General features: G+C 45.9%; 129 protein-coding genes and 3 pseudogenes (2 of these 132 only partly in view). 36 read left to right on the top strand and 96 right to left on the bottom strand.

The genetic code is table 11. From position 1 onward, the window contains the following. Both EBO34_RS17240 and EBO34_RS17235 read right to left on the bottom strand, forming a co-directional pair. Positions 1-141, bottom strand: the 5' end (the start) of a protein-coding gene (locus tag EBO34_RS17240) for an anti-sigma factor (RefSeq protein ID WP_122901414.1). It extends 714 nt beyond the left edge of the window; the window shows 141 of its 855 coding nt (coding positions 1-141); its start codon is at positions 139-141; the stop codon falls past the left edge of the window. Continuing rightward, complete coding sequence (locus tag EBO34_RS17235) at positions 138-695, bottom strand: RNA polymerase sigma factor (protein ID WP_122900886.1); 558 nt, start codon at positions 693-695, stop codon at positions 138-140. The genes EBO34_RS17240 and EBO34_RS17235 overlap by 4 nt, the downstream gene beginning before the upstream one ends. Positions 696-956: 261 nt before the next feature. Here EBO34_RS17235 and EBO34_RS17230 point away from each other — a divergent pair, with 261 nt between their 5' ends. Further along, the gene (locus EBO34_RS17230) at positions 957-2,336 is read left to right on the top strand and encodes a copper amine oxidase (protein WP_122900884.1); all 1,380 of its coding nucleotides are present in this window, start codon (positions 957-959) and stop codon (positions 2,334-2,336) included. Between the two features lie 72 nt (positions 2,337-2,408). After that, a complete protein-coding gene (locus EBO34_RS17225; RefSeq protein WP_122900882.1) occupies positions 2,409-3,410 on the top strand; it encodes a class F sortase in 1,002 nt (333 codons plus the stop codon). 247 nt (positions 3,411-3,657) lie between these two features. On the opposite strand, the gene EBO34_RS17220 is transcribed toward EBO34_RS17225, so the two are convergent. The 4 genes from EBO34_RS17220 to EBO34_RS17205 are packed head-to-tail and all read right to left on the bottom strand — an operon-like array spanning position 3,658 to position 6,285. After that, on the bottom strand, positions 3,658-3,876 hold the full coding sequence (locus tag EBO34_RS17220; protein ID WP_122900880.1) for a hypothetical protein: 219 nt from the start codon (positions 3,874-3,876) through the stop codon (positions 3,658-3,660). Continuing rightward, positions 3,873-5,177, bottom strand: coding sequence for a replicative DNA helicase (locus EBO34_RS17215; RefSeq protein WP_183163933.1), 1,305 nt, complete (start codon positions 5,175-5,177; stop codon positions 3,873-3,875). Before EBO34_RS17215 ends, EBO34_RS17220 begins: the two co-directional genes overlap by 4 nt. After that, on the bottom strand, positions 5,116-5,436 hold the full coding sequence (locus EBO34_RS17210; RefSeq protein WP_122900876.1) for a replicative helicase loader/inhibitor: 321 nt from the start codon (positions 5,434-5,436) through the stop codon (positions 5,116-5,118). The genes EBO34_RS17215 and EBO34_RS17210 overlap by 62 nt, the downstream gene beginning before the upstream one ends. 3 nt (positions 5,437-5,439) lie before the next feature. Next, positions 5,440-6,285, bottom strand: a complete 846-nt coding sequence (locus EBO34_RS17205) for a conserved phage C-terminal domain-containing protein (protein ID WP_249414142.1) — start codon at positions 6,283-6,285, stop codon at positions 5,440-5,442. A 209-nt stretch (positions 6,286-6,494) separates the two neighbouring features. Here EBO34_RS17205 and EBO34_RS17200 point away from each other — a divergent pair, with 209 nt between their 5' ends. Further along, positions 6,495-7,481, top strand: a complete 987-nt coding sequence (locus EBO34_RS17200) for an HNH endonuclease domain-containing protein (RefSeq protein WP_122900874.1) — start codon at positions 6,495-6,497, stop codon at positions 7,479-7,481. Between the two features lie 123 nt (positions 7,482-7,604). Here EBO34_RS17200 and EBO34_RS17195 read toward each other — a convergent pair whose 3' ends face one another. Further along, on the bottom strand, positions 7,605-8,690 hold the full coding sequence (locus EBO34_RS17195; RefSeq protein ID WP_122900872.1) for a bifunctional transcriptional activator/DNA repair enzyme AdaA: 1,086 nt from the start codon (positions 8,688-8,690) through the stop codon (positions 7,605-7,607). 356 nt (positions 8,691-9,046) lie between these two features. On the opposite strand from EBO34_RS17195, the gene EBO34_RS17190 reads away from it, so the two are divergent. From EBO34_RS17190 to EBO34_RS17185, 3 genes are all read left to right on the top strand, one after another. Next, positions 9,047-9,904, top strand: a complete 858-nt coding sequence (locus EBO34_RS17190) for a manganese catalase family protein (protein WP_122900870.1) — start codon at positions 9,047-9,049, stop codon at positions 9,902-9,904. Positions 9,905-10,174: 270 nt separating this feature from the next. Next, positions 10,175-10,333, top strand: coding sequence for a hypothetical protein (locus EBO34_RS20790; RefSeq protein ID WP_183163932.1), 159 nt, complete (start codon positions 10,175-10,177; stop codon positions 10,331-10,333). Positions 10,334-10,712: 379 nt separating this feature from the next. Continuing rightward, positions 10,713-11,594 (top strand): AbaSI family restriction endonuclease, encoded by an 882-nt coding sequence (locus EBO34_RS17185; protein WP_122900868.1) that lies wholly within the window; start codon positions 10,713-10,715, stop codon positions 11,592-11,594. A 739-nt stretch (positions 11,595-12,333) separates the two neighbouring features. Here EBO34_RS17185 and EBO34_RS17180 read toward each other — a convergent pair. Together EBO34_RS17180 and EBO34_RS17175 are read right to left on the bottom strand one after the other, a co-directional pair. After that, the gene (locus EBO34_RS17180) at positions 12,334-12,903 is read right to left on the bottom strand and encodes a hypothetical protein (RefSeq protein WP_122900866.1); all 570 of its coding nucleotides are present in this window, start codon (positions 12,901-12,903) and stop codon (positions 12,334-12,336) included. Positions 12,904-13,101: 198 nt separating this feature from the next. Next, positions 13,102-14,007 carry a branched-chain amino acid transaminase gene (locus EBO34_RS17175; RefSeq protein WP_249414141.1) on the bottom strand — a complete coding sequence of 302 codons (906 nt, stop codon included), beginning with the start codon at positions 14,005-14,007 and terminating at the stop codon, positions 13,102-13,104. Between the two features lie 264 nt (positions 14,008-14,271). Here EBO34_RS17175 and EBO34_RS20990 point away from each other — a divergent pair. Then, positions 14,272-14,739: pseudogene (locus EBO34_RS20990) on the top strand (DinB family protein). A gap of 166 nt (positions 14,740-14,905) precedes the next feature. Here the strand turns inward: EBO34_RS20990 and EBO34_RS17165 are convergent. From EBO34_RS17165 to EBO34_RS17140, 6 genes are all read right to left on the bottom strand, one after another. Then, on the bottom strand, positions 14,906-15,991 hold the full coding sequence (locus EBO34_RS17165) for a bifunctional transcriptional activator/DNA repair enzyme AdaA (RefSeq protein ID WP_122900862.1): 1,086 nt from the start codon (positions 15,989-15,991) through the stop codon (positions 14,906-14,908). A 450-nt stretch (positions 15,992-16,441) separates the two neighbouring features. Further along, a complete protein-coding gene (locus EBO34_RS17160; protein ID WP_122900860.1) occupies positions 16,442-17,056 on the bottom strand; it encodes a TetR/AcrR family transcriptional regulator in 615 nt (204 codons plus the stop codon). A gap of 97 nt (positions 17,057-17,153) precedes the next feature. Further along, a complete protein-coding gene (locus EBO34_RS17155; RefSeq protein WP_142996806.1) occupies positions 17,154-18,542 on the bottom strand; it encodes an MFS transporter in 1,389 nt (462 codons plus the stop codon). Then, positions 18,520-21,123 carry a PEP/pyruvate-binding domain-containing protein gene (locus EBO34_RS17150; RefSeq protein ID WP_122900855.1) on the bottom strand — a complete coding sequence of 868 codons (2,604 nt, stop codon included), beginning with the start codon at positions 21,121-21,123 and terminating at the stop codon, positions 18,520-18,522. Before EBO34_RS17150 ends, EBO34_RS17155 begins: the two co-directional genes overlap by 23 nt. Positions 21,124-21,322: 199 nt before the next feature. After that, complete coding sequence (locus EBO34_RS17145) at positions 21,323-22,381, bottom strand: ABC transporter permease (protein ID WP_122900853.1); 1,059 nt, start codon at positions 22,379-22,381, stop codon at positions 21,323-21,325. Then, positions 22,378-23,100: an ABC transporter ATP-binding protein gene (locus EBO34_RS17140; protein ID WP_249414139.1), complete on the bottom strand. Its 723-nt coding sequence runs from the start codon at positions 23,098-23,100 to the stop codon at positions 22,378-22,380. The genes EBO34_RS17145 and EBO34_RS17140 overlap by 4 nt, the downstream gene beginning before the upstream one ends. A 198-nt stretch (positions 23,101-23,298) precedes the next feature. On the opposite strand from EBO34_RS17140, the gene EBO34_RS17135 reads away from it, so the two are divergent. Both EBO34_RS17135 and EBO34_RS21250 read left to right on the top strand, forming a co-directional pair. After that, a complete protein-coding gene (locus EBO34_RS17135; RefSeq protein WP_122900852.1) occupies positions 23,299-23,904 on the top strand; it encodes a TetR/AcrR family transcriptional regulator in 606 nt (201 codons plus the stop codon). 665 nt (positions 23,905-24,569) lie between these two features. Further along, complete coding sequence (locus EBO34_RS21250; RefSeq protein WP_429699527.1) at positions 24,570-24,788, top strand: hypothetical protein; 219 nt, start codon at positions 24,570-24,572, stop codon at positions 24,786-24,788. Positions 24,789-24,918: 130 nt separating this feature from the next. Here the strand turns inward: EBO34_RS21250 and EBO34_RS17130 are convergent, their stop codons facing one another. Continuing rightward, a complete protein-coding gene (locus tag EBO34_RS17130) occupies positions 24,919-25,242 on the bottom strand; it encodes a nucleoside triphosphate pyrophosphohydrolase (protein WP_122900850.1) in 324 nt (107 codons plus the stop codon). A gap of 223 nt (positions 25,243-25,465) precedes the next feature. Between EBO34_RS17130 and EBO34_RS20780 the strand changes: the two genes are divergently transcribed. Continuing rightward, entirely contained in the window at positions 25,466-25,624 is a 159-nt protein-coding gene (locus tag EBO34_RS20780; RefSeq protein ID WP_183163930.1) for a hypothetical protein, read from the top strand. A gap of 191 nt (positions 25,625-25,815) precedes the next feature. On the opposite strand, the gene EBO34_RS17120 is transcribed toward EBO34_RS20780, so the two are convergent. Beyond that, complete coding sequence (locus EBO34_RS17120) at positions 25,816-26,655, bottom strand: MBL fold metallo-hydrolase (protein ID WP_122900846.1); 840 nt, start codon at positions 26,653-26,655, stop codon at positions 25,816-25,818. Between the two features lie 534 nt (positions 26,656-27,189). Between EBO34_RS17120 and gsiB the strand changes: the two are divergent. Continuing rightward, positions 27,190-27,285: pseudogene (gsiB, locus tag EBO34_RS20860) on the top strand (glucose starvation-inducible protein GsiB); the annotation flags it as partial. 732 nt (positions 27,286-28,017) lie between these two features. After that, positions 28,018-28,638: a hypothetical protein gene (locus tag EBO34_RS17110; RefSeq protein WP_122900841.1), complete on the top strand. Its 621-nt coding sequence runs from the start codon at positions 28,018-28,020 to the stop codon at positions 28,636-28,638. A 150-nt stretch (positions 28,639-28,788) separates the two neighbouring features. Here the strand turns inward: EBO34_RS17110 and EBO34_RS17105 are convergent, their stop codons facing one another. Further along, positions 28,789-29,628, bottom strand: coding sequence for an AraC family transcriptional regulator (locus tag EBO34_RS17105; protein ID WP_122900839.1), 840 nt, complete (start codon positions 29,626-29,628; stop codon positions 28,789-28,791). 236 nt (positions 29,629-29,864) lie between these two features. On the opposite strand from EBO34_RS17105, the gene EBO34_RS17100 reads away from it, so the two are divergent. Then, positions 29,865-30,599 carry a class I SAM-dependent methyltransferase gene (locus tag EBO34_RS17100; protein ID WP_122900837.1) on the top strand — a complete coding sequence of 245 codons (735 nt, stop codon included), beginning with the start codon at positions 29,865-29,867 and terminating at the stop codon, positions 30,597-30,599. A 96-nt stretch (positions 30,600-30,695) separates the two neighbouring features. On the opposite strand, the gene EBO34_RS17095 is transcribed toward EBO34_RS17100, so the two are convergent. The 3 genes from EBO34_RS17095 to EBO34_RS17085 form a co-directional block, all read right to left on the bottom strand. Further along, positions 30,696-30,905, bottom strand: coding sequence for a hypothetical protein (locus EBO34_RS17095; RefSeq protein WP_122900835.1), 210 nt, complete (start codon positions 30,903-30,905; stop codon positions 30,696-30,698). Between the two features lie 32 nt (positions 30,906-30,937). Further along, entirely contained in the window at positions 30,938-31,399 is a 462-nt protein-coding gene (locus EBO34_RS17090) for a DUF2691 family protein (RefSeq protein ID WP_183163929.1), read from the bottom strand. Between the two features lie 122 nt (positions 31,400-31,521). Continuing rightward, positions 31,522-31,983, bottom strand: a complete 462-nt coding sequence (locus EBO34_RS17085) for a GNAT family N-acetyltransferase (RefSeq protein ID WP_122900830.1) — start codon at positions 31,981-31,983, stop codon at positions 31,522-31,524. 118 nt (positions 31,984-32,101) lie between these two features. Here EBO34_RS17085 and EBO34_RS17080 point away from each other — a divergent pair, with 118 nt between their 5' ends. Next, entirely contained in the window at positions 32,102-32,848 is a 747-nt protein-coding gene (locus EBO34_RS17080; protein WP_122900828.1) for a polysaccharide deacetylase family protein, read from the top strand. Next, entirely contained in the window at positions 32,817-33,617 is an 801-nt protein-coding gene (locus EBO34_RS17075) for a nucleotidyltransferase domain-containing protein (protein ID WP_122901409.1), read from the top strand. Before EBO34_RS17080 ends, EBO34_RS17075 begins: the two co-directional genes overlap by 32 nt. Positions 33,618-33,707: 90 nt before the next feature. Here EBO34_RS17075 and EBO34_RS17070 read toward each other — a convergent pair whose 3' ends face one another. The 4 genes from EBO34_RS17070 to EBO34_RS17055 all read right to left on the bottom strand — a co-directional run bounded on the left by EBO34_RS17070 (position 33,708) and on the right by EBO34_RS17055 (position 36,420). Next, the gene (locus tag EBO34_RS17070) at positions 33,708-34,049 is read right to left on the bottom strand and encodes a DUF1048 domain-containing protein (protein ID WP_122900826.1); all 342 of its coding nucleotides are present in this window, start codon (positions 34,047-34,049) and stop codon (positions 33,708-33,710) included. Then, the gene (locus EBO34_RS17065; protein ID WP_122900824.1) at positions 34,046-34,399 is read right to left on the bottom strand and encodes a DUF1048 domain-containing protein; all 354 of its coding nucleotides are present in this window, start codon (positions 34,397-34,399) and stop codon (positions 34,046-34,048) included. The genes EBO34_RS17070 and EBO34_RS17065 overlap by 4 nt, the downstream gene beginning before the upstream one ends. Positions 34,400-34,522: 123 nt before the next feature. Then, positions 34,523-34,861 (bottom strand): PadR family transcriptional regulator, encoded by a 339-nt coding sequence (locus tag EBO34_RS17060; RefSeq protein WP_122901406.1) that lies wholly within the window; start codon positions 34,859-34,861, stop codon positions 34,523-34,525. 260 nt (positions 34,862-35,121) lie between these two features. Beyond that, positions 35,122-36,420 (bottom strand): amidohydrolase family protein, encoded by a 1,299-nt coding sequence (locus EBO34_RS17055; protein ID WP_122900822.1) that lies wholly within the window; start codon positions 36,418-36,420, stop codon positions 35,122-35,124. A 101-nt stretch (positions 36,421-36,521) separates the two neighbouring features. Between EBO34_RS17055 and EBO34_RS17050 the strand changes: the two genes are divergently transcribed. Then, entirely contained in the window at positions 36,522-37,397 is an 876-nt protein-coding gene (locus tag EBO34_RS17050; RefSeq protein ID WP_122900820.1) for a helix-turn-helix domain-containing protein, read from the top strand. Positions 37,398-37,627: 230 nt separating this feature from the next. Here EBO34_RS17050 and EBO34_RS17045 read toward each other — a convergent pair whose 3' ends face one another. The 3 genes from EBO34_RS17045 to EBO34_RS17035 all read right to left on the bottom strand — a co-directional run bounded on the left by EBO34_RS17045 (position 37,628) and on the right by EBO34_RS17035 (position 41,664). Continuing rightward, positions 37,628-39,382 (bottom strand): M3 family metallopeptidase, encoded by a 1,755-nt coding sequence (locus EBO34_RS17045; protein WP_122900818.1) that lies wholly within the window; start codon positions 39,380-39,382, stop codon positions 37,628-37,630. A gap of 402 nt (positions 39,383-39,784) precedes the next feature. Next, on the bottom strand, positions 39,785-40,786 hold the full coding sequence (locus tag EBO34_RS17040; protein WP_122900816.1) for a DUF4003 family protein: 1,002 nt from the start codon (positions 40,784-40,786) through the stop codon (positions 39,785-39,787). A gap of 332 nt (positions 40,787-41,118) precedes the next feature. Next, entirely contained in the window at positions 41,119-41,664 is a 546-nt protein-coding gene (locus tag EBO34_RS17035) for a DUF3231 family protein (protein ID WP_122900814.1), read from the bottom strand. A 280-nt stretch (positions 41,665-41,944) separates the two neighbouring features. Here EBO34_RS17035 and EBO34_RS17030 point away from each other — a divergent pair, with 280 nt between their 5' ends. Then, positions 41,945-42,565 (top strand): hypothetical protein, encoded by a 621-nt coding sequence (locus EBO34_RS17030; RefSeq protein WP_122900812.1) that lies wholly within the window; start codon positions 41,945-41,947, stop codon positions 42,563-42,565. Between the two features lie 116 nt (positions 42,566-42,681). Here EBO34_RS17030 and EBO34_RS17025 read toward each other — a convergent pair whose 3' ends face one another. Next, complete coding sequence (locus EBO34_RS17025) at positions 42,682-43,248, bottom strand: DUF4256 domain-containing protein (RefSeq protein WP_122900810.1); 567 nt, start codon at positions 43,246-43,248, stop codon at positions 42,682-42,684. Between the two features lie 491 nt (positions 43,249-43,739). Next, positions 43,740-44,276 carry a GNAT family N-acetyltransferase gene (locus EBO34_RS17020; protein ID WP_122900808.1) on the bottom strand — a complete coding sequence of 179 codons (537 nt, stop codon included), beginning with the start codon at positions 44,274-44,276 and terminating at the stop codon, positions 43,740-43,742. Between the two features lie 224 nt (positions 44,277-44,500). On the opposite strand from EBO34_RS17020, the gene EBO34_RS17015 reads away from it, so the two are divergent. After that, complete coding sequence (locus tag EBO34_RS17015; protein WP_142996805.1) at positions 44,501-45,145, top strand: hypothetical protein; 645 nt, start codon at positions 44,501-44,503, stop codon at positions 45,143-45,145. A gap of 93 nt (positions 45,146-45,238) precedes the next feature. Here EBO34_RS17015 and EBO34_RS17010 read toward each other — a convergent pair whose 3' ends face one another. The 9 genes from EBO34_RS17010 to EBO34_RS16965 all read right to left on the bottom strand — a co-directional run bounded on the left by EBO34_RS17010 (position 45,239) and on the right by EBO34_RS16965 (position 49,090). Further along, positions 45,239-45,781 carry a GrpB family protein gene (locus EBO34_RS17010; protein WP_122900804.1) on the bottom strand — a complete coding sequence of 181 codons (543 nt, stop codon included), beginning with the start codon at positions 45,779-45,781 and terminating at the stop codon, positions 45,239-45,241. A 110-nt stretch (positions 45,782-45,891) separates the two neighbouring features. Next, positions 45,892-46,143: a hypothetical protein gene (locus EBO34_RS17005; RefSeq protein ID WP_122900803.1), complete on the bottom strand. Its 252-nt coding sequence runs from the start codon at positions 46,141-46,143 to the stop codon at positions 45,892-45,894. A 286-nt stretch (positions 46,144-46,429) separates the two neighbouring features. Then, positions 46,430-46,624 (bottom strand): hypothetical protein, encoded by a 195-nt coding sequence (locus tag EBO34_RS16995; protein ID WP_122900799.1) that lies wholly within the window; start codon positions 46,622-46,624, stop codon positions 46,430-46,432. A gap of 19 nt (positions 46,625-46,643) precedes the next feature. After that, entirely contained in the window at positions 46,644-46,919 is a 276-nt protein-coding gene (locus EBO34_RS16990; protein WP_122900797.1) for a hypothetical protein, read from the bottom strand. A gap of 99 nt (positions 46,920-47,018) precedes the next feature. Next, positions 47,019-47,285: a hypothetical protein gene (locus EBO34_RS16985; protein WP_122900795.1), complete on the bottom strand. Its 267-nt coding sequence runs from the start codon at positions 47,283-47,285 to the stop codon at positions 47,019-47,021. Between the two features lie 153 nt (positions 47,286-47,438). Then, positions 47,439-47,681 (bottom strand): hypothetical protein, encoded by a 243-nt coding sequence (locus tag EBO34_RS16980; RefSeq protein WP_122900793.1) that lies wholly within the window; start codon positions 47,679-47,681, stop codon positions 47,439-47,441. A 54-nt stretch (positions 47,682-47,735) separates the two neighbouring features. After that, on the bottom strand, positions 47,736-48,233 hold the full coding sequence (locus EBO34_RS16975) for a GNAT family N-acetyltransferase (protein ID WP_122900791.1): 498 nt from the start codon (positions 48,231-48,233) through the stop codon (positions 47,736-47,738). A gap of 44 nt (positions 48,234-48,277) precedes the next feature. After that, positions 48,278-48,535 (bottom strand): hypothetical protein, encoded by a 258-nt coding sequence (locus EBO34_RS16970; RefSeq protein WP_122900789.1) that lies wholly within the window; start codon positions 48,533-48,535, stop codon positions 48,278-48,280. Positions 48,536-48,562: 27 nt separating this feature from the next. Continuing rightward, complete coding sequence (locus EBO34_RS16965) at positions 48,563-49,090, bottom strand: GNAT family N-acetyltransferase (protein ID WP_122901404.1); 528 nt, start codon at positions 49,088-49,090, stop codon at positions 48,563-48,565. A 234-nt stretch (positions 49,091-49,324) separates the two neighbouring features. On the opposite strand from EBO34_RS16965, the gene EBO34_RS16960 reads away from it, so the two are divergent. Genes EBO34_RS16960 through EBO34_RS16950 form a run of 3 tightly spaced genes read left to right on the top strand, consistent with a single transcriptional unit; the run spans position 49,325 to position 50,219 of the window. Continuing rightward, positions 49,325-49,630, top strand: a complete 306-nt coding sequence (locus EBO34_RS16960; RefSeq protein WP_122900787.1) for a hypothetical protein — start codon at positions 49,325-49,327, stop codon at positions 49,628-49,630. A 17-nt stretch (positions 49,631-49,647) separates the two neighbouring features. Beyond that, positions 49,648-49,956, top strand: coding sequence for a hypothetical protein (locus EBO34_RS16955; protein ID WP_122900785.1), 309 nt, complete (start codon positions 49,648-49,650; stop codon positions 49,954-49,956). Positions 49,957-49,976: 20 nt separating this feature from the next. Beyond that, complete coding sequence (locus tag EBO34_RS16950) at positions 49,977-50,219, top strand: hypothetical protein (RefSeq protein WP_122900783.1); 243 nt, start codon at positions 49,977-49,979, stop codon at positions 50,217-50,219. A 36-nt stretch (positions 50,220-50,255) separates the two neighbouring features. Here EBO34_RS16950 and EBO34_RS16945 read toward each other — a convergent pair whose 3' ends face one another. Together EBO34_RS16945 and EBO34_RS16940 are read right to left on the bottom strand one after the other, a co-directional pair. Beyond that, positions 50,256-50,603 (bottom strand): DUF4260 domain-containing protein, encoded by a 348-nt coding sequence (locus EBO34_RS16945; protein WP_122900781.1) that lies wholly within the window; start codon positions 50,601-50,603, stop codon positions 50,256-50,258. Between the two features lie 40 nt (positions 50,604-50,643). Then, positions 50,644-51,114, bottom strand: coding sequence for an NUDIX domain-containing protein (locus EBO34_RS16940; protein WP_122900779.1), 471 nt, complete (start codon positions 51,112-51,114; stop codon positions 50,644-50,646). Positions 51,115-51,324: 210 nt separating this feature from the next. On the opposite strand from EBO34_RS16940, the gene EBO34_RS21270 reads away from it, so the two are divergent. Continuing rightward, positions 51,325-51,594, top strand: coding sequence for a hypothetical protein (locus tag EBO34_RS21270; RefSeq protein WP_488154030.1), 270 nt, complete (start codon positions 51,325-51,327; stop codon positions 51,592-51,594). 77 nt (positions 51,595-51,671) lie between these two features. On the opposite strand, the gene EBO34_RS16925 is transcribed toward EBO34_RS21270, so the two are convergent. From EBO34_RS16925 to EBO34_RS16875, 11 genes are all read right to left on the bottom strand, one after another. After that, entirely contained in the window at positions 51,672-52,364 is a 693-nt protein-coding gene (locus EBO34_RS16925; RefSeq protein ID WP_183163928.1) for an SDR family oxidoreductase, read from the bottom strand. Between the two features lie 96 nt (positions 52,365-52,460). After that, on the bottom strand, positions 52,461-52,913 hold the full coding sequence (locus EBO34_RS16920) for an HIT family protein (RefSeq protein ID WP_122900771.1): 453 nt from the start codon (positions 52,911-52,913) through the stop codon (positions 52,461-52,463). Next, complete coding sequence (locus EBO34_RS16915) at positions 52,913-53,260, bottom strand: VOC family protein (RefSeq protein WP_122900769.1); 348 nt, start codon at positions 53,258-53,260, stop codon at positions 52,913-52,915. Before EBO34_RS16915 ends, EBO34_RS16920 begins: the two co-directional genes overlap by 1 nt. Before the next feature lie 17 nt (positions 53,261-53,277). After that, positions 53,278-53,616: a VOC family protein gene (locus EBO34_RS16910; RefSeq protein ID WP_122900767.1), complete on the bottom strand. Its 339-nt coding sequence runs from the start codon at positions 53,614-53,616 to the stop codon at positions 53,278-53,280. 27 nt (positions 53,617-53,643) lie between these two features. Next, entirely contained in the window at positions 53,644-54,021 is a 378-nt protein-coding gene (locus EBO34_RS16905) for a nuclear transport factor 2 family protein (protein WP_122900765.1), read from the bottom strand. 65 nt (positions 54,022-54,086) lie between these two features. Beyond that, entirely contained in the window at positions 54,087-54,458 is a 372-nt protein-coding gene (locus tag EBO34_RS20985; protein WP_249414138.1) for a VOC family protein, read from the bottom strand. A gap of 30 nt (positions 54,459-54,488) precedes the next feature. Next, complete coding sequence (locus EBO34_RS16895) at positions 54,489-54,695, bottom strand: hypothetical protein (RefSeq protein ID WP_122900760.1); 207 nt, start codon at positions 54,693-54,695, stop codon at positions 54,489-54,491. Positions 54,696-54,720: 25 nt separating this feature from the next. After that, on the bottom strand, positions 54,721-55,116 hold the full coding sequence (locus EBO34_RS16890) for an NUDIX hydrolase (RefSeq protein ID WP_249414137.1): 396 nt from the start codon (positions 55,114-55,116) through the stop codon (positions 54,721-54,723). Between the two features lie 35 nt (positions 55,117-55,151). Continuing rightward, a complete protein-coding gene (locus EBO34_RS16885; protein WP_122900755.1) occupies positions 55,152-55,718 on the bottom strand; it encodes a nucleotidyltransferase family protein in 567 nt (188 codons plus the stop codon). A gap of 318 nt (positions 55,719-56,036) precedes the next feature. Then, the gene (locus EBO34_RS16880; protein WP_142996804.1) at positions 56,037-56,546 is read right to left on the bottom strand and encodes a 2OG-Fe(II) oxygenase family protein; all 510 of its coding nucleotides are present in this window, start codon (positions 56,544-56,546) and stop codon (positions 56,037-56,039) included. 109 nt (positions 56,547-56,655) lie between these two features. Continuing rightward, positions 56,656-56,967 carry a hypothetical protein gene (locus tag EBO34_RS16875; RefSeq protein WP_122900751.1) on the bottom strand — a complete coding sequence of 104 codons (312 nt, stop codon included), beginning with the start codon at positions 56,965-56,967 and terminating at the stop codon, positions 56,656-56,658. Between the two features lie 265 nt (positions 56,968-57,232). Here EBO34_RS16875 and EBO34_RS16870 point away from each other — a divergent pair, with 265 nt between their 5' ends. The 6 genes from EBO34_RS16870 to EBO34_RS16845 all read left to right on the top strand — a co-directional run bounded on the left by EBO34_RS16870 (position 57,233) and on the right by EBO34_RS16845 (position 62,306). Continuing rightward, positions 57,233-57,652 carry a hypothetical protein gene (locus tag EBO34_RS16870; RefSeq protein ID WP_122900749.1) on the top strand — a complete coding sequence of 140 codons (420 nt, stop codon included), beginning with the start codon at positions 57,233-57,235 and terminating at the stop codon, positions 57,650-57,652. A gap of 238 nt (positions 57,653-57,890) precedes the next feature. Then, on the top strand, positions 57,891-58,598 hold the full coding sequence (locus EBO34_RS16865) for a class I SAM-dependent methyltransferase (protein ID WP_122900748.1): 708 nt from the start codon (positions 57,891-57,893) through the stop codon (positions 58,596-58,598). Positions 58,599-58,621: 23 nt separating this feature from the next. Continuing rightward, entirely contained in the window at positions 58,622-59,299 is a 678-nt protein-coding gene (locus EBO34_RS16860) for an HAD family hydrolase (protein ID WP_122900746.1), read from the top strand. 9 nt (positions 59,300-59,308) lie between these two features. Further along, the gene (locus tag EBO34_RS16855; RefSeq protein WP_249414136.1) at positions 59,309-60,073 is read left to right on the top strand and encodes an alpha/beta hydrolase; all 765 of its coding nucleotides are present in this window, start codon (positions 59,309-59,311) and stop codon (positions 60,071-60,073) included. Between the two features lie 238 nt (positions 60,074-60,311). Beyond that, entirely contained in the window at positions 60,312-61,721 is a 1,410-nt protein-coding gene (locus EBO34_RS16850) for a serine hydrolase domain-containing protein (RefSeq protein ID WP_122900742.1), read from the top strand. A 153-nt stretch (positions 61,722-61,874) separates the two neighbouring features. Continuing rightward, on the top strand, positions 61,875-62,306 hold the full coding sequence (locus tag EBO34_RS16845) for a hypothetical protein (RefSeq protein ID WP_122900740.1): 432 nt from the start codon (positions 61,875-61,877) through the stop codon (positions 62,304-62,306). A gap of 19 nt (positions 62,307-62,325) precedes the next feature. Here EBO34_RS16845 and EBO34_RS16840 read toward each other — a convergent pair. Together EBO34_RS16840 and EBO34_RS16835 are read right to left on the bottom strand one after the other, a co-directional pair. Next, positions 62,326-62,706, bottom strand: a pseudogene (locus tag EBO34_RS16840) (VOC family protein). A gap of 22 nt (positions 62,707-62,728) precedes the next feature. Continuing rightward, entirely contained in the window at positions 62,729-63,196 is a 468-nt protein-coding gene (locus tag EBO34_RS16835) for a DinB family protein (RefSeq protein ID WP_122900738.1), read from the bottom strand. A gap of 141 nt (positions 63,197-63,337) precedes the next feature. Between EBO34_RS16835 and EBO34_RS16830 the strand changes: the two genes are divergently transcribed. Beyond that, positions 63,338-63,985: a hypothetical protein gene (locus EBO34_RS16830; RefSeq protein WP_122900736.1), complete on the top strand. Its 648-nt coding sequence runs from the start codon at positions 63,338-63,340 to the stop codon at positions 63,983-63,985. A gap of 269 nt (positions 63,986-64,254) precedes the next feature. Here EBO34_RS16830 and EBO34_RS20775 read toward each other — a convergent pair whose 3' ends face one another. Genes EBO34_RS20775 through EBO34_RS16815 form a run of 3 tightly spaced genes read right to left on the bottom strand, consistent with a single transcriptional unit; the run spans position 64,255 to position 66,309 of the window. After that, positions 64,255-64,557 (bottom strand): hypothetical protein, encoded by a 303-nt coding sequence (locus EBO34_RS20775; protein ID WP_183163927.1) that lies wholly within the window; start codon positions 64,555-64,557, stop codon positions 64,255-64,257. Positions 64,558-64,570: 13 nt separating this feature from the next. Continuing rightward, positions 64,571-66,016 carry a sodium/pantothenate symporter gene (panF, locus tag EBO34_RS16820; protein ID WP_122900734.1) on the bottom strand — a complete coding sequence of 482 codons (1,446 nt, stop codon included), beginning with the start codon at positions 66,014-66,016 and terminating at the stop codon, positions 64,571-64,573. Then, entirely contained in the window at positions 66,013-66,309 is a 297-nt protein-coding gene (locus EBO34_RS16815) for a YhdT family protein (protein WP_122900732.1), read from the bottom strand. Before EBO34_RS16815 ends, panF begins: the two co-directional genes overlap by 4 nt. A 221-nt stretch (positions 66,310-66,530) precedes the next feature. Here EBO34_RS16815 and EBO34_RS16810 point away from each other — a divergent pair, with 221 nt between their 5' ends. Beyond that, on the top strand, positions 66,531-67,748 hold the full coding sequence (locus EBO34_RS16810) for a NupC/NupG family nucleoside CNT transporter (RefSeq protein ID WP_122900730.1): 1,218 nt from the start codon (positions 66,531-66,533) through the stop codon (positions 67,746-67,748). A gap of 292 nt (positions 67,749-68,040) precedes the next feature. On the opposite strand, the gene EBO34_RS16805 is transcribed toward EBO34_RS16810, so the two are convergent. Continuing rightward, positions 68,041-68,688, bottom strand: a complete 648-nt coding sequence (locus EBO34_RS16805) for an MOSC domain-containing protein (protein WP_122901402.1) — start codon at positions 68,686-68,688, stop codon at positions 68,041-68,043. A 102-nt stretch (positions 68,689-68,790) separates the two neighbouring features. Between EBO34_RS16805 and EBO34_RS16800 the strand changes: the two genes are divergently transcribed. Both EBO34_RS16800 and EBO34_RS16795 read left to right on the top strand, forming a co-directional pair. Further along, a complete protein-coding gene (locus EBO34_RS16800) occupies positions 68,791-69,135 on the top strand; it encodes a DUF3221 domain-containing protein (protein ID WP_183163926.1) in 345 nt (114 codons plus the stop codon). A 126-nt stretch (positions 69,136-69,261) separates the two neighbouring features. Further along, positions 69,262-69,771 carry a DinB family protein gene (locus EBO34_RS16795; RefSeq protein ID WP_122900726.1) on the top strand — a complete coding sequence of 170 codons (510 nt, stop codon included), beginning with the start codon at positions 69,262-69,264 and terminating at the stop codon, positions 69,769-69,771. A gap of 11 nt (positions 69,772-69,782) precedes the next feature. On the opposite strand, the gene EBO34_RS16790 is transcribed toward EBO34_RS16795, so the two are convergent. Beyond that, on the bottom strand, positions 69,783-70,952 hold the full coding sequence (locus EBO34_RS16790; protein ID WP_122900724.1) for an acyl-CoA dehydrogenase family protein: 1,170 nt from the start codon (positions 70,950-70,952) through the stop codon (positions 69,783-69,785). Positions 70,953-71,207: 255 nt separating this feature from the next. Between EBO34_RS16790 and mreBH the strand changes: the two genes are divergently transcribed. After that, positions 71,208-72,215 (top strand): rod-share determining protein MreBH, encoded by a 1,008-nt coding sequence (gene mreBH / locus EBO34_RS16785; RefSeq protein ID WP_122900722.1) that lies wholly within the window; start codon positions 71,208-71,210, stop codon positions 72,213-72,215. A 138-nt stretch (positions 72,216-72,353) separates the two neighbouring features. Here the strand turns inward: mreBH and nhaC are convergent, their stop codons facing one another. The 33 genes from nhaC to EBO34_RS16625 form a co-directional block, all read right to left on the bottom strand. Next, positions 72,354-73,793 (bottom strand): Na+/H+ antiporter NhaC, encoded by a 1,440-nt coding sequence (gene nhaC / locus EBO34_RS16780; protein WP_122900720.1) that lies wholly within the window; start codon positions 73,791-73,793, stop codon positions 72,354-72,356. Positions 73,794-74,276: 483 nt separating this feature from the next. Further along, positions 74,277-76,247, bottom strand: coding sequence for a YheC/YheD family endospore coat-associated protein (locus tag EBO34_RS16775; RefSeq protein WP_122900718.1), 1,971 nt, complete (start codon positions 76,245-76,247; stop codon positions 74,277-74,279). A 214-nt stretch (positions 76,248-76,461) separates the two neighbouring features. Then, positions 76,462-77,580 (bottom strand): YheC/YheD family endospore coat-associated protein, encoded by a 1,119-nt coding sequence (locus tag EBO34_RS16770; RefSeq protein WP_183163925.1) that lies wholly within the window; start codon positions 77,578-77,580, stop codon positions 76,462-76,464. 335 nt (positions 77,581-77,915) lie between these two features. Next, entirely contained in the window at positions 77,916-78,482 is a 567-nt protein-coding gene (locus EBO34_RS16765; RefSeq protein WP_122900715.1) for a class I SAM-dependent methyltransferase, read from the bottom strand. After that, positions 78,482-79,078, bottom strand: a complete 597-nt coding sequence (locus tag EBO34_RS16760; RefSeq protein ID WP_122901400.1) for a carbonic anhydrase — start codon at positions 79,076-79,078, stop codon at positions 78,482-78,484. Before EBO34_RS16760 ends, EBO34_RS16765 begins: the two co-directional genes overlap by 1 nt. Positions 79,079-79,103: 25 nt before the next feature. Next, positions 79,104-80,780, bottom strand: a complete 1,677-nt coding sequence (locus EBO34_RS16755; RefSeq protein WP_122900713.1) for a SulP family inorganic anion transporter — start codon at positions 80,778-80,780, stop codon at positions 79,104-79,106. 187 nt (positions 80,781-80,967) lie between these two features. After that, entirely contained in the window at positions 80,968-82,101 is a 1,134-nt protein-coding gene (locus tag EBO34_RS16750; protein ID WP_122901398.1) for an MBL fold metallo-hydrolase, read from the bottom strand. A gap of 384 nt (positions 82,102-82,485) precedes the next feature. After that, on the bottom strand, positions 82,486-82,629 hold the full coding sequence (locus EBO34_RS20770) for a hypothetical protein (protein WP_183163924.1): 144 nt from the start codon (positions 82,627-82,629) through the stop codon (positions 82,486-82,488). Between the two features lie 372 nt (positions 82,630-83,001). Further along, a complete protein-coding gene (locus EBO34_RS16745) occupies positions 83,002-83,139 on the bottom strand; it encodes a lmo0937 family membrane protein (protein ID WP_122900711.1) in 138 nt (45 codons plus the stop codon). A 280-nt stretch (positions 83,140-83,419) separates the two neighbouring features. Beyond that, positions 83,420-84,496, bottom strand: coding sequence for a nitric oxide synthase oxygenase (locus EBO34_RS16740; protein WP_221175164.1), 1,077 nt, complete (start codon positions 84,494-84,496; stop codon positions 83,420-83,422). A gap of 24 nt (positions 84,497-84,520) precedes the next feature. Next, positions 84,521-84,868 (bottom strand): thioredoxin family protein, encoded by a 348-nt coding sequence (locus tag EBO34_RS16735; RefSeq protein WP_183163923.1) that lies wholly within the window; start codon positions 84,866-84,868, stop codon positions 84,521-84,523. Between the two features lie 5 nt (positions 84,869-84,873). After that, a complete protein-coding gene (locus EBO34_RS16730) occupies positions 84,874-85,302 on the bottom strand; it encodes a DUF1284 domain-containing protein (RefSeq protein ID WP_122900705.1) in 429 nt (142 codons plus the stop codon). A gap of 266 nt (positions 85,303-85,568) precedes the next feature. Then, complete coding sequence (locus tag EBO34_RS16725) at positions 85,569-87,887, bottom strand: NlpC/P60 family protein (protein WP_122900703.1); 2,319 nt, start codon at positions 87,885-87,887, stop codon at positions 85,569-85,571. Between the two features lie 21 nt (positions 87,888-87,908). Continuing rightward, positions 87,909-88,313, bottom strand: a complete 405-nt coding sequence (locus EBO34_RS16720; RefSeq protein WP_122900701.1) for a hypothetical protein — start codon at positions 88,311-88,313, stop codon at positions 87,909-87,911. 129 nt (positions 88,314-88,442) lie between these two features. Next, positions 88,443-88,619: a hypothetical protein gene (locus EBO34_RS20765; RefSeq protein ID WP_183163922.1), complete on the bottom strand. Its 177-nt coding sequence runs from the start codon at positions 88,617-88,619 to the stop codon at positions 88,443-88,445. Positions 88,620-88,912: 293 nt separating this feature from the next. After that, on the bottom strand, positions 88,913-89,206 hold the full coding sequence (locus EBO34_RS16715) for a hypothetical protein (RefSeq protein ID WP_122900699.1): 294 nt from the start codon (positions 89,204-89,206) through the stop codon (positions 88,913-88,915). 14 nt (positions 89,207-89,220) lie between these two features. After that, a complete protein-coding gene (locus EBO34_RS16710) occupies positions 89,221-90,969 on the bottom strand; it encodes a hypothetical protein (protein WP_122900697.1) in 1,749 nt (582 codons plus the stop codon). A gap of 305 nt (positions 90,970-91,274) precedes the next feature. After that, a complete protein-coding gene (locus tag EBO34_RS16705; RefSeq protein ID WP_122900695.1) occupies positions 91,275-91,712 on the bottom strand; it encodes a hypothetical protein in 438 nt (145 codons plus the stop codon). 340 nt (positions 91,713-92,052) lie between these two features. Then, entirely contained in the window at positions 92,053-92,187 is a 135-nt protein-coding gene (locus tag EBO34_RS21115) for a hypothetical protein (protein WP_283234597.1), read from the bottom strand. 358 nt (positions 92,188-92,545) lie between these two features. After that, positions 92,546-93,289, bottom strand: coding sequence for a pilus assembly protein TadG-related protein (locus EBO34_RS16690; protein WP_122900689.1), 744 nt, complete (start codon positions 93,287-93,289; stop codon positions 92,546-92,548). Between the two features lie 42 nt (positions 93,290-93,331). After that, a complete protein-coding gene (locus tag EBO34_RS16685; protein WP_122900687.1) occupies positions 93,332-93,727 on the bottom strand; it encodes a TadE/TadG family type IV pilus assembly protein in 396 nt (131 codons plus the stop codon). A gap of 31 nt (positions 93,728-93,758) precedes the next feature. After that, the gene (locus EBO34_RS16680) at positions 93,759-93,977 is read right to left on the bottom strand and encodes a hypothetical protein (RefSeq protein ID WP_122900685.1); all 219 of its coding nucleotides are present in this window, start codon (positions 93,975-93,977) and stop codon (positions 93,759-93,761) included. Positions 93,978-94,058: 81 nt separating this feature from the next. After that, complete coding sequence (locus EBO34_RS16675; protein ID WP_122900683.1) at positions 94,059-95,003, bottom strand: type II secretion system F family protein; 945 nt, start codon at positions 95,001-95,003, stop codon at positions 94,059-94,061. A 3-nt stretch (positions 95,004-95,006) separates the two neighbouring features. After that, entirely contained in the window at positions 95,007-95,939 is a 933-nt protein-coding gene (locus tag EBO34_RS16670) for a type II secretion system F family protein (RefSeq protein ID WP_122900681.1), read from the bottom strand. Continuing rightward, entirely contained in the window at positions 95,936-97,261 is a 1,326-nt protein-coding gene (locus tag EBO34_RS16665; RefSeq protein WP_122900679.1) for a TadA family conjugal transfer-associated ATPase, read from the bottom strand. Before EBO34_RS16665 ends, EBO34_RS16670 begins: the two co-directional genes overlap by 4 nt. A 35-nt stretch (positions 97,262-97,296) precedes the next feature. Further along, positions 97,297-98,427 carry a CpaE/TadZ family protein gene (locus tag EBO34_RS16660; protein WP_122900677.1) on the bottom strand — a complete coding sequence of 377 codons (1,131 nt, stop codon included), beginning with the start codon at positions 98,425-98,427 and terminating at the stop codon, positions 97,297-97,299. Next, positions 98,424-99,206: an SAF domain-containing protein gene (locus EBO34_RS16655; RefSeq protein WP_122900675.1), complete on the bottom strand. Its 783-nt coding sequence runs from the start codon at positions 99,204-99,206 to the stop codon at positions 98,424-98,426. The genes EBO34_RS16660 and EBO34_RS16655 overlap by 4 nt, the downstream gene beginning before the upstream one ends. Positions 99,207-99,224: 18 nt before the next feature. Beyond that, positions 99,225-100,016 (bottom strand): hypothetical protein, encoded by a 792-nt coding sequence (locus EBO34_RS16650; RefSeq protein WP_122900673.1) that lies wholly within the window; start codon positions 100,014-100,016, stop codon positions 99,225-99,227. Positions 100,017-100,926: 910 nt separating this feature from the next. Beyond that, positions 100,927-101,904, bottom strand: coding sequence for a nucleoside hydrolase (locus EBO34_RS16645; RefSeq protein WP_122900671.1), 978 nt, complete (start codon positions 101,902-101,904; stop codon positions 100,927-100,929). Further along, the gene (locus EBO34_RS16640) at positions 101,904-102,713 is read right to left on the bottom strand and encodes a DUF2935 domain-containing protein (protein WP_122900670.1); all 810 of its coding nucleotides are present in this window, start codon (positions 102,711-102,713) and stop codon (positions 101,904-101,906) included. Before EBO34_RS16640 ends, EBO34_RS16645 begins: the two co-directional genes overlap by 1 nt. A gap of 60 nt (positions 102,714-102,773) precedes the next feature. Beyond that, on the bottom strand, positions 102,774-103,460 hold the full coding sequence (locus EBO34_RS16635; RefSeq protein ID WP_122900668.1) for a hypothetical protein: 687 nt from the start codon (positions 103,458-103,460) through the stop codon (positions 102,774-102,776). Positions 103,461-103,673: 213 nt separating this feature from the next. Continuing rightward, complete coding sequence (yjcZ, locus tag EBO34_RS16630) at positions 103,674-103,805, bottom strand: sporulation protein YjcZ (protein ID WP_122900666.1); 132 nt, start codon at positions 103,803-103,805, stop codon at positions 103,674-103,676. Positions 103,806-104,339: 534 nt separating this feature from the next. Next, positions 104,340-105,650, bottom strand: a complete 1,311-nt coding sequence (locus EBO34_RS16625) for an anaerobic C4-dicarboxylate transporter family protein (RefSeq protein WP_122900664.1) — start codon at positions 105,648-105,650, stop codon at positions 104,340-104,342. A gap of 197 nt (positions 105,651-105,847) precedes the next feature. On the opposite strand from EBO34_RS16625, the gene EBO34_RS16620 reads away from it, so the two are divergent. After that, on the top strand, positions 105,848-106,969 hold the full coding sequence (locus tag EBO34_RS16620; RefSeq protein ID WP_122900662.1) for a glycosyltransferase family 2 protein: 1,122 nt from the start codon (positions 105,848-105,850) through the stop codon (positions 106,967-106,969). Between the two features lie 75 nt (positions 106,970-107,044). Here EBO34_RS16620 and EBO34_RS16615 read toward each other — a convergent pair whose 3' ends face one another. Further along, entirely contained in the window at positions 107,045-107,950 is a 906-nt protein-coding gene (locus EBO34_RS16615; protein ID WP_122900660.1) for a diacylglycerol/lipid kinase family protein, read from the bottom strand. A gap of 211 nt (positions 107,951-108,161) precedes the next feature. Here EBO34_RS16615 and EBO34_RS16610 point away from each other — a divergent pair, with 211 nt between their 5' ends. Continuing rightward, a complete protein-coding gene (locus EBO34_RS16610) occupies positions 108,162-108,998 on the top strand; it encodes a hypothetical protein (protein ID WP_122900658.1) in 837 nt (278 codons plus the stop codon). 539 nt (positions 108,999-109,537) lie between these two features. Further along, positions 109,538-110,665, top strand: a complete 1,128-nt coding sequence (gene ytvI, locus EBO34_RS16605; RefSeq protein WP_122900656.1) for a sporulation integral membrane protein YtvI — start codon at positions 109,538-109,540, stop codon at positions 110,663-110,665. Between the two features lie 39 nt (positions 110,666-110,704). On the opposite strand, the gene EBO34_RS16600 is transcribed toward ytvI, so the two are convergent. The 3 genes from EBO34_RS16600 to EBO34_RS16590 form a co-directional block, all read right to left on the bottom strand. Continuing rightward, positions 110,705-111,694 carry a helix-turn-helix transcriptional regulator gene (locus EBO34_RS16600; protein WP_142996803.1) on the bottom strand — a complete coding sequence of 330 codons (990 nt, stop codon included), beginning with the start codon at positions 111,692-111,694 and terminating at the stop codon, positions 110,705-110,707. A 297-nt stretch (positions 111,695-111,991) separates the two neighbouring features. Further along, the gene (locus EBO34_RS16595; protein ID WP_122900652.1) at positions 111,992-112,573 is read right to left on the bottom strand and encodes a DUF4352 domain-containing protein; all 582 of its coding nucleotides are present in this window, start codon (positions 112,571-112,573) and stop codon (positions 111,992-111,994) included. 164 nt (positions 112,574-112,737) lie between these two features. Then, positions 112,738-112,747, bottom strand: partial view of a WD40/YVTN/BNR-like repeat-containing protein gene (locus EBO34_RS16590; RefSeq protein ID WP_122900650.1) — the 3' portion only. The gene runs 1,010 nt beyond the window's last position; only the last 10 of its 1,020 coding nucleotides appear in the window; its start codon lies beyond the right edge, outside the window; it ends in the stop codon at positions 112,738-112,740.

Below are 112,747 nucleotides of genomic sequence, written 5' to 3'. Positions count from 1 at the left end.
GTCCGTTAATTCCCGCAACTCCATCAGCTCCTCCCTGCAATCCTCACACGAGGACAGATGCGCTTCAAATTGTTTCTGTTCATTCTCACTCAGCTGCCGGTTGAAATAATCAATGAGGCGGTCACACTGGCTGGTATTCATAGCTGAGTCCCCCTTTCCACTGAAAGCTCCTGGCGCAGATGTTTCAGCGCAAGCCGGATTCGTCCTTTGATCGTTCCAAGAGGCAGATTTGTTTTCTCTGCGATTTTTTTCTGTGAGTACCCCTTAAAGTAGAAGAGCTCCACGATTTCGATCTGCTCTTTTTTCAGTGTCCGGATCGCTTTCTTCAATGTTTCTCCCTGTTCTTTCCACTCTATCATGTCTTCTACGCGGGTACCTGAGTCTCCAGGCTCCCACTCATTGGTTAAATGAACTTCCTGTTTATTCTGCTTGCGGATCTGGTCGATCGCCGTATTCCTTGTCATTGTCAAAAGCCACGAGGAGAATTTTCCTTTTGTATCATCATAGTGCCCGGTTCCCCTCCACAGCTTCAGCATGACTTCCTGGACAACCTCCTCGGCTGCCTGCGGATGTTGAACCATTTTCAAGGCAAACGAAAAAAGAAGCTTTTCATACTTATCGTACAGTGCTTCAAGGGCAGCCTGATCCTGCTCCTGAATACGCCTGTACAGCTGTTTATCATCTTTAATAGCCATTGGACGCCCCTTCCTGTCAAAATGAAATCTCTGTATTTATCATAACGGTTGTTTCAGTGAATTGGATCACTTTCATTTTCACTTTTTAATAGGCTGGAATCGACCGTCAATAAATTCACCTAAAAAACACTGCCATGACGGGATTCTTAGCTGCGTCTCCAAAATAAATAAATCTTTTTTCTGCAAAAAGTGATCCATTTCCCGATCACTTCCGTTAGCTTGGGCAGAAACACAAACACAAACAAAAAGGAGAGTTGAAACATGTTCAAAAGAAAAACAAAGGGAATTGCAGCTTTGGCGATGGCGGGGATGCTTCTCGTTCCGGGAAACGCACTTGCCCACGATCACAGCGATGACGGTCACGACCATGGAGACGGCTACAGTGAATACACCCCTCAGGTATCCACACCGGCTTCAGACCTGAGAACACATTTGGACCATCTTCTTTCCGAACATTACATTATTACCGTTGCTTTCATGCAGAAAGCCTTTGACGGCAGTGAAGACGCTGGAGAAGTGGGTGCGGCACTTGACGAAAACACGGCGGAACTCACCGCTGCCATCGAATCCGTTTACGGTGAAGAAGGCGCTCAGGAATTTGAGCGCATCTGGCAGAGCCACATCGACTTTTTCGGTGACCTGACAGTTGCCACTGCAGAAGGTGACATGGAAGCCCGGGAACAGGCGGAAATGAACCTCGAAAACTATGTAGAGGAATTTGCCGCATTTCTTGACGCAGCAACAGAAGGCGGCCTTCCGGCTGAAGCAGGGGAAGAAAATATCGCCGGTCACGTTGAGGACGTAAAAAGTGTCTTTGATGCTTATGCAGACGGGGAATTTGAAGAAGCCTACCACGGCATCCGTCACGGGATCCACCATATGTTTGATATCGGTGAAGCCCTGTCCGGTGCCATTGTCGACCAGATGCCAGAGGAATTCGACAATACAGAAGTAAGCACTCCGGCGGCGGATCTAAGAGCGGCTCTGAACCATCTGATGGCCGAGCACTTCGCTTTTGCGGTCCTGGAAATGCAGAAAGGCTATGACGGTGCGGAAGACTTTGATTTTGCCGGCTGGGCGCTTGATGAAAACACATCAGATCTCGCTGCCGCAATGGGATCCATTTACGGTGACGACGGCGCTGCAGCGTTTGAACCCGTCTGGCAGAGCCACATCGACTTCTTCGGTGACATGGTTGTTGCCACTGCAGAAGGCGACATGGAAGCTCGGGAACAGGCTGAGATGGACCTTGACGCCTATGTGGTTGAGTTTGCAGGTTTCCTTGATGAGGCAACAGAAGGACGCATTCCTGCTGAAGCCGGAGAAGAGAACGTTTCCTCCCACGTGGCTGATGTAACAAACACGTTTGACGCATATGTGGATGAGGACTACAGCATGACGTATGATCACTTCCGTCACGGCTACCACCACATGTTCGCGCTTGGTGAAACACTGTCCGGCGCATTTGTGGATCAGTTCCCTGAAGAATTTAAAGCTGGCGACATGCCTGAAGAAATGCCGCAGACCGGTATGGGAGGCGGTGCCGGATCAAACACCGGCATGATGCTCTGGATAACAATCAGTGCCCTGCTGGCAGCAAGTGCTGCAGTATACTTCCGCAAAAGGGCGGTACAGGCGTAACGGATTTTAAATAAATAGAAAAGGAAGAGGAGCCGCGTCTTCTCTTCCTTTTCCTGCTTTGGAGTGAGATACATGAAGCTGAGAATCTTCATCCTGTCACTGGGTCTCGCCATTCTGGCCGGTTTTACCTTCGTGTATGGAAGTAATGAAGGAATGATCGAAACAGAATGGGAGGCGGATCCTGAATTTGAAGGTGATCCTATTCAGAAGGATGCTTCTGTCCCGGAAGAGGAAGAACCGGGCGCGATTGATCTGAACGACGAATTTGTCCGCCTTGGCGGTGAGGAGAACGATCAAGCAGACACTAAACCGGAACCGGCGCCTGAATATGGCATCGTACCTCTGAGCCTATCGATTCCCGCCATTGAGGTAGAAGCAGACATCGAACCTGTCGGTGTTTTGGATAACGGACAGATGGGCGTACCGGCCGACGCAGAGGGTGTGGCCTGGTTCGAACCGGGCACAATGCCCGGAAACACCGGGAATGCGGTCCTTGCAGGGCATGTGGACAGCCGGACAGGACCCGCGGTATTCTGGGATTTGAACAAACTCGAGCCGGGTGACGAGATTCACGTGAGCGGAGAGGACGGTGAACCGCTGACATTTGAGGTGCAACTAACTGTCAGCTATGGCCGCAACGACGCCCCCATAGAAGAAATCTTCGGACCAACGGATAAAAAACGCCTGAACCTGATTACTTGTTCCGGCACGTTTGACCGCGCAGAAGGGACACATGATCAGCGGCTCGTCGTTTACACAGAACTGGTCGAGCCTGAGGCAGAAGAAGAACCGGCTGAAGATTTTGAAGGTGCCCCTCCTGCAGCACCGGAAAACGTAATCGTCCAGCACAACCGTATTTCATGGCACGCGGTCCGTGATGAGGCGGTCATCGGTTACCGCATTTACCGTGAAAACAAAGAAACAGGGGCATTTGACCACATAGAAAGCGTATCGGCCCACGAAAGGAAATCCCTCCGGACCGAGGGGGCAGCCGATTACGCGTTTTATATTACGTCAGTTAACGGCGACGGACTTGAGTCAGATCCGTCAGAAATCGCCTCTTTTAGGGATTAATAACAACCAGGGAGGCTGCAGATTGAGCAGGAAGCGGGCACTCCCCTCCTTCCCCTCTACGTCCAGATCCCGTTATACAGCGGATTAATAAGTTGAGTGAGGCTTTTCATACAATTTACCTATAGAAGGCTTCCATGTTCAGAAGTCCTGCCTCTTGCAGGGCTTTTTTTGTGAGGTATCTGTCGATGCCCCACTGGGCCATCAGGTTGTTGCCAACGGTATCTTCAAATATATTGACTTGTTTTATCTATTTAAAATCCGTATGCCTGCCTCTTTCTTCCACCTTCTTCTGGTAGGCGGTGATGTGGTGGCTGAGGTCCTTTCCGTAGGTTTCGAAGATGTAATCGATGTTTTTTGCGTCCCGTTCCATAGAGATGCCTTGGTCATACCGGAGCCATTCGATCAGGTAAATCAGGCTCATGTAGTTTCCGGCGATGGCAAAATGATAGAGTTCTCTGATTGTCAAAGAGCATCGCCTCCCCTGCCGGACGGGCTTTCTTCTTTGTTTAAAAATAAGCTGTATTCTTTTTCGTAGGTGAGGGTGATCGTGCCTACGGGGCCTTCCCGCTGTTTGGCGATGATGATTTCCATTTCTTTTTTCGTAGAGGCGGCCGGGTCGTAATAGTCGTCCCGGTATAACAGAGCCACGGTGTCGGCGTCCTGCTCAAGGCTGCCCGATTCCCTGAGATCGGCCAGGGTCGGGCGTTTGTCCTGGCGTGTTTCCACGCCCCTGGACAGCTGGGAGAGGGCGATGACAGGAATATTCAGATCCCTTGCGATCGTTTTCAGTGCCCGTGAAATTTCGGTGACCTGCTCCTGGCGGTTGCCTTTTTTGGAGATGGGCTGCAGGAGCTGGAGGTAATCGACGATGAGAAAATGGTGCTTGTCCGGATGCTGGCTGATGAGCTTACGGGTGTTTGCATACATTTCACTCACCTTGACCGACGACTCATCACAGATGTACAGGCTTTGCTGGGAAAGAAGACTCATGGCGTTTCCGTAGCGGGTCCAGTCCTCTTCATCGAACCGTCTTTTCGGATCGCGCATTTTCTGTGAGTTGATCCGGGCTTTGCATGCAATCATCCGGTTTACGAGCTGCTTCATGCTCATTTCAAGGGAGTAGAGGTGACCGTAGCCGCCGTTCTCCATGTGGCCCATGGTCATGTTGATGGCAAGGGCGGTTTTTCCGACGGACGGTCTTGCAGCAACGATGATGAGCTGCCCTTTTCCGTGTCCGTTCGTGAGGAGGTCATACTCGGTGTAGCCTGACTTGAGCCCCTGATCCACTGTCCCGCTCACGGCTTCGTCATATACGTCCATGAGCTTGTCCTTTAAAACAAAGTCCGCCTTTTTCGTTGTGACGGCTTCGATCAGTTTCACTTCTTTTACAAAGCCCGAGACGTGGTCATCGTTGGTTGCTTCCTTCGTTTTATCAAGGAACTTCTCTGCCTGACGACGGACCTGGTTTCGTTTCCACGTCCGGAAGATGATCTTCTCGAACAGGGCATAGGAATGGGGGGAAGGAACAGAATCGATGGCTCTGTCAATATCCCACTGGGCCATCAGGTTGTTGCCGAGCTTTTCATGAAGGGTGGCCCGGTTGATTTCTTCTCCGTCCCGGTCGATCTCAAGCATGCCCTTCAGGATCGACTGGTGGTAAAAAGACACATGCTGGGGACGGACTTCGATTTCTTTGATGATCGTGTTATCTAAAAGGATACAGCCAAAGAGCATCAACTCCGCTTGAATGTTCCACTGGTCCACCACTCGCCTTCGCCTCCCACTCTTTGACTTTATCTGTCCCCTTGCGGTCTCGTTCCGGACGGGGATTATCGAGAAGATCAAACAGGGTCGGAGGATACTTGTTCTCTTTCGCATAGGCATCCAGTCGCCCGATGACGGTGTCGTACTCCTCCTTTTCTAGATGACGGAACCAGGACTCCACTGTTCCGATGTCCATTCGCATTCTTCCGGGGTAAAAACGGTCAATGTCCTTGATCACTTTCGCTGCCTGTTGTTTATCCATCGTCTACTCCAACTCCTTCAGAAGTTTCTCGAATTCGTAATCCCGATGGGCAGGTTGTGCCTTCCGGTTGAGATACGCTTCAAAGTTCGTTCCGAAGAGCGTAGTGGGACGAAGGAACATGCTCATCTTCGGATCCATGAGCCATTCTTCTGATTTATGATCAATCACAGTCTTAAAGTCTTCCAGACGATGACCTTCGGTCCATCTTGCTTTAATCAGTTCCTTCGTCTTTCTCGTTGTCGCTTTGTATTTCGATTCTGTTTTTTCGTTCAGGTAGTCGACAATGTCGACAAAAGGGATTTTATCTGTCGTAATCTCTGTAGTACTCTCTGGTATTGTTCCGTCAGAATGACCGTTTGAACCGTCAGATGATCGGGCTGTGTCTCCGTTATGGACGGCTGAATCTCCTTTTTGGCGATCCCCTGACAGACCAAGAGTCGTCATGTCGATCCGGTAATCCGCAAGGTAATACCCGATCTTCACAAGATCGTCCTGTATCTTCGCAAGCTTCACCCGGTACTGCCTCGTGTGATCCCACTTTTGATAGGGATTTTCGCGCTCTTCGAGCCACCCGGACGTAATGAGACTCTTAAGATACCTTCTCATGGCATTGCCGCTCACATTCATCAGCGTCTCTTCCGAGAGCTCTTCTGCTTTTTTAAAGATCCAGCCTTCCAGGCTCTGCCCGATCGCCTCATGGTTCCAACTCGCTTCCTCTTCAATAAACTTGTCAAAATCCTGCACATACTGTGACCAGTAAATCATCTGGTTCAGCACCATCGCCAGTTTGTAGTCACCGGTGAGTGCCAGAAGCTCCTCCCTTAACACCACTCTCTTCAGCTTCCTCATTTCCATCGCCTCCCGTATTTTCGTATCTTCATTTAATAAGTAAACGCGAGACGGGAAAAATGGGGTGGTCAAAATGTTTATACTGGGGGCTTTCTTTTTTTATTGGTTCTTTTCACAGGAATTCAGATGATAGAACTTGAAGTAAAGGTAATAGATTGATAAATTTCCCTAAAGAGTTTCTATAACTATAATTTCGGGTGGTTACATAAATGAGCCATAAACTAAAAGAAGGTAAGCTTCGGAATGCTTACCTGACAGATGAAGAGATTTGGAGGATTTTCTCCTCGTTTTTGTCTTCCAAGTCTGTTAAATCCTCTACATACAAATACGTTCTCATGAAATCGATGATTGAGAATCTTTATGAAGTTAATGAGAACCTCGAGCTCTCTTATGACCAGCTAGCATATACGTTTGCGAAGGTCTACTGGAATATGGTTGTGGTGCACGGGATTGAGAAGCATAACCCAGGTAGCCGGAATGCTGCGGCGGCTACCTGGGTTGTGATCGAAGAGCGGGAAACCTACTCGATACCGAATGACTACAGCTTCGATAAAATTGCTTCTTCCGTTCAGCTCCGGATGATAAAGAAAATTAAGCAGGCGATGAAGGTCAATGTATTCGGTGCTCTTTTTGGCGATACGAGAGGGAGCTTTTATGAGTTCAGTCACCGGACAGAGTACTTTCGGTTCGATCCAAACGTTTATTCGTTTATGCTCAACTATCAGCTTCTTCTCACCCAGCTCACAAACTTTCATATGGCCAAAAAGATTGAAGAACTGAACGGCCGTTCTGTGGATCACGTGATTATGAAGGTGGAAGACATCACAAAGCGCGGCAACCTCAAGCCTTTTGAGAGAGTGCTTCTTCATTATTTTGAACAGCGTTGCTTTTACTGTGAGAAGGACCTGAGCCGTGGGAAAAGGCAGATTCACGTGGATCACTTTGTCCCGTGGTCCTTCGTCCAGTCCGATCAGATATGGAATCTCGTTCTGGCTTGCAGTAAGTGTAATACATCGAAGAGGGACAAGCTCGCTAACGGCTTGTTTTTGGATAAAATCAAAGAACGGAATGATGAGCTGATTACGTTAAAAGAAGCGGACATTACCCCTCTTCTGGAAAGCTACCAGGAGGAAAAGATCCAGAAGATGTATGTGTATTCACAGAAGAACGGCTACGATCAGCTTTGGGCGCCATAATTTTTAGTAAAGAGTTTAGTAGTAAAAGTACTTGTTAATAACAAAGAGGAGCTGCAGCGCAAAGCCCGGCTCCTCTTTCCCTATATCTGCAAAAATTCAATAATGCTCTCTTTTACACAAAACCTAAATACTATTTTCGCAGGTTTTAGTTGATTCAACATCATTTACTTCCTGCTTTTCATGATTAATCAGCCACTTTTTACGGGCAGAGCCTCCTCCGTACCCGCCTGTTTCACCGCAGGCTCTGATGACTCTGTGACAGGGGATAACAATCGCAATCTGATTTGCACCATTTGCATTGGCAACCGCACGTATGGATAACGGTTTTCCAATTGCGGATGCCATTTCAGTATACGTCCGTGTTTGACCATGAGGGATCTCCCGCAGTTTTTTCCACACCTCTTCTTGAAAGGGGGTGCCCATTGTCTTAATGGTTGTTCTGAAATCAGTCAGGTGACCCTTAAAATAAAGATCCAATTCCCTTTCAATCGAAAGCGTATGTTTGGTTTTGCCTGGAATAACAGCTGACTTGGTTTTATGCCTCAGACGTTCTACCTCACGCTCCAACCCTTTGCGATCCACAAATTCCAGGAGATAAAGACCATCCTCACCTGCAATAATAATCATGGGACCGAGTCGTGTATCAAACCAGGAGACCTTTAAGATGTTCCTTTCTCCAGTTAACGAAGGGGCGTTTCCCATAATGCGGGAAAACGCATCTCTAAACCCGCTGCTGGATTCATACCCGGAGGACAACTGAGCTTCGATGACAGGTTTGCCCGATCGGATTTCTTTCATCGCAATGCCCATTCTTCTTGCACGGGCATATTCAACAAACGTCATACCAAACCTTCTTTTGAACTGACGCCGGGCGGTAGAGGGGTCAACAGATAATTCCTTGAAGTCCTTCTCTTTCCATCTTTTTTCCGGATTTTTTTCAACCGCTTCTACAAGCGTTCGAACAATCTCCGGAACATAGTTAGGGTGGGACAAGGGCCGGCATCTTCTGCAGGGACGAAACGAAGCGAGAAGAGTTTGCTGCGCCGTTAAGTAAAACTCACAGTTTTCAAATTTGGGCTTTCTTGCAGGGCAAGTCGGTCTGCAAAAAATGGATGTTGTTTTGACTCCTACGAAGAAAACGCCATCAAACTCTGTATTTTTTTCGAGTAACGCCTGATAGAATTCTTTTTTCCGCTGTAACGAAAGCACTTTACCACCAGCCTCCCCTTCATCCTTTGTTTGGTTCTCCTTCTATTATAGAGATCCATTTCAATCATGCAGCCGATATTCAGGCATTGATTTTTAAGTCTGAGTAATGATGGATAACCACTTATCACTAAGAAAGATGCCTGATAAAACGCTGAAAACAACACCTTTCAGTCCAATGAGCAATCCTTCTGCAAAGGTCAAATATTACCCGGCATTGGGAAACCCAATCGTTCTCATTGTCCCCTACACCTTAAACCGGCGGCTGGAAAAAAGCGGATTAATTGGACGTAGAACGAATAATCATCATCCCTTCTTGACAGAATACATGAGAATCTATTTGAAAGGTGGATGGGACCATGTATTTTTACAAAGAAGATTTAATCAATATGATTGTGCCGGACAAGCCGGACCCTCATGCGGCAAAAGTTCTTCAGGAAGCACTCGGGGGGCAATTCGGCGAAATGAGAACGATGATGCAATACTCATTTCAAAGTGCCAATTTCAGAGGGAAGGCTAAACAATATCGTGACCTGATCAGAGGCGTCTTTCTGGAAGAACTCAGCCACGTGGAACTCGTTCAGTCGACCATTAACCAGCTGTTAAATGAATCCGGTGGAGATCTGCCGGGAAACACGGCGGCTGATGGAGCTCCATTAGATGATGTCATCCAATCTGGAGCTAATCCTCATCATTATATTATTGGGGCCAAATCTTCCCTGCCCGTTGATGCTGGAGGCAATCCATGGAACGGATCGTGGGTATATGACCATGGAAATCTCGTAGCGAACCTCCTTAATAACGTTGTACTGGAATCCACCGGTGTTCTTCAGAAATCAAGGATCTATGAGATGAGCAGCAATAAAACACTTAGAGAAACAATTGCTTTCCTGATTGTAAGGGATAACGCACACCAGAATGCATTTGCTAAAGCGTTGGAGACACTCGGTGTTGATTGGGGGACGATATTCCCGATCCCGAATTATGATATAAACAAATACCCGGAATGCCGTAAATATGTCGAGATGGGCTTCCATAATGCCCAATTCAATTATCGCCTGGACGATACCCGGATCGGTGAGATCTTCCAGGGAACAACTCCAAGCAGAGATGGTGGAGAACTAGCTGTCACAGATCCCCCGCAGGGTCATCCTGTGCCTGAGATGCCTGACATGCCTAACGAACATGCTCCAGGCCTCAATGATCTCAATAATTAAGCAGCACAGAAGATTACAGCTGCGAGAATTAAGTTCTATATACAGCGGTTTGTTTTATCCTATCTTAATTTATAAATTGAAACAGACGCAGGGCTCACTGTGTCTGTTTTTATGCTTTTCCGGCTCACTTCCAAACTGGACCGGGAATTACATTCTTTTACCTCCATTTTCTTTGTTTAATCCCATGCCCCGTTGTATTGTTGAATCATAAATGCAATTGATTCGTATACCTATAGTAGAATTTAAAAATGCTTTATTGGAGGGCAGACTATGAATCATAACTGGTATATTTACATTATCTGTGTTGTTGTTTTTACTTTTGTTGGGCTTACCACTTTCGATAACATTGCCTCAGCACTGATATTGGGAATTGGCAGCGGCGGGATCTTCGGATGGGTGATATCATCTTTGTTCAAGAAAAAAACTTAGAAGTATTATAACGGATTGTGGCCGCTCATTAGCTATACAAGCAAACGTGTGCTCCCCACATTTTAGGTCGATAAGAAGAATGGACACAAATAAGAACTACTTAATCGAAGTCCCCGCTTCAGCTGATGTGGAACGATCTTCAGCAAAATAAATTAGCCTCGTGCATAAAAGCTCGAGACCATAGAAGAGTGCTGATTTTTTGACTGCTTCTCCTTATCAATCTGTGTCTTTCATTATCAGGTAGATTTTCTCTACAAGACCAGTGTGATGATCTTCTTTCCTTTTACCAGACCGGAGTGAGGTAATGATGATAAGCAGACGTTTGGCCGAGGACAAGCAATGAGATAATTGGAAATAGAGTAAAGAAGAGGTGCAGAGTATGAACAGACGGGACTATTTAGTACGAACGTTTTCCAGAACAAAACGTAAAGACTATGAAAACTACGTTTTAACAGCCATCTGGCACAAGCTTGATAACCTTAATATTTTACCGGCCAGTCAACAGTACATTAAAAGGGCAAATGGTTCATTTGCCTTGATGGATCTATACTTTCCACAATTGCATATCGGTGTGGAAGTGGATGAAGCGCACCACAAAAACCAAAAGCATATGGATGAGCTAAGGATGGATGACATCATTGCCTCGATTTCAGAGGAGGAGATTGATGATTTTCTTTGTTTAAGAGTGGACGTTACTCAATCTATTGAAGAAATTGACCAACAGATCCGGGAGGCAGTAACGATCATTCGGAAACGTGCCTCAACTATAGAGTTACACTGGTTAACTTATGAAGAACAACTGGTTGAACTGAAAGAAAAAGAAGTATTGAGCGTTTATGACGATGTCTCGTTTATGAACATTAAAGATATTGCCAATACCATTTTCGGTAAGCAGGCAAAGGGTTATCAGAGGAGCTGTTTCCGAATATATGAAAACACATGGCTCTGGTGTCCTAAGTTATCCATTGAGGTCGATGGCGTCAAAAAATCCGTTGCAAACGGCTGGATCAATACGTTAGCTTCCGACTGGTCTTACATAGATGAATCTCACGAATCAACTGAGATTGTGGAAGCGCGCAAAAACGGTTTCCAAAAAGAAGTGGAACAAAATCAGAAACGAGCTGTATTTGCAAAATACAAAGACAATCTTGGTCATAACAGATATCGCTTTATCGGGATTTTCAAATGCACCGGTCTGGCTCCCGGTGATTCGACGACTATTCGGTATGAGCGTATTGAAGAACAAGTTTCAATATTATAATATAGCCATACAAAAAAAGAGGATGACTTACCAGAACATAACCCTTCATGACAAAGTATCCAATTCTTAACGACTTTATAGGTAAGTTAGGTACTCATCGACCCGGCGTCCAATTATCGTTAAAAGATTGAATCCATACTTTAAGCGAAAGAAAGCTCGATATCTCGGCTAATCTGCAAGCTTTTTTGCATGAGGCTACTTTATTTTGCTGAATATTGATCCACACCTTTGCCTCCTTCCTTTTACCAGACCGGTGTGAGGTAGGTCTCCTTTAACTTGCACTATATAAGAACCTACGTTCGTCAACAACTCCCAAAAACCTCCTGATTACTGTTTTCCAGCCAGATACCCATTCAAACGACTGGATTAAGGTGATAAATTATCAATAAGCTGAAGTTTCTTAAACTGGATTGCGAAAGAAAGATTTTGGGGTTTGTCATTTGAGGATGGATCTCCGGCCGGACTCATGGCATTTATGAATCCGAAAGCTTGTTAATGAGAGGGAAAAATGAGGACTTCATTTTTCTAAAGACCGCACTTAAAGGGACGGTTAAATATCGAAACCCCGCCAGGAATGGCTTTCTGCAGATTCCTTCTTTCGTTGGTTGAAATAAAGAAACAGCACCCCGCGTCAGGGGCGCTGTTTCTTCACTTTCGTACCTATTTTAAGACGGCTTCCGTTTGAACCACTACTTTATCAATCGTACCTACTCCTTAGACAATTACAATGCAAAATGCATTAAAAAGGAGTATAAGATAAACTGGCACTAAACGAGAGTTGGGTGATATCAGCTGCTGAAGGATCAGTCTCCTGAAGCGTCCTCACACGAATACCAATACGATCACCCTCAGCGACTTCCAATGAATCAAGATTAATATTCGTTGCTGTACGGAAACCGTCAGGGTTACCAGGTGTAATGACGTTATTCGGAAATCCAAATCTAACTGAGCTGGTTAGGGGAGTTGTCAAGTATGGTGATGAACTATGATCAATCCCGTTATTAGGAACTGAAGGTGCACGGAATACTGTAAAATCATATTGAAGACCCAGAGTATTTATAGAAGTAACAGCAGCAACCAATAAATCTGCACTTACCTGTAAATTTTGAACGGTACCGGCAAAGGGAATTGGGAAAGCAAAACCACCGGCTTCTGGTGGACTGGTTGATTCTCCAGCAGCGTCAATAACTTGAACCGTACTACTGCCAAAACCCATTAATCTCGGAGCTGCTGAGACTACCGTAGGACCACTGAGGATGATACCTGTTGAAAATGGAATTATTCCTCCTCCTGGGATAATTATTCCCATGAACTCACCTCTTTCTAAATTTGATTTAATTTATCATATTAAAAGTCTGTTTGAATAGAACACCGAAGTACCCGTTCAACCCAAAAAAAGGAAAGAAAAGTAATACATTCGGTTTGTTATTTGTACAAACGATTCAATCAGGTCAGGTATTCTCCACAAGGCCTGGATGCTGATTTTTCGCAGTTTGCCTCTTCCCTTTTACCAGACCGGTGTAAGGTAGCGGCGGTAGGCAGACGTTTCGCCGAGGACAATCTGACTGTACAGTTGCTGGAGCCGGGCTGTTACCGGTCCGGTTGTGCCTGTTCCGACCGTGCGATGATCTGTTTTGACGACGGAAACGAGCTGGATGGCGGTGCCGGTAAAAAAAAGTTCGTCCGCTGCATAGAGTGCGGATTTCGGCAGGCTCCCGATATCCGTTTCCATACCCAGTTCTTTTTTGGCGATGGTGATCACCGTGTCCCTTGTAAGTCCTGGAAAAATGTCATCAGAGGCAGGGGGAGTGAAGAGCCGGTTGTTGTTGACGATGAAAAGGTTGCTCGTGCTCCCTTCGCTGATGTTGCCGTCGCGTGTGAGAAAAATGGCATCCTCTGCTCCGGCCAGCACAGCTTCTGAATAGGCGAGGGCGGAGTTCAAGTAGCCGGAGATTGATTTGATGAACGGCGGGATCGTATTGGAAGAAATCCGGAGCCAGGAGGACGTGAGGGTTGAAAGTTCGTTTAAGGAATAAATGCCGGGTTCAACAAGAGCGATAAAAATCCCGTAGTTGCCGTTCACCAATGATGGACGTAGCGAATCCTCGTCAATATAAGCAACCGGGCGAATGTAAATATTCCCCTTGATGTTATTCAGCTTCACCAGGTCAACAGTAATCTCACACAGATCTCCGACAGAGTAAGGCAAGCTGATGTATAGCGTGCGACATGCATCAAGAAAACGGGAATAATGATCCGCAAGGCGAAACAAATACAGCTGCTCATGCTCATCGTTCCAGTACCCTCTGATGCCCTCGATCACACCGAGACCGTAATTAAGGGCTTTATTTTTCACACCGACAACCGCTGTGCCGGCAGGTATGAATTCTCCGTTCATAAAGGTATACTCCACGGCCGCCTCTCCCCCGATTCCGAATTAACGTTCTTCTTACATATATAGAAGAAACAATACAATCTCATGCAAAATCACTGGTTATGGTCTCAGAGAAGTTATTTCATAAATTGCTGAAAATAGGAGCCATTTGCTTTTGAAACCACTCCTCCCTTTTCCAGGGATTTTTTTTGCTTTAGTATAAAAAAATAAAGTATGTTCGAATCTTGTAATACCATAGGGAATTCGTTATGATTAATAAAAACTTTTGGGAGAGGAAAAATAATGACACCTGCCAAGGATGTTTTGCTAGACCAATTACTTGCAAATGCGAATGATACCAGTTGGTATTTTTCTTTTGAATAAGCTGCTAATGGAATTACAGAAGAAGCACATTGGAAACCCTCCTCAAAAAGTCATAGCATATTTGTAATCGTACAGCACCTTCTTTACTGGAATAAAACTTGGCAAAAAAGGTTTGAGCAATCTGATGTAAATGGAGTAAAAAGTATTGGAGATAACAAGGAAAGCTTCACTATAACAGATAGTACCAATTTTGTAGATTTGAAGGTTGAATTAATGGATACACTCCTGTATTGGCAAATTTCCAGTGAACAAAAACTAGACTTTAAAGCTAAAGGATTTCCTGTTGAAGCAGAATGGTGGGCCCTTATTGCTAACAAAGCGACTCATAATGCTTATCACATCGGGCAAATTGTATACTTGAGAAAATTGTATAAAGAAATGGCTTAATGATTGCATGTGTATTCACAGTAAAACGGTTACATTTAGCTTTGGTACCTTAATTTTTAAAATAAAAGAAGTAATTTTCATATAGAAAGAGGAGCTGCAGCGTCAAGCACAGCTCCTCTTTCTCGATATCTGCGAAAATTCAATAAGGCTCTCTTTTACACAAAAGCTACATACTATTTTCGCAGGTTTCATTTGATTCAAGATAAGTTACTCCTTGTTTTTCATGATTTATCAGCCACTTTTTACGGGCAGTTCCTCCTCCGTACCCGCCTGTTTCACCGCAGGCTCTGATGACTCTGTGACAAGGGATAACAATCGCAATCTGATTTGCACCATTGGCATTGGCAACCGCACGTATGGATAACGGTTTTCCAATTGCGGATGCCATTTCAGTATACGTCCTTGTTTGACCATGAGGGATCTCCCGCAGTTTTTTCCACACCTCTTCTTGAAAGGGGGTGCCGATTGTCTTAATGGTTGTTCTGAAATCAGTCAGGTGACCCTTAAAATAAAGATCCAATTCCCTTTCAATCGAAAGCGTATGTTTGGTTTTGCCTGGAATAACAGCTGACTTGGTTTTATGCCTCAGACGTTCTACCTCACGCTCCAACCCTTTGCGGTCCACAAATTCCAGGAGATAAAGACCATCCTCACCTGCAATAATAATCATGGGACCGAGTCGTGTATCAAACCAGGAGACCTTTAAGATGTTCCTTTCTCCAGTTAACGAAGGGGCGTTTCCCATAATGCGGGAAAACGCATCTCTAAACCCGCTGCTGGATTCATACCCGGAGGACAACTGAGCTTCGATGACAGGTTTGCCCGCTCGGATTTCTTTCATAGCAATGCCCATTCTTCTTGCGCGGGCATATTCAACAAACGTCATACCAAACCTTTTTTTGAACTGACGCCGGGCGGTAGAGGGGTCAACAGATAATTCCTTGAAGTCCTTTTCTTTCCATCTTTTTTCCGGATTCTTTTCAACCGCTTCTACAAGCGTTTGAACTATCTCCGGAACATGGTTAGGGTGGGACAAGGGCCGGCATCTTCTGCAGGGACGAAACGAAGCGAGAAGCGCTTGCTGCGCCGTTAAGTAAAACTCGCAGTTTTCGAATTTAGGCTTTCTTGCAGGGCATGTCGGTCTGCAAAAAACAGACGTTGTTTTGACTCCTACGAAGAAAACACCATCAAATTCTGTATTTTTTTCGAGAAACGCTTGATAGAATTCCTCTTTACGATGTAACGAAATCACTTTACCACCAGCCTCCACTTCTTACTTTGTTTGGTTCTCCTTCTATTATAGAGATCCATTTCAATCATGCAGCCGATATTCAGGCATTGATTTTTAAGTCTACTCCTTTAAGCTTTAATCCCATGTAAAAAGTAAAGGTAGTGTTACAATATCCGATTCTTCATACTAATAAAAATACGTGAAATAAACCCTTTATCCTTTATTATATAAACGGATAATCTGTACTCTTCCAACAAAAAACAAGGCGGTAACATCTGATTTCATCATAAAAAGTATTAAAGAGGTTGAAAAAGAAACCCATAAAATACCCCTTCCAAAGCAGTCCTGTGGGCAGAGTTGGTTTCGAAAGGAACGGTTAATTTGCAGGAAAATGAAAACAAAAAAGCTGCCCACTTTAGCAGCTTCTTTCTTTACAGCTTTTCCTTTTTGGGGGGAAGTGTTAACGGCGGCCTAACTACCCGGCTTATTAACTACTCCGTTTAAATATAAGTCATAAAACTGCCTTATAAATTCTTTCAAATTATCCTCTTTAGTATAATAAGGCGAACCTTGGAGTGAACGGATCATGGCATGTCGCATAGCAAGTGTGTACTGAATTAAAAAGTCTGTGTCAATATCAACCCTGATGAGCCCGTCAACCTTAGCCATACGCATCAATTCCTGATACTTGGGCAAGCGTATCTCTTTTACCCATTGTGTATAAAGCGTAACCATCTCCGGATAGTCTTCCCTCAGTTCTTCTATGAAGCCTGATTGAAAGAACTCTTCATACTCATCCATGTCAAAGACACTCATAAAAGATTCATAGGTGAGTTTATGGCGTTTTCCACTCTCCACAACAGTCTCCAGCTTTTTAAAATTTGTTTCAAAGACTTTTTCAAGAACGTGTTTAATAATGTCTTGCTTGTCTGCAAAATATTTATAAAATGTCGCTTTACTTACTTTCGCCTCACGCGTTATTTCTTCTACCGTTATAGAACGAACCCCTTTACTGAGAAATAATTTCTCAGCGGTAAATAAGATCACTTCAAGCTTTTTTGATTTCCGATTGGAATCCTTTAACATTTTCCGGCAACCTCCCGCTATTTTCCACCAAAAGCTGTCTTCATATCAGCTATAAATTCACTTCAATGCTTTTGATATTATTCAAGGCATGAACTGCTTATATAATATCATGTGACCGAAGCCAGAAAAACGAGATAGTAAAACCAATGAAGGAACTGATACTCAGGAACAGAAAAGTAAAGGTAAAATGATTAATACCCGCCGGTTCAGATGAACCTAGTGACAGGAAAACGGTCAAGACTGGAATGCCAATTCCTCCCCCTAAATTTCTTGCTAACTGAATAACCCCTCCTGCTACAGCCTGCTCATTTTCACCTGCTGCGTTTTGAGCAGAGGTAATAATTGACAGTGAAAGTATACCGATTCCCAGTCCGATGAATAGGATAATTAATGCCGCCCAACTATTAACCATACCTGATACGTTCATCACAAAAAAAATTACTAACCCTGCATTAACAAGAATCCAACCGGATAAAATTGCAGTTCTATCAGTAGTTTTTTTCATTATCATCCCGCCAATAAGGGACCCTCCCCCTACACCGACCATAAGAGGTATCAGAAGTACACCCGGATTTGTTTGCAAGGGTCCCTCCAACACACTTACTGCAAAAAGAGGGAGAATAGCAATTATTCCATACATCACCATACCGCCCAGACAGGCATTTATTAAAGAGAGACTAAACAATCGTTTTGAAATCAGCCTCTTTGGAATGATAGGGGCAGGGTGCTTTCTTTCATGCTGTATAAACCAAAATGCGGTCACAAAACTGGAAACAAAAAACACAAAAGTTAATAGACTCCATCCTGTATGGCCTAATCGTGTCAACCCCTGTACCGTCGCAATTACAGAGATCCCCAATAACAAAGCTCCCAAAAAATCAAAACTTTTTAATGCGCTGCCCTGCTTTTGTATCCGTTCTCCTGAGTGCCGCGACAAGTAAATAAGGAGGAGGGAGAGGAGACATACCGGCACGATGATGTAAAAAGCCCATTCCCAGCTGTATAATCGAGCAACTCCCCCTCCAACCAAAGGACCAGCTATGTTTGCAGTCATCTGTGTAATACCGTATAAAGCCAGGGCTTTACCGCGATTACTTCTGGTAAAAAGTGTGCTTATTAAAGCAATGGCAGCAGGGGCAACCGCCCCTGCACCCACTCCCTGAATCACTCTGCCGGCAATTAACGTTTCAATGGACTCAGCCATACCACAAAACAAAGTCCCGGCTGTAAAAACCATAAGACCAATAGAAAACAATTGCTTGTGACCATAAATATCAGCCATTTTTGAGAAGAATGGGATGGTCACTGTAGATATAATTAGAAAACTACTGAAGACCCACCCATATAAATGAAGTCCACCTAATTCTTCAGTAATACTCGGAAGGATAGTAGCAATAACTGTTTGCATCATCATGTTCGCAGCAGTGCCAATAAGGACTCCTATATAAGCAGTAATGATAAACTTACGCATGGTTTGCTTCTTCAAGCAATAAAACCTTCCCTGAACTTCCGTTAATCATTACTTTATCACCGGTCTTTAATTTTTCACTTACTCGTTCAATACCGCTTACGGCCGGAAGTCCGTATTCTCTCGCTACAATCCCACCGTGTGAGGCTGTACCACCCGTTTCCATAATTAAAGCACCAGCTGTAAGAAATAAAGGAGTCCAGCTGGGGTCGGTACTGTGTGTAACAAGGATTTCTCCTTCTTTTAACTTAGCGTTTGCAGGATCATGAATGACCCGGACAGTACCTGTGTATTCACCAGATGAGATAGGAACGCCATGCAGCCCGTCTTCGTTGCTTGAATCAACACTTTCATACAAACATTCGCCTGTATTGGTCATAAACCGGGGAACGGTTTTTATTTTCTTTTGCTTGTAAAAGGTCTTCTTGCGCTCTTCAATAAGTTCGTATAGAGGGACTGACAGACCTCTCACTTCAGACCGCTCCAAATAAAACACGTCGTTTACTTCTTTAATAAATCCATTGTTTACTAACTCCTCGCCGGCCTCCTGCAGGATTTGACGGATCAGGGCAAATGAGCGAATTAAATCAAATTTCGGTCTTTCACGCAAGCCCAGGGTTTTACGCATATAGAGGCAGTCTTTTTCAATTTGTCTCGCAGCGCGGGCGCCTTTTTTCTCCTTCACTTTCGTAACAATCGAAGAGATTGCCTTGTCAGCATTATCATTATGTTTGTTTAGTTTGGCATGAAGAGATTCTGTATCCATTTCCATATATGACTCAAGCAGGTTCATAATATAGTCCGGTTTTTCTCTCCAATTTGGATTTCCCACATCCAGCTCCACATTCGACCGGTGACCGTAACTTTCTAAAAAATGCATAATAAAAGGGTGTGTAACACTGAGTTTCTCATTCTTCATTTTGAGTTCATAAGCAATTTCCATGAGCCGGTAACCCATTGCGGAGGTAGGGCTGTTTGGAAGACCCTGAATAACCGGTGCCATATAGTCATCACTTCCAAGCCATTCCCATAAACGTTTTCTTGCTCTTTGATCCGCTTTAAATCCCGGAAGAAAGTAGGCACACTGATGAAGAATTACCTTCATCGCACTCTCCATAATCGTATCAATGAGCTCTATCTTTTCAGCTGGGGTCTGGCATTTCAAAGCTTTTTCATTCATTGTTTTCAAATGATTTTCTGCGAGCGTAATACACCGTCTTTCTGCATGTTGAGGCTGGATAAACGCTCCTGCTGTTCTTAACGCAAATCGGCTTGCTACAAGGAGGGATTTTGGAGGAAAAGGAAGTTTACTCCTTTTTGAAGTGAGCTCACCTTTATTTCTTTCTACAAATTCCGTCAGAACTTTTCCTGCAACCGGGTCTTTATCACTAATGTTTTCAGCTATTTTCTCAGCACGCTTAGGGCTCCTTATGAGTTCGGTAAAATCCCAGTAAACCCTGCCCGCTGCGGTCTTAAACCCTCTTGGTCGTTTCTCTACTTTAATACCCACTGTTTTTAGAGCTGCCCACATTTCCAACCGTTGAATCTCTAATCCCATTGGGGTGAATGGTTCACTGATGCCTTGAGCTACACGCGTAAAGGAAAAGTAAAAACGAAGTCCATACTTCTTCGGATCGTCATTTTTAACCGGCATAGGATGAAGACCGGTTACAGGTCTGGCTTGAACAATTTGTGCCGCACCCTGGCCGATGACCCATTCTGTGTCCATTGGCTGTTTGTAATACCTGTCAACAGCTTGAGCCATTTCAAATAATTGCTTTAGCTCCTTGTGGTTTAGACTTTCCTTCCGCTGAAGTAATTCCGGTACAGCTGTTTTCACATTTCTGCCGTTTGACCTTATCATCTGGGTTTCTTTTTTTTCAATTACAGACGAGATTAATTCCCCTGTCTTTTTATCCAATACGAACTGGTCAGGGGTGACTATGCCCGAAACTACCGCCTCTCCCATTCCCCAAGAAGAGTTAATATACAGTTGATCGCGCCGGTTGTTCATAGGATTGACTGTAAACATCACTCCTGCACTATCACTGTTAACCATTGCTTGTACAACGACAGCAAGAGACAGCACCTTATATTCTTGTGGCACATCATGCATCATTCTGTATGAGATAGCCCGGGCATTCCATAGGGACGCCCAGCATTTTTTTACAGATAACATAAGCTTCTCTTCCCCGGTTACATTTAAATAGCTATTGTGTTGACCTGCAAAAGACATATCCGGTAAGTCTTCTGCTGTTGCGGAGGATCGAACGGCTACAAATGGGACACCCAATCCGTTATATGCCTCAACAATTTGGGAACGTACCGCTTCGGGAATGAACGCCTGATTTATGAGAAGTTTAATTTTATATGACACTTCTTCCAATGCATTCATGTCATCAGCAGAAACCCCTTTAAGCATAGCGGCAATCCTGTCCCCTAATTGGTTTTCTTCAATAAACTGATCGTAGGCCTTCGTTGTTACGATGAACCCGTCCGGGACAGCTAACCCTCCCTGAGTCATCTGTACCAGGTTCATCCCCTTCCCTCCAACATCATTCAAACTTACCTTTTGTGTCGTGGAAAAATGAGTAATCATTTACTTCACCCCGCTTTTATATTCACCATTACTAAACGACTTTATATAAAAACGTTTATTTTGTAAAGGATTTTTCTTCTTACGAGCATTATTTTGTCTTTATTTGAACTAAAATAAATAATTTCGTACATTTTTATTAAGGTTTTCAATCTAACGATTAATAAAAAGAGCGAGAATTATACGTCTCGGGCTTCAACACTTACAACTTGCGATATCTTTTTAACGCATAGATATTCAGTACAATAAAAACGATCGAAAACAAAGCTAAAACGTACAGACTTCCACTCACATCAGTCAGGCTGAATCCTTTATACATGACTCCCCTCAGAGCATCGGCACCATAATAAAGAGGCATAACTTTCCCCAGGGCCTGCAGCCAGTCTGCCATACCTTCAAGCGGAATAATTCCCGAGAAAAAGATCTGGGGAATAACGGCAATAGGGATAAACTGTACCATCTGAAACTCCGAAGCTGCAAAGGTGGATAATAGTGTTCCTAATGAAAGTGCAACCAACGCAAGTAATAAATTAATAAAAACAACATGCCATAAAGAACCAACAAGTACTATATCCAGTACTAACACCGAATATAAAACAACGATAACCGTCTGGATAATGGCAAATATTCCGTACCCGATCAAATAAGCAGTAACCACCTCTCCCCGGCGAATCGGTGTCGACAGTAACCGTTCAAGCGTGCCGGAGGTTCTTTCTTTTAATAATCCTATCCCTGAAATTAGAAAGACAAAAAAGAATACAAAGAAACCAATTAAGACAGGACTTAATATATCAAAGAAATCTGAACTTTCACTTCCATATACGTAGTCTTTTGAAATAGTCGTGTCAACATCTGCCTCTGTACCCGTTCTTTCCATAAGTTCCTGCTGGGCTTGTAAGGACATTGCCTGTTTAACTTTCATTTGTAAAGCTTGTGAGGCAGATGGATCGCTATTTTCTAATACAAGTTCAGGGGTACCCGCACCCATAATAAGCATCCCGTCAAGACCTTCCGAAACAATCAAACTTTCAACATCGGATACTTCTTCGAACGTTTCTACAGTGATTTCGGACTCTTCCAATACGGTAACGATACGTTCATCTAAACCAAGGCCTCCTAAACGAGGGTCTCTATCTTCACTGTTAAATAAAAAATACATAAGAGACAAAATCAGCAGCGGTGCGACAATCAGAAGTGCTAACGTTCTTTTATCACGGACCATCTCCTGACAAATTCTTTTAACCATGGCTTGTATTCTCATTGTTTGCTCCTTCCGGCATTTAAAAAGACCTCATCAATATTTTGGGCATGATATAAGTCTTTTAATTCAGATGGAGTGCCGTTTGCTAATATACTTCCGTTTCTGATCAGGGCGATAAAGTCACACCTCTCTGCTTCATCCATTACATGTGTGGTTACAATAATGGTTTTTCCTTCTTCTTTTTTCAGGCGCAGCAATTCGTTCCATATGCTTAACCGCAGTTCGGGGTCAATTCCTACAGTAGGTTCATCCAATATAAGGATTTGGGGGTCCTGCAGTAATGAAATGGCAAGAGATAACCTTCGTTTCATCCCTCCAGAATAAGCCGCCACTTTTTTATCTAAATCATCAGTTAAATTTACCAGTCCTGCAGCGTAGGATATTCGGTCCTTTTGTTGTTTTTTTGTAAGTTTAAAAAGGCTCGCAAAAAAAGCGAGATTCTCCTTTCCTGTGAGCTGCAAATACAATGCGTCTGATTGAGCCATATATCCTACATCCTGCAATACCGGAAGACTGGGCATTTTAGACCCGAGTACATAAACCTCCCCATCATCAACGAGCTCCATCCCTGCGATTAATTTTATCAGTGTCGTTTTCCCTGCTCCGGAGGGTCCTATAAAGCCATATATTTGACCTTTCTCTACACTCAGACTTACCTCATCGAGTACTTTCGTTTTCCCGTACCCCTTTTGGATGTGATTTACTTTAATTACACTCACCTGTAATCCCCCCTTTAAATAAGGTTCATGAGTTTTAATCGATAACCTGTTGATTAACTCACTCACTGTTCATTATAATAACCAAATACAGGAATACAATAATCAATAAATAAAGATTTGTTCAGTAAACAACAGAAACGGTCGAAGTGTCTTTTAACTAACGGATTTCTTACCGTTTTTTTGAATGGGGATGATAACATGACAGAAAAAATGGATCGAAGAAAAGTACGGACTCAAAAACTCATACGGCAATCCGTGATGAAGCTGATTGAGGAAAAAGGAGTTAAGAATATCACCGTAAGTGATATTACTGCATATGCGGATATTAACCGAGGAACCTTTTATTTGCATTTTAGGGATGTGAATGACTTATTAGAGCAGTACCAAAAGGAGTTTCTTGTGGAGATAAAGGCAAAAGTAAAAGACATAGATATCTTTGAATTTATAAAGCACAGAGAAAGTAAAACTGCTTATCCGGTTATAATTACTGTCCTTGAAACGATCGCAAAACATGCTGATTTATTAAAGGTACTCTTAGGTCCTAATGGCGATCCTGCCTTCTCAATCAAATTAAAAGAGTTTGTAAAGGCCAGGATCTTAGATAAATTAACTTCTTCCAATTTCAAAGAAAATAACATGGTGGTACCTTCCGAATATTTAGCAACATTTATTGCTTCTGCACACCTTGGAATCATTCATCACTGGATTGACACCGGGATGAGACAAACGCCGGAAGAAATAGCATCTATCATCACACATATTGCCGTCCAAGGTCCATTAGCTACTCTGCGATTTGAGAAGTAAAGTATAAAGATTGACTCTAGGGAGAATAGCAGAAGGTTTTAAAGTATAAGTTGTCTATGAAACAATGACACGTGAACAAAAGTAATAAGAGAAGTAAATTCAAGAGAAGATAGGAAAAAGCAGCTGCGGTGCGGCTGTTTTTTTTCTTGCAAGGACCGAATAATCATCAGACTCTTTTATGCTTTTCCGGTTCACTTCCTAACTGGACTGGGGTTTACCTTCTTTTATCTCCATTTTCTTTTGTTTAATCCCCGGCACCGTTTATTGTTGAATCATAAATACAATTGATTCGTATACCTATATTAGAATTTAAAAACGCTTTATTGGAGATCAAACCATGAATCACAATTGGCATATTTACATTTTTTGTATTGCCGTTTTCACTTTCGTTGGGCTTACAACATTCGATAACCTTGCTTCAAAACTTATATTGGGAATTGGTAGCGGCGGGATCTTCGGATGGGTTATATCATCCTTGTTTAAGAATAAAACGGAGAGGCATTAAAACGGCTTGTGTTGGCAAACTCATTACGCTCAGAGAGGCAGTGGCATTTACCCGGTTCAATATTTCTGAAGGTGAACAAAGTAATAACGGACGCCGGGACCCAGGAAAAATCCTGAAAAAGTAGTAGACAGCAATTCCTAAAATTAATTAGTCGTCTTATATAGATGTATCTCACAAATCGGCTGAAATTGTGGAAGTGCAGAAAAACGTATTTCAAAAAGAAGTAGATCAGAAACGAGCTGTTTTTGCGAAGTACAAAGATAATCTCGGTAATAACAGATATCGATTTATCGGTATTTTCAAATGCTCGGGACTTGCTGCTGTTGATTCGACGAGTATTCGGTATCAACGTATTGAAAAACAAATTTCAATTCTATAATATAGCCGCACTTTATTCAGATAATAGAGAAGTCATGACAAAGTACCAATTCTTAACGACTTTTTTGGTAAGTTTTTATTTAGATGAAGTGTATTCACAGAAAAAAGCTGGAACTCTTCCAGCCTTTTTTCTATTCTATTACCTCCCTCAAAAACACCTTCTCCTTAAACGATCCTCTCTTCTCCGCCTTCTCCCTTCGTACAACTTCGAGCTGGTCGACCGTGCTGTTGTGCTGTTCCGCGAGGCAGTAGATGAGCTCCAGGAGATCGGCCAGTTCCTCCACGGCTTCATCGTCATTTTTGGATGCCAGGTATTCGCCCAGTTCCTCTTTCATTTTTTCTTTTGCACAGGACAGGTACTGTTCATCAGTCAGGGTTTCCCAGACGGCTTTTTTACCGGTGTGTGCGATCACTTCCGGGATCCGGTCTCGGACGAGTTTGTTGTAGACAGGCATAGGGGCACGCTCCTCATATGTAAATATCATCCACTTCCATCATAGCAGAAGCAGCTTCTTCCGAGTTATTTCTCTGTAGGTTTAAGTACGTGAAAGAGAGGAGGGAGCCACCTGAATGAATGCCGTATACCTCCCTGATTTTCCAGTAATTGCGAATAATTATAAGGAAAGTGTTCACTCTACACTTTATAAGGAAAAAATCAAAAGAACGGAGAGATCGTCTATGTCCTATACTGATCCTTTTGATAAAACAGCCACTAGAAAACCGGAACATTATAACCTTGATGAACTGTTTGTAAAACCACTCATCCACCGCGATATTAAGGGGGACAAGGTGTATCAGGCTTTGGACCTCGACCGTATTTGGAATGAGCCAAAATAGAAATGAATCAGGTTTGGGAGCGGCTATTACAGGACAGCTTCTCCTTGAAATACAGCAGGTCAACTCAGACCTGTCCGGACAGAATCGGCAAGTAAAAGCAGCGTCATTTCTGACGCTGCTTTCTTTGTCTTTCTTCCTGGTCTGCCATCCCCCTTTTAATCAGGAAAAGGAACAGTCTCCTGGATCCTTGACTAATGAGTAAAGCGCCCGTAATCCGGTACAGCCACATCCTTAAAATGAGCAAGAAGAGATTCAAGCTCTTCTTTCAGCGTTGGTCCGCCCAGGGGAGGTCCGTGACCTGTAACAGCCACATTGGGATTTACATCAACAAGCTTTTTTAAGGAGAGATAGGAAGCGTCCCAGTCTGTCGTGAAGTATCTTGGAGGTCCGCTCACTTCCCCTTTTTGGCTCATCACCTGGTACAGAGAGTCCTGCCTCACCGTTACAAAGGCATCTCCTGCAATCAATAGTCCGTCTTCTTTTCTGAAAAAAGACACATGACCGGGCGTATGGCCTGGGGTATGAATCCATGAGAAGCCTTCTAAAAACGGCACCTCTCCGTTTTCAGGCAATGGCTTGACATGGTCTCCAAGCTGAATGGCTTCGTTTGGGAAGAAACGGGAGATTTTTGCGACCATTCCCCCTTCTACAGAGGAATCCGGCTCGGGGTAATCTTTTTCTCCTGTTAAGAAGGGCAGCTCCAGTTCATGAGCAAAGACAGGTATATTCCACTTCCTTACAAGATCAACGACTGTTCCCACGTGGTCAAAATGGCCATGCGTTAAAAGAATAGCCATTGGTTTTGACCCTGTTCCATACCGCTTCTCTATAACCGAGATCACCTTTTCGGCGGATTTTGGCATGCCCGTGTCAACCAGCACACAGCCACCCCCGGCTTCCACGATGATCACATTGACAATCTGGTCCACGTAACACAGCACACCGTTCGTTACCTCCAAAAGATCACCGTTTTTAACAGAGATGGCTGGAATGAATTTGTAATCATCTCCATACGTCATTTCGTTTTTCATTTAGCACCTCCATACGTTTACCCGCTTATCATTTGCCTCCCTTCCCATTTTATGTAACGTATCCAAAAATCACTCCGTAACGCAAACTCCTTGGACCTAGAAGAAATTCACTTATATTGTCATATATGTCAGTATTTATTCCAGATCTACTGAGAATGAAATAGACATTCCTTCCTAACTTGAAATTTTTTTCTAAGATAGGTTTAGTCAGGAAGCTAAGTTGGCAAAGGGATGACCACAAGCTTCAAAAAAAGCTTAAAAAACGTTTAGGAGGAGATTCAGATGGCACAAAACCAATCCAACAACTCAAACCAAACCATGAGTCGTGAAGAGGCTGCCAAAAAAGGCGGCGAAGCAAACGCAAGACAGCATGATTCCGAGCACTTTGCAGAGATTGGTGAAAAGGGCGGAAGAAACTCTTCAGGAAATCAATATACAACGAGCAGCAGCAGTTCCAGCACCAATAATTCCAACAATAACAACTCCAACAGCAGTAACAATTCAGGCAGCCAAAACAGCAGCTCAAGCGGAACCATGAGCCGTGAAGAAGCCGGAAGAAAAGGCGGCGAACAGACAAGCAAAAATAAAGATAAAGAGTTTTACCAGGAAATCGAGCAAAAAGGCGGCAAGAATTCAGGCACCCAGAATTCAAATAACAGCAATTAATGATTGCTGTCAGAAGAGGTGGCAGGCATGACTAAAAACACCAAACAAGATGAGCATTCTCCCGAACAAAGAGAAAAAGAAAAGAGTAAAGAGAAGGATTTTGAACCCCAACCAGAACAAAAAGGGAAAAGAAGATAACCCAGATGATCACGAGTGATCAATGGAACCCGGCCAGTGCGGCCGGTTTTTTTATGTGTGACAGAGGACAATGCGGTCTTATAATAAAGATGATTGAGGACGATTGTGCGGGGGATGCAGGCAGATTCATCGGGGCACGGTCATTTTATGTAAAAAATAATCCATTATTATAACAGTAAAAGCGGGCCGTCTTTCCACGTTATTCCCCTGGAGGTTTGTGCTCGTGCAGAAGCGGAAGTCCCCCTGATGCGTCATTCCAGGGAAAACCCTCCTTGGTTCAGACAGACATCCCACTGCCAATGGGTGTATGGAGACAGGTGCAATGGGCGCTTGCGGTATTCATGTTGCCATGGCTTTCGCAGATGAACCTGTATATACAAATGCCGAAATGGGAGTAATCAGGTGAACCAGTTTTTATGGTGAAATGGTAATCCGTGCTATTCTTGTTAGTACTTAGTAATTGGAAGGTCTTGGAATGTATAAACCTTAGTCATTTTTCAATACTATTAACTGTGCTTAATCAAGAGTTGAGCATTCAGGGTTCAGGGAGGCAGATATATGTATGTAGTACTTTTACTCTCAGCACTTGCTCTGGTGGTGGCAATCGTCTGGATGACACTCTCCAGACCAAAACCAGCACCTGCCAAAGTGCCGGTAAACCCAAGACAATACAAGGAGGAATTTGCAATGGAACGTGAAACGAAGGAAATTAAGGAAGAAAAGGCAAGAGCACAGCGTTTGTCTAACGCCGAAATCGAGAAAGTGGTGGACAAAGAAATCGGACAAGAACTGGCTCCTCTTAAACAACAGTTGGAGTCCATCCAGTCTACACTTAACCAGTATCAAGCTGGACAACAACAACAAAAGCAAAACGGTTCTTCTAACCCGATGCAGGAGATGTCTTCAGAGCTTTCCTCCCAGCTTCAGCAATTTTCGAATCAAGCTCAGCAACAACAGCAGCAAACGTTTCAACAGTTACAGCAATCGCTGCAACAAGCTACGCAAACACTTCAGGATGTCGGGCAATCACTCCAGTCTTTTAATGTGTTAAACCAAATCAATGAGCAGATGCAACAGTCTAAAGACCAGCTCCAGCAGCAAAACCAGGGTCAGCAGCAAAACCAGGGTCAGCAGACTTCTGCACAAGCTGCAACGGAGCAGCAAAAGAACCAGCATTAATTCATCTGCCGGGGAGAATACACTTCTCCCCGTCCCCTTACCAGTCATGTTGGGCTCAGGATACGCTTGAGCCTCTTTGCTATTTCTTCGAACCTCACAGACTCCGCTCGTAAAGTCATCAGGAATGTCATCGGATGTTATGATTTTTTGTTATTTCTCCTTAATCGGGATCCAGATTTCACTTTTCTTGCTTGCCAGTATTTCCGGACCTTGTGCCAATTCGCAGGATGATGAAGGCAGCCATTCAGAATAAATCCGCTGCCAGTGGTCTTCAACTTCCTCCCAGGCTCCTTCTGCTTCAAAAACGGCCCACGTCAAAGCAGGTACGTCTAATACTGAATCGTTACCTGACGGCGCTTGAGTCACAGCTGCCCCGATATATTGATCAAAGGCTGTCTTTCCTTCCGCGCTTTCTGAATAATTGGCCGTCACATGAATGACACCCCGGGGCTCGCTGGTTGAGCTGGACTCCAATTCTTTCATCTTTTCATCACTAATAGAAGACATCATGTGTTCGTAATCAGGTGTGAGCAGACCATTGACCATGTCTACTTCATATTTTATCCCCGCCACTTTAAACGCTTCTTTTTCAACAATACGGTACTTCATTTCCGTTCCCCCTGTAATCGTTAATTGAAAGGTCATTCTTGGATATGCCTTTAGATTTTGCTCTGTATTCCGGGCTGCGGAAGGAGTAACGCCATGATAGTTTTGAAAGACACGTGTAAAAGCATCCGGAGACTGATACCCATATTTAAGTGCCACATCAATCACTTTTACATGTGAATCCTTCAGATCCAATGCTGCCAATGTCAAACGCCTTCTGCGAATATACTCTGTTATCGTAATACCGGACAAAAGCGAAAAAAGACGTTTAAAATGATATTCTGAGCACAGTGCAATCTTTGCCACTTCTTTTAAATCAATGTGTTCTCCCAGATTCTCTTCGATGTAACTCAATGCGTCGTTCATTCCCTTTAACATATCCATGAGCCTGCCTCCCTTCCATTCAAATAATAAAGGATGAAGCGGCATCCTACCCGACTTTTTGTGCTCCGTTCAGTCGGAAAGTGTACCGGCTTATAACTTTACCAGCTACTTTACTTACTTTATACTGTAATTGACAAATGAGGTGATTATTATGAAAACTATGATGTTTTTGAATAACGTAGCTGAATTAGAGATGAAGCGATGTGATAAACAGAAATGAAGGAGGCAAGATAATCTTGGCTGACAAACTCTTTGAAGACCAAAGACTCGCCGATGTTTATGATTTTTTTGATTCGGCCGAACGTCCGGATCTTGACCCGTATATCAAACTGGCAGAAGACTTAAATGCCCGGACCGTCATTGACCTTGGTTGTGGTACCGGCAACCTTGCGTGCAAACTGGCCGCACGTGGGAAGGAAGTCATTGGCGTCGATCCTGCAGCTGCTTCTCTTCATGTAGCGAAACGAAAAGCTTACGCAGACAAGGTGAAGTGGGTTAACGGAACCATCGCCAGACTCCCTGATGATGTGAAAGCGGATCTCATTACGGTAACAGGAAATGCCGCCCAAGTCTTCCTGACTGAAGAGGAGTGGCTTTCCACCCTCAGAAAGTGCCGCAGTCACCTGGTTCCGGGAGGCCGGCTCGTTTTCGAAGTCCGCAACCCTGAAAAAGAAGCGTGGAAGAAATGGCATCGGGAGTATTCCTACGACGTGATCGAAGTACCCGAAAAGGGGAAAATTGAGACGTGGATTGACCTTCTCGATGTCCAATTCCCTCTCGTTACCTTTCGCCATACCTTTGTGTTTCACAACGATGATGCGGTACTCACTTCAGAATCGACATTGAGGTTTCGCACAAAGACAGAGATTATGGATTCTTTGTCCGAGGCAAACCTGGTTGTGGAGGATGTTCGGGATGCACCGGACCGTCCCGGTTTGGAATTCGTCTTTATCGCACGTAATCCGGATTAAACAAAGCAGGGCTGCTTTCTCTGGAAAGCGGTCCTGCTTTATTTTCCGTAACAAAAAGAATCAGGATGAAAGGAAATCCTTAAATACGATGCTTCATCAACCCTTTTTTCCTTTCAATAAATACACCAGCATACCTGTGAGCATGCCTCCTAGCAATCCAAATCCAGGACCGGCAATTTGAATAAATCCAATTTCTCCCGTCATTCCAATTGAACTTAATACCGAGCCCGTTAATAAACCAAAGATCATTCCGTATACCATATAAGTTTCCAGTTTAGGCTTCTTTTCACCTTCCTGGTCAGACATGTCTCTCCCCCCCTGACCTCGCAGAAATTATATTAAAAAGCGAGCAGCGTTGTTCTTTCATCATCTTCCTCTGTTATATACGCTATATTTTTATAACCAGCAGTAGTTGCCTTGGAAAAGTTCTGCTTAATCGTGAGTGGGTCTTTTGAATAAATCGTTACATATGAGGAATCGGTTATTAGGAGTACAAATTGACACTCACTCTCGACAAATTCCTGATATGTTGCAATCTCTCTCACATCTGATTTTTTTGGAAATCCCTTTAAATCAACAAAGATAAGATAATAATCTTCTTTTGAAATTTCCTTAAGCAGCACGTCCTCTTCTACTATGCAGGCGGAGGGAAACAGGGGAACTCCTAATGTATCGCTTTCAATAACGTACGATTCTCCATCACCAATTTTCCAAGTAAGTCCTTTTAGAGGGATGACATCCATAATCTCAAATAAATATCTCCCGTAAGCATTTGGAATTTCAAACGATATGCCTCTCACTTGTGATCCCCGTTTCTCTTTTATTTACCTCCCCGTATGCTGATTACGAGCAGTAATTGTACTTATTCTGAAGTCTTATTTTTCATGCGGAAACGTACCTGCCAGTCACGTTTTCATCCATTTCAAAGTTTTAGCTTTAACCCTTCATGGGTTGCTTTAAAGCCCAGCTTTTCATAAAACCTCAGCGCATCGGGCCGCTCTTTATCTGTTGTAAGCTGAACTAAGTGACAGCCCAGTTTCTCTGCACGCTTGATTGCCCATTTTATCAGTTCCGTCCCTACGCCCTTACTGCGGGAAGAAGAGGCGGTTCTTACACCTTCAATTGTCGCTCTCCAGCCGCCCTGATGTGTGAGATAAGGAGTGAAGGTGATTTGCTGAACGCCAATTATTTCATCCCCTTGGTATGCTACGACTAATTCATTGTTCGCGTCTGATGTAATCGCTCGAAACGCTTTTAAGTAACTGACCGGGAGTGGCTGCTCATATCTCTCCCTCCTGCTGCCTAATACATCATCAGCAAGCATTTCTACAATTTTATCCAGATCTTTTTCTTCTGCAAGTCTGAATCGAATGTCTTTTTCCATATGTGATTCCTCCTAAATTAAGGTTTGAAATACCACCTTTTCCAGCTGGGAAAAAAACTGAAAGCTCGGTTGAAAAAATAGTATCCTTGTAAAAAGACCATTTACCCGGGGGACAAAAATGAAAAAGAAAATCAAAGTTACCGGTATTGCAATCCTGGCGGTAATCGCTGCACTTTATTTGATAAATGAATTGTCAAAGTCACGGTCGTTTCAGTTTTTTGGCGGGCTTGTGACGAGTGTGGAGACAGACGAAAAAACTGTCGCACTGACCTTTGATGACGGGCCGGGGATAAACACGGATGACATTCTGGACATTCTTGGAAAACATGATGTTAAAGGGACGTTCTATTTAACAGGTTCTGAGATTGAAAACGCATTTGATGATGGTGTTTCCATTGTACAGGAAGGCCACGAAATTGGAAATCACTCCTATTCCCATCCGCGGATGGTGTTAAAATCACCCTCCTTTATTAAGGGTGAAATCGAGAAAACAGATGCGTTAATCCGGCAGATCGGATATGAAGGAGAGATCACCTTCCGCCCGCCTTATGGAAAAAGACTGGTCGTGCTTCCCCATTATTTATCCAGCAACGAAAGAGACACCATTCTGTGGAACATCGAACCCGAATCCTTTGTGTCAGGCTCGGAGGATATCGTTCTTCATGTTACCGAAAACATCAAGCCCGGCTCCATCATTTTGCTGCACGTGATGCATGAAAGCAGAAGAGAATCACTGGATTCAGTGGGAGGAATCATTACGTCACTGAAAGAAGGAGGATATACATTTGTCACCGTATCGGAACTTTTGGAGTACAGAAAGGATGGAGAGAAAAATGAGCCATCTGCGAGCAGGATATGGCCTTGACCGAAATGGATTTATTGTAAGCGACGTTAGTAAAAACAAGATTGATCACGTCTATTGGCCTTGTATAAAAGAGTCAGTCGCGGAGCTTGTACAGCTGAACCAGCTGCACAGCGTGTATGTTTACGGCAGTGTAGCCAGAGGTGAAGCCACAGTCCAAAAATCAGATTTGGATCTAATCGCTCTTTTTAAAGGTGGCAAATTGAGCCCCGGCAATCAGACTGACTTAACGAAACTGTCCAAAGACCTGTCCCAAAAATACCACTCTCTCGTTCGTGATGTCGGCATCGCTTCAGCCTTTTACGACTATGCCATGGATCCGGCGAACTATTATGAACAGGCTTTCTTAAAGGAGATCTCCGTTTGTGTCCATGGCGAAGACCTGGGAGATCGGTTTGGTCCGTACAGACTCTCACCGGAGATTGCCATAAGCTTTAACGGAGATATCGGCGACGTCCTTACCCGGACACTGAAAAAACTGGTTGCCGCTTCTGAGGAGGAGTTTAAAAGATTATCACAGAATGTTGCCCGCAAACTCATTCGAACCTATTATTCTATGGTGATGACACGTTCCCGGATCTGGACTACACGTCTTCACGAGCAAGCCGACATTGTGATCACCCACTTCCCGGATAAAAAACCGGTTGTTCGTACCCTGCACAAATGGCTCGAGGAACCACCCACGGACCGGGATGCTACACTTAAGCTCATTAAAAAAGAGGGGAAATGGGCAAGTGACAACTTTATGCGTGAAGTGTACGTTTCTTCCTGAAGTGAGGAGAACGAATTGGGAGCCTATGATTAAAAAAACATGGCCTCTTTTTTCAGTTACTGCCAATAAATGTTCGAAAGCACTTTACCCTCAAGTACTCCGTTTTTTCACAGACTTATCGACTGTTTGACTGACCGATTCCTGATAGAGATCAGCATAGGTTTTCGAATCCTCAATCAGCCCATCACAGAAAGCTGCAACGTCTGTTCCTGTGACTTCAAGCACACCTTTCCCAGCCGCTGCCCCTTCTTCAAAGAAGCTGAGGATGTCCGAGAGCAGTCCGGTACCTTCGTTCAGCTCAACAGGACCAACTTTGAAGAGGTATTTTTGAATCTCTTTATAGACAATCTGGTAATCCTGGGGCAGTGCTTTGACACGGGAAACATGGGCTCTCCATTCTTTTTTACCTTCAATCATTTTTTTAATATTCATATCAGCCCTCCTAATTTTTTTGCTACGTTCCTGTTGAGCTGTTCACGCCATTTATCTCTGTATGTTTTTGCACCTTCTTCACCAACAAGGGATTTGCAGAAACCTTCGATATCATCTCCCAACACTTCTTCAACGCTATGGCCGTCTGCCGATGTAACTTCAAGCAGTTCAAGCGCACTTTCAAAAATCGGCATAAGACTACGCCCGGTGAAATTCGCATCAATCCAAAGGTTACTTGTAATGTCTTCCCAAGCAGCTTGATATTCAGGCGGCAGGGCTTGTGCTCGTGCTTCAAATTCCTTCATTGCTTTTGTCATATCGCTGCCGGTTACTCTTTCTAAAAAGGTCATTGTAAATCTCCTCCTTTAAGATTCAAAGCTGGTATTTAATCACGTTTAATTTCTTATCCACCACGTTTTTGTATCCACTCTTCATTGAACTTGCCATCGGCTGCACCTTAATCAAAAGGTCATTCAGGCTATGTCACCTTTTGATTTCTTTTTAAGTTCGTTCATTTTGCCTGAGATGAAATCCCACTTTCTCCAAAACATTTCAAGATGCTTTTGACCTGCTTCGTTGAGTGTGTAAAATTTCCTCGGCGGGCCTACCGTGGACCTCTTTTTCTCGATGTCCACCAGATTGTTTTTCTCAAGCCGCAAGGTAATCGTATAAACCGTGCCTTCAACCACATCAATAAAACCAAGTTCCCGCAGTTGCTGTGTAATTTCATAGCCGTAAGTTTCACCGCGGCTGATGATCTCAAGCACACAGCCCTCAAGTACTCCTTTTAGCATTTCCGTGTTATTTTCCAAAAATATCACCCATTTGTAAGTCATTAGATTTCCCCAGTATTCAGTATCACTTACTACCAGTATATAGTATTACAAAGTAGTGAAGATTGTCAATATAAATATCCGTTGATTCATTATTTTATCCAAAGTTAAATAAGGAGAAGATTTTTATTTCCCTCCACAAAAAAACGCAGCTGAATCACTGCGTTTTTCCTGATGATTTGATTCTGGCTGACACCTATACTTTAGTTCCCGCTTGTTGTCGCAACAGTCACCACTCTTTATGAGACTACAGTAAATTTCTTTTCAAACTCCTTGGATTTCTTCTCTAAGTACTCCTTACTGGGAACTGCTTCTAAAATGGCCTTTTGATCATATATCTTTCCACCCTTGATAATTTTGAAAATCTCCTTTGTATTTTCAATATTATCCAGTGGGTTCTTCTCCAGGATAACAAGGTCAGCTAGATAATTCTCCTTTATCACCCCGACCTGCTCTAAAGAAATCGACCGGGCTGCTTTATTCGTTGCAGCTTGAAGGGCTTCCATCTCCGTTAATCCCATTTCCACAAACAGCTCCAGCTCCCGGTGCAGACCCATCCCGGGGAATGTCCACACACCTGCCGGGGAGTCTGTTCCTGCTACAACGGTGCCACCAAGATCATGATAGGTTCTTGCTATCCGCTTAATCGAATTGGTTAAAAACCCCATATGTTCTTTATACATTTTTTCATGTCTGGCTAACTCTTTCCAATGCTCCGTTAACCCGCACGTTTGAGTGATCTCATTTTCAGGATCCCACGAATCCGGCAAAAGTTGAATTTGATCAAACACCGTTAAGGTTGGGCAGAGCTTCACATTATAGGCCAGTAACTTTTCGCAAACGTCATCAATCTTATCTTGGTTTATATTCTCCCAGTCAATATCAAATCCTTCTGCCTGCATGTGCCAGCCTGGATACATTGCCTGCACAATCCCTGAAGCATGTTCAAACCATGTTACCCCCAGTTCAGCCGCTTCCAAGGCGCTGATTGTTGAGTGAATAAGATCACAGCTTACTTCTAAATTATACTTATTAGCCTCCTCAACCACAGCTTTCATCACCGGCTTTGATAACAATCCATAAACCTTGATAAATTGTGCCCCTTCACGAACCTGCCTTCTCACTTCTTCTCTACCTTCTTCAGGGTCTTCTGTTACGAAATTTGCAATACCTGTCGGCCCCCAAAGTCCGGGTGCTCCATCAATCATACGATCTGCCGAATAGACACATGGAGTTGGTGCATCGTTTTCAGCATGGATTAAATCATCCAGTTCAATAACATTTCCAGCTGTATTTCTGACTGCTGTTACACCAGAAGCGACGAAGTGCGGAGCAAAACCTTCTTTTATATGACAGTGCATATCCATTAAGCCGGGAATCGCAAATTTGCCTTGCATATCATACGTTTCTTCGTATTTCCGGCTCACTTCACCATGGAATATCTGTGTTATTCTCTCACCTTGAATTTCAATTGATCCGTGGATGACTTTCTCTGATTCCACATCTATAATCGATACGTTTTTTAATAAATAACCCACTATAAATCCCCCTTAAGCTTGTGTTAGTTCCATCATAAGGTACAATGTTTTTTAACTGGATATCATTTTCATATAGTGGAATTTTTTGAAAGGGGAAGCGTATGGAACGTTACGGACAGACGTTAAGGAAAATCAGAAAACAAAAGGGGTTATCAATGAAAGAACTGGCCGGAGACTCTCTCTCTGTTTCTTTTTTATCTAAATTTGAAAGAGGCGAATCAGATATCTCACTAACATTAATAGATCAGCTGCTTTCACGATTGCATGTTTCTTATGATGAGTTTCTTTATATTCATCATGATTATTCGAACCGGACAATCGATTCATTTTTTCACCGTGTTAATCAAGCTTATATGGAACAGAACATTGGAAAGTTGGAACAATTGGCGGAAGTTGAAGAAAATCAAAATCACCTGATCTTACTTGAACTCTACGGGAATATATTAAAAAACGAAAGCAGTGATGACCTGCAACTTAATCCTGACTCATTATTTGATTACCTTTTCTCAGTAGAAGTGTGGGGTTACTATGAATTGAAGCTGTATAAATCAACCATGTTATTAATGAACCCTGACATGGTATTGAATTTATCCCACACCGCTTTTAAAAAAGGGAAGCGATACCACTCATTTAAAGATTATAAAAACGTGATGGCAAGTATCTTCTTAAGTACAATCATTTATTTAATGGGGCCTGTAAATAAAGGTGATGAAATGGTCACCAAATACAATGAGGATATCCTGAAGTTCTTTTCATATATTGAGAGTCTTAAGCTGGAAGAACACGAAACTCACCTAAGAATACACGTGAGATACGTCAAAGGCATTTATATGATTAAGAAGGGACAGGTGAAAAAAGGCACAGAACACGTTAACCGCATGATATCTCTATTAAGAGAACTTGGCTGTGAAAAGAATGCGGCCGATTTTGAACGGTTTCTGAAATTAATTACAGCGGGAGGATCGAAAGATGCATGAATGATAAGGAGCGGCTGCTTGTTAAAGCTGATTACTGAGGAAACATTAAATCTGATAACGAGGAATATGGTAAAAGGTATCACCACCTTTGCGCTTTGCGATTTCTTTATCAATGAAAAATACATTTCGAATAAAAAAAGCCCAAATATGCATTAAGTAATGCATATTTGGGTTTCTTTGAAATTAAAGATTGTGTTACTAACGCTCCCCGTTTGTTTAAGTACGTCTCTTCACAAAGTCTTGTTATACTCCTCTATATCTTTAATTACACTCTGGATTGACTGTTGCCAAAAATCTGGTTTTGAAATTTCTATATTGAAGTGTTTCTGAATAAGTTGTTCAAGTGGCATAAATCCAGTCTCACTTAGAAACCATTGGAATTTTCGGTCAAATTGTTTATCCTTTTTAGCAAGGTTTAACAGTCCAATACTCAACAAGAAGCCAAAAGAGTAGGGGTAATTATAAAAAGGGATATTCGCTTGGTAGAACTGTACATATTTAATCCATACAAAAGGTTCATATTCACTTAAACTATATCCATATGCTTTTTCTTGACATTGCAACGAAAGTTCTTCTACCTGATTAGCATCTAATGGTCCTTTTTTTCTATGACCATAAAACTTATCTTCAAATAAGAAGGCTCCTCTAATTGACATTAAATAATTTAAACTCCGCTCAATCTTAGCACCAAGTATAGCTTTTTTGACTGAAACATCATCAGTATTTTGAATTACATAATCAATATATGCTGTTTCAAAGAAAATTGAGGAAGTTTCAGCCATTGTCATTTCGAATGTATCATCTGAAAAAAATAGAGATGGAACGTTTTTCATTTGTTTAAAATGCCAAGCATGACCTAATTCGTGCGCAAGTCTTCTAGCACTGTCTATACTATTATCATAATTCAATGATATTCGTGATTCACCTTCTGGAATAAATGGAGCACAAAAGCCTCCTGGTGGTTTTGTTTTACGTTGTTCTGAATCAACCCATCCCTTTGCTATTGCTCCTTTTACAAATTCACTCATATTGATGTCAATATCAACAAGGGAATCAATAATTCCCTTACTCGCTTGTGAGTAAGTAATTTCGTTAGACACCTCCTGAGATGAAGTCATCAATTCATGCCAAGAAATTCTTTCTTTCCCTACTTCCCCTGCTTTTATTTTTAAATATCTCGAAAGAGAATGTATATTGGTATCCACTGTATCCCACATTGTACTAAGTGCTCGTTTAGATATACCATTCAACCTTAAAGACTCGTCAAGGTAATCTGTATTTTTCACCATATTCTCTTTAAGTCTCAACCCCACCATTGAATTGTAAACGGATGCAAAAACCTCTGCTTGCGTTTTAAGTGTTTGGTTAAGTTCCCTGAATGCAAAACGTCTATTAGATTGTTCTGGATGAGAAAGAGCCAAACTACTAGCTTCAGCAACAGATATTTCGTTTTCATCTTTATCAATGTTGCCTTTTACTTTCAAATTGTTTCGAGCTTGCACATAGATTTCTTCCATATTACTTAATGTTTCTCTAGCAAAATTTGAAATAATCTTTTCTTCTTTACTTGTTCTTTGTGTATCCATTAATAATTCCTCTATAAAAACTTTTTGGTTAATACTGTTAGACCAAACTGAAAATTGTTTTTCACTCATATTACCGATTCTTTCTTGCAAATCCGACACAATAAAACGTGCTTGCGATTTTAACATCGAAATACTTGTATTCAATGATGTTAATAGAGAAGGCTCTACGTTTTCTGTTGTTAAACAATAGTAGAAAGATTCTGCTGATTCAACATGTTTAATTATTTGTGAAATTGCATTTAATTCACTTTCATTCAGTGGATTTAACTTCTCACATTCCTCAATTTCTAACAAATTTGCTTTAATACAACTAATATAATTCTTAAATTCTTCCAAGTCTGAATCACACTGAAGAAGGTTATTTAAATTCCATCGAGTTGGAGTAATGAATGATTCCATATCCTTTCCCTCCTTCTAAATTGAAGCCTAACATTAAGTCCTAAATCCTAGTTATACTACTAAAACCAAGAAGTGTTATTTAATGAACCTCCCCGTTAGCTTAAGCACATTACTGCACATTCTCCTTCCCTTTGTCGTTATGGAAATGTGGGACGTTCACTTTCTTTATGAAGCGAAAAAGGTGCGTTTTTCAGTATCTGATGAATGGTTCGTCTCTTTAACAAAGAACGAGCTCTTTTAGTATTGAAAAGCGTGGACGGTTCTCACGTAACAAAAGGGCCTTTCAGTCTGAAATGTTACGTGAGAACCGTCCCTATTAATCACTTCTTCTCCGCAGCTGAATTTCTGTGTGAAAATCACTGCGTTTTTCCTGATGATTTGATTCTGGCTGACGCCAACACTTTAGTTCCCGCTCGTCGTTGCCACGGTCACGGCGCCGACTGTAGCCATCATCATAGCCATTTCAGCCTGCTGGAGGATCGCGAGGGTGGTCATCATATGCTCTGAGACCGGGGATTCTTCCAGGTCACTGCTGGCAGTAAACTGGGCGGCGATCATCGTACCGAGTTCCTTGTTCCAGCGAAAGGCAGGTAAGGTGTTGATCCGCTCTTCCAGGTCTCTGACGATCGTAATGTCCTGGGTGATGGCACTCCGGACGGTGAGGACACCGATTTCACTGTAAAAAGCAGGCTTTACCCGTCTCAGCTCCCGCTCCCACGCTTCAAACAGGTCGTTTGCTCGTTGCACGTGTTCGTCCACGGACTTTTCCGTGTCAAGGGCGAGAATATGGGTAAGGCCCTGTAAGTCGTTGCCTCGTTTCCAATGCCCTTTTCTTAACCGCTCGTACGTGTCGTTCACTTCCCGGGCAATGGCCTCCACCGGTTCTTCCCTTCCGGCAGCGAGAAGAACAACAAGAGGATAATCGTATTCATTTGTGCTGAACATCCGGTCATTTCGGATCGCTTTATAAAGAGCGATGGCACGATCTGCAAGGCGGACCCGTTCCTCGTTACTAAGCTCAGGTTCCTGCGTCGTCACCGCAAGAGCAGCCAGATACGTCACATTATGGCGCCGGAACCCCGAGTCGATCAGCTGGTCATACATCTGCATCATGCTGTCAAAGGCTTTCTTCGGGTCAGCAGTATAGAGCATAAGATTGGCAGCGACGGAGAACCGAATGTTGGTTCGTAAATATGACCATGCTGAGGTCTGCTCTTTGATCCAGTCGGCCAGATCTTTAAATGCGTCCGGATCCACTTCCTGTTCCTTGTTGGCAAACATCGCGGCAATGAGGAGCCGCGTTTTCGTATCCAGTCCCGTCCAGGCACTTGCTTTCTTTACGGGCTGTTCGTTCCGCTCCAGAAGGTCAATCTTATCGGTCACGTTCATAGCACGTTCCTGCATGTACACCCACTCCTTTAAAAGGTTCGTTGGTTTATGTACGAAAGCAGGAAAGGTTTGGTTCCCGTTTTTGTGGCGCCTGTCTTTTTGTTTTTCGGTGCCTGTCACTCCCCGGTTTTTGTCGAATGCGTAGGTCTATTCCCTGGACTTAAGGAAGGTGGAATCGGCCTATGATTTCGACACCGTTCGGACAGGCACCGCTAGCCAAAAAGACCTTGGTTGCGTGTGCATACCAAGGTCTTTTAATCGGTTCCTGTCAAGGTCAGTGCCTGTCTCTCGCCGCTTTATGTGAATCGACAGGTCTTTTTCCTGCTCTTAAGGAAGCTGGAACCGGCCTATATTTTTGATACCGTTTTAGTGGTGACAGGCACCGCTTCTAAATGTTTTTGCGCGTGCAGTGGCGGCGGTACGAGCCAGCCTTTTTCTTTGTTCATTTTGAGCATTTTTGCTCCGTTTTGAGCTTTAACGGTGTGGAACTGGCCAAACATCATAGCGATATCTTCTCTCGTGCACTGGCCCATCGCCTGGCTGCATGCCACAAGTCCGGCTGCGATATCTTTGGAAATCGAGAGTGCGATTTCCGCATCATTGATTCTTGCCCCTACCGGGATGTCTTCCAGCGATGCTTTTGACCGCTCCGGTGGGCTCGGTGGAAGGGCGATGCCGTTTTCTTTCAAAAGAGTCACGACTTCTTCTTCCTCCTGTTTTCCTTGTTCAATTAGTGCTTTGATCATTTTTTTGAGGTCTTCGTCTCCGCAGTGGTTTTCCTGCGTCTGATAGGCGGCAACCATGGCTTTGATTCCTGCCAGATAGCTCCACGTACTGAATACTTCACCATAATGCATCGGTTGTTCTTTTGGGTTTCCAGACATAATGCCCATAAACATCCTCCTTAGATTCTTCATATGTTGGTCTCCTTTATTGACTGTTGATGACCATTGTTATTTTGAAACAAAAAGGAAGAATTATACCTGTTTTTTTGTTGGGTGCCTGTCACTCCCCGGTTTTTGTCTAATCAGCAGGGCTGTTTTCTGCAACAATAAAGAGGCAAAAATGACCCATCGTTTCGACAGAATCCGGGTGGTGACAGGCACCACCTGGCCCGTCCATGGGAATTTATGTTAATCTGACTGTAGGTTTCTTTTTGGAAAGGTGAGGTCGATGAAAAAATATATGGTTATTGTGGGTATAATTGGTGCGACTGTGCTTGGGGCCTGCTCGGTTGATTCCGGGGGAAACACTGCGCCAGAAGGAGCGCTAACAGAAGCGAAGTTAACGGAAGCATCACTAACAGACCGGGAAGAGGCGATTCTGTCCGGGTCGGAGGATGCCTTTGTGTTTGATTTTGATGTGGACGAGACATACAGTGAGGTGACGGTCCGGATGGTGAAGTATGAGTTCGGCGCTCTGGTGGATCATCATGTGAGCGCACTTTCAGCTCTGGTGGATGGAGAGGGATCGATTGTGTTTACGGCCTCGCGTCTGATCAACCAGGAGGATGCCTTGTTCACGACGAGCGTGTCCAGCGGTGATTCAATTGGAACACACCAGACCGTGGAAACGATCTTGCGGGACGGATCAGAGGGTATGGCGAAAATCTCGGAAACCCACCTGGAGCCGGAAGTTCCCATCAAAGGTGACATGGTTCTGGCAACGATCGCGTATTCTTCTGAGGACGCGATGAGTTCCCTGCCTGCCAGTTTTTATGACGATCCTGAGGCTTATGAAGATGTTTTTGGAGACTATGACATTGTGTATGTGCTGACGAGTGAGTTTCGATAAAGGGGGTGCCTGTCACTCCCCGGTTTTTGTCTAATCAGCAGGGCTGTTTCCTGCAACAATAAAGAGGCAAAAATGACCCATCGTTTCGACAGAACCCGGGTGGTGACAGGCACCGCTTAAACCCTCAGCGAGCCACGGAAACCCCTGGCTGCATAGTAGGAATCTGCGCCGTTGTGGTACACAAACACAGTGTTGTAGCGACGGTCACAAAAGAGAGCCCCGCCACGTTTTCTGATATCAGCAGGTGTTTTAACCCAGCTCGATGTTTTCGTATCAAAATCCCCAAGTTTCTGGAGCTCCCGGTATTCTTCTTCCGTTAAAAGGTCAATGCCCATGGCAGCCGCCATATCCATCACGCTGTTTTCCGGTTTATGTTTTTTCCTTGACTCCAGCGCTTCACGGTCGTAACAGACACTTCTGCGGCCTTTGGGACTTTCCTTTGAACAGTCATAAAAAATGTACTCGTCCGTCTCTTTATCATGACCAACCACATCCGGTTCGCCGCCGGTTCTTTCCATTTCACTCAGGGACCACAGTTTTTCCGGATCCGCTTCCAGCTTTGCCTGGACTTGAGCCCACTCAATCCCTTCATGGCGATTCCCGTTTTTCTCAAAACGGGTTTTCAATTCTCTGAGTAATTCTTCACGTTGTTCCACTGACAGATCCGTATTTACCTTTGGCATATTCGTTTCCTCCTGAGTTGTTTTAACTTTACTTAACGTTTGCATCACATTCTGTTGCTTCCCCATTTATTTTAGCATAACTATTTTAACGCTCTCGTTTCTCCTTAAGTGGAAATATGAACCTCGGTAAGGTGTAGAAACCTAACAAGCACATGGAATTTTCTGTGTGAAATCCCATGTGCTTTTTTGTGAATGACTTGTTTACGCCTGTCAGGGCGCCTGAGAAGATCTCACTGATTCTTTATGAATAACCTGACGAAAACTTGAATCATCCGATAGAAACCAATACGTTCACCTATGTAGGCTGCGGTTTCATAAGAAGCCCTATAACGAAAATATACATAAATATGATAAACAGGTAATCCGTTATGCTCCCCATACTGCCACCTCAATCATAATCTGTTTTATATTCACATTAACATATTTATCCATAACAGCAAAAAAACGCATGTGATCTCTAATCAATGCGTTTCCGTTTGGCGGGAGCCCTTTCAGTCTGCTGGTACCTCTTTTATTTCCTTGCTTTCTTCCATCATGGAGACAGACGCTGGATTTTTCACCTCAGCACTGCCGTTTCCCTTATGTATCTTTATTTTCTTTACCGCTTCAAGTCCGTAAACGCTGAAGTCATTTTTCTTATAGAACGCCACGTTCCGGTTGTAATTGTGAATGTCTTCCGAGGAAAAATGACTGACGATTTTCTTTATTTCGTACTCCCTGGCATATTCTTCGGCAATTTCCAGAAGAAGACAACCGTATCCTTTTCTGTACTGGTCATCGTTCAGGAATTCCATCTTGATGATATAGAGGGTGTTGCCCCGGATTCGGACAGTCATCTGATGGCGCTGGTAGTAGTCTTTTCCTGTTAGTGTAAACAGATAAAAAACGGTGCTGTGACTGCTTGTGAATACAGACAATAGTACCGGTTCCTTCTTGGCGGTGTGGTGAATCACAGGCTGTTGGTAGTAGCGGTTGTTTTCTAAGGCCGCTTTCAAATGTTCGAGTTTTTCCAGATTTTTTTTGTACATAGTTGGAATGCCCCCTTAGTCCTGATTCAATCTCTCTACTTTTTCCATACCCTGTATCGGGACTTTCTAATCTATTCCGGCGTATCCACATTAAAGCGGTGCCTGTCACCACCCGAAATTTGACGAAAGCATGGGTCTATTCCATCGAATCTTCTATATAAAAAAGACCTACGAATCCGACAAAGTTCGAGGAGTGGCAGGCACCCCAATGGTGGTATACTCCTATGGAAGTAAATAATTGGGGGAATCGAAGAATGCGGGTCTTGGAATTCATTTTCGGCCGGAGAAACAGGGAGAACCGGTTTCTTGGGATCGTCTGGTGGTTTTTTGTTGGCTATTATATGCTTATGCTGCCTTTTGCCGTTGCGATGCCGGTAAGCTGGATCTCTGTCCTTGCCTTTGCGGTGTTGTACCCTGTACTGTTCCGGGTTGTCTACTATTTGAACAGCGCCATCTTAACGAAAAAATGGAGCAAAAAAATGCTTGTTGCCGGCGGCAGTGTGATTGCAGTTTTGATTATCGGTATAACCGCAACCACGTTCTTTTTTGCTGACAATGTAGCAGTCAATGCCACCAGGACAGCAACATCGGAAGGTTATCAGCTTTCGGTCGGCAGCCTCAAAGGAAACTATCAGGTGGCGGTTTTCGACGTAAGCACCGAGGGGGTGGTGGTCATTCCTTATCAGGCTTCCGTGGGCGAAGGAAGTATGACCCTCTATGTTGAGAGAGGCGGACGCATCATCTGGGAGAAAACCATACTTTCCTCGTGGGGCGGAAACATCGAGTTTCACGGGGAACCCGGTACATACGACATCAAAGTGAAGACGGAAGAAGCTAAAGACGTGAATGTAAAACTGAAGAATGAATAGATAGAAACAAAGAGGGCGGCCCAGGATGAGCCGCCCTCTTTGTTATGGAAAAGACCTACGATTCCTACATATTCCGGGTGGTGACAGGCACTACTAAGACAAAACTCTCGCAACAAACGCTCCCTTCGCATCCGTATACTTTTCCCGATCATCCGCATACTGCTGCGAAAGCTTTACTTTTAATTCTCCGTATTCCTTCGCAAGTTCTCCATCTTCTATCAGCCTGTCCCGGAATTGAATTTGATTCGTCCACCTCTGATCACCTTCTCTAATCAGATGAAGATGAGCCACACGCTTATTGTTCTTTACTTTTACAAAAAACCGCCGCCACGGCCGGTTGTCCAAATGAGGCGGAACGTAATGCCAATTCTCTGGTTCAAGTAAAGATAAAATGTCCTCTATCGCGTCAAATGAATGGACCTTTCCCATCAGATCGATAATCGGCTTTGCAGGTAAATCCGGGATCGAGGTACTTCCGATATGCTCCACCTGCAAAACAACAAGGGGCGAAAGCAAACCCGTCAGCCTTTCTTTTTCTTCCGATCCTTTTTTCAGCCAGCGGGCATCCGGTTCTGCGATTTCAACCGTTTCAGTCGCCCATGCCGGCCACTCACTTTTACCGTGTTTGTTCTCCATCACATCAGCCCCCATTTATCTGCACGGAGGTTATCCATGCTTTCTGTTAATATGAAAACCCAGTGCCGGGCTTGAATTCGGAATATCCCCTGTCTGTTATGTATCTTCTACTACTCAGACGAATCCTTCACGCTTCTTTTCTTTAACCTATTCAGACCCAAAATAATCAGCCCTATAATCATTAACGTAAACAGCAATGGAAATATAAGTCCGTTCCAAATGCCCGCCTCACCAGTTTCGCCAAATAAATAGTTTAAAAGATCACCGTAATGGGGCACTCCGAATCGCCCCAGAATTCTCGGGACAAAAATCCCTAACAGCACACCGGCAAACACAGGTCCCCAAAATGACTTCTTCCTCATATCAATTCCCCTTACCCCATTCACAATTTTCTTTCTATTGGGGGTAACATCCTTTTTCCATAAAGCGGGCAAGTGCCAGGGGGATTTTTGGCCGGCACCTGAAGTCAGTTATCGTTCCTTCTTTCTTTCATGTAAGCTCTATTGCTTAACGTAAATAATAGAAACGTGAGTCCAAGAATGAGATAAAAGACGCCCCAGGAGGAATAAAAAACAAAGTCTCCCGCCCGAAGCTCCAAGATGAGCCCGATTAACCCGGCAGCAAAAAAGAGAATACTTGATATAAGACTCACTTTTCCGTAAACAGACAACACGCTAAACCTCCCCTTTCCTTTCTTTTTCCTTTTCGAGGCAATGAACTCCCCATCATCCAGCCACCGCCGACAGCCATCATTGTTCCAACGGCAACCCACGTCGTGGTCATGAGGGTGGAGACCCGGATTCCTGAGAGAAACAGCACAAATCCAATGATAAAAAACGTCACCCTCGTTCCTCCTTCATGTTTACGCCACAAGCGGTATGTAGGCAAAGAGTGGGATGAGGAGAAAAACGGCCGCGATCATGAGCTGTTCTCCGTTCAGCTTTTTCACCTGACTCAGATACAAAAGCATAAACAACAGATAGAGCGGATAAATTACGGAAATAATGAACAGAATCCCCATCATCACTCCGGCGGCGCTCGTACTCAGATGGGCGATGACCGGAATCGCCACCCACTGAAACGTCACGAAAGCAACAATGGACAGCCAGAACCCCTGTGGCAGATAGTTCAGGAACATGGACCTCTCCTCCTTTGTTTTGTTTTCGGTGCCTGTCACTCCCCGAATTTCGTCGAAACCGTAGTGCTATTCCCTTTGAAATTGTTTCATAAATAAGACCTATGAATCCGACAAAATTCGGGTGGTGCCAGGCACCTCTATTTTCACCGGGTCGCCCTTCACCGCTTCCCCGCCTTCCAACGTAAAATCATACTTTATAACTGCCGTCCCAAGGGGGTACTCGTCATGCTCCGGAATGTAGGGACTGATTCCCAGGTCTTCATTTATCCTGCTTTCAATACTCTCCGCTGCACTTAATTCCTGATCGCCGCACCCGGTGAGAGCCAAAGCCATTACCATTACGGCAAAAAGAAAAAACCTCTTCATAATTTCCCCCGTTCTACGCCTGATTTTTCCTTACACTACTCTATAATCTATTATTCTCACCTTAACATAAATATCCATATTTATTGTTTGAAATTCCATTGTCCCATCGCAAAAAAAGAGAGCACTTCCTTCCTTTGAAGAAATGCCCTCTATCTATGACAACCCGACGATAAACGATAGAATCCACAAAACATAAATCATGGAGACCCCTGACACAAAGCTTAGAGCCACAAGCTTTAACGGTCCTCTCTCACTCATCAGTGCAAAAACAAGTGAGACTGCAAGGCCGCTGATCAAAAGGACCGTACCGGTTCCCCCTGTCATTGGAATAAAAACAAGCAAAAGGATCGTTAAAAAGAAGATTCCAATCGCGATAATAGAAAAGGATTTACGCATCATACCCTCTTGGACTCACTTTACAAGAACAATTTTCTTAGATTTAGAAGTTTTTCAAAGCACCTTCCCCATCACGTATTCATCATAATACTCTCCGTTAATCAAAAGAGTCTGCCTCTTCATCCCTTCAACATCAAACCCGCTCTTTTTATACAAAGCCACGCCTGCTTTATTTTCCGTAACCGCCGTAAGCTCAAGCCTTGAGACATTATTGTCCCGGGCCCACTTCTCCACTTCTTGAAAAAGACGCGTCCCGACTCCCTGTCCGCGGTATGCTTTCAAAATCCCGATTACGAGGTAAGCCGCATGCTTCGTCCGCTTTGCACTCCCGCCGATGGCGAACAGATAGCCTGCCAGCGTCCCCGCATCCTCCGCTACCAAAATCGTGCTGTTTGTCTGTCTTTCCAGATGCTCAATCTGCTTTCGCTGCTGTTCCGCGGTCGTGTTCCTCTCCCCTGCTTCCATGAGCATAAAATCCGCTTCAGATTCAACCTGCCGGATCAAATCGATAAGCTTTTCTGCGTCATCCTGCTTTGCTATTCGAATAATCATGGTGCCCCTCCTCCTTCATTGCTCTCTGACACACCTTCGTTTCTTCACGTTAGTACAACGACAACGACGATGATCATCAGTACGATAATATGAATCCAGACCATCAGTTTTATGATATACACAGCCCAGATCTTTCGTTTCAGGCTGATATACAGAAAAAAAGTGTACGCAACGCCCGCGACCGCCGCCTGCACATTCTCCTCATTCAATACAAACAAAATGGTGTTCACAACAGCAACCATAATAAACAGAACGATATAAACGGCGAATCCGCGAAATTCATTTTCATGTTTACGCCTCATTGCGACCTTCTTTCATTTCCGTATTTATCACCCGTTATGAATCCAAAACCGCTTCACCACATTGCCGTCTTCTTCAATGTAGTCCTTGTCCGGAATCCCGCCGTTCTTCACGATTGTCCTGAGCGATCCTTTATTACCTTCATCGCAGACAACAAGCACATTCTGAATCCCCAAGTCCTTCGTTTTTTCCAGACTCAATGCCAACAATCTGGTCGCGTGTCCTTTTCGTCTTTCTGAAGGGCGGATGCCGTAGCCGATATGCCCGCCCCCGTTTAACAGAAATTCGGTGAGGCCGTGACGGATATTCACCGCGCCAATGACCCGCCTAGTGTCGTCCACCAGCCAGAACGTGGAGTCAGGCACCCACCCTTTTTTCAGGTTGATCCCCTTCGCCTGATTATGTAAATCACGAACCATCTCTTCAAAGTCCGCCGGATCCTTTTCAATCACCCACGGGATCATGTCCTCCCCGCTTTCTTTCCATTCTTCGTAAAAAGAAAGATACTCTTCTTCCAGCTCCACTGTCGGGCCGACTAAGTATACTGATTTGTCCATACTCCGCTCCACCTTTTTGAATTTTAATAAATTTACTTTAACATAAATATCCATCCCATTGGTGTCTGTCACCATCCAAATTCCGTCGAAACCGTAGTACTTTTCCATCGAAAAACGTTCATGAAATTACCTGTCAATCCCACAACATTCGGCCAGGCACCGGTTTACCGTTTGCAAAATTTGGAACCGGGGTACATCCCCAATAGACGCCTGCTAAAAAAGGAGCCCTGCCGGATGCCAATCGCCATGAGCCTATTGATCTTAATCGGAGTAACCATACCCGCTCTTGCACTCGTCTTCCAAAAAGGCGACGACACGAGGAAAAAGAACGTCCTCAAGATGCTTTTCCCTGCAGCCATCATAATCCTGCTGTATCTTCCTTCCGCCCTCATCAATCAGGAACCGCCGGGCTATGTCCAGGTAATTGGCCTTGCAGCTGTATTATCTATGCTATTGCTCAAGAAACACCGGCTTTTTGTGTTCACTTCCACAGCAGCCTTACTCGCTCTTGGCGGTTACTACTTTTTTGATGTGTTGTAAAGAAAGGGGCAGCTCATGTGGTCATTGAAATTCTACTTTTATTGAAATTTCTCATCACGATTTACCTCTATTTTGAATTAAAAAAACACGGCCTGGCGTTTAAAGCCAGATCATTTGTAACAGCATCCTATTTCATCATCCTGCTCGTCTTTACGGCCGGTTATTTCACCGAACACCCGAGCCTCCCCCTCGGGATCATCATTTCCGCTTTATGTGTAGCGAATATCGGCTTTTCCTTTAAGGAAAAATACCGCGTCAGCTACAGCCTTTTTTTCCTTACAGGCGTGGCATCTGCTTTCTATCTCCGGCATTTACTTCAACTTTGAAAAAAGGGAGGGATATCGAAATGGGCAAAACAATCGGAGGATCTATCTTAATTTTAACCGCATCCGTTCTCGTCATAGGGCACTACCTGATCGCCTCCATCCTCGCAAACGGCCAGCTCAGCAGCACACGAAACATGGCAAGCATCCTCAACTACAACATGGCCGAGTATATCCCGTACCCCTTTTACTTCTCCATCGCCTGCGTCATCGCAGGAATCGGACTTTTAGGCTGGGGGATTGTCGAGGGAAAAACAGCAGCATAAACGAAGGCACGGGAACTGTTTCCCATGCCTTTTTGTTTACACACGATTCAAATGTGTATCCTGAAATGCCGTCGGATACTTCAGTCCATATCCGAGCATCCTGTCCATGCCAATATGGGCCGACCATATTAAACCGACGGCCAGGACAACCGGGTTTGCTAACAGCAGTCCACAGATCACTGCACCTGCAGATAAACTGTACGTATGAAATAAATTATAAAGAAAAGCCCCGGCCTTTTTATTAAACAAATAACCAAGCATTGAAATGTCCGGTACAAATAACAGAATAAAAAACAGTAACCAGCTGAGCCCGCTGTAACCGTAAAAATAAACACTTAACACAAGAACCGCAAACCCTTCCAGGTGTAAAAACGTTTTATTCACTTTTCATCCTCCAATGCCTTCCTGGCTGGCCCTTTCCTCTTCAATTAACATCTCCAAGATAAACAGGGGCATCTTCTTTGTTAGCATATTTTATAATATAGTTTCGAATCTCCTTCGGGTACAGTCTGTACCGCTGCAAATCATTCACATTTACCCACTCTGTCCCTACTTGATGACTGTCGGGGTTACTGGGGGTCAGGACGTTAATCGCATCGCCTTTCCATTCGGCTGCAAAATAGTATTCAACTTGGTGAACCTCGTAATCAAAATGAGCGTGCTCATGATTTTTTCCGATATATTCCCGTATGTGTACGAGCTCGTCAACCTCGATGACGTACCCAACCTCTTCCAGGCATTCTCTCTTTAGCGCTTCGTGAAGTGTTTCGCCATGTTTCTGACCACCGCCCGGAAAAAGAAAAAAGAACCCTTCTTCGTCCTGGTTTTTTGTCAGTAGCACTTCAGTTCGATCTCTGTTAACAATAATGGCTTTAGCTGAATTTCTTATGTTCATTACACACCTCCGGATTAATACGGAACCCCATCTATCTTTACAGGTGTCTTCGTCTTTTGTTCCCAATCCTTTCTGATGATTGCGTAGATAAGCGAATTATCCACTGTTCCGTCATCATTTTCCCAGGAGTGTCTGAGATAACCTTCTTTTTGAAAGTTACACCGAGTAAACACTTTTCTCATGGCATTGTCATGACGCGTATAGGCCTCAATCCTGATCTTTTCCTCCGACTGGGCAAAAAGCAAAGCCAGAAAGAAGCGAGATCACGCCGTCCGAAACAACAGGCGGGACTCCGCCCTGTCCAGAGGAACCGTTACCGGCTTCAGTACGCACGTTAGAAAAAACAAAACCAAAAAAGACGCGCTTCAACGAATGGATTTGAAGCACAAAAAGAGACCCGGCCACCAACAAGGATGTGTTGATGACCGGGAATTTTTGTTTATGGTGCCTGTCACTACCCCGATTCTGTCAAAACCCTAGGTCTATTCCCTTCAAAAATCAGATGAAATCAGCCTATAAATCCGACAACGTTCGTTGAAGAACAGGCACCAAACCTATTATCTCCTCGGCTTCGGCTTTACAATTACATCCACCGATCCCGTCTCCTCCCCGGTCTTTATCGTCTGGATAATATGTGACGCAACCGTTTCAGGCGTAAGACCCGATTCTTGTTTTTTCTCCGCTTCCACACCGCCAAAGTCGGTGGCCACAAGCCCCGGGGAAACGGTGGATACGGTAATGCCGAATGGCGCTCCTTCTTTTAACAGCGTTCCCGTAAAGCCGAGAAGGCCCCACTTACTCGCACAGTAGGCGCCGCCCCGTTCAATACTCGTGTAGCCGAGATCCGACGCCACATTGATGATATGACCCCCGCCCTGCGCTTTCATTTTGGAAAATACAGCTTTGCTCGTTAGGAAAACGCCTTTCAAATTCGTATTGATCTGTGCATCCCAGTCTTCTTCGGTCATCTCCTCGACCGTTTTCCAGATACCGACCCCGGCGTTGTTGACGAGAACATCAATCCGTCCGTACTCGACCAGAATGCTTTCCATCGTCTCGTTCACCTGCTGTTCCACGCTCACATCACACACATAGGTACCCGCTTCAGGTACGTCCTTCTTCAATTCCGCGAGCGTCTCTTCGCTTCTTGCTAACGCCACAGCTTTTGCCCCTTCAGCCACGAGCATATTCACCGCACTCCGACCAATCCCTCTTGCGCCTCCTGTAACAACCACAACTTTGTCCTTCATCGCATTCACTCCTTTTTTCATTAGCGGTGCCTGTCACCACCCGGATTCTGGCGAAACCATAGGTCTATTCCCTTCAAAAAATCAAATGAAAGCGGCCTATGAATCCGACAACGTTCGGGGAGTGACAGGCACCTCAGGCACCCGACTTCCCCGTCGATTCCCTTCGCTCTTAAACAAATACCGTATCCCTTGCCCCGCCATCGGCTTATCGTCATACCTTGGCAGCACATGAAGATGGGCGTGGAAGATGTGCTGCCCGCCGGTTTCCCCGCAGTTCCACCCCAGGTTGTAGCCCTGGGGCTGATGCTTTTCATCTATGTAACTCTTCACTTCATGAAGCAGGGTGCAGGTCGACTCCCACTCATCCTTCGTCAAATCAAACACGGTCTCTCTGTGCTCTCTCGGGACAATCAATCCGGCACCTTCAAGCTGGCTTCCTTTTTCCCCGGCCTCTTCCAGCTGCAAAAACAAACAATGCTCATTGCTTAAAAGAACCCTTTGATTCGCAAGCAAACCAGGCTCGCAAAACACACACTCCTTCTTTCCCATCAGCACTGGCACACCATCAGCATATTTCCATCCGGGTCCTTGAACGTAAACCAGTGGCCGTCCTCCACCTCTGACGTGACCTCCACACCAGCGGCCCTACATTCTTCGTACGCCCGCCGGATATCCTTCGTATTAATATGAAACAACGGCGCAGTCCCCTGGGGTCTCCGGTCAAAAATTTTACTGTCCAGCACCACATTCGTCCCCGGAATCACATAAATATGGCCGAATTGAATTTCCCCCTCTTCCATTACACCGAGCAGCTCCCTGTACCAATCCCGTGCTTTTTCCACATCCTTCACAGGCACAAAAATGGCACCCACCTCTTTTTCAATCGCGTTCACCATCGTCTTCCCTCCCTCATTTATTTCTTTGAAAAGTCGATAATCCGTAATGGATTGCCTGAATTGTCTTCGTATATGGCGTAACGCCCAGGAGGAATGTCCACAGGCTCTTTAATAAAGGTAAACGTGTCCCTCTTATCATTAAAAAAACCATCCACACTGTCTACAAGATAAACGCCTCCAGGTGAAAGATCTCGCTCCTCTTCCTCAATCAAAAGCTGGACTTCCGACTCTGGAATCCGAAGGGCAATGGTCCCCTCTCCTTCTCTCCACGCCTCTTCAAAGCCGAGCTTTTCCTGATAGAATTCAAGAGATTCCCGAACATTTTTTACGGGATGGTACATAAAAATAAGCTTCAACCTGACTCCTCCTTCTGTTAAAATTTCTTACCTCTCAAGCTCAATATACTCCCTCACAAGCTTCCACCCATCCTGTTCCTTTCGCCAGACGAACATGCACTCGGCCGAATAGGGAACGCCCTGGATCAGGTTTGTTTCTCTTCCTAAGACAAGGCATTCCACCCCCTCTTTCCGCGTTGTGATCGAGACGGTTTCAAAGCTTTTACGGGCATCGTCCATCTGCCTTAGCACAGCATCGAGGTCGTAGTCGTACCCGTATGAATCAGGTTTTTTTATCTCTGAGTGAGCCCAGTAACCAGCAAAATCCCGGGACATAAAACACCTGATCCCGTCACCGTCCTTACTTTTGAACCCCTCGTTCCACGCAGAAAAATATTCATCCAGCACTCCTTGAATTTCTTCCATACTTCCGCCTCCTTTTTTTCATAATAATCAAACTTTTCATCACGCAGGTAAACACATATCAGCGCTTAAGGTGTTACACGTTCCTCATCCTTATCGATGTATTCAAAAAAGCCAATGCCATTCCCCCAAGGATCCTTAAGCGTCCCCCATCTTACCGGCACTTCTTTTCTCCACAAAATTTCAAATGGTTCGATCCCCAACTCTTTAACCAGTCTTTCTTTTTCAGCCTCAATATCAGTTACCCCTAAACGGAGGGGACCGCTTCCCTCCACAGGGACTCCTTTTGCCACCTGCAGCCAGCATCCGGGAATGATCTCCCATTCTGCAAAACCCTGGTGAGGAACAAAATCCGGCTCCTTGTTCAGCAAAATCTCGTACCACGTTCTCCCTACAGGAAACTCTGAAACACGAACTTGTATGGTCATTTCAAAAATCATATTAAATATTCCTCTTTAAAAGACGCCAATCTACGCATCTCCCTCTCTTAACTTTTTCACATTGTGCATCACAAATCCTGCAATAATCCCGCCTGTGGCAATCCCTGATAAGTTTGGAACATACGACACCAGCACCAAATCGCGGCCACGGAAAACATCCGTCAGCACAAGCATCACCGTAACAAACACCGGCAACCCAACCACATACAACAGCATCGTCTTTGCAAAACTGCTCATCAAATCCCCCTTCAATAGAATCGACCTATGAATTCGACAAATTCCGGTGGGTGACAGGCACCAACACCGCTTCCGCCACTTCCCTCGGCCTCACATCGATCCCATCGAGGCGGTCCACACTCATCCACACAACTTCATATTTACCTCTTGTTCTCGCAGGATCCGTAAATTCCTCCCCCGCCCCGGTTCCAATTTCTCCTTCAATCACCTCCGCCAGAAAGAACGACTGGGTTCCGTTGTATTCCACTTCCTTTAAAAGCTCCCGAATACTCACGCGGACGCCGAGCTCTTCAAACGCCTCTCTTTCTGCCGCCGTCTCTGCCGTTTCCCCCGCTTCAATGCCGCCTCCCGGGAACACATAATACACCTCGCCGTCCCTCGTCCGTTTGATCAAAACAACCCTGTCATCCTTTACAATCACAACAGACCCTCTGTTTCGCAATGCGCTCACCACTTTCAGATATGATAAACGGTAATCTGCGGCCAGATCGATTTCCAGTCTTTTTTGTCAATCCGTTCCTCGTAAATCGCAGCCCCTGCTTCTGTCCGGGAAAAAAACGGTGTCGGCTTCACTTCCAGATTGAGCACATCCTCAAGTCCACACGGAGCTGTAAGAACCACGTTCTCCTCATCATCCAGCTTCACCCCGAGGGCTGTTGCTGTTTCGGGAAACTTCGAAATCGCATCAACCGATGATTCATAAGGCTCAATGTCATTCACCATATGCATCCGGGCTTCGTTTTTCACAGACCACGGAACACCAGGGAGCATGCGGTTAAGCTTTTCCTCCAGGTCCTTTTCCGTTTTTTCATCCACGTGAACAGGATCAAAATAGATCACATCCACATCCGGCGTTTTCGTCCGCTTCTCAAATTGATGAAGCGTGTCCCAGATTTTTGCCCGCACAAAGCCTGCACAGATCCACCAGTCCGGCAGATCCTGCGCTTTCGCCGCCCGGAGTATTTCCATCATTTCCTCATCTTCTTCAATAAGTTCGATTACGTCCTGTTCTGATTTAAGCATGCATTTTCCCTCCTCTCCTGTTAAATCGCGTCCCTAAAGATAAGAAATCATCACAATCATTGTCACCACGAGCACTCCCAGCTTGATCCACCTGCATGTCTTATCAGCTCCGGCCCTCTCTTCCAGCTGGTACAGATAGTTAATGGTTAACACCAAACCGAAAACGGCCAGGAGGCCGCATACCTCATAATGCTGACTGAAATCAAAATCACACCGAGCCAGCCGGTGAACATATTAGTCTTTTCCCATCAACTCTCCCTCTAGTAAACTACCTCTTCTCATTTTAACACCTTCTTCCAGTGTCATCGTTCAAAAGGATCAATCTGATTCACGCTCGACATCCAGATAAAGAATATAGCCGGCAGCCCCCGCCTCCCAGCTCGAAGTAACCTCAAGAATCGTTTCCCCTTCAAATTCGGCAAGGTCTATTTCATCATATGTACCCACAATCGTTCTTTCACTCCCAGGCTCCCATTCTCTGATTTGATAGCCTGACGGTTCCTCCCCGAATGTGAATGTCACCTCGGCGTCACCATTCACCTTAACCGGCTCTTCAAATTCCGGAATGCCCGATGGCAGGAACGAATCTGCTTCCACAATGCTCTCCTCTGTCCCGTCCCGATGTTCTATTTTCCAGTAGTAGGCACCACGGATGGGCTTGATCTCCTTTTCTCCGACCGTCACCACCAGACTTGGCGGTTTCGGCAGCGGCGTACTCACAACAACCCCCTCGTCATCTCCGGTTACTTTAGCCGACTGGTTTGAACAGCCAAGCACGGCTAATAAGCCCAGTATTACAAAAATCAACATCTTGGTTCCACTATTCATCCTGGCAGCTCCTTCCTTTCTCTCTCCGGTGCCTGTCACCACCCGGATTCTGTCGAAACCATAGGACTTTCCCCCATAAGAGAAACGACTTGTAAAGCTAAAACTCACATTAAAAATTTACCCAGCCGTCCCTGAAGATCGTTTTAATATCCGTACTGTGAATGAAGAACGTTTCACCGTCCCTTTCAAAATCCTGACCGCTCCCCAGTCTCTGAACCTCCACCCATCCTTGTTTTTCCATGTATTCCTTAAAGACATCAAACTCAGTTTCTCCATCTCCCACCTGTGCATAATAAACATCCAAAAAGGCTGCTTCCACCACTTTTGCTTCAGTAAAATATAACTTACCTACAGGAAATAAAAACAGAACCAACAACACGAAAGCCGGAAATATCATTACATATAAAAAGAATTTCTTCATTATGCCCCCCTTTCCTTGTGCGGTGCCCACAGTCTTCCGAACCAGGTATGGAATTTTATGTTAAAATCATCTTATATTGACCGCCGCAGTTGGTCAAGCAAACTAGCAAACAGACAGTCAGGATGTGTTGTACTTGATACTATTACTCTGCTTGATCATATTTCTGCCTTTAACAGGTTATTTTGTTTACAGTCATTCTAAGCTTGCAGGGACCGTTCTCATGTCGGTCCCCGCTGTATTCGTTCTATTTCTCGGAGGATGGTGGGTGGTCTCTGTCAATCACCACTTCGTTTCTTCTACTAATCTTGAAAACGAATCCCTTGGTCCCTTTCAACTGCAGGAAAGCCTGACAGAAGAAAAGTTCGTTGATTTTGCCCCTTTGGAAAAAAGAGAACAAGATGATGGATACTCCTATTCAGCCGAAGATTTCTTCCTCAAGACAGACAAAGAAAACAACATTGTTTCACTGTCCGCAGGCCGTCTTCCTGTCGAAACCTCCTCAGGCCTCAATACAGGAGACACACTAAAAAAAGCCAGGCTCATTTATGGCGATAAGTATTATACATACCGGGAAATGGGCCTTGGCCAGGCAAGCGTCTACATAGACCGGGACCAGCGGTACAAACTCACCATATGGAGCACCGACGACACTACGGTCTCCAACATGTGGTTGTCGCGCTATTAATGGTGCCTGTCACCACCCGGATTCTGTCGAAACCACAGGTCTTTCTCCTACAATTCACAAATAGATAATAGACCTATGAATTCGACAACGTTCGGGGAGTGACAGGCACCAGCTATCAAAATACCACAATCCAACCCACATTTTGGGAGAATACACCAGTTTTTTTAACCCTACCCGTTCATTCACCCCTCGTCCCGTGATAAGCTAATAAAACCAAATATCCAAGAGGGGGCCCGCCATGAACGACCGTGTAAAAAACGTCTACAACGAGCTCGCACACCATTACGAACATCATGTGGATCAGAAAAGCCTGTACAACACCCACTATGAAAGACCGGCAATGACCGCCCTCTTCCCTCCGTCTCTTGAAGGTAAAGCCGTCTTTGACGCGGGCTGTGCGGCAGGATGGTACACAAAGGAACTGGCCCTCCGCGGGGCTGTGGTCACCGCTTCAGACCTCAGCCCTGAAATGGTCGCCGCCGCAAGACGAAGAGCGGGCGGTGACGCCGTGGTTCACCAGCTGGACCTGGAAGAGCCCCTTCCTTTTGAAAACAGCAGCTTCGACCTTATCGTAAGCTCCCTTGTTCTTCATTACATCAGCGACTGGCAAAACGTATTCAAGGAGTTTCACAGAGTCCTTAAGCCCGGAGGCGGACTTCTCTTTTCCGTCCACCACCCCTTTATGGACCTCAAGCTCTCCCCCGGCGAGGATTACTTCTTCCACGAGTTGCTTCACGATGAGTGGAAAACAGACCGGGGCAAGTTTACCGTCCCTTTTTACCGCAGGCCCCTTACTGACATCATGAACGATACCCTCACGTACTTTGCCTTAGACGAGATCAAGGAGCCACAGCCGGTCCCGGATTTCCAGAAGCGGGACCCGGCCCGGTATGAAAAATTGATGACGAACCCTCACTTTCTGATTGTGAAGGCTATAAAGAAGTAAGTTGTATTGGAAAGGAGCCAGACATGCACAACGTGATCCTGTTTGATTTAGACGGAACGCTATCCGACCCGAAGGAAGGCATTACCAAGTCTGTTCAATATGCCCTTGCTAAAATGGACATTCATGAACCTGACACTGATAAACTGGACGATTTCATCGGCCCGCCGCTCCACGTCTCTTTTGCCGGGAAATACGCTTTTGATGACGCTCAAACCCAAAGAGCCATCGGCTTTTACAGAGAGCGGTTTAAAGTAAAAGGGATGTTCGAAAATGAGCTGTACCCCGGTATCCGCGCCCTGTTAACGTCCCTGCAGAACAACGGCTTTACTTTAGTAGCAGCAACCTCAAAGCCCACTGTCTTTGCCGAAGCGATACTGGCATACTTTGAGATCGATCGGTATTTTGACCACATTGTCGGCAGTCATCTTGATGGAACAAGATCCTCAAAAGCGGACATCATCACCTTCATTATGGAAACGTACACCGGCCATACCCGTGATAACTTCATTATGATCGGGGACAGGAAGCACGACATTATCGGCGCGAATCAGGCAGGAATTGATTCCATTGCGGTTACATACGGATATGGTTCGGAGAAAGAACTGAGCGATTCCAATCCTTCTCTGATCGTCCACAGCGTGAATCAGTTAAGACAAACCCTCGAGGCAGGTCTGCCGGCAAAAGCAGGCAAGCCTGTTTAGGAGGAAAAAATGATGCTGGAAAACCATTTAATCGCAAGCTCCTTCTTTCATGAACCGAGGCAGATCAGGGTCTGGCTGCCAAAGGATTACAAGGAAAACCGCGGCAAACGCTACCCGGTTCTTTACATCCACGACGGGCACAATGTGTTCCGGGACGAGGATGCCATTGGCGGCGTCTCTCTTAATCTCGAAGCTTATTTAACCAACCATCCCCGGGACGTTATCGTCGCAGCGATTGAACAGAATCCTGAAGAGCGGACCGATGAGTTCTGCCCGTGGCTCAACGGAAAATACAGCCGGCGCTTTTTAGGGGACGCCCCTCCCTTTGGCGGCAAAGGCGAAGCATATTTGAACTATATCGTCCATGAAGTAAAGCCTTTTATGGACCGGCACTACCGCACGTTAAAAAACAGGACTGCCATGGCCGGCATTTCACTGGGCGGCCTGATCACGGTCTTCGCCGCGTGCCGGTATCCTCACGTGTTCAAAAACATCGTCCTCTTCTCCTCCGCCTTTTATCCAAACCAGGAGGAGCTTGAAGCACTCCTGAAAGAAAGCGATCTATCGGCGGTCGACACATTTTACATGGACTGGGGAACGAAAGAAGCCGGTGACGGCACAGAAATGAGCGAAGCCTTCTCAGTCTCAAATCAAGCAATCTATGAACTGGTGAAAAAGAAACTCCCTTTCGCAGAAGCCAAAGTGATTGAGGGCGGAGAGCATCACTATCTGTTTTTCCGGGACAGGGTTCGTGCGTTGTTTTCATTTTTATAGTCAAACTATTCTTGCAATTGCAGAGACAAACCAGTATTGTTTATTGAGAGATATTGGAAGGAGGTCCTCATCCAATGGTGACTTTGTAATGGTTATTGAGTAAAAGTGGACAGCCTTGTTTTTTGAACAAGGGATTCGTATGCCCTTTTCCCATTATGAAGATCTTTTATCGTGCCATGCAGGGTCCTTCAACGGATCACTGCCACCACTGGGAAGGGATAAAACCTGGGAGGATAGGATGAGCCAAATTACCGGAGAATTAACACGTTTGCTTGAAGATTTCGTTTCCCGAAAACCAGTCCCCGGCTTAGCTGTCGGGGTTATAGCGGATAAAAAAGTCATTTTCACAAAGGGGTTTGGTGTAAAAAACACCGAAACGAAGGACCCGGTTACAGAACATTCCCTCTTTCATATGGCCTCTGTGTCCAAGACATTTGTGGCTCTGGGGATGATGCAGCTCGTACAGGACGGGAAACTCGGGCTGGAGGATTATGTGAAGGACCACCTGCCTTATTTTACGATGAAAGACCCCCGTTACCTCAAGATCACAATCAGGCAGCTCCTGAGTCATGTATCAGGCATGCCCGATGAAGAAAGCTTTGACTGGGCAAATCCCGAGTATGACGATGAAGCCCTTGAGCGCTATGTGAAAGGGCTGTACAATAAAGAACTGCTGTGGGACCCCGGAAGCGGATCCGCTTACAGCAACATTGCCTACGAGATACTCGGGGATGTGATTCAAAAGGTTTCAGCCACCCCCTTTGAGACGTATATGAAGAGAGAAATTCTTGAGAAGGTAAACATGACAAAAAGCAGTTTCCTTAAGACCGAGTTCGATCCGGAGCTCCTCACAACACCTCATGTTCTAAACACAGACGGGTATTACGGCCCCAGAGTAAGTAAGATCTATCCTTACCACCGTGCACACGGTCCGAGCTCTACTCTTTGCTCCAATGTCGTTGATATGTGTTCCTACGCACAGGCCGTCTTAAACAACGACAGCGGACTGCTGAAGCACGACTCATTTGCCAGGCTTTTTGAGCCTCACAGCGGGACCCCGTGGGGAAAAGAAACATCAGAAAACGGTCTCGCCTGGTTTTTAGGTGAGTATAAAGGCAGAAGAGTAGCTTCACATGGCGGACTTGATACAGGTTACCGAAGCAACCTCGTCCTTCTGCCCGACGATGGGATCGCTGTCGTTCTAATGACAAACGCCGATTACATTGGAACGAAAGTCATCTGGAACACCATCCTCGACGTTATTTTCGGTGAGCCCGTCCAGCGAATCAAAAACTCCCTTGCCCGCCATTTAGCCGGTCTCTTTGTTCAATCCGGACAAAAAGAAGCGTTTGAAAAATACGGGCAAATGAAGGAAAACAAGTTTGACGGCTTTCTCCTCATCGAAGGGGAATTGAATTATGCCGCCTACGAGTTATTCGAAGCAGGGAAGGTGGATGAAGCCCTCGGACTTTTACTGCTGTCCATAGACCTTTATCCCGAGTCTTCCAACCTCCACGACAGCGTCGGGGAAATGTATGAAGCTAAAGGCAGCAACAACGCAGCTGCCGGTTATTTCTCAAAAGCAATTGCACTGGACCCGGACAATAAAGATGCCATCGCAAACCTTGAACGGGTAAAAAAACAGTAGATTTCAGGGGAACTCATATGTCGGAGTTCCCTATTTTAAACCAGAAGCAAAGATGAATAACACTGATAACCCATAAATATTCCCCTACCCTGTTTTAAAAACCGCCCGATTGCTTTATGATAGGGGACACATGAACGTGAGGTGAAACAGCACATGCTTTACATATGGCATATTGAGGAAATCATTAAGGATACACTGGACAAACATGAACTATTGATCAATTTCGAAAGCAACAACGATCTTGAAACACCGATGAGCTATAACAAATCCACGGATACGATCAAGTTTAACTACCTTCAGATGAACGGCTACCATGCGAAAATGACCCGCGCGGCAAAAGTGTCCGAAGAGGACCTGGTCAGAATCACTCTGTATCATCAGATCGGCTATCATCTGGACTTTAAGCATAAGTTCTATGATCTCAGAATTCTGATGTACGGCGAAGATAAGGAGCAGGAAGTGCTCCGGGCTAAAATTGACGGAAATGCCTGGGAAAGAGGACGCACCCTGGTTCCTGAGGAACTGCTTTCATCCTATGACAAAGTACGAGAATTAGAGCAGCCACCGCAAAAAAACAAGGCGTAGAGAAGTGGTTCTCTGCGCCTTACTTTTTAAAGTGCGGACTCAACTTACTCCACACATCAAAAGTATTACCGTCCGGATCAGAAAAAACAAAGTTCCTGCCCGCATGCCCTCTTTCTTCAATTTCACCAACCGTGATTTGTTTCTCCGCAAACTCCCTGTGAAGCCTCTTTAAAGCTTCCAGCCCATCCACCTGTCATGGAAAAATGCTCTTCTCCTGAAATGTCCTTAAAAATAGCACTTTCACCTTCCCGAGCCTTAACGAGAAACGTGCTTTGTGCGGCCAAATCAAGGATGGCTTTGCTCTCATCCTTATACTTCAGCTCGGCCCCCAGCTTCTCCACATACCACTTTGCAGAAACATCCACATAATATACGTCGTCCCAACCCGAATCAGAGCCATTTTACCGCCTTCCCTTCCTTTTTTACTCAAACATGAACACTTTCGGATCCCTGTTACAGCAATGGACAAGAATCGCATGCAGCTGACCCCTGTGATGATACACGTGAGCCAGAATCTCCAACAGCCACTCATAACGCGAATAGGTGACACCCCAATAAGAAGTGGCTTCTTCTCGAAGCTCCTCCTCCGTATACGCCGTGTACCGTTCCTCAAGCAGCCGGTAGTTCTTTTTTAAAGTACTATTCAGCTCTTCGATCGTTTTACAGCATACAGTCGAGTAGTAGCGGCTCATCTCCTCTTTTGCTGCTCCGTTTGAAATAAGCAGGTCTGCTTCACAAACAGAGGCCAGATGTTCCAGCAGTTCGCCTACAGAATGTTTAGTTGAGGTCGGCTTCTTTTGCAGATCCTCCTCTTCCAGCTTTTCCACGATCTTAAGCGTGGTTGAAATGGCAATACGGATTTGATTCAAAGCACTTGTGCAGTCCGTCATCTGTACACTCCCTATATTAAATCTCAGCTCATTCCCCCTTCAATTTAACATAAATATCCATATCCTGACGCTGTGAAAGGAAAAACGCCGCCCCATGTGGAATAGTCATTAGTAGCAATAATAAAGAATCAGGAGAAAAAGATGAACCTAATTAAAACCTTTGCCCTTAATAAAAGCCGCTTATTAAAAGCCCCAGAGCTGGACCTGTCCAGCGAAGCGAAAAGCGAATTTGAAGCCATTTACAACGACTGGATCACCAAAGGGAACGGTGCTTTCATCCCATATGAAAGCAACTACCCGGTATCCCTGTTCCTCAATTACATCATCGAAACAAAAAACATCCTCGTCCACGGCTCCAACAACCCGTCGATTGATTGTTTCGAACCAAAAGACAGCACTCTTTTTAACGGGAAACCGGTGAAAGCTGTTTTCGCCGCCTCGGACGGAAACTGGTCCTTGTTTTTTGCTGTGGTCAAAAAAGAAGGGTACTCCGGCTCGATCCGAAACCTCTGCCTGACCGCGCCCACGAAAAAAGGAGTAAAGCGTTACTACTATTTTTCCGTCAACCGGAATGTCCACTGGACGGACGGAACGATTTACTTTTTCCCGAAAGAGCCATTCAAACAGGGCGGTATTCGAAACGAGTGGATCTCCGAATCCCCCGTTGAACCTCTCGCGAAGCTGGCTGTTAAACCGGAAGACTTTCCCTTTTGGGGTAAAGTAAGCCGTCATTCGGAGACAGAATCTGCTTTAAAGACAATCCTGAAAGCTTTTACACTGCGAAAATGATACCTTAAAACAGATAAGTCATATAAAAAGAACCTAACTCCCACAATTAACCCCGATATAAACAAACGCCGCCGGGATCGACTCCTCCCGGCGGCTTCATTTTGCGTTTTTTTACACATAGCTCGGGCTATTTTACACTTAGCTCCGCCTATTTTACGGTTAGAGCACCGCTTTTCACACTTCACAGCCGGTTTCTTTCGTTTAGACGATTTCCTACCGCTGACGGGCGATGAAAAACGCCCCAGCAAACAAAACAACCACTCCCACACTTAAATCCCCAGCAGCGAAAACACGAGCCCGGCGGCCATGGCAAGAATGAAAACAGCAGCAAAAACCTCCAAATAATACGTTTTCCCTTCTTTTTTTACCCGCATCCGGTACATCCGCCATCCCACTACGGCACCGATAAAGCTGCCGACGATGCTGTAGCGGAGCACGGTCATCACGTAATCATAAACCGGCACATATGTCACAGCCGGCCCTTCCGCCACCCTGTAATCCACAAACAGGATCGCCATGGCGAGTGTGAGAAAAAATCCGTATAGAGCTGACTTCACGATCAATCGTTCCACTTGTTTCTCCTCCTTACGCGCGGGCCTCAAGATTATGTTTTGGCTGAGTGACAAGAGTAGCCGCCACAAACACAACAAACGACAGGACAACCGGCAGCACGACCGAGTGCATGCCGAACGGATCCGGGTAAAACTGATGAATGATCACGTACGAGAACACGCCTGCCACCATGGACCAGAGCGCCCCGTACTTATTGGCCCGGTTCCAGTAAAGACCGAAAATAACCGGCCAGATAAATGCCGCTTCCAATCCGCCGAAAGCGAACAGATTTAACCAAATCAACAGATCCGGCGGACTCAGAGCCAGGGCAAACACCGCGACACCGAGGACCGCCGTCACCCCGAAGCTCACTTTCTTCACCCGCTCAATCGACGCATCAGGCTTCACGTAGTTAATGTACACATCTTTTACGACTGCCGAACTCACCAGGAGAAGCAGGGAATCCACCGTGCTCATGATTGCAGCCAGGGGCGCCGCAAGGACAATCCCCGCAAGCCACGCCGGCAGGACTTCCATGGCGATCATCGGCATCACCTGGTCCGGTACTTCCACACCCGGCAGAATCGGGCGGGCAAACACGCCGATTAAATGCATCCCGAGCATGATAAACCCGACCACAACAGTACCGATAATGAGCGCCCGGTGCATCGCCTGGCTGTTTTTATAGCTCATGGCCCTAACGGTCACCTGAGGCAGCGCCACAACCCCAACGCCCACAAGAATCCAAAATGACGACACATAGGCAGGTGTCAGGCTTCCGTCATGTCCGAACGGCGTCACCAGGTTCGGGTTTTCCGCCATCAGATCGCTCATGATGTTTGCAACCCCGCCCCCCGCAATAATCGTGCCTATCAGAATGATAAGCGTTCCGAAAAACATCACCACACCCTGAACCGTGTCGGTAATCACAACGGCGCGGAACCCGCCGATGATCACGTAGGCAAGCACGGCCACGGCAAAAATAAACAGAGCCGATGTATATGTAAGACCCGTCAGTGACTCAATGAGCCTCGCTCCTCCTACCCACTGAGCCGCCATAGCGGAAAACAGGAAAATAATAATGCTGAACGCGGAAAACAGCGCAACCCACTTGCTGTTGTAACGGCTCCTTAAAAAATCAACAAGCGTAAGAGCATTGTACTTCCTCGCGATAATCGCGAACTTTTTCCCCAGCACCATAAGGACGAAATAGCCCGTTGCCACCTGGGCCATGGCAAGGAGCACCCAACCGAGGCCCTGGGTGTAGGCAACACCCGGTCCCCCGATAAAGCTCGAGGCACTTCCGTATGTGGCAATCATCGTCATGGCGAGAATAAAGCCGCCGAGCTCCCGGCTGCCGAGGAAGTACTCCTGTAAAAAACCGCTTCCTTTCCGGTTTACGTTCCTGGACGACCAGAAGCCAATCGCAAAAATAAGCACTAAAAACCCGAACAAGGAGACAATCACCGGAATATTCATGAGTTGTGCTCCTCCTCATCAAAAGACACATCTTTAAAAAACACTTTCAACACAAAAATCACGAGGGCCACCATGAGCAGAAACCCGCCGATGCAGCTGAACACAAACCACGCAGGCATTCCAAAAATAAAGGTATACTCCTCCACCGGGGCGGATCCGAGCCCGTAGGCAAATCCGAACCACCAGACAAAGTTAATCACCACAAGCGCAACGCCGATCAACGCTTCACGGTTGGCAATTTTAAATCGGGGATCTGTATGTAAATTAAGCTCATCTTTACCATTTTCTCTCATCTTTTAACCCCCTTCTAACTAATTTACGAGAGGTTCGTACCTATTTTTCATTATAACATTTACACGCTTACATTCCTTTGGTACGATTTCACTTGCGCGTCTATTTCATAACATAAAAAATCGAGTTTTGTAAACGTTACTAATATGTGCACTACATAGCCATTTTTTTCAGCATGAACAGACGCTTCGATTTTACCATGACTTAACAGGGAGTGAACATCGTGAATATTTTGTGGGGTATTTTTGGGATTCTCGTCGTTCTTGGAATCGCTTTCCTTCTTTCCAACAACCGTAAAGCGATTAATCCACGGACGATTCTAGTAGGACTTGCCATTCAGATTTCGTTTGCCTTCATCGTTCTGAGGTGGGACGCAGGTAAATTTGCATTGGAGCAGTTAACCTTCGCTGTTTCAAGCATCATCGACTTTGCCAATGAAGGTGTAGATTTTGTTTTCGGAGGTATTTTCGAATCCGAAAACGTCGGCTTTATTTTCGCCTTTGAAGTACTGCCAATCATCATCTTTTTCTCTTCACTGATTTCCGTACTGTACTACATCGGAATTATGCAGTGGGTAGTAAAACTCCTCGGTGGAGCTTTGGCAAAATTACTCGGCACAAGCAAGACCGAATCATTGTCGGCCGCTGCGAACATCTTCCTAGGGCAGACAGAAGCACCGCTTGTTGTTAAACCGTATATCGCAAAAATGACAAACTCTGAACTTTTCGCCGTTATGACGGGAGGTCTTGCATCGGTTGCCGGGTCTGTACTCGTAGGCTATTCCCTGCTCGGTGTTCCTCTTGAGTATTTACTTGCAGCGAGCTTCATGGCCGCTCCTGCAGCCTTGATTATGGCAAAAATCATGGTTCCCGAAACCGTTACAAAATCAGCAGAAGACGATGAGCTGAAACTTGATAAAGATACAGAATCAACAAACGTCATCGATGCAGCCGCACGCGGTGCAGGAGTCGGACTCCAGCTCGCCCTGAACATCGCCGCCATGCTCATCGCTTTCATCGCATTGATCGCCCTTCTTAACGGAATTCTGGGACTTATCGGCGGCGCGTTTGGTGCCGGAGGTCTGACCATTGAATACATTCTCGGATTCCTGTTCGCGCCTATTGCTTTTGCCGTCGGTGTACCATGGGCAGAAGCCGTCTACGCCGGTGGCTTTATCGGTCAGAAGCTCGTCTTAAACGAGTTCGTGGCCTATCTCGCCTTCGCACCTGAAATCGAGAATTTAACACCAAAAACCGTAGCGATTGTTACGTTCGCTCTTTGCGGATTCGCCAACCTGTCAAGCCTTGGGATCCTCCTCGGCGGACTTGGTAAGCTTGCGCCTGAACGTCGCGGCGACATCGCCCGCATGGGTGTCCGCGCCGTAGCAGCCGGTATGCTCGCCTCACTCCTGAGTGCAGCGATCGCCGGTATGCTGATCTAATATACGGGAAAAGACAGTGCCATTTCGCACTGTCTTTTTTGATTTCATTGGGACAATTACTCATTTCACCCGCGAATATTACCTCTCATACTTCTCCCCCCATAAGAGTTCCCATATCCGTTATCACCTCCCCCATTACTAAATGCCATCTTATTAAAAATGTGCCCAGTGCCGCCTTCCTTTTCAAAAAAGAACAAAAGAAGATGAATCTCCACATTTTATCTCACAGCGGCATTCATCTTCTTTTTCCTAAGATTTATATGCTTTTCTCTCAGGTCATATTCCCATCTTTCTACATTACCTTCCCCAGCTTCTTCTCCACCCCTTCACGCCAGCTCTCAGCAAGATACGGCAGCTCCGCCAGCTGTTTCAGCCCCTCCACATCGTCTGCGTCCTGAAAATTCAGCCGGTTCACCCGGGCAATCGTCATCTCCGTATGGCGCTCCTTCAGCCTCAGATGATCCTCCGCCGACACGTGCCCCTCTTGCAGCACGCGAAAATAAAACCCCGAATAGCCCGTCTCCTGAACGAACAGCGGCAGTTCTTTCACATCATGACGCTTCGCAAGCTTATAGCACGGATGACGCGGCTGGCTCACCTGTACAACTGCCTCCCCCCACTCAAACGTATCGCCAATGCACACGTCCGTCTCCACCAGCCCGGACACCGTCACGTTCTCACCAAACGCCCCCGCATCGATCTCTTTTCCCAGCTTCTCGTGCCAGTAAGGGTAATGCTCCGCCGGATACACACATACCGCCTTGTCCACACCGCCGTGGTGAACCAGGTCCTGCTGCTCATCACCTTTAAGACCCACGCTCGTTAAAAAAACAGACCCTTCCACAGGACGCTTAATAATCCCTGAAGCCACTTCCTTTTTCCCCGAACCTGCAATGACCTGCACTTTCCCAGTGTTAAGTGAATGAACTTTCCCAGTCATCATAGCCACTCTGCACCCCTTCTTGTTTTTTACCATTTTATACCTTGCCCCATGAAACAACAAATCATAACTGTCGTCTATACAGGAAAAGGAGGTCAAATAATGAATCCAAAGTACTCTATCCTCTTTATCGCAATCATTTTTTTAACAGCCTGCGGGACAAATGGAAGCAGCTCAGAGGGGTCGGCAAACGTTATCGAAGGACGAATTGTGGAAATTAAAGAAACATCTATTTTGGTAGTCGAAGACATTACTGAGGCAAAAGCTATTGAACTTACAAGCGACACCCTCATGGACGCCGAAGCCGGGGCCGCCTACTGGTTCAGCGATGCGGAAAATGCACAAGAGCTTCAGGAAGGCCTGCTCGTCCGGGTAAAAACCGGCGCCATCGCCGAAAGCTATCCCGCCCAGGGAAAAGCCCTGTCAGTGGAAGTTGTAGAGGAATAAAAAAAGACAACACTGATCCCGGTCAGGTTGTCCTCGTCTTCATTATACCACTGTTTTTTCCCCATTATCAGTCTTTACCTTCTCCATTTCACTGGTACAGTTAGACGTAGAAATGGAGTGGTGTTCATGATTGACTACAGAATTGTTCCAAAAGTAAATTACACCGAAAAGATTGGCGTGCTCGTTTCGATGCTTGAACACACGAGAGCTGTAACCCTCAATGAGATTGCCGGTCTCACACAGTATCAGCTCGATCACATCCCCGGTAAAAAAGCGAATTCGATCGGCTCCCTTTTGCTGCATATCGCCTCGATCGAGTTTGTTCACCAGATCGTCTCATTCGAAAAAAGAGATCTCACCGAAAATGAATACGCCCTCTGGAGAACCCCTCTTGAACTCGGGGCAGCCGCCAGAAACAAAATCAAAAATAACCCTCCTGAATACTACCTGAAGAAGCTAAGTGACGTCAGAGACGAAACACTGGCCCGGCTGAAAACAAAAGACGACCGCTGGCTTTTTGAAGATAACAAGTGGGAAAACGGTGTGGCCTACAACAACTACTACCTCTGGTTTCACGTATTGGAAGACGAAATCAGCCACCGCGGGCAGATCAGGACCATAAAAAAACAGGTATAGAGAGTGGCTCTCTATACCTCTGGGTCGTACGCTTTTTTCCCGAGAATCATCATCGTAATGTCATCTGACGGCGGGTTGTAAAGGCCGGCCCGCACGTCCCTGTAATAGCGTTCCAAAGGATTCGACTTCTTCAAACTGTGCCCTCCCACGATACGCATGGCGATATCGACTACCTCTACAGCTGAGTTTGTGGCGGTTGTCTTCACTGCTGCAAGCTCAGCTCCAAGATCCTGGCGCCGATCAGGATACTCATCCCAAAGCTTCGCCACGTGATACATAAAGTGCCTTGCCTGCATAAGCTTCAGGTCCATCTCCGCCGTTTTACGCCTCACTTCGGGTACTTCTTTAATGGGATGATCCAGGCTGTTCGGCTGATATTCTTTGGCGAAACGGACTGCTTCGTCTCTGGCAGCCTTTGCAATGCCAATGTAACAGGCAGGAATGTGCAGAAGCCAGCCCTGCGGTCCGCTTCCGTGACCCGGGTGACGCTTCGCAACCCAGGCATCATCAGAGACCCGGACCCCATCCAGAATCAGATCGTCACTTCTCGTAGCCCGCATCCCGAGAGTATCCCACGATTCCTCAATGCTGAGTCCTGGGCTGTTCCTCGGAACTAGGAACTCTCCTACAGCCCCGTCCGGTTCCACAGTTGCAGTCACGATAAAATAATCAAGAACCGGAGCCAGAGAAGCGAATGTCTTCTTCCCGGTAATTTCATACCCGTCATCCACCGGGCGTGCTGTTGTTTCAGGCTTCCCGCCTCTTGCAGGGCTTCCCGTTGCCGGCTCGGTTGCAATTGTATTTACGAGCACACCATTCTCCATCACTTCCACGCAAAGTTTCGCAAATGTCTCTTCAGACCACTTCCCCGTTTCCCTCAGCTGCATAATGAGTCCGTTATGCCAGCCGAGACTAAGCCCCGTGGCACCATCGCCTTGCGAGACTTTTTCCTGTACGAGAAGATAGTCCGTAAGAGACGCTTCCTCACCACCAAACCGATGCGGCACCACCAGTTTTGTAAGCCCTGCTTCCTTTAAATCCGAGAAATTTTCAAACGGAAACTCCGCTTTTTCATCCAGCTCCTTTGCCCGTTCTTTAAATAGCGGAAGAAGGGTTTCAATCGTATCGTTTCGTTTAATTTGCTCAGTGGTTAACAAAAACAAGTCCTTGTTCTCCCTCATCCGATCACCTTCTCTGCATAGTAAGTTAAATCATATCGAAAAAGTCGTTTTTTTGCCAAAAAGGTGCTTATCTGACACCGTTTCTACTAATATTTTATATGAATACAAAATAGTGGGAAATGCCCTTGTGCTTTTCCCGGGAAATGACATGATCTCTGACAATTTTCCATAATTTAATCGCTTTTCAACCCCTACAAATCTGTTAGGATACAAGAATGTATATAGTATACGTAAACTATGCTTGGGGGATTTTAAATGTTTTCAACTACTCAGATTGGTATTGATTTAGGGACGGCAAACATTTTAGTATATACAAAAAATAAAGGAATCGTTCTTAATGAACCTTCCGTTGTTGCTATTGATCTTAACACAAAAACGGTACTTGCCATCGGTAACGAAGCGAAAAACATGGTCGGAAAAACACCCGAAAACATCGTAGCGATCCGCCCCCTTAAAGACGGGGTTATTGCTGATTACCAGGTAACGACTGAAATGCTTAAAGAAATTATGAAAAAAGTAAGCAAAAAGCTGGGGTTCTCTGTGCGTAAACCGAGCGTTGTTGTCTGTACCCCATCTGGTTCAACTTCCGTAGAGCGCCGGGCAATACACGATGCGGTTAAAAACTGTGGTGCAAAACACGTGGACCTTATTGAAGAGCCCGTTGCTGCAGCGATTGGTGCCGATCTTCCTGTTGAAGAGCCGATCGCCAACGTCGTTGTTGATATCGGTGGCGGTACAACAGAAGTGGCGATCATCTCCTTCGGCGGCGTTGTATCCTGCAATTCCATCCGTGTCGGTGGTGACCAGATGGATGAAGACATCGTTCACTATGTGCGTAAACACTACAACCTTCTTATCGGAGACCGTACAGGTGAACAGATCAAAATGAACATTGCCTATGCCCTTGTTGACCATGAAGAACTTACCATGGACGTTCGGGGCCGTGACCTTGTAACCGGGCTTCCGAAGACCATTTCACTAAGTTCCACTGAAATTCAAGGTGCCATTCGCGAATCCCTTCTTTCAATTCTTGAAGCGATCCGTGCTACACTTGAAGACTGTCCTCCGGAGCTCAGCGGTGACATCGTTGACCGCGGTGTCATCCTTACAGGAGGCGGCGCATTATTGAACGGCATTCAGGACTGGCTCAGCGAGGAAATCGTTGTCCCTGTTCACGTAGCACCAAACCCACTGGAAGCTGTCGCAATCGGAACCGGACGTTCACTAAACGTCATCCACAAACTTCAAAAAGCAGTACGCTAAAAGTTCGGGGGTCTGTCCCCCGAACTTTTTTATATTCTATTGACATTTCAGTAGTATCTTCTCCAACCCAAGAAGAAAAGGCCTGCCCCGTGTCAAGAGCAGCCCCCGAATTGTACGGGGACAGACCCCCGAACATTTTTATGCTGTTGCTTTGTGTTCCGTTTTGGCAGCTGAAGCGCCTCCTCCACCATCATTCATACTGATCCCTGTAAAGCCGTAGATGATCGTAATGACCGGGCACAGGAGGCAGAAGAACGCAAACGGCAGGAATGCCATAACGGGAACTTCAAGGACACTCGCCATAAAAACACCGCTCACCCCATACGGTATAAGAGGGTTGACTACGGTGCCTCCCGCTTCCAGCGTTTTCGACAAATGCTTTCCTTTCAGCCCAAGCTCCCGGTACTGCTTCTCGTATGCCTCACCTGTAAGCACCACACTCATGTACTGCTCCCCAAGGCTTACGTTAATACCGATCGCACTCAAAGTCGTAGAGAGAACCGCTTTTCCCCTGCTGTTTACTAGTGAACGGATCGCACTGATCAGACTGTCAATAATGTTCAGCCTTGAAAGAATACCACCCATTCCCAGCGCAAGAATGAGAAGGGACGTGGCCCACATCATGTCCTGAATACCGCCACGGGTTAGCAGCGTGTCAATGTCCTCCGTACCCGTAGACGCAGTAAACCCGTCCTGTACAAGGACCATCCAGTTCGCTGCAGCCAGCTGCCCGTCTAAAATAACAGCCACAATAAATCCGCTTACGATACCTGCAATCATGGTCGGTATCGCAGGGGTCTTGCGGATCGCCAGCACCCCCATCACAAGTGCAGGAATAAGAGCAATAACTGTTACGTGGGTGTTTGCTGCGAGCGTTGCAATCCACTCATTCACTTCAGAAGTAGCCGTAGTTTCCTGGGCCCGTCCGATAAAGAAAAACAATATCAGACTGATCAGGAAGGCCGGCACCGCTGTCCACATCATATGACGGATGTGTTCAAACAAATCGACCTTACACACACTTGACGCAAGGTTCGTCGTATCAGACAGCGGGCTCATTTTGTCACCAAGCAGAGCACCGGATACGACCGCACCGGCCACCATGGCCAGATCTATTCCAAGAATCGACCCGAGCGTCATAAACGCAATCCCGATCGTGGATGCTGTTGTAAACGAACTTCCCACAGCCATCCCGACAACAGCCGTCACCACAAACACACTCGGCAGGAAGTACTCCGTGAAAATCACCTGAAAGCTGTACGCAATCAGTGTCGGTATGGTTCCCGCCTGCATCCATACTGCTATTAATATACCAATAAGCATAAAAATGATTATCGGAATAATCCCCGACTTCACACCTTTGATAAGACCCTCTTCCACAAACACCCAAGGCTGCTTCTTTGCTGCGTTAAACAACGCCAGCAGAAGGATGACCATAAAGATCGGTACATGAGGCTGAGCGCCAAGATAGACGAGTGACACCCCAATCGTTCCTAAAATCATTAAAATAACAACCACAGCCTCCAGGCGGCTCACCTGCGGCTCACGCTCTTTTTTATTCACCGTCTCCACACTCATCTCAACATCCTCCTTTTCTCACAAATTGTCGGGGGACAGACCCCGCACAATTTCCCGCAATTCCGCCGGGCAGACAAAAAACTCCCCTGTCCTGGTTAGGGACGGAGAGTTTCCGCGGTACCACCCTATTTGACTAGACGTTCGCAGACCTTGCTCAACTGGCTCCATAAACTTTCGCTCTTCTCGGCTCTACTCTGACTGACTGCGCTGTCTTTGTCCACTTTGATTACGTAATCGCTTGTTACTATAAGTGTAATTCACACATGGTTCTGCCCGGATTTCCAGCTTCCATCCGGTCTCTTCCTGCTGCTCGAACCACTGCTACTCCGCTTTTATGCGATCGATATTTCTTTTTCTACTTCAATTATCACACTTAGACGCTTAAACGCTTTTAAGTGATAAAGTGATTATCTGTTTAACAGCATAATACGCATTTCTATTTTTGTCAACAACAAAACTAAAGAAACACCAGCTCCTCCATGATCAATCATCGGCCCACCTGTATCCATTTACCACCTTCATCCGCATGACCAGAAGGTCTTTACTCGTAATCCGCTTTTTCTGATTCTCCTTCCGGCTTTTCAGCATCTCCTTTTGTTGTTCAAGAATCATCGCCAGCTTCTCAGAATGCTTGACAGATTCCTCCTGCTTTTTCACACGATTTTTTCTGCGTCTGCCTTTAATGGCACCTCTCTCTGCTTTCTGTTCCTTCACTGCCTCAAAAGATACGACATTATCTTGTTCCACTGTTCTTTTCGTACTTTCCGACTTTTTCACAGACTCATCTTCCTTTGCAGCTGTCTCTTCCACTCCTTCTTCTTCTTCCCGTAATGTTTCCACATCTTTCTGCTCTTTCAACTTTTCTCTCTTAAGCCGTTTACTCTTTTTCCCCTTACTGCCCTTTTGTACCTTCTTCTCTGACGCTTCGACTGTTTCTACAAGGTCTGTTTGCACTGGAGCCTCTTCAAGAGCCGGTTCCACTCGCGCCTCTTCAAGGTCCTTTTCATGCCGCTCACTCTTTTTCCCCTTACTGCCCTTTTGTGCCTTCTTGTCTGACGCTTCGACTGTTTCTACAAGGTCTGTTTGCACTGGAGCCTCTTCAAGGTCCTTTTCATGCCGCCTGCTCTTTTTTCCCTTACTTCCTGTTTCTACCTTCTTCTCCGACGCTTCGACTGCCTCTGCAAGGTCCGTTTTCCCCGGCGCCTTTTCAGTCATTCTCTTATTCTCATCCTCAGCAACCTTCTTTCGTCTTCTATTGTCCTGATCTTTTTTTACTTTCTTCTTTTTCCTTTTCTCTTTTTTATTACCTTCTTTAAGAGAATCATTGGCTGGTTGAACTTCTCCCGTCTCCTCTTCCCTCTGTTTTTCCATGTTGCTGCACACAAACTTTGCATACTCAAGTACCATTTCATACGCTTCCTGCAGCTTCTTTCTGCCATAGGCTTTTACAAGGGAAACCTTCAAACTTCTGGAATTACTTTCAATAAACCAGAGCTTCTTATTTTTATCCACACCGAGGTCAATGCCCACTTCTCCGCAAGGTCCGTCATGCTTTTCCAATTCATTAATGACCGTCTTTACAAGATTATCTATTTCCGACGTTAACCGCTTAATCTCCTTCTCGCTGAACTTAAGCTTCTCTTTCAGAAATGTAACCAGAGGATAGCTCGTAGCGTGTGTCGTAATCGGCGCGTTGCTGTTTCCCAGCCGCACACAAGGAGATACGGCATTCACCCTGTTCATCCCGTCTTTTTGAACTTCGACCCGAATATCAACCAGCCGGTCTTTAAATGTCAAAAGATTAATCGGCTCCTGGATAATCACCTTTTGTTTTCTATAAAACTTCCTGATCTTCTTCATAAGCACCGGGAATGATCCTACGCTCTCCTTAACGAGCTCCTTTTTAAATACACTGTATTCATACCCATCCCCGGTCGATTCTACCATCATCACCTGTCTCCCGCGACCGCCCTGGACTCCTTTTAAATACACACGGTTATATTTATCAAGCATATTCTTTACATCAGAAGATTTACTGAGTAGTATCGTTTCCGGTAAAAACGGGCGGATGTCTGGAGAATAATTCAGCTTTTTGTGCACACTCCATTTATTAAATCCACTGGCTCTGTTAATAATGTGAACTTTCTGTTTTTTCAGTAATTTATCTAATTTCGAATCTCTTTGAATGATCCCCCCGGCTACCCTGCGGTACAATACTTTAGGGAATTGAATTCCTTTTTTCTGAATCCAGCATTTATTTTCATGATCGTAGCAAGTTCCTGTCACAGTCCCTGCCTCATGATCAATACTTTCAGGTGAAAAAAAATAAATATCAATTCCCACCTTCTTACTGGCGGCAATTAAATCGTGATCTCTCTCAATCGCATTTTGTTCAGCTACCATCCTATTCAACACATTCTTTGTTACCATAACTCCAAAGCAGTACGTTTCCATCCTCGCTCTCCCTTTCTTTCAAGTTCAGCTAGTGTTAATGTATGTTACACTTCACTTTAGGACACGGGTAAACAACCAGACTACCCCGGACTTGGGAATCAAAATGCAAATGATCCATGAATTTAAACAAAAAAACTCTCCGGCCACCTGAGTGATCGAAGAGTTTTTCATACCTGAAACAGCCTGCCTATTCCACGCTGCTGCTTACACTATTTCATCTTGTTTTGTTACCCAAAACGAGGCTCCTCCCATAACGGAGAGGATTTTTGAACACCTTTTCCACTACTTCATCCCCATAAGCTTTAACAACCGATACTTTAGCCGAATGGGCATTAGACTCAATGAACCAGATCCGGCCATTCCGGTCAAGGGCAAAGTCAATTCCAAGCTCCCCCACTTCACCGTAATGCTGCTCCAGCACCTCATAACAATCGATTAAAAAAGCCTTGATCCGCTTATCCACTTCAAGGAATTCCTCTTCAGAAAACTGCAGGTTCTCCTTTAAAAACTCATCGTAACGAAAGCTCTCGGAATGGGTCGTGATCGGCGAGCCCTCCTGGGAAACCCGCGAGCAAACCGCCACAATTTCCAGTTCATGATCTCCGTTGCGCTGGAGCTCCGCCCTCATATCCGTCACCCGGTTGTTGAAACGCATCAAATCAATTGCACTCTGAATCAGAAACGGTTTGTTATTAAGAATCCCACTAATACTCTCATATAACTCCTTCAAGGTAGCCGCCCTTCCAGTAAAAAGCTGCTCCTTATAATACCGGTAAACAAAAGAAGGGCCCTCCTTCTCGACTTTAATCACCTGCTCTCCCTTGCGCCCGTTAAACGACTTCACATACCCTGCATCTTCTTTCTCGAAAAAATCAGTGAGTACCCGAATGTTGCGGACTCTTTTCGTTTTAGGCAGAAAGGAGCGGAGATTCTGGTCCTTTTTAAGAAGCTTATACACTTCCATCTTATTAAACCCTTTGAGGTAATTGATGGATGGAATGTTTTGTGCTGCAATCTGTTCCTGAAACTCCTTTGCCTTACTACTCGCAGATGAAAAAATCCCCCCTCCACCCCGGTTATAAATCACATCCGGATACGAAAACGCACCCGTCCTCCATTCCTGTTTTTCCACGTCAAAATAAACCCCATCAATCGTCTCATCTGCTACATTTACACAGCTTCCGTTGAAATAAAAAACAGACAGTCCTTCTTCCTGACCGGCCTCCAGCGTTTTTAAAATACGAAACCCCGGCTTCTGCTTCAACAGGTTGCGAAGCGCCCGTCTCCCAACGGTAATTCCAACGGTGACCATATCCATTATCTTCTCACTCACGCCATTCACCACCACCATGATAGTCTATTCATCATATGACCGCAGGGATAAAATGTACCCCGGGAGAATTCTCAAAGCCGTCAAGTTAAGGAATAAAACTAAATATTAAAGCTGAAGACCCAGGATGAAGGCGGAATATCCCTCGCTTTTCACAGGAGGTGCCGGCGATCCTCCTTACTTCCTTCCACTCGTACCAGCAGACTGCGGACATGACAGCTGCATCGATTCTCAACGGCCCTCAGAATATCAGATGTCAAATGATTGGTATTGCCCTCCTCTCCGCTCATTCCATAAAAAAAGCCCTCCTGCACGCAGAAGGGCTTCGCTCTTTCTAACTAATTACGAATTAAAATCACATACACATGATCCAGATTAATGATCTCTGACACCGTCAGGTCCGCTTCGTGGGCTTCCCTTACCAGCGTGTCAGACTCCAGCCGTTCGTGAAGGGGCGGCCCTTTCGTGAATTCTTCTCTCTTCCATTCAACAATGGCCCCTTTTCCTCCGGGCTTCATCATCCGCCTCATCTCAGCGAACGCCTTCACCCGGTCAGGCACCTCGTGCATCACAAACGCCGCAACAAGACCATTCACGCATGCATCCGGAAGAGGAATGTCCTCCAGGGTGGCTTCAAGAAGGCCGACATTCTCAAAGCCCCGATCCATAGCACGGACCCCTAGGAGGCCGAGCATCTCCGGTTCAACATCAACGGCATACACATCGTTTTTTGTCCGGGACGCCAGGGGCAAAGTAAAGTAGCCGTTTCCGGCACCAAGATCGGCAGCGGTATCCCCTTCTTTTATTTCAATCAGATCAGCGACCCACTCCGCATCAATCATTGCTTTCCGGTCCGGTGCGAGCAGCAGGTCTGCCTTTGCCGGATCAAATCGTTCCCCTGCCATCAACGTTCCTCCTCTTTTTTACCCGCAGCCGAAATCAGCGTGTCCTGGTCGAACACGTCAAGCTCGCCGCTCGCCAGGTTGTAAAGGGCACCGATGATCGGCACACCCTGACCGTGCTCCTGATACACAGGGTGCTCCTTGAGCTTCGTGACCTGGTAAAGAACGTTGTACTTACAAAGCTTCTCAGACGTCCACTCACGGCTCTCACGGTCAGTCGGAAGGCTTTCTTTCACATGCTTGAGCCAGTTCTGAAGACCTTCTTCCCGGTTGTCGTTCCACGCCGCCTGGACCCCGCCGCAGCCGGTGTGTCCTTTAATCAGAATGTACTTTACTTTCAGGTGCACAAGAGCGTAGTACAGGCTCGCCCCGAAGCTGTCATCGTCATGAACAACCTGGTTGGCAATGTTTCTGTGAATGAACATATGCCCCGGTTCCGCGTCCATTACCGTCGACGGACACACGCGGGAGTCACTGCAGGCAAGAACGAGAAACTCCGGATGCTGCCCCTCATTTAAGCGTTCAAAAAACTCAGGATCATCTTTCAGCCATTTCTCTTGAAATTCAATGTTTTTACGTTTCAGATCTTTTAATTCCACGTTTATCAGCCCTTTCACTGTCGCTTTACTGCTGATTTACCTGAAGACCGGTCAAAGCCTGGTCGATGGACGGATACTGGATGCCCGGGCCGAATTTGTTAACCCATCCCGCTTTTGCAAGAAGGTCTCTAACAGGACCTTTCACATTCACCAGCGTCGTTTCCACCTGGTGGTTCTCCCGCTCCGAGCGGATCCACTCCTCCAGTTCATCGAGTGCAATGGCATCCACATCGTTCACCCCGGAAAAATCAAGGATCACGTGTTTCAGGTCTGCCTTTCTGACCATCTGGTCGTGCAGATATTCCTTTATAAACTCCATATTAGCAAAATAAAGCGGCGAATCAATCCTTAAAATCAAGGTTTTTGCAAAAGTACGAGCTTTATCAAACCGTGACACGTTCCGATACAGCCCCAGATCGTCCACGTAGCCGAGCTCGGCAATGTGGGGCTTGCTGCTCTGGTAAATAAAAACAAAAAGTGAAAAGGCTATCCCCGCAGCGATCCCCCACTCGATTCCAAGGATAAGCGTCGCGGCAAACGTAAGGGCCAGAGTGACCCCGTCAATCCGCTTCACTTTCCAAAGGTGAACCGCTTCTTTCACATCAATAAGCTTGTAAACCGCAACGAGAATGATCGCAGCCAGCACCGCCTGAGGCAGATAATAAAACCAAGACGTGAAAAAGAGCAGCACAATCACAATCAAAGCCGCCGTAATAATCGATGCCACTGGTGTCCGGGCACCGGCGTCGTAGTTCACCGCCGACCGGGAAAATCCCCCCGTTACCGGAAAGCCGGAGAAAAAGGCCGCACCGATGTTGGAAAGCCCGAGTCCTTTCAGCTCACCGTTCGCGTGAACACGGTACTTCTCTTTAGAAGCAATCACATTCGCCATAGCATAGGATTCCACAAATCCGATGATGGAAATCGTAATCGCCGTCGGAAGTAAAGCCAGAATCAGCGACGGATCAAGCGCCGGAATCGTCAGTCCAGGCAGTCCTGCAGGCACGTCTCTGATAATCGCCACGCCGTTGTTATGAAGGTTCAACAAAACAACAGCAAGCATACCCAGTACCACAACAGCAAGCGGTCCCGGTATTTTCTTCACCCTCCTTTTCATGAAAATAAGGACGAGGATACTTCCCACACCGATTCCCAATGTCGGCAAGTGAATCTCACCGGCTCTCGCACTTATTTCCCCCACGATGAGAAAGACGTTCTTTGAACTCTCAAGGTCGATCCCTACCAGGTGCTTCATTTGACTAAAACCGATAATAATAGCAGCCGCACTCGTAAAACCTGATATCACACCGTGAGAAATAAACTTCGTCACGACACCAAGGCGCAAAACGCCCATGGCCAGCTGAATCCCACCAACCATGAGTGCAAGGAGAAGGACAAGTGAAATGTACTCCTGGCTCCCAGGCTCCGCAAATCCCGATACACCGGAAAACACCAGGAGCGACACCATCGCCACCGGCCCGACCGCAAGCTGGCGCGACGTCCCGAACAACGCATAAATCAAAATCGGCACTGTGGCCGCATAAAGCCCCATCACCGGCGGAAGCCCCGCCAGCATGGCATAGGCCATCCCCTGAGGCACCAGCATAATCGCCACAATTAAGCCGGCATTCAAATCTCCCCGTAAATCCTGTCTCAAATCATAACTCTTCAGCACACCCAAAATAGGTAGCCACTCTCTCACACTTCCCACCTCCCAAAGGGTCCCCTTTCAACCGGGGTCTGTCCCCTGAACAATTGTGTAAATTTCAATGATAAGCAGGATTTTGCAGCGCCTTTGATATATGAAGGCACCACGAGGGAGACAAGAGGAGTTTTTCTGTCTGTGATCCCCCTTGCCTCCTCAATCCTGTTCTTTTTATAAACCAATACTACGAAACAGCGCAGTTGTTTGGTCCGACTTCCATCTCCGCCTGTTCATCTTCATCTGGGTCGTGCTGCCCCATATTCGTTTTCCGAATCTTGTCATGATCATTCGGCTGGGGCGGAAGATTCTCTGTAACCATCTTCCTGAACTCTTCCTCCTCTTCAACCTGAAGCCCGCTGTTCTTTTCATACAGCTCATCCAAGCGCGCCATCACGCGGCCCTCCTCGTCAATTTCTTCCGGCTTCGCGTAGTGGGCAGGCAGCACTTGAAGATCACCACTCAGCTCTTTATAACGCCTGTACAGGGTCTCCCGCAGATCCCCTACCCAGTCTTCCGCTTTGCCGGCAAGATCAGGCCGGCCGATGGAATCGACAAACAGAATATCACCGCTCAATAAATACGTATCGTCCAAAATGAGGGACGTACTTCCGATCGTATGCCCCGGCGAGTACGTCGCAGCAATCACAATCCGCGTCGTGCCGACTTTGATTTCCGCTCCGTCCTCCAGCGGAGCATACTCAAACGTCACCTCTTCCGCATCTTTCGGCGGCAGCCAGTACTCCGCTCCCATCGCCTCTCTCAGCTTACGGCCGCCGGATATGTGGTCAGCGTGCAGGTGCGTATCAATCACACTGCGAAGCTTGAGCCCTTTTTCTTCAAGAAACGATTCATAATGGCCAGTCATGCGGTTCGCATCCACAATCGCCGCAGAGCCGTCGGACTCAATTAAATAAGACAGACATCCTTTCCCAAGACGGAGAAACTGATAAATCGTACCCCCGCTTGGAAGGTCACCGATTTTCACCGGCTCCAGGTGCTCACTCCACCCTTCCATACCGCCCTCCAGAACATAAACATCATGCTCACCTACATTATGAATCTTCTCACCAATCACTCTTGAAGACTTTGCCTTCGCACAAACGACAACAACCGGCTTCTCTTTTGGAAGCTTTTCGAGAAGATCGTCAATGCCATCTTCCTTCAACTGCTTATAAGGTTCATTAATCAGCTCGACCGAAGGACCCTCAATATGCCAGTCCTCCACGGCATCCGGTTCCCGGATATCCAGCACCACCATCTCATCACGGTTAAGCAGCTTCTTCGAAAACGTAGTCAATTCGATCTCTCGTAAATCCATCACTAAAACAGCCTCCTTTAGAAATTTCTACGGTGTTCCATACCCGCCAAGGTATCATTCCAATCACTTTCCACTCTCATCTTCTAGCGTCCCAAAAACACGCCCCCATACCGTTTCCTCCTCGGAACCACCTCGGGGTCTGTCCCCCGAACAATTGTGTAAGTCTTCATTTTAGGCAGGAGCAATTGTTGAACAAATCTCCCTTGTACTGTTAATTACCCCATGGGGTATAAAGAAAACCAAAAAAATTGGTAGCCATCACATACCCCTATAGGTATATATTATCTCACTCTCCCACTAGTGTCAAATAACAAAAAAGCTTGTCCCACCTGAGAAAAGTCCCCTATCCCCAGTCTCTACGCCAGCAAAAGCCCAGCACACCAGTCACTTCCCCGCATAAGCAAAAAATTTAAAAATAAAATACAACAGCCCGAGCACGATGAGCACCTGCACAAACCCGCCGATCACACTAAGCAGCAATGCCACCGCCCAGAACAAAATGAGCAGCCCGATCAGTCTTCCAACCATCACGATCCCTCCAGAAAATATTCTCCCAATACTCTATTCACTGACATAGGATCTTGTCTCCGCAGCCGCTCATCGTTTTATGGCTTTTGCTCAACGAGTTATCGGTTCCCTCCTTACTTCATCTGAGAAAATAGGGGCACCCTGCCCTCTTTTCTACACTTCCTTCGCACTATTCTACGGATAGCCGCTGCCATTTTACACTAAAAGCGCGATATTTAACGGATTACCGTCCCTTTTTTACACTTCTGCTCCCTCTTTTTACGTTTAGCAGTTCCAGCCCCCGCCCCAAAAAACCACAACAAAAAGACCCCTCCATCACCGGAGAGGCCCTTTCAAAACACATTCCACTCTTCAAAAATCCACTTACCTTAACTAACGCCCGCGTATCATATTGATGATGAACACGACCAGGGCAATGACAAGCAGCACGTGAATGATACCGCCTGCTACATCGAGTAAAAACCCGAATAACCAAAGCACAATTAAAATACCAATAATAGTCCAGAGCATGTGATTGTCCTCCTTTGTAAGTATAGAACTGCGAATACGTCTAAGATCATAAGCAAATGTAAGAACGTCGCTAATCCTACTTTTCCCCAACCCTCAGAAATTAAAACAATCACATCTCAAAAACCCGCAGACTAGCCCCATCCACCTGTAAAAAAACCATTAAAAGTCAACCACAAAACCCAAAAGTTACGGGGACAGACCCCGCACAATTTCTGCAAACCTCCCCCGCCCCCAACAACGAAAAAACAAAACAAAAAAGCCTCCCACGGCATCCCCGCCGTCAGTAAGGCTTCTCCTGATAAAAATAATTCGGCACCACGATCTTATCCTCATAACCCCGGTGAAAAATATGCGTCGTCGCCGGTGACACCGGCGGAATCAGCCAGTCCCACCGCCCCGTCAGTTCACGTCCGCAGCCCTCTTCCCGCTTCTCAAACTGCCGGAACTGCTCGGCTGCCGTATGATGATCCACCACACTCACCCCATCCGCCTTGAACGAATGAAGCACAGCCCGGTTCAACTCAACCAAAGCCCGGTCCTTCCACAACGTAGACACCCGCGACGTATCCAGACCAAACACCTCCGCCACCCGCCGCAGCAAATCATACCGGTCCGTATCTGCAAGATTCCGAGCCCCGATCTCCGTCTCCATATACCACCCGTTAAACGGCGCCGCCGGATACACCAGACCCCCAACCTCAAGCTTCATATCCGAAATAATCGGCACCCCGTACCACCGGACACCAAGCTCCGCCACACCCGCCTCTTCCGGATGCCGCACCTCGACCTCCAGCACCAGTTCCCCGGGAATCTCAAACCACACAGGCTCACGACCATCCACCTGAATCACAAGAGGCAGCACATCAAAATCCGTACCCGTACCACGCCAGCCAAGCCGCTCACACTCCCGCGTAAACGCCACCGACCACGAATCCCCGACAACACCATCCTCCGTCTCATAACCCGCATACCGGATCAGCTGGTGATTCCAAATCCGCACCCGGTCACGCCCGTCCGCCAGACGCGCCGGAAAAATCGTAATCGTCGGCCGGATCCGACCGCCATTCGTCGCATACTCAATATGCTGGCACAGCGCCTGAAACACCGCCTCCTCCTCCGACAACGACCGCGCATCAAACACATCAAGCATACTCCAGAACAACCGCCCAATACACTTATTGCTGTTCCGCCACGCCATCTTCGCCCCATGCGACAGCTCCTCAGCCGTCTGGACATACGTCCCCGTCTCAGCGACCTCCCGCTCAATTTCCTCAAGCCGCACCGGAATACTCTCCTCCTTACCCAGCTCACGGTAACACACGTCCACAAACGCCCGCGCATCCTCCAACACTCTCATACAATCTCCACCGATCATTTACAATTAGCCTCCATTATACCCCATATCCGGCCCCCGAACCAAGCCCAAAGACTCAGTCACACGATCCAGTTCCTCCCACCGGATAAACCGCGAACCCCGCCAGACCTCACTGCCATTATGGAAAAAAACAAGCGTCGGCGCTGCGAACACGGTCCACTGCCCGGCGGCCTCAGGCACATCTTCCATCTGCAGGCTCCTGATCCTCACACGGCGGTTCTTTTCGTGCCACTCAAGAAGCTGCACCTCCACCGCGTCGCACACAGAACAGCGCCGCGATTTGACCAGCACCAACACCGGATCCCCGTCTCTCACAACACCCTCCGCCTCTTCAAACGACGTCATTTTCTCCATCATCATCACCTTCTCCATTCCTCATTCAGTTTCCGGATCCCGGCCTTGCAAACCCCGTAGGAAAGCCAGCTGCAACCCTTACAAATCTGGTCCAGATCCTCCGGCTCAAGGGTCCTCGCCGTCCACTCCACGAGCTTGCTCTTCCGGTAAAGCTTCCCGTCCTCCAGCTTAAGATGCGCAATTGCCCGCTCATCCAATCCCTTCACATGGGCATCAGACCCCGCACTTGCCGCACAAAAAGACCCGCCGTTATGAGGACAGGCCGTACACGCATCATCCAGATCCACCACAACCCGGATCGGGAAATCCTTCTCCGGATCACGGATATCCTCCACAATCGTCTCCATCTTTTTCACAAAACCCGGACTGTACCCCATCCCCTGAAACCCGTGCACACACAGAAGATGATGCCCCCTAAGCGTACGAACCGTCATCACAAACACCCCGCAATCAAATGTTAACCACGTATCATATATAGTTAACATTCTAACATTTATGTGAGAAGCCTCTCCATGTTTTTCTATCAGATCACTAACGGTTCACAAAAAGATAATATATTAGAATAAAAGCGAAAAAGGATATCGCCCACTTCAATGCCTGCCCGCTGTCCCCTAATCCTGCAACTCCGGGCCGTTTGTATGGCAGTTCTCAGGCAAAAGGGCTTCTGCCCATTCTCGGCAGAAACCCTTTCTCATAATGGTTATTCTGTAATTCGCCTTCCTTCTAATAATCGATTAATCCAATATTCATCTGTATTCATTTCACGGATGTCAACTTTTCCATCTATAACGGTTGCGAATCTGCCTTCTCCAAGATAAAGGGCAGCGAGCTCCGCAGCGTCTCCTCCATCTTCCCCGGCAAAGAACAGCAGGTCCCCTCTCTCGAGTTCTTCGATATGAATTTTTTCGCCATATTGGCGAAGCATTTCAATTGTTGCAGGTAAGGTCATGCCAGAGCCTTCTTCAAAGAGGTGTTGAATAAATTCTGCAGAGGTCCCTTCATACCCTTCGCCATTGTAATCTTCAGCAAGCTGTGCCTCTATGTTTTTTTCCTGAGGTCTTTCATAAGTCCTGCTCCCTACATACCGCGGTGGCCAATAAGAACTGGTAGTCAGATCTACGATGGCTACGCCAGAGGACTGGGTGGCGACAATGATTTGATTGTTGCCGATATATACAGCAGGGATTAAGCTGGATCCTTCAAAGAACATTAAGTCTCCGCGTTCAATTTCATCTGCAGATATTTCGGTACCTTCCTCCCATTGCTGGTTTCCATAGCGCGGCAAATCGATATTCAGGCCTTTTTTATAGACGTACTGGACGAGACCGCCCGTGTCAAAGCCTTGTTCCGGCGAAGCGCCTCCGAGATTGTATTCTGTACCAAGAAGGTTATAAGCTTCAAATACCGCTCCATTATCATATTGAATGGTTAAATCATCAAAGCGCTTTACTCCCGTAAAATGCGCCTTCCAATACTCATTCATATATGAAATGGTCGTTTCTCCTTCTTCTCCTGTGGCATGGACAATGTGATCATCACCAAGATAAATAGCGGTATGAGAGATTCCTTCCTGCCACGTTCCAGAAAAGTAGAGCACATCTCCGGGCCTGATATGATGATCGAGTTCAATAGAATCTATATCTGTCCCGGCCTCCAGAATGGTTTCTCCAACCTCCCATTGTTTGTAGCTAATCCGTGGCAAATAAACATTTATTGCTTCTCTAAATACGGTTTGAATAAAGAAGGAACAATCAAACGCATCCAGTGTGCTTCCTGTCATTAAATACGGCGTGCCCATATATTTCATCGCTTCTTGTATTATGGGGTTTTCATGATCCGCGTAGGTATCAGGATTGGACTTTTCCAATAATTCGTTTGAATACCGAACAGCGCCTTCATACCGTTCTGCAAAATATGTGTGATGATCTAAATGCCTCTCCAATACTCCGGATGAAGTTGCAATAATAAACTGGCGATCTCCCGTGTAAATGCCGGAAATCAACCCTTCACTGCCTTCAAAAAATACCAAGTCTCCTGGCTGCAGCTCGTCCTGACTGATTTTTTCCCCCGCATCATACAGTCCGGCAGGCCTTTTCGAAAGCCAGCTTCCGGTTACCTCTTTAAATACATAGTGAACGAGTGACCCGGTATTAAATCCGGTCTCAGGATCCTCACCGTCCCGGCTATAAGGACTTCCAATGAGAGCTCTTGCCTGTTCAACAATGTCATTGTCCGAAGGTTCAGGATCAATGTTTTCAGCTGAGTATCTTTTTGCTCCAATGTATATGCCTGACCAATAATCGCTCGTCTCCAGATTTCTTTCGGAAATGCCGTCGCTTGTCACGATTACAAACCGGCCATTATCGATATAAATGCCTGACATTAAAAACGTGCCTTGAAAAAACACCACGTCCCCGGCCTGTAAATTCTCCTTTTCAATACTCTCCCCGAGCAGCCACTGATCCGCTGCATGCCTTGGAAGAGAGATATTCTTTATATTGTCAAAAACATATTGCACAAATTCAGAAGTAATAAAGTCTTCACTGTTTTCGCCGACACTTTCAAGTGCAAATTCCGCAGCCGGGTCATCGACCGTAAAATCTTCCTCTGTATACCGGCTTGCACCCACGTAAATCCCTGACCAATAATCACTCGTCTCCATATTTCTTTCTGAAATGCCTTCGCTTGTCACGATTACAAACCGGCCATTCCCAATATAGATCCCGGACATTAACGACGAGCCCTGGAAAAACACAACGTCACCAGCCTGTAAATCATCTCGGTTCACTTCCGTCCCTGCCTCTATCTGCTCCCTGGCGAAACGAGGGAGGGATATTCCTTTTGTTTGTTCAAATATATACTGGACAAGCTCTGACGTAATAAAACCCTGCTCATTGGGACCGACCATGTCAATAGCTAACGCCGCTGCAGCGTCCTTTTCTTCCTGCGCAAACGCGTCATCATGGAAGAGCCCGAACAGCATCAACAGGACGAAGGGGAAAACCAGATACTTTTTCATCCAACCACTCCTTTTACCGTTTCATAATTTCACAATATACAAATCCATTTTCCCCGTTATTTTACTGTAAAACCAATATAGAGAACGAAAGGGTAAAGTCGCATACGTCCATATCCCATTTTTAATTAAATGATGAAGTGATTCTTCTGTATATCCGTTCTCTTCTGAGACTTTCTTCATTCCAAACATGTTTGGACGTACAAGCCTCATATAATACCTGCCCAGGAAATCAAAACCCATTCTATAGACGATCTTCTCTTGGATAATCATCACCCAGTCATATCTTTCTTCACTAAAGCCAACAACAAATTCACTAAATACAGGATCGTTTAATTTTAATTTAAAGTAGACTTTGTAAGGTTTGTCTTCATCTTGAACGAAATCGTCTTCAACAGTCACTGTATAGAAATCTTCTCTTTTCATCATGATTTCTCCCCTGGACTTATCTGTTTATAAACAAATACAAAACAAACACTCCCATAAGGAATAACACAGTTGAAGCAATCGCTTGGCCATTGATACTACCATGTCTCTTCGCCATTTCAGCCAAAACCATTACAAGTAATGAACTGTCATAACGAACCCTGCTAAAAGGACAAATGGAACGTAATTTGAGATAATTTCATTGCTATAGGATACTTCCCTGCTTGCCAACCAGTAAAAAAACGCCAAGCATGAGACTGCCCATAGAACGGCAATCACCTGTACTTTGTTCCATTTTCTGCGTTCCATTCGTATACCTCATTTCTTCTTGTTCTAGAAATACAAAGAAAATGCGAGGAATTTGGTAAGTGACATAGACGTATATATTTCCCCATTCAAATCGTCTGTTTCAGTCATCTGAATAGACTGAAAGACAGAGATCAAACCTCTGTCTTTCGGCATTTGTGAATATTTATTATTTGTTCTCTGCTAAAGTACACGCTGATGCATAAGGAGACTGTAGTGAAATGTCACACACCGTATCTTTCAAACATAGCCAGACACCCTATAACTTTGACAAATTAATTTAAATTAATCTAAACTTATCTTCCTTGAAAAAAATAGAGGAAAACACCAAACACCACAATCATAGAAACCGTTGTTACGACTGTTTGTTTATTTAATTCTCCTTCCTTCCTGACCACAAATCCCAAAACAAATAACAAAAGGGCAATGCCCGCTGTAATAAGAATCAAGATAACTACCCATGTATGTTGTTGCGCAAAGTTACTCATCACATCATAATACCTAGCTCCAAAATAAGAAGAGCCAATAACTAAGCCTAATAAGTACATGATGCTTAAAATTTGAATGATCGTCCATTTCTTAGTTGTCATGAAGTTTCACCTTCTTATACGTAATACTTTCCTGTATCGTGTTTAAATTTAGGTCCTTGTTCTTTTTCCAATTCCATAATGTCTTTAAATGGGTCCGATTCATTTTGTTTAAGTTGCTTATGAAGGTCTTCTTTCATAGGTGACTTGAATTTATCCTCAAGCCAATTAAGCATCACATTTGGTAATAAAGACTTCGCCTGGGATTGAGAACCAAAAGTGACTTTTGCTACAATTGCTTTTTTTGCTAATCCGACAACCGGATTTGCAACAAATCCAAAGACAGCTCCTACGATAAAGCTATTTATCTCCCAGTTTCCCGTCATTACAAATTCTTTTAATAGCTCAGCTCCACCTACCAGTGTTCCTGATAATGTCATTAAGCCTAGCTTCCCTGCAGTTGAAGCCTTCTTAAATTTATCTAGTAATCCAAAAGTAGCAATAGACATTACACCAGCAAAGTTTGCATCAATTAACATCTCACTTAAAGGAATCAGTGGCTGACCTCCGATGAGCGCTTCAGCTTGTTTGATAAGGGATACAAATAAAGATGTAGCGAAACCCAAGCCATACAGCTGCGCACCTTTAACCATCGCCATCTTCATTCCTTTAAGTAATCCCACATTGCCGATTTTCCCAAACAACGAGCCGAGTACTGGAATTTTCCCGAGTCCCCGGGCAATCCAGCCTCCCACTCCTCTAGCTGCTCCAGCCAATGCAGAACCAATCGATCTGGCTGCTCCGGCGAGCCATCCACCTGAGGCTCTTGCCGCTCCAGCAAGCCATCCTCCAGCGGTTCTCGCAGCTCCTAAGGCTGCGGATCCTAACGTTTTTGCAGTTCCTGCGACCCATGAACCAGCCGCTCTTGCAGATCCTGCAAGCCACGATCCGGCTGCCCGGGAGGCTCCTGCCAACCAAGAACCTCCTCTTGACACCCATCCTGCTATCATTTGTGGACTTTGTCTCAGCCATGCCCAAGAGGACAATGCCGCTTTTTTACCCAGCGTTCCCAGAGCTGCGAGCGCCCCCGTCGCCTGTAAAATACCTCCAAGGATCGCACCACCGGTTGTCCAAAGAAGACCATGCACCCAGTTAAATGCATCGGTACCACCGTAAATGATAAAGTAGCCGATTCCAAAGACTGCAGCACCAATCCCGGCTACTATAGCTACAGGAACTGAGATGATTCCCAGGGCTACCAGCGCTACGATCCCCACACCGACTCCTACGATTGTAAGAACAGTCTTAACCAGGTCCTGTCCCCAGTCCCCCAGCCATTCCCAGGCAGAAGTAGCTTGATCTACAGTCCAGTCCCAGACATCTACAGCCCGATCCCTGGTCCAATCCCAAGCTGTTTCCCCCATATCCGCCATCCAGTCCCAGGAGCCTGAACCAACTTCCCTTAAACCATCCCAGGCGTCCGAGGCAAATTCTCTCGTATCATTCCAAAAATTACTTATTCCATTTAAAATCCGGTCACCCAGACTCGTGTCGTCGGCATTCGGATCTCCTGGGGGAGGAGAACTTGGTCCAGGCATATTTGTATTCGGATTTCCCCCAGGTAAAAATCCTCCACCATTCCCCGGCCCCCATGCATCGTTCCCTGCATCTGTATCAGAAAGTGAGGAATTATCCCGGTCCGGGAATATAACGCCCCGATCATCGCCAGAAGCGAGGGCCGGGTTCCATAAAATTAACAAACTACTCATTGCCATCAGAACGAATACAATCAAAACCTTAGAATAAGACCACTTTTTTAATTCCAACCCAACCACCCGCTTTTTTTAGCTTTTAATACATTTGAAAATGTCCGTTATCTCGCTCAGCACCATTAGTAATTCTGTAAAATGATGGATTATCATCATAAAATAGCAAGATTTTATCAAAAAAAGATAACATTCAAATATGAATAGTACTTCTATAATGACTAAAGTACAACTTGCTCTTTTAGTATCCGTCTGCTAAATGTGGTTTTGGACTGAACAGCTAAAATGAAAATGAGATTAAATAACTTTATAGTCTACCTTAACCATTTGGTGCTCTTTTCATCTCACTTTCACTTTTTTGTCTATTAAAAACTAATCACTTTTTCATGTTTAGCCTTATTTACAAATCTATTAAAGATACTTTTAATTTCTTTTATCCTATCTCTTTTTACTTCTTGGACCAATTGTTCATTATCCAGATTAAATACCCACTCTCCAGTCCTTATTAAATCCTTCAAAGAACTCTTGGTATAGCCGTTTTCAGCCGCTATTTTCCTCATACTCTTATAAATCGGCCTTACTAGCCTAACATAGTACCTACCAAAAAAATCGATACCCAATTTATAAAAAATACGCTCCTGAACAATCATGATCCAATCGTATTCATCTCTGCTAAAATCCGTTGCAAACGTTTTTAATCCAAGGTCTTTTACTTCAAGTCTGAAAATTATTCGATATGGCTTAATATCCTCTTCCACATAGTCTTCTTCAACACTCAATGTATAAAAATCTTCTTTTTTCACTAGCTATCCCATCCCACATATATAATGATATTTTTATCGATTGAAAAACATCCATCCAGCAATAGCTATTTATAATACAAATAAACTGGAAATAAAAACGGAAGCGTTGACCTCTCCAGTTTTTTTTGGAATTCTGCAAAATAAATCATGTAAAGAGCAAATAACATAAATATAGCCATGATACCCCACAAGGTTTTATATTTATACATGATCTCCTCACTTAACTGCGAATCAGACGTCCCTATCCAAAACGTTATTGAACCAGAAAGAATAAGGTACATTATAGCCACTAATTGTACTAAGTTCCATTTTCTTTTTTCCAATTTTAGTTCTCACCATCCTATCTATAATACTTTCTATCTAGATTAGCAGGGGCTTTACCTTCTGTAACATCTATTAACTCTTTTCTTTCTCTATCTATAGTGGGATGATCTTTACTTACTTGATTCCCTCCATATTCCATCCATTTTTTCACAAAAGTTTCCGCCCCCTTTGTAGCAAATTTTTCAGCAATCGAATACTGTGAAAAATTTCTGATTTGCCACAGTATCTTTACTGCCTCATATTCAATCTGTTTTATCTTGTTACTTGAGAGTTTAATAAGAACAGAGAATACAGGGGATATAATTAATCCCACTCCAAATCCAATTATGAAATTGCTTATATCAAAGACCCCTGTTAGAGCATAATTTCTAAATAATTCAATAGATCCACCAGTTACTCCCGATAATCCGAACCATCGAAATTTACTTGATCCTTTTGCAGCAATAATACCTGCTGCATATTTAACACTTATAGCTCCCGCGCTACCAGACAGACTTTGATACTGATTCCTACTGACACCTTCCTACAACAAACTGGAAGCCCGGGATGGATTCGACGTTTGCAGCTGCCTGTGCATACAGGTCATTGTTTGAAAGGTCTTCGCTGCTTACAGTTACATAAGACGGGTTTCTTTTGGCATATACTTGTACCCGCATTTCGTTGTTATAGGGAAAACGAACGATAACATCATCCGGCCCTTCGTTAACTGCCCCGTTCTTTTCAGCAAAATAAGTGGCTGCCTCTTCAATACTTCCCCATCGCTGCTGGACCCCCCGGCACATGATCGCTGTTACGTCTCCATGGTCTCCTTCAAAAAAGTAAAGGATGGCATCTACTACATCAATTTCGGCGGTAGGATCCTTCAGGCGTTCAAGAATGGAGTCCGGAATCTCCCAATCATCGTAAATCTCATCGAGAAGGTCATCTTCATCAATTTCTTCTTCGTCTTCTTCCTCATCTTCATCCCTGGCGTCAAGAAGCTCTTCCAGACGATCGTCCAGCTCATCTCCTATATCATCTGCCAGGTCATCAAATCTGGACAGAATTTCATCAGTGAGCTCTTCTTCATACGCATCACGAATCTGGTTGGCGGCTGCAATAGCCCCGGCATCGGCGCTGGTTTGACTGACCCGCTTATTGGCAAACGTCGTAAACATATCAAAAAAGATAAAACTAAGGAAAATAGCAATCATTAAAACACCGACAATCACAAGTAACGTACTGCCCCGCTCTTCCTTCAAAACCTTTTTCACACGATGCCCTCCTTTTCCCATACTCGCTTTTCCGTCTATTTATCAGTCATCCTCGTCCACTTCATACGGCATCGTTGCCGTAGAGGTGACGTTCTGGTCAAGGTTACGAACGAATGGCATCTGAACCATCGGAACCTTTGTGACGACAGTAACCGTAACCTCCTGGCCGTAAGATGACTCAGAAATAGACCGCCCTGGTGTACCTACGATATCAAGACCGACAGCCGACGACTGAACAGCCTGTACATAATCGCCGTCCACCGATGCCGCCCGGGCACCATCCCGGGCAGCTGCTTCGGTAACGACAATGGCATAAGAGACTAACGCCATCTGCCAGATAAAGAGGAAGGCAAAGATAATCAACGGAAACACAGCTACAAACTCAAGTGTCTGGGATCCTTTTTGGTTTTTTCTCAGTCTTTTAAGATGTTTTCTCATTGGTATTCCTCCTCTTTACCTGTTCAGGCTGTTACTGGCCAATCTGGTTGATGAATTCTGTAAGTCTTGCTCGAATGGCATTACCAAATGTTTGATCGTCGCTGAATGCCATCATAACCCCTGAGATAACAACGATAACGAGAAGGCCAAGCGCTACCCACTCAAGGGACAGAGCTCCACGCTCTTCTTCCAGTGTGTTTTTAAACTCATTTAGCTTCGTATCTGCTTTCACATACAATTTTGTTAACATGTAAATCTCTCCTTTTAAAATTTTTATAGTCTAAAACTTATTGACAACGAAGATCTATCATAAAATGGGACTGCTGCCCATCTATGAACCAAAGAAAATATCAAGCCCGAATGCCCCCGGATTATAAATCAGGTTCAGCACCATCAGTCCAACAACAAGAAGAAGGACAGAAGGAGCTACAAGGAAGGTCGTTACCAGCGTGATCTGCGGACTTGCTTTAGCCGCCTTCTCCTTCGCTTTAAACCCTCTTGTATGCCTTAAATCACTGGCCTGGACGTTAAATGTCTGTGAGATTGGAACCCCGAGCTCTTCCCCCTGTACGAGAGAGGTTACAAGACTCTCCAGCTCCTTTGACGTATTCCGTTCCAAAAGTTGGCCAAATGCCGTCTTTCTCGGGACCCCCAGGCTTGTCTCCCGGGTAAATCTGCTAATCTCTTCACTCAACGGACCATCCATACGTTCGGATACCTGCCTCAATGCCCCATCCAGGGAAGCACCGGCTCGAAGAGAAATACTCACCGTATCCATAAAATCCGGCATGGTGGCACTGATAATTTCCTGTCTTTCTTTAGCTCTCAGGCGAATCCAGATGTTAGGAAAGAGAAAACCTGCAATTGGCATGAGCAGCATGAGAATAAGCCCAAAAGGCATGCCCATCATATTGTAGATCCAGAAAACGAGTAAACTTCCAAACCCGAGGAGGTAGCGCATGCCGTAAAAGCCTTCCAATGTCAGTCTCATCGGGTGACCGGCGTACGTGAGCTGTTTTTCATCTCTTTCTTTATTTACAAACAATGGATATTTAACCGCTGTGGGACCTACATAATGACTGCCTTTTAAGACCGGCTCCCAAAGCTTCTCTTTCAAGGACCGCTTCTTCTTTTTCTTTTGCTTCGACTCGCCTACGTAACGGATGAGCTTCTGTTTTTTTGCCACATACAGCCAGATAAACACAAATGAAATAAGGAGTAAGAGGAGCACAGTGGCATTTAACATCGTTACAACTGACATAAATCCTTCATTCATACGCTACACCCTAATCTTTGTAATCTGACGTATAATCCCTACTGCAACGAGCTGGAATACTATGAATACAGCAAGGAGAATCAATCCCAGCGGGGTAAACAGAGGGTTTAAAAATCCCGGAATAATAAAATTCATCATCAGTGCCATGACCACCGGAAGCGCAGGAAGCATAATTGCAATAGTCCGCGCCTCTGCTGTTAGCGTATTGATCTCTTTGTTTACTCTCTCCCGCTCCTCGAGCGTTCCAGCCATGATTCCGAGAACCTCTGCCAGGTTTCCTCCGACCCTTCGCTGGATCGAAATTGTATTAACGAAGATCTTCAACTCTTCACTGGCAATTTTGTGTGTAAGACCATTCATCACTTCATCAAAGTTTCCACCTAGATTCAGCTCCTGGTTCATTTCCCTAAATTCCAGACCAGCGGGAGCCGGCAGCTCTTTTGCTACAATGTCGATTCCCTGGTGGAGCGTCATTCCGGCTTTAACAGTGTTACTCATCATCCGGCAGATTTCCGGCAGCTGCTTGTTAAATTCATTGGAGCGTTTGTTCTTTTTTGAATTAAGAAAGAGTTTCGATCCACCCCAGACGAGAAAATAAGCAAGTACCACATCAAGGGGAAAGAGGAGCTGCAGCAGAAAATGATGTAAGAACCACAGAACAGCAAAAAGGAGGATACATACCGCCGCATACTCCGACGCTTTCATGGACATATTCGCATGTGCAAGCTTTTCTTGAAGGTTATCCGAAAGCTCCGACTCGTCATATTTATCACCAAACAGGTAGATAAAACTCTTCCGCTTCTGTTCGTCTTCCGCCTCGAACCAGACTCTTGCCCGTTTTTGCGCCCGTTTTGCCTGCTTGCTTTCCCAGTAAAAGTACACTGCTGTAAAAAAGGCAAAAAACGTGGCACTTAAGGAGATCACCGCTGCATTCATGTGAGTTCACCTTCTTTGAAGATGTCCGGTGACAGGTCGATACCGAAGGCCTTTATTTTCTGATAGGCTTTCGGTACGTACCCTGTGGCTTCGAAATGTCCGAGGACGTTACCCTCATCATCCAATCCGACACGTTTATAGCGAAACACATCTTTGATCAGGACTTTCCCGTCTTCTTCAATGATTTCGGATATATTCACAAGCTTTCGCTGTCCATCCGGCAGCCGCTCGCTTTGTACGATCAGGTCAAGGGCTCCCACAAAGTAGCCCCGGATAACATCGACGGTCAAAGGCAGTCCCGACATAATCACCATCGCTTCCAGACGGCCGAGGGCATCCTTTGGCGTATTGGCGTGAACCGTTGTGAGTGACCCTTCGTGACCGGTGTTCATGGCCTGAAGCATGTCCAATGCTTCCGTACCACGTACCTCACCGACGATAATCCGGTCCGGCCTCATCCGGAGGGCGTTTTTCACAAGGTGGCGAATAGCGATCTCCCCGCTTCCTTCCATGTTCGCAGGCCGCGCTTCCAGCCGTACGAGGTTGTCGTAATCAAACCGGAGCTCCGCCATATCCTCGATCGTCACGATTCGTTCTCCTTTAGGGATTGACGCACTTAACACGTTCAGAAGGGTCGTCTTCCCGCTCCCGGTCCCCCCGGATACGAGCATGTTGCATTTTGCTTTTACCAGTGCCCGGAGAAATTCACCCATCGTTTCGTGGAAGGAGCCGAATCCAATCAGCTCGTCCATGGAGAATGGATCTGCTTTAAACTTCCGTATGGATATAACCGGTCCGTCAAGGCTGATCGGCGGAATGGCCGCATTTACCCGGCTTCCGTCTGTAAGCCTGGCATCCACCATTGGAGAACTCTCATCGACCCGGCGCCCGATCGGGGCAATGATGCGGTCAATGATATGGCGGATATGTTCTTTGTCCTTAAAGCGTACCGAGGTCTTTTCAAGCCTTCCGCGCCGCTCAATAAACACGTCTTTCGGGCTGTTCACCATGATCTCCGTAATATCAGGCTGTTCAAGGAGGGCTTCAAGAGGTCCGTACCCCACGCTTTCGTTGATCATCTGCCGGATGATTTCCTGCATCACCTGGGACGGAATGATCACCCTCTCTTCCTCAATCATCTTTGAAACAAGGCGTTCGATCGTCTGCTTCCGCTCATTGGCATCCAGCTTCGTTATCGACTCAAGATCCGCTTCTTTAATCAGGCGGGCTTTATAATGCCGAACCCAGCGGTCCACCTCCTGGTCCTGCACGTTGACCGGCTCTTTTGTAGCTGTTGTATTCACTCTTTGCATCCAGGACATGTGTCTCACCTGCTTTCCACTGAGAATATGCTACTTTATGAAACGACGCTCTTTTCTACAAAGCGCTCCACATCTTTCGTTACTTTCGTTTTCGCTTTTTTTCCGTTGCCTAAAAAGAACGGCATCCCCATATTTAACAATGGCTGAAGTCCGAAATAATCAGACCGGATGACTCCCCCGACAGGCACTTCGATAATTTTTTTCACATCCGCTTCGGTCATTTCGTCCTTTTTATCCGTCCGGTTTAAAATGAGGGAGAGCCCCTGTTTTTTCCCCAGCTGGAAGCGGTCAAACAAGGTGAGTGTGTGCTTCAATACCCTGAGACTCATACTGTCAGGATTCAGCACATAATAGATGTGGGATGCCTCGTTCAGACCCATAAAACTGAGTGCTGACACACCGCTTGGCATGTCCACAATCACGTAGTCGTAATGTTCCTTACATACGCGGATCATCCGGCTGATGAGCTCATCTTCCACTTCTTCCGCCTGTTCCGGGTTCGACGGTCCCAAAATGACATCAATCCCCGTCTGTTCATGGGTAATGGCAACATTCTGAATATGGTGAATCGCAAGTTCGTCAAGGACAGGTTTCAAGTCATAGTACGAGCGGTTATGCTCAAGACCGAAAGTCACATCCAGCCCGCCGAACTGGGCATTTAAATCGATGATGACAACATCCTTCTTATGCTTGCCTTTTAAACATTGGGCAGTCATCGTTGACAGGAGGGTTTTTCCTGATCCGCCTTTTGAGCTGTAAAAACTCAGCACTTTCCCCTGGGCCTGATAAGAATCGGCCGTTGCTGCGGAAAACTCGCCCCGTTCCACCTTTTCCTTCAAGTGATGGACGAGGTCTTTCAGTCGGTCCGATTCCTCTTCTTCCACAATCACGTCATATACCCCGAGCTTCATATACGCTCTTACCGCGTCAAAGTTTCGTTCCTTGGCAACAGCGACCACATACATATTCGGCGGTGTCCAGAGGGAGCTTTGTTCTTTTAAAAACACATCATCTATAAAAGCGACAGCGTAGCCTTGCTGGAGACTCTCGTCTTTCAATTCTTCTTCTTTAACCACCGTGAACGAAGCCTCCGAAAGCGCCCCCTCCAGATTTTCTGTAAGCTCTTTATCAGGTGATATGATTAACGCACGCAATGTGTTCATCATTCGTCATCCTCGTCTTCGTTTTCGTCATCTTCTTCGTCGTCTTCGTCATCCTCTTCTTCGTCTTCAGGCTCTTCCTCAGGCTCTTCTTCCTCTTCTGGTTCCTCCTCCACCTGCTCTTCTTCCACAGGCTCGTCTTCCGGAGCTTCCTCCTGCTCGTCCTCTATACCGGACTGCTGAACCTGGTTGGCAAGAAGGATTCGAATGGAGTCTGCTGTATTCTGATGATGGATAAAGCGCTCCGCGTCAGTCAAAGGCATGGACACTTTAATATCGCTCATGCCTTCGCCGCCTTCTTCACGCTGGACTACAGTGACGTTTTCAAAGAGACGCGTTGTCGTAAACTCCTCATCAGCGTCATAGGTGACGATAATATCGACCGTATCGCCTGACGCTACAGGCTGATCCATGACTACGTTACTCGTCGCATTCATCCAGACGATCCGGTGGTCTTCAGGGATGTCTGCCCCCGCCCGGAGAACGTTACTTGTAAGAAGATCTCCCCGCTGCATATTTACTATGGCAATAGTGCCTTCAATTTCACTTGCGTCCCGGACAAATGAGCCGAGGTTTTCAACCTGGGGAATCTCCACCCATTCGATCATGTCTTCCGTAATTTCCGTATACGTCTGAATATCTGTTGCGGCTACAGCCACCTGTGTCCGTTCCCCGAGGGAATCCTGGGCTGCCCTGATCTGGCTAAGAATCAGAATGCTTGTTACAACCGCAAGGACAAAAGCGATGGTTAAAAAGATGGCGGCCTTTCGTTTCGCGTCTATCATAAAGCGTCAACTCCGTCTTTAAGTGTATGTGAGTACTTTTGCTGGTGCAGTCTGAACAAATTGAATATAAGGAATATTTACCGGCAATGTTTGTTCGGATAATGTAACCTCTTCGCCTTTTCCTTGAAGATCAAGCTCCTGATCCAATCCTTTTCGAATCACAAGCCAGTTCTCCCCCTCTTTTAGAACAGCTTCCACGAGCTTGTCCAAGGGCCCCTTTAAAGCAGTCTTCACGGTCTGACCGTGGACTTTTATGAGAGAATACTCTGTGATCTCTTTTTTCTTATATATAGAGAACCTCTTTTTTTTCTCCAGTAACGGCTTGGCCTTCGGTGTAGTGATCACCCACACAGTGCTGCCACTCTGCCGTTCATCGGTAAAATGACTGAGGTTCTCATAGTCTGTGAGCCCGTCCTTATGTTTAAGGAGTTCTTCAATCAGGAACAGTACCTCTGCGGCTCCTGAAAGGCTGCCCACCGGGACCGGATGTAAAGACGTTTCAGGTAAAAGCCAGTTTCGAACCCGCAGAATCACATCACTTGCCGTGTACTGCTCATCGTAGAAATATACGACCGGCCCGCCTTCCTCTGACACCGACTGGAACCAGGCTACTTCCTCCTGAAGGGAATAAGGAATCGTCTTGACCCCTTTTCTCAAGAATCCGGGCTCCGTTTCCTTTAAATAGTCAGTTAAATGCTGGTCCTTTTTGGAAGAGACCCGCGTGTCCTTGATCACGGCTGCCTCAGGACCATACCGCTCATCTGCCGCTTCCTTTGTAATACCGATACTTTCATCAATTACAAGTTTCATAGGATTGCCCTTCCTTTGTACCTAGTAATATTTCAATAAACCTGGTTCATTTCCATCGACCCGGGCCAAACCTGCATTTCGCCCTTCACCGTCAGAAAATGTGTCCGAATGGTGAATTCTATTTACTATGTTTACCACACGTATACCCAGTTGCCAAATCACGGGTGAAATCGTTTTAGGTCTTTATGACTAATGAATTCTGTAAAAAAAACACACCGGGGAGTATTGCAATCTTATACACTTTTCATTAAACAAGTACTATTGACTCAACCCTCCTTTGGAACTCTAAGTTTTATATGTAAACTTTCCTACTAAGAGTAAAACGCTGTCTTTCAACCACCGCAAAGCTTCATCCCCTCCTCCTCCACCCTTTACTATCATCGCATTTTCCTCTCACGCAGTTCTAACCGACTATTTTTTCGACATTTTACGCACCTGTTAAGTCTATATAACCGGATATAAAAACCTAATTAAAGGTCACTATATTAACATCAGTGGCTATTTACCTTCTTTCATTACCCCACCCAAAAGCTTTACAAACCTTACCATTTTACCTTTTTTCTCCTTTTACCGAAATAACAGTAATATTTATCCATCACCCATCACATATCAAAAGTCCCCCCTTCTTTCTGTCGAAAAGTTCGGGGGACAGACCCCCGAACAATTGTGTAAAAATGCGGAAAAGGGCGGCACGTGCGCTCTTGTCGAACGCTCGTGCCGCCCTTTCTATTTAAATGGTTGATTAGAGCGGATGTGAAACACTCCTGCGGGAAATGCGAGTTCCGGGGAGATACATTAAGCGTAAAGCGCTGAGGAGGCTCCCGAACCGCCCACCGCGGAAAGAGAGTACAGCAACAAAAATCAACACCGTACGTAAAAAGACCCTTCCATAAAAGAAACCCATCACTTTTTACATATCCACATCTTTCTTCCGGGACAATATCCTTACAAAATCGTTTAGAAATGCGTGTTCATCTGCCTCCACCGCGACCCGGTGCACAGGACCCGGCTTCAGCTCCTCCAAACGCCTGAGATCAGGAAACGTCACACCCGCAGTGGATGTGTCAGACGATTCTACAAAAACCCGGTAATCGACAAACTCGTAAAACTCTGGATTTACAAGTACGCTCAATGCCACCACATCATGCAACGGAGTACCCAGTAGCTCATCCACCGTCGCCGCTTCATAAAAATCATAGTAATAATCCACCAGCGCCTCAAAAATCACATACCCGTTATCAAACGCAATCTCCCGGATCACTTTCATAGGTACCAAAAGCTGATCGGTCACATTCAAAGGGACAATCGTGATCATCGACGCCTTCCCGATCACAAGCTTCGCCGCAATCGGATCCTCATAGATATTCGCCTCAGCCAGAGGCGTAATATTGCCCGGCACGAAAAACGCACCGCCCATCACCACATACTCAGAAACAACCCTATGCATCAGCATCGGATAAAATGTACAAAGAGCCGCAAGAGACGTAAGCCGGCCCGTTGTCACGATCACCACTTCATCTCGGTAATTCTTAATAACATCAATCACGTCAAAGAAATTCTCAAACGGCTCCACATCAACTTCCCCCGGCACATTGATCGTCCCAAGCCCGAATTCCCCGTGAATATCCGGCTGTTCCTGCACTTCTTTCCCCGTCAGCGGTCCCTCGGCCCCGGCAAACACCGGCACATTCTCCACATGCAGCAGCTCAAGAAGATACACTACGTTCCGTACCGCATTTTCCCGCGTCGTATTTCCGTAATCAGCCACAATCCCCACAAGCTCAATCTGCGGATGCATCACCGCGTAAAAAATCGCAACCGCATCATCAATCCCCGGATCGCAAAAAAGAAGCACCTTCTTTTTTTCCTGATGCAGTCTCCCCTTCATCACATCTCATCCTGAAGTCTCGGCTCAGACGGATCACACCCGGGCGCTTCCTGCCCACCCGCCTCAGCCACTTTCATCAGATAGTAGCACTCTTCTCTTGCCATATGATCAGCCATCAGAGGTGAAAACGTACTCAACAGCTCATCAGACAGCTCCATTTCCTCAATCTCATGCAAAAACCCTTTGAACAGCTCGATCTTCAGCCGCACATCATCATTAAACCGCCGCAGGGCAGGAAACGAATCCACATTCGCCCGCAGATACCCGCTCAACTCCACAGCCTTCACATAAAAATCCTCAAACCCCTTTACAAACTCATTGCCCTTCTCCTGCATCTGCTTCTCCACCATATCCAAGCTTCCGGATATGCCTGACGCATGCCCCGCCGCATCCAGGAGCCAGACAAGGTGGTGATGCAGCTCATGAAAAACAGGCGGCTTCTCACCCTTAGCCAGATACGACATCACCAGCTGATACTCCTCAAGCTCGTTAACCATATGATTAATAAATGTCGGCGGCAAATGAATGCGAATCTCCCCATTCAACTGCCTTCCAATAATCGAGAGCTTAAAGCTTCGAAACTGGTCCGTCAGCCGCTCCACACCTTTCGTAAATGAACGGAAGTCACCGACCCCGTTCCTCACTTCCTGCAGCAGCCGATCATACTCCGCCCGGTATTCCTTCGTAATCTCCACATCTTCCATCTCACTAACCGGCAGCGAATCCATGAGAAACCGCGCATGATCACCCATTACCTGCAGCCAGAAGCCATGCTCAAACCGTGCTGTCTCATCAAACAAGAAACACATCCCCCTTCCATGAATACTCCACAATCTACCCTATTCATGAAAAGAAAAAGGTATGTGCCCCTACTCAAACCCTTCCAAATACCGCTTCACACTCTCCGACTGCCCCTCATACCCAAACGCCTCCGTAATCCCCCAGTGATCCCCATCCGCCTCATTAATATTCACATCAAGGTCATGAACCACCCTGTGTAAAAAACGCAAAGCCTCCCTGTCTCCACTGACCTCCGCCACTTCGGCAAGCATAAGCGCTGTCCTCACGTCCTCCTTCGCCTTCGAAGCACCGAAACTCTCATATAAATAGTCCAGCTGACCTTTTAGGCGCACCCAGTCAGCATCCCGGGAAAGCATCGTCACATCAATATCCTTCAAACGCCCCCAGCCCGTAAGCTCATTCAGATACTCATGGGCCATCCCCAGCGTCAGCTTTGTGTTTTGTTCCATCCCCGGTTCATAAGCGACAGCCTCAATTTCCCCTGCCTCATCCTCCACCGCTGCACCTTCGCCTTCTTCACTCTCTTCACTCTCTTCACTCTCTTCACTCTCAGGCTGTCCGTGGGAACGCTCCTCACTCTCATCTTCTTCCTCTTCCACAGCCTCTTCTTCAACATCTTTTGTCTGTTCCTTTTCCTCCTCATTCGCAGCGGCATCCCGTTCTTCAGGCGAATAAAACGTCATAACAGCGACGACAATACAAAACACTACAAAACAAATTGCCCACACACCATTCTTTTTCATAAACCCCGCCATATGATTGCACCCTCCCCCGGTTGATTGGTACTACACCATTCAACTTTCCGGCGCGCATCTCCTTCGTAAAAAAATAGGAGAGATTGTCACAATTCATACCCGACAAAAAAAGGCTGCCTGCAACAGATGCAGACAACCTTCACTATAATTCACACCCGGTCCGGAGGAAGCAGCAACGTGCGTCCGCCATTTCCTCTGCCAGGTTCATTTTTTTTACCAGCCACAGCCGCAGCCGTAGCCGTAGGAAGCTCCTCCAACCTGACCGCCGTTGTAGCAAGCACAGCCGATGATCACTAGAAGTACAAAAATGACAAGGATAAAAGAAGCACCATGTGATTTACTCATTCCATTTCCCTCCTTTTCCATAAGCTCCATACAGAATATGTATAAGCTTAATAAGAAGGGCAGGCTGTTATAACGGTTTGTCTGAAAATAGACAAACAACCTTACATGCAAGTTAAGCGGCGAATATCGAATCCCATTAAAATGAAGCATGATGAACCTCGAACGTCCATCGCTTTCCGCGGAGGTACCGGTGAGCCTCCTCACTTCCGCAGGGTGATTTTGAGGCTGAAGCGGTGCCCGCGGAAAGCGTCCGCCTGGAGCTTCTGAAACCCTAATCAGTAAATCAAAACAGGCAGTTAACATAGTCTTCTACAAAAACAGACACCCATTCCAACTCATTCACACCATCGCGCAGGAAGATAGGCATGCGGTCTTTTCTGGCAAACCTAACATTTCTGGTTCAGCGTATTGTGCGTAGTTGAACGGAATAAGCGACACTCCTGCGGAAGTGCGAGACAGGCTCAGCGCGAGTCCGCGGAAAGGGAGCGTATTCCGTTCAACGAAGCTTAGAAAACCGATGACTTAATAGCAGTCCTACAAAAACAAAATAAACAAAAACCCGAGTGCCACAGCCGTTACCGTCGTTACAAGCCCCGGAATCATAAAGCTGTGGTTCAGCACATACTTCCCGATTTTCGTCGTCCCTGTGCGGTCAAAGTTAATCGCCGCAATAATCGGCCCGTAGTTTGGAATAAAGAAATACCCGTTCACCGCCGGGAACATGGCAATTAAGAAGAATGGATTAATGCCAAGACTCAGTCCCAATGGCATCAGCGCTGTCACCGTTGCAGCCTGACTGTTAAGCAGAATCGATAAGACAAACAAGGCAGCCGCAAAAAGCCATGGTGCTGCTGTCACAAGACCCTGCATCGATGACTCAATCGCTTCGCTGTTTCCCTGGAAGAACGTATCTCCCATCCAGGCAATACCAAAGATTGCCACTACTGCCACAATCCCTGCCCGGAACACGCTTCCGGACGCAATTTTTCCCACATCCGCTTTGCAGAACAAAATAATCACTGCCGCTACCGAAAGCATAATGATCTGAATCGCATACGGCATGGACAGCTCTTCAACACCGCCACCCGTTTCCCATGCCGGTCTTAACTCCGGAAAGCTGCCAAGAATCACAATGAATATAGAAGCAAACAGAAACAGCCCGACAGCAAACTTCGCCTGTGCTGTTACTACAATCTTCGCTCGCGCCTCCCGGATTGGCTCGAGCCCTCTTTCCAGCCGGCGTTTGTATTCCGGATCTTCCTCAAGCTCCGCCCCTTTTTTACTCACCACAAAAGCCGCCGTCATAATCCCGAGAAACGTTGCCGGAATTGTGACGCCTAAAATCTGAAGAAGGGTTACATCAAAGGGGGCGAGTAATGCCAGGAGCGCCACCGTTGCAGCCGAAATCGGACTCGCCGTAATCGCCTGCTGGGACGCGATCACCGCCACAGACATGGGGCGCTCCGGCCTTACCTTCGACTCCTGACTCACCTCCGCTATAACGGGCAGAAGCGTATACGCCACATGGCCCGTCCCGGCAAAAAACGTAAACAAATACGTGGTCACCGGGGCCATAAACGTAATCCGTTGTGGATTTTTTCTAAGTATTTTTTCAGCCACAGTCACTAAATAGTCCATTCCCCCGGCCGCCTGCAGGGCTCCGGCAGCTGTGACGACAGCTACGATCATAAGCATTACATCAATGGGTGGTTCTGTCGGCTGCAGGCCAAACCCGAACGTCAGAACCCCAAGGCCCACGCCACCCATTACACCTAATCCGACACCGCCCATTCTTGCCCCGATAAAAATGGCAAGCAGAACGACAGCCAGTTGAATCCAAATCACTGTATCATCACCTTCTCTTCTCGTTGTCCTTTCACCGCAGCAAAGGGTTAAAAGTGGTACCTTCTTTTTTATCATAATAACTTAAAATGCTCAATAATTCACATAAATTTCCACTCATCAGAACCGTTCTTTTATTCGTTTCAAGCCTTCAGTGGTAAACTAAAATAAACCACCAATAGAACGGGGAGGGGATTCCCTTGATCATATTCATTTACAGCAGTACCGTGCTTCTTTTCGTCACCATGATCTGTCTCCAATGGTACTGCGGGATCCGCAAAATGCCTTTTATTACCAGAGAACCAGACCCCGTCAGCACCGATGAGGCACTCGTCAGTGTCATTATAGCGGCCAAGGATGAAGAAACCGAGATCGAATCAACCCTCCGCTCTTTGATGGCCCAGTCGTATACGAACCTTGAAGTAATTGCAGTCAACGACCGCTCAGACGACCGCACCGGCGCCATACTCGATCGGCTTAGGGGGGAGTTTCCCGCTCTTCAGGTTATCCATATCCATGAGCTCCCAACCGGCTGGCTTGGGAAAAACCACGCGCTCTATAAAGGGTACGAACAATCCAGAGGCGACTGGCTTCTTTATGCCGATGCAGATATTCTTTTTTCCGAAAAAGCTGTAGCGGACTCTCTGTATTTTGCCCGTACCAAAAGCCTTGATCACCTGGCTCTTCTCCCGGAAAACAGAGGCGGCACTCTTCCCTACCGGATTTTCTACACGTTCTGGGGTATTATCGGCGTCTGGAACTTCATCGCAGCCGGTCACGCCGGCGTAGGGGCGTTTAACTTAATGAAACGCGATGTTTATAAGCATGCCGGTACACATAAAGCGATCGCCCTCCGCCCCGATGACGACCTTAAGCTCGGAAAAACAATCGTAGACGCCGGATACAAGCAGCAACTCGGCTTCGGCAACGGCATTATTTCCATCCAGTGGTACGAAACGCTTAAGGACATGAGCCTCGGCCTTGAGAAAAACCTGTTTGCCTTTATGCAGTACCGCCTGAGCTTCGTACTCCTTGCCACCGCCGGGGTCCTTTCTTTTCATGTCACACCTTTTATCCTCGTGTTTCATCCGGACGTTATTGTTCAGCTGCTCAGCGCTGCTGTTGTGGTTTTGTATGTGCTCATGTATGTAAAAAACGGCCGGTACTTTTCCCACCCCTGGTGGTATGTATGTACGGTTCCCTTCAGCGCCCTCGTTTTTCTCTACTGCCTGTGGCGGTCTATGATTAAAGCGTACAAAAACGGCGGCGTGGAATGGCGGGGGACAAAGTACAGCCTCAAGGAGCTGAGGCAAAAAAAGTAGGCGCTTATCCCATCCCGCGGGCGAATCATATCTTTTCCCTATTAAAAAACCGCTGCTCACCAGCAGCGGTTTCACTCAGTTTTCATTATATTCCTCACCTGTAATAAACGTGAGATGCTCTTTATACAACCGTATCCGTACAGGGGTTTCATTGTAAACTTCCCCATCCATATCGAGCTCCATCGGGTGGTCCGTCGTGATGGTCAGCTCATTTGCCTCCATAAAATCAAAGGCCTCGTTGTTCATATCCCACTCGTTCAAATCTTTATTCTGAATAAATTCCTTTAAAACAGCCATGCCTGCTTCCCGCAGAACAAACACATTTACATTTCCGTCGTTCATGTTTTCATGAAGGGAAGGAAGCTGATTCGTCCCCAGATAGTTACCGTTTGCCACGAGAATCATGACGGCATGGTCCTGAATTTCCCCCCCGTCGGAAGTTTCCATCGTAAAGGAGAAGGGTTTTGATTCCCGGACCGTTTTGATGGCACTGATAAAGTAACTGAGACGGCCGAATGTTCCTTTCAGATTCGGGTCGATATTTTGGGACGCATCCGTAATAAGGCCAAGTCCCACAAAATTCGTTACCCACCGGTCGTTGACTTTCATAATGTCCACTTTCTCTTTTTTATCTATCAAAATGGTGTTGGCAGCCTGTTTCATATTCTGTGAAATGCCAAGGGACCTGGAAAAATCATTGCACGTTCCTCCAGGGAGAATCGCAATTACCGGAGGATTGGCTAAAGAAGCGAGTCCGTTGATGCATTCATGAACAGTTCCGTCTCCGCCTAAAATACAGACGAGATCCACCTCTTCTCCCCGCTCTCTGCAAATCTCTTCAGCGTGACCTTTTTGTTTCGTCCGTTTTAATGTGAGCTCTTCCACTTTCCCTGCCAGAGCCCCTGCGACGGTCTGAATATGCCTCTCTACTTCTGACTGGCCCGCATTTCCATTATAAATAAGTAAGACTTTGTTATACATTGTTAAACCCCGATTTAGTCAGACGTATCTTTATTTTACCCTGAAACCTCTGTTCCTTAACACACAACGGTACTTCCAACCTATTTATTTCGCTCACCTAAATATATTTAGATAATTTCACATATTTAAAAACAAACGTAAAACTTTCGAAATCCATTAAATATTGTTATAATTTGATAATATTGACCTAGAGAAAAGGAGATGTTTAGTAATGAAAATCATGGCAAAAACGTTTACCGCCGGGATCCTTACTGCGGCTCTCGTCGCATGCGGTTCTACAGATGAGGAAGAGGATACCGCATCAGGCAGCGGCGGTTCGGAAAGTCCTGATACGGAAGAATCAGCCGGGGATGACGAAGGACAAAATGAAAGTGACGAAGAGTCAGGTGAGCAGGAAGAGGCTGCTGCATCTGAAAGCGAAATCACTCTTATTGCAGCCGGAGACGACCAGATCGCCTACGATATAAACGGATCAGAGAGCGTGATTGACGCTGAAGTCCACGAAACGGCTTTCGGCGCAAGACTAAAGCTGCCGGAAGGACTGGAGCTTGAAGACCTTGAAGGCGGAGCACCTACGGCTCAGGTTCTTGTTGATGATGAAGATCATGACCTCTACGGATTGACGATGACTTTGACAGAAACTACAATTCTTGACGCTGAAGGAAACCCGATGGAAAGAGCAATCGACCAGGACCGGGAACTTGACATGGAAAAACGCATGGTCGGTAACCGCGGTCATGTGGAAAACTATGAAGCTTTCTACATGCAGGCCGGGGCCGAATTTGACTTTTACATCCGCTCAGAAGGTGATGCAAGTAAACCTGGCAGCTGGTCAGAAGCCATCCGTGGTACTGACTATGTAAACTATGAATTCTTCAAGATTACCGACACAGGGAAATATACCGTATCTGTTATGTTCCCTGAAGAATCAGCTGACGAAGACTTCGTAGCAAAAGCCACAGCGATAGCGACGACGTTTGAAGCACCTGAAGAAATGGATGAAGAGGAAGAAGAAGAGGCCGAAACCGAAGAAGAAGATCAGGAATAACGATTGCGGGGAGCGCATGGAGGGTAACACTTTCAGGCGTTCTCCTTTTATGATTTAGAGGGCACTGAAAAAGTCCATTTTCTTTTAAACAGGCTCAGAAAAGTCAGGGGTTGATTTCCGCTCATTGCCTTTTTCGCGGGTGGTTCGGGAGTCTCCTCAGCATGCTGCTTCTTCCTCTGCCAGCCAGGCTCCGAAGGATATACGTCGAAGCAACTCGAAGCTTATTCATGAAGCAACGCTCGTGCTTGACCGGGTCTCCCCGTAACTCGCTTTTCCCGCAGGAGTATCGCTTCATTCTCTTCAATCAACACTTTTTAATAACAACAATGATTTTTAGTACATCAAAAAATAATTAAAACTCACATTATGTTGCAATCAAAGCCCTAAAATGGTGACATTATTATCGGGCTTTGACTTTTTCAGTGGCCTCTGCTTTAAGGCAGGAGATTATAAATTTTAGTCGAAACCTATGGAGCACAGGTTTTGGATTCGTTGTTTCCGGAAAAAATAATAGGATAGTGATCGGAGGTGATGGTTGAATGACAAAAGAACAAGCCTGGGTTTTTGTACGGGCAGTGATTACAGCTCTCGTTTTAGTTGGCGCATTGTGGCTCACCGGCCGTTTCTTATCCCTTACATACCCGTTTTTAATCGCCGCTCTTCTTGTGTGGCCCCTGCTTCCTTTAATCCGGCTGCTCAGAGAACGGCTCCGTTTTCCAAACGGACTCGCTGTACTCACCGCTTTACTGGTTGGACTCACAACCATCGCCGGTGTGTTTACGGGTCTCGTATTTCTCACCATTTTCGGTGTTCAGCAGTTTACAAAACATGCTCCACAGTGGTTTGAAACAGCAGCTGTTCATATGCAGGAATTTTTTAACGAAACCATTCTCCCGATCTGGGAGCAGGTTATCGGCATTATTGCCACCCTTACCCCGGAGCAGCAACAGGCTTTTCGTGAAAGCATTACAGGTCTCGGCACGCAGGCAGGCGAGCTTCTCGGCCAGTTCGGACAGGCACTCGCAGACGGCCTCCGCCAGCTCCTGATCGCTGTGCCGTCATCAATTATCATCATTCTTTTCATTCTTTTATCGGTTTACTTTATCGGTAAGGACTGGAGAAAAATGCGGGCATACATATACGATGTGTTTTCCGCACCTGTCTTAAAGAAAACAAAGCTGTTCGGCCGGGCATTCAGAGTCCGCGTCTTCGGCTTTATCCGTGCCCAGCTCATCCTCATGGCTCTGACCAGTGTCATCGTCCTTGTGGGACTCAGCATCATCCGGGTGGAACAGGCTGTTACACTGGCCATTGTAGTGGGGATTGCTGAGATTCTCCCGTATCTGGGGTCCGGGACCATTTTAATCCCCTGGGCCATCTACCTGTTCATTACAGGAGACATTACCCTCGGAATCGGAGTTGCCATCGTCTACGGGGTTACCCTTGTGGCAAGGCAGTCCCTGGAGCCGAAAATCCTGTCATCGAGTATGAATCTTCACCCTCTGGCAGTCCTCATCTCCCTCTTTGCAGGTCTTCAGGTGTTCGGGGCGTTCGGACTTTTTCTTGGACCGTTGTTCCTTGTGATCATCGTGATTTTAAAAGACATTGGAGTCATCGAAGACATCAAACAGTTTGTAAAGCACGGCTTTAAAGAAGAAAAACAATGACTCAGACGGGATCACTTCCCTTCTGAGTCATTGTTATAATCAGCGACCTTTTTCGTACTTTCCCAAAAGTGTCCGGTATTCTACTGCCATCTGCTCCCTCACCTCTTTTGGCTCAAGAACCTCCGCATTCATTCCAAATGACCGGATCCACCTTAAGAACTCCTCGTTGCTGTTTACCGTCGTCCTAAGCAAAAGGGATCCGTCTTTTTGCGGCATTCTTTCTGTGTCCACGTGAAAGTCGTCTTCCAGCACATAACGGGCCGCTTCTTTTTCAAACCGTACCAGAAACGTCGTCTCCGTATCATCGGAAATGATTGACCAGCGGCGGGACAGAAATTCATCAATATTGAAACTGCGGGGAATCTTAAACGTTTCACCCGTCGGCTTTACCGATTCGAAACGGCTGAGGCGGAACACCCTCATCACTTCCCGAAGGTGACAGTAGGCAATAACGTATAAATGACCTTCCCTCGGAACTAAATAATACGGATCAAGCTTGCGCTGTGTTTTTTTATCCCGGTGAATCGCATAGTAGGTAACCTCAACCGTCTGGTTCGCCGCAATCGCAGGAATCATCGTCGGCATCACGTTAAACTGCGACGGATCCTTCGGGCGGGAGTGGAGCCTGATCCGCTCACCAAGGCCTGCCCCGGCCCCTGACAGTTCGTCCCCTTTCTGCACATAAGCCATGACTTTCTCAAGACCTGTCCGGTATGAATGATGAAAGGGATGCTCTCCCGACGTGATCCCTTCAGATAAAATCGGATAAAGGGTAAGCGCCATCCACTCCTCCTTCGTGAGACGTCCTCCGAACTGAATCGGCTTGTGAATCATTTTGTATCCGTACTGTCCTTCCACGTCCAGTGTTACGCCGAGATCAACGAGCTTTTTGATATCCCTGTAAATGCTTCGCACCGATGTATTGCAGTGCTCCGCAAGTTCATTGGCCGTTGCATACTCATGATTGGTCAGGTACTGCAGGATGTAAAAAAGCCTCTCTACTCTCTCCAGCCGCTTTACTTGTGCCAACGAAACCACCGTCCTTTCTAAGTCTATTGTTACATTCTTCTTGACCTTCCTTCAATAAAAACTTCCTTTTTATGCAAGCTGGCTCTGAACCCGATGTATACTTTGGAAGAATGAAATGCATTTTTGATAGAATAAAATGTATTCTTGACAGTATTAAACTGATTTTTGATAGAATAAAATGCATTTTTAATAGTATTTCATCCCGCGCTGAGAACGTAAATCAACACACACGTTTAACAGAGCCTTATGGAAAAAGCCGGGAGAGATCCCCCTCCCGGCTTCTTCCCCCGTTTCTTTTCAGTTCCAGTCCGAACTGTCCATTTCCCAGATTGCCTGACCGCTCCTAAATGGATCCTCGAAAATAAATTCAAAGAAATCCGCATCTTCCACGTCAAAGCTGATTTCTCCTGCCATCGTACGTCCGGCACCCACTTCGCCGTCAAGACTTCCTCTCGTATCCACAAAGATATCCATGTCCTGGCTGTACCCGCTTGGATCCATGAGGCTCATCTGCATCAGTGTTGAAATGTTTGCTGCTTCATCCGTCGTATTTTCAATGCTCACGTCAAGAATAAGGAAATAGTCGTTGTCCGGTGTTTCCCAGTCTCCGTCCCCCTCATATTTCCGAACCTCGTTGACCGTCACATGAAGTCCGTTAAAGTTGACTGTGTCCCCAATGCCGAGCCCTTCTTCTTCAACCACTTCTTCCTCGGCAGCATCCTCGGTTTCCGCCGCTTCTTCCTCCACTGCTTCTGTGTCTGTTTCAGTTGCCGCTGCTGCGCTCTCCTCTTTATCTACGTTCTCAATCGTCGATTCCCCGCATGCCGCCATTACTCCTAAAATAAATAACCCTGCCATTAATCCTCTTACTTTTTTCATGTTTTATTTCCCCTTTCAGTATGTGATTACATTTATTACTATAATGACAGCACTGACACAAACTGTCAGGGGAATGGATGTTTGGGGTGATTTTTTTTAAAAAAGTTTATTCTGACTATTATTTCACAACTAAAAAACCGCCTGAGAATCAGACGGTTTTTCATTTAGATTTCC

The sequence above is a fragment of the Alteribacter keqinensis genome, assembly GCF_003710255.1.
In the GTDB taxonomy this organism is placed as follows: domain Bacteria; phylum Bacillota; class Bacilli; order Bacillales; family Salisediminibacteriaceae; genus Alteribacter; species Alteribacter keqinensis.
This window is presented reverse-complemented; position numbering and strand designations above follow the sequence as displayed.

What these genes read in the sequence shown, in the direction of transcription:
- EBO34_RS17235 (WP_122900886.1), bottom strand. Translation starts at nt 695, where the DNA reads ATGGCTATTAAAGATGATAAACAGCTGTACAGGCGTATTCAGGAGCAG.
- EBO34_RS17230 (WP_122900884.1), top strand. Translation starts at nt 957, where the DNA reads ATGTTCAAAAGAAAAACAAAGGGAATTGCAGCTTTGGCGATGGCGGGG.
- EBO34_RS17225 (WP_122900882.1), top strand. Translation starts at nt 2,409, where the DNA reads ATGAAGCTGAGAATCTTCATCCTGTCACTGGGTCTCGCCATTCTGGCC.
- EBO34_RS17210 (WP_122900876.1), bottom strand. Translation starts at nt 5,436, where the DNA reads ATGGATAAACAACAGGCAGCGAAAGTGATCAAGGACATTGACCGTTTT.
- EBO34_RS17205 (WP_249414142.1), bottom strand. Translation starts at nt 6,285, where the DNA reads ATGAGGAAGCTGAAGAGAGTGGTGTTAAGGGAGGAGCTTCTGGCACTC.
- EBO34_RS17200 (WP_122900874.1), top strand. Translation starts at nt 6,495, where the DNA reads ATGAGCCATAAACTAAAAGAAGGTAAGCTTCGGAATGCTTACCTGACA.
- EBO34_RS17190 (WP_122900870.1), top strand. Translation starts at nt 9,047, where the DNA reads ATGTATTTTTACAAAGAAGATTTAATCAATATGATTGTGCCGGACAAG.
- EBO34_RS20790 (WP_183163932.1), top strand. Translation starts at nt 10,175, where the DNA reads ATGAATCATAACTGGTATATTTACATTATCTGTGTTGTTGTTTTTACT.
- EBO34_RS17185 (WP_122900868.1), top strand. Translation starts at nt 10,713, where the DNA reads ATGAACAGACGGGACTATTTAGTACGAACGTTTTCCAGAACAAAACGT.
- EBO34_RS17180 (WP_122900866.1), bottom strand. Translation starts at nt 12,903, where the DNA reads ATGGGAATAATTATCCCAGGAGGAGGAATAATTCCATTTTCAACAGGT.
- EBO34_RS17160 (WP_122900860.1), bottom strand. Translation starts at nt 17,056, where the DNA reads ATGTTAAAGGATTCCAATCGGAAATCAAAAAAGCTTGAAGTGATCTTA.
- EBO34_RS17150 (WP_122900855.1), bottom strand. Translation starts at nt 21,123, where the DNA reads ATGATTACTCATTTTTCCACGACACAAAAGGTAAGTTTGAATGATGTT.
- EBO34_RS17145 (WP_122900853.1), bottom strand. Translation starts at nt 22,381, where the DNA reads ATGAGAATACAAGCCATGGTTAAAAGAATTTGTCAGGAGATGGTCCGT.
- EBO34_RS17135 (WP_122900852.1), top strand. Translation starts at nt 23,299, where the DNA reads ATGACAGAAAAAATGGATCGAAGAAAAGTACGGACTCAAAAACTCATA.
- EBO34_RS17130 (WP_122900850.1), bottom strand. Translation starts at nt 25,242, where the DNA reads ATGCCTGTCTACAACAAACTCGTCCGAGACCGGATCCCGGAAGTGATC.
- EBO34_RS20780 (WP_183163930.1), top strand. Translation starts at nt 25,466, where the DNA reads ATGTCCTATACTGATCCTTTTGATAAAACAGCCACTAGAAAACCGGAA.
- EBO34_RS17120 (WP_122900846.1), bottom strand. Translation starts at nt 26,655, where the DNA reads ATGAAAAACGAAATGACGTATGGAGATGATTACAAATTCATTCCAGCC.
- EBO34_RS17110 (WP_122900841.1), top strand. Translation starts at nt 28,018, where the DNA reads ATGTATGTAGTACTTTTACTCTCAGCACTTGCTCTGGTGGTGGCAATC.
- EBO34_RS17105 (WP_122900839.1), bottom strand. Translation starts at nt 29,628, where the DNA reads ATGGATATGTTAAAGGGAATGAACGACGCATTGAGTTACATCGAAGAG.
- EBO34_RS17095 (WP_122900835.1), bottom strand. Translation starts at nt 30,905, where the DNA reads ATGTCTGACCAGGAAGGTGAAAAGAAGCCTAAACTGGAAACTTATATG.
- EBO34_RS17085 (WP_122900830.1), bottom strand. Translation starts at nt 31,983, where the DNA reads ATGGAAAAAGACATTCGATTCAGACTTGCAGAAGAAAAAGATCTGGAT.
- EBO34_RS17080 (WP_122900828.1), top strand. Translation starts at nt 32,102, where the DNA reads ATGAAAAAGAAAATCAAAGTTACCGGTATTGCAATCCTGGCGGTAATC.
- EBO34_RS17075 (WP_122901409.1), top strand. Translation starts at nt 32,817, where the DNA reads ATGAGCCATCTGCGAGCAGGATATGGCCTTGACCGAAATGGATTTATT.
- EBO34_RS17070 (WP_122900826.1), bottom strand. Translation starts at nt 34,049, where the DNA reads ATGAATATTAAAAAAATGATTGAAGGTAAAAAAGAATGGAGAGCCCAT.
- EBO34_RS17065 (WP_122900824.1), bottom strand. Translation starts at nt 34,399, where the DNA reads ATGACCTTTTTAGAAAGAGTAACCGGCAGCGATATGACAAAAGCAATG.
- EBO34_RS17050 (WP_122900820.1), top strand. Translation starts at nt 36,522, where the DNA reads ATGGAACGTTACGGACAGACGTTAAGGAAAATCAGAAAACAAAAGGGG.
- EBO34_RS17045 (WP_122900818.1), bottom strand. Translation starts at nt 39,382, where the DNA reads ATGGAATCATTCATTACTCCAACTCGATGGAATTTAAATAACCTTCTT.
- EBO34_RS17040 (WP_122900816.1), bottom strand. Translation starts at nt 40,786, where the DNA reads ATGCAGGAACGTGCTATGAACGTGACCGATAAGATTGACCTTCTGGAG.
- EBO34_RS17035 (WP_122900814.1), bottom strand. Translation starts at nt 41,664, where the DNA reads ATGGGCATTATGTCTGGAAACCCAAAAGAACAACCGATGCATTATGGT.
- EBO34_RS17030 (WP_122900812.1), top strand. Translation starts at nt 41,945, where the DNA reads ATGAAAAAATATATGGTTATTGTGGGTATAATTGGTGCGACTGTGCTT.
- EBO34_RS17025 (WP_122900810.1), bottom strand. Translation starts at nt 43,248, where the DNA reads ATGCCAAAGGTAAATACGGATCTGTCAGTGGAACAACGTGAAGAATTA.
- EBO34_RS17020 (WP_122900808.1), bottom strand. Translation starts at nt 44,276, where the DNA reads ATGTACAAAAAAAATCTGGAAAAACTCGAACATTTGAAAGCGGCCTTA.
- EBO34_RS17015 (WP_142996805.1), top strand. Translation starts at nt 44,501, where the DNA reads ATGGAAGTAAATAATTGGGGGAATCGAAGAATGCGGGTCTTGGAATTC.
- EBO34_RS17010 (WP_122900804.1), bottom strand. Translation starts at nt 45,781, where the DNA reads ATGGAGAACAAACACGGTAAAAGTGAGTGGCCGGCATGGGCGACTGAA.
- EBO34_RS17005 (WP_122900803.1), bottom strand. Translation starts at nt 46,143, where the DNA reads ATGAGGAAGAAGTCATTTTGGGGACCTGTGTTTGCCGGTGTGCTGTTA.
- EBO34_RS16990 (WP_122900797.1), bottom strand. Translation starts at nt 46,919, where the DNA reads ATGTTCCTGAACTATCTGCCACAGGGGTTCTGGCTGTCCATTGTTGCT.
- EBO34_RS16985 (WP_122900795.1), bottom strand. Translation starts at nt 47,285, where the DNA reads ATGAAGAGGTTTTTTCTTTTTGCCGTAATGGTAATGGCTTTGGCTCTC.
- EBO34_RS16980 (WP_122900793.1), bottom strand. Translation starts at nt 47,681, where the DNA reads ATGCGTAAATCCTTTTCTATTATCGCGATTGGAATCTTCTTTTTAACG.
- EBO34_RS16975 (WP_122900791.1), bottom strand. Translation starts at nt 48,233, where the DNA reads ATGATTATTCGAATAGCAAAGCAGGATGACGCAGAAAAGCTTATCGAT.
- EBO34_RS16970 (WP_122900789.1), bottom strand. Translation starts at nt 48,535, where the DNA reads ATGAGGCGTAAACATGAAAATGAATTTCGCGGATTCGCCGTTTATATC.
- EBO34_RS16965 (WP_122901404.1), bottom strand. Translation starts at nt 49,090, where the DNA reads ATGGACAAATCAGTATACTTAGTCGGCCCGACAGTGGAGCTGGAAGAA.
- EBO34_RS16960 (WP_122900787.1), top strand. Translation starts at nt 49,325, where the DNA reads ATGCCAATCGCCATGAGCCTATTGATCTTAATCGGAGTAACCATACCC.
- EBO34_RS16950 (WP_122900783.1), top strand. Translation starts at nt 49,977, where the DNA reads ATGGGCAAAACAATCGGAGGATCTATCTTAATTTTAACCGCATCCGTT.
- EBO34_RS16940 (WP_122900779.1), bottom strand. Translation starts at nt 51,114, where the DNA reads ATGAACATAAGAAATTCAGCTAAAGCCATTATTGTTAACAGAGATCGA.
- EBO34_RS16925 (WP_183163928.1), bottom strand. Translation starts at nt 52,364, where the DNA reads ATGAAGGACAAAGTTGTGGTTGTTACAGGAGGCGCAAGAGGGATTGGT.
- EBO34_RS16920 (WP_122900771.1), bottom strand. Translation starts at nt 52,913, where the DNA reads ATGGGAAAGAAGGAGTGTGTGTTTTGCGAGCCTGGTTTGCTTGCGAAT.
- EBO34_RS16915 (WP_122900769.1), bottom strand. Translation starts at nt 53,260, where the DNA reads ATGGTGAACGCGATTGAAAAAGAGGTGGGTGCCATTTTTGTGCCTGTG.
- EBO34_RS16905 (WP_122900765.1), bottom strand. Translation starts at nt 54,021, where the DNA reads ATGGAAGAAATTCAAGGAGTGCTGGATGAATATTTTTCTGCGTGGAAC.
- EBO34_RS20985 (WP_249414138.1), bottom strand. Translation starts at nt 54,458, where the DNA reads ATGATTTTTGAAATGACCATACAAGTTCGTGTTTCAGAGTTTCCTGTA.
- EBO34_RS16895 (WP_122900760.1), bottom strand. Translation starts at nt 54,695, where the DNA reads ATGAGCAGTTTTGCAAAGACGATGCTGTTGTATGTGGTTGGGTTGCCG.
- EBO34_RS16885 (WP_122900755.1), bottom strand. Translation starts at nt 55,718, where the DNA reads ATGCTTAAATCAGAACAGGACGTAATCGAACTTATTGAAGAAGATGAG.
- EBO34_RS16880 (WP_142996804.1), bottom strand. Translation starts at nt 56,546, where the DNA reads ATGAATAGTGGAACCAAGATGTTGATTTTTGTAATACTGGGCTTATTA.
- EBO34_RS16875 (WP_122900751.1), bottom strand. Translation starts at nt 56,967, where the DNA reads ATGAAGAAATTCTTTTTATATGTAATGATATTTCCGGCTTTCGTGTTG.
- EBO34_RS16865 (WP_122900748.1), top strand. Translation starts at nt 57,891, where the DNA reads ATGAACGACCGTGTAAAAAACGTCTACAACGAGCTCGCACACCATTAC.
- EBO34_RS16860 (WP_122900746.1), top strand. Translation starts at nt 58,622, where the DNA reads ATGCACAACGTGATCCTGTTTGATTTAGACGGAACGCTATCCGACCCG.
- EBO34_RS16855 (WP_249414136.1), top strand. Translation starts at nt 59,309, where the DNA reads ATGATGCTGGAAAACCATTTAATCGCAAGCTCCTTCTTTCATGAACCG.
- EBO34_RS16850 (WP_122900742.1), top strand. Translation starts at nt 60,312, where the DNA reads ATGAGCCAAATTACCGGAGAATTAACACGTTTGCTTGAAGATTTCGTT.
- EBO34_RS16845 (WP_122900740.1), top strand. Translation starts at nt 61,875, where the DNA reads ATGCTTTACATATGGCATATTGAGGAAATCATTAAGGATACACTGGAC.
- EBO34_RS16835 (WP_122900738.1), bottom strand. Translation starts at nt 63,196, where the DNA reads ATGACGGACTGCACAAGTGCTTTGAATCAAATCCGTATTGCCATTTCA.
- EBO34_RS16830 (WP_122900736.1), top strand. Translation starts at nt 63,338, where the DNA reads ATGAACCTAATTAAAACCTTTGCCCTTAATAAAAGCCGCTTATTAAAA.
- panF (WP_122900734.1), bottom strand. Translation starts at nt 66,016, where the DNA reads ATGAATATTCCGGTGATTGTCTCCTTGTTCGGGTTTTTAGTGCTTATT.
- EBO34_RS16815 (WP_122900732.1), bottom strand. Translation starts at nt 66,309, where the DNA reads ATGAGAGAAAATGGTAAAGATGAGCTTAATTTACATACAGATCCCCGA.
- EBO34_RS16805 (WP_122901402.1), bottom strand. Translation starts at nt 68,688, where the DNA reads ATGACTGGGAAAGTTCATTCACTTAACACTGGGAAAGTGCAGGTCATT.
- EBO34_RS16800 (WP_183163926.1), top strand. Translation starts at nt 68,791, where the DNA reads ATGAATCCAAAGTACTCTATCCTCTTTATCGCAATCATTTTTTTAACA.
- EBO34_RS16795 (WP_122900726.1), top strand. Translation starts at nt 69,262, where the DNA reads ATGATTGACTACAGAATTGTTCCAAAAGTAAATTACACCGAAAAGATT.
- EBO34_RS16790 (WP_122900724.1), bottom strand. Translation starts at nt 70,952, where the DNA reads ATGAGGGAGAACAAGGACTTGTTTTTGTTAACCACTGAGCAAATTAAA.
- mreBH (WP_122900722.1), top strand. Translation starts at nt 71,208, where the DNA reads ATGTTTTCAACTACTCAGATTGGTATTGATTTAGGGACGGCAAACATT.
- nhaC (WP_122900720.1), bottom strand. Translation starts at nt 73,793, where the DNA reads ATGAGTGTGGAGACGGTGAATAAAAAAGAGCGTGAGCCGCAGGTGAGC.
- EBO34_RS16775 (WP_122900718.1), bottom strand. Translation starts at nt 76,247, where the DNA reads ATGGAAACGTACTGCTTTGGAGTTATGGTAACAAAGAATGTGTTGAAT.
- EBO34_RS16765 (WP_122900715.1), bottom strand. Translation starts at nt 78,482, where the DNA reads ATGGCAGGGGAACGATTTGATCCGGCAAAGGCAGACCTGCTGCTCGCA.
- EBO34_RS16750 (WP_122901398.1), bottom strand. Translation starts at nt 82,101, where the DNA reads ATGGATTTACGAGAGATCGAATTGACTACGTTTTCGAAGAAGCTGCTT.
- EBO34_RS20770 (WP_183163924.1), bottom strand. Translation starts at nt 82,629, where the DNA reads ATGGTTGGAAGACTGATCGGGCTGCTCATTTTGTTCTGGGCGGTGGCA.
- EBO34_RS16745 (WP_122900711.1), bottom strand. Translation starts at nt 83,139, where the DNA reads ATGCTCTGGACTATTATTGGTATTTTAATTGTGCTTTGGTTATTCGGG.
- EBO34_RS16740 (WP_221175164.1), bottom strand. Translation starts at nt 84,496, where the DNA reads ATGAGAGTGTTGGAGGATGCGCGGGCGTTTGTGGACGTGTGTTACCGT.
- EBO34_RS16735 (WP_183163923.1), bottom strand. Translation starts at nt 84,868, where the DNA reads ATGGAGAAAATGACGTCGTTTGAAGAGGCGGAGGGTGTTGTGAGAGAC.
- EBO34_RS16730 (WP_122900705.1), bottom strand. Translation starts at nt 85,302, where the DNA reads ATGACGGTTCGTACGCTTAGGGGGCATCATCTTCTGTGTGTGCACGGG.
- EBO34_RS16725 (WP_122900703.1), bottom strand. Translation starts at nt 87,887, where the DNA reads ATGAAAAAGTATCTGGTTTTCCCCTTCGTCCTGTTGATGCTGTTCGGG.
- EBO34_RS16720 (WP_122900701.1), bottom strand. Translation starts at nt 88,313, where the DNA reads ATGATGAAAAGAGAAGATTTCTATACAGTGACTGTTGAAGACGATTTC.
- EBO34_RS20765 (WP_183163922.1), bottom strand. Translation starts at nt 88,619, where the DNA reads ATGGAACGCAGAAAATGGAACAAAGTACAGGTGATTGCCGTTCTATGG.
- EBO34_RS16715 (WP_122900699.1), bottom strand. Translation starts at nt 89,206, where the DNA reads ATGACAACTAAGAAATGGACGATCATTCAAATTTTAAGCATCATGTAC.
- EBO34_RS16685 (WP_122900687.1), bottom strand. Translation starts at nt 93,727, where the DNA reads ATGAGAAAACATCTTAAAAGACTGAGAAAAAACCAAAAAGGATCCCAG.
- EBO34_RS16680 (WP_122900685.1), bottom strand. Translation starts at nt 93,977, where the DNA reads ATGTTAACAAAATTGTATGTGAAAGCAGATACGAAGCTAAATGAGTTT.
- EBO34_RS16675 (WP_122900683.1), bottom strand. Translation starts at nt 95,003, where the DNA reads ATGAATGAAGGATTTATGTCAGTTGTAACGATGTTAAATGCCACTGTG.
- EBO34_RS16670 (WP_122900681.1), bottom strand. Translation starts at nt 95,939, where the DNA reads ATGAATGCAGCGGTGATCTCCTTAAGTGCCACGTTTTTTGCCTTTTTT.
- EBO34_RS16665 (WP_122900679.1), bottom strand. Translation starts at nt 97,261, where the DNA reads ATGTCCTGGATGCAAAGAGTGAATACAACAGCTACAAAAGAGCCGGTC.
- EBO34_RS16660 (WP_122900677.1), bottom strand. Translation starts at nt 98,427, where the DNA reads ATGATGAACACATTGCGTGCGTTAATCATATCACCTGATAAAGAGCTT.
- EBO34_RS16655 (WP_122900675.1), bottom strand. Translation starts at nt 99,206, where the DNA reads ATGATAGACGCGAAACGAAAGGCCGCCATCTTTTTAACCATCGCTTTT.
- EBO34_RS16650 (WP_122900673.1), bottom strand. Translation starts at nt 100,016, where the DNA reads ATGAAACTTGTAATTGATGAAAGTATCGGTATTACAAAGGAAGCGGCA.
- EBO34_RS16645 (WP_122900671.1), bottom strand. Translation starts at nt 101,904, where the DNA reads ATGAAGGGGAGACTGCATCAGGAAAAAAAGAAGGTGCTTCTTTTTTGC.
- EBO34_RS16640 (WP_122900670.1), bottom strand. Translation starts at nt 102,713, where the DNA reads ATGTGTTTCTTGTTTGATGAGACAGCACGGTTTGAGCATGGCTTCTGG.
- EBO34_RS16635 (WP_122900668.1), bottom strand. Translation starts at nt 103,460, where the DNA reads ATGGCGGGGTTTATGAAAAAGAATGGTGTGTGGGCAATTTGTTTTGTA.
- yjcZ (WP_122900666.1), bottom strand. Translation starts at nt 103,805, where the DNA reads ATGAGTAAATCACATGGTGCTTCTTTTATCCTTGTCATTTTTGTACTT.
- EBO34_RS16615 (WP_122900660.1), bottom strand. Translation starts at nt 107,950, where the DNA reads ATGTATAACAAAGTCTTACTTATTTATAATGGAAATGCGGGCCAGTCA.
- EBO34_RS16610 (WP_122900658.1), top strand. Translation starts at nt 108,162, where the DNA reads ATGAAAATCATGGCAAAAACGTTTACCGCCGGGATCCTTACTGCGGCT.
- ytvI (WP_122900656.1), top strand. Translation starts at nt 109,538, where the DNA reads ATGACAAAAGAACAAGCCTGGGTTTTTGTACGGGCAGTGATTACAGCT.
- EBO34_RS16595 (WP_122900652.1), bottom strand. Translation starts at nt 112,573, where the DNA reads ATGAAAAAAGTAAGAGGATTAATGGCAGGGTTATTTATTTTAGGAGTA.